The organism is Amycolatopsis jejuensis (genome assembly GCF_000717335.1).
GTDB lineage: Bacteria > Actinomycetota > Actinomycetes > Mycobacteriales > Pseudonocardiaceae > Amycolatopsis > Amycolatopsis jejuensis.
On the sequence record NZ_JNYZ01000018.1, the window covers coordinates 1 to 115,343 of the forward strand.

Below are 115,343 nucleotides of genomic sequence, written 5' to 3' on the forward strand. Positions count from 1 at the left end.
CCATTCCTTCCGAGCCACCGTGCGGCAACCAACGATCAGCCACACCCCATCGCCCTGGGCATCCAGGGCACTCGCCCCGAACAACATCAACCTTAGGGACCAGGGATGACCGACGTGGTACCTCAGCTCGGCGCGCGTGCTGATCTCGGTGAGGAGGTTCGGCTGGACCTTTATCGCCGGGTGGTGCTGGCGCGGGCGTTCGACGAGCAGGTGCGTCGCGGGTTGTGGGCGGGCAGGTTGCGGTTCAACTACTGGCCGTCGGAGGGGCACGAGGCCATCGCGGCCGGAGCCTGGTCGACGCTCCGGCCGGGGGACCGCGCTGTGGTGACCTACCGCGGTGGTGCGGACGCGATTGCGCTCGGGGTGCCGGTGACTGCGGTCGTCGCCGAGTATCTCGGGCGCGTCGGGGGTACCTCCGGTGGCCGCGGCGGCGCCATGGGGCTGTGCGACCCGGAGCGGAACCTTGCGCTGAGCACCGGCATTGTCGGGGCGGGCGCGCCGATCGCGAACGGTATCGCGCTCGCGGCGACGTTGCGCGGCAGCGACTCCGTGACCGTGGTCAGCTTCGGCGACGGCGCCACGAGCATCGGATTCGTCCACGAGGCAATGAATCTTGCGGCGCTCTGGAAACTGCCGGTGGTGTTCCTCTGCCAGAACAACCAATTCGGCGAGCACACCCCGATCGGCGAGTACACGCTGACCAAACGGCTGTCGGACCGGGCGCCCGGCTACGGCATGCCGGGGGTGACCGTGGACGGATTCGATCCGGAAGCTGTTCATCGAGCGGCTGGAGAGGCGGTGGCGCGCGCTCGTGCGGGCGAGGGGCCCACCTTTCTCGAAGCCACCTGCTACCGGCTTCAGGGCCATTCCTTCGGCGCTCCGATGCCGTATGCCGACCCGGATGAGCTGGCCGCCGCGAAAGCGGCGGAACCCGTCGGCGCGTACCGGACCCGGCTGATCGAGGCCGGAGTTTCGGCGGACGCGCTCGGTGTCATCGAGGCCGAGGTCACGGACCTGGTCGCCACCTCGATCGAGGCGGCCTTGCAGAGTCCGCAGCCGGATCTTGCCGAGCTGGGCAACCATGTGCTGGCCGGGACCACTGCCGCCACGCCGGAAAGCCCGGCCGGTCTCGCGGATCCCGGGTTGCCCGACAGTCCGCGGACCAAGACCGGTATGTCGGGCGCGGTGAACGACGCACTGGCGATCGCCCTCGAAACCGACGCCCGGGTTTTTCTGCTCGGTGAGGACATCGCCGACCCCGCGGGTGGCACGTTCAAGATCACGAAGGGCTTGTCGGACCGCTTCGGGACCCACCGCGTCCGGGCCACCCCGATCAGCGAGACGGCCATCGTCGGGGCCGCGATCGGCGCGGCCATGCAGGGCTTGCGGCCGGTCGCCGAGCTGATGTTCGCCGACTTCCTGCCGACCGCCCTCGACCAGATTGCCAACCACGCGGCCAAACTCCGGTCGATGACCGGGGGACAGGCCACCGTCCCGCTCACGATCCGGACCCTCGTCGGCAGTGGTACCGGCGCTCAGCACTCGCAGTCCCTCGAAACGCTGGTCGCCCACATTCCGGGTCTGAAGGTCGTCTATCCGTCGACCGCAGCGGACGCGAAGGGGCTGCTCGCCGCGTGTATCGCCGACGACGATCCTTGCGTGTTCTTCGAGTCGGCAGCGTTGCTGTACAAACCAGGCGAGGGTGAGGTTCCGCAGGGACCGTACGAGGTTCCGATCGGAACGGCAGCCATTCGCCGCCCGGGCAAGGACGCGACCGTCGTGGCGTATGGCACTGCGGTACCGACGGCTCTGCTGGCGGCCGAGGAACTGGCCGGGGAGATCGACGTCGAGGTCATCGACCTGCGTTCGCTGGTCCCGTGGGATTCGCCGCGGGTTTTCGCGTCGGCTCGCCGGACCGGGCGAGCGGTCGTGACGTACCCGGCCGTGCAGTTCGCCGGTTTCGGCGCTGAGGTGGCCGCCCGGATTTCCGAGGAATGCCACGATGCCCTACGCGCTCCCGTGCGCCGGGCCGGTGGCGCGTACACCGCCATCAGCCACGCGCCGAATCTCTCCGCCGCCTTTTATCCGTCGGTGTCGAAACTGGTCGAAATACTGCGCTCGGCAATGGCTTTCTGAGCACTTTTCCCGAGAGGAGCTGCCCGGGTGAACGCCGCTTTGCTGCGCCCCACCGGAACCGACCGCCTACTGGCCGAGATCGCCGACGCGGTGGCGCACCAGGCCGGCTATGCCCAGCCCGAAGGTTTCGACCAGGTCAAGGGATGGCGCCGCGCGGCGGAGGCCGGGCTCTGCGGAATGCGGCTGCCCGAACGCTTCGGTGGTGGCGGTTGTTCCGCCGTGGACCTGGTGACGGTGGCGACGAGCCTCGGCACGCACCTGGCCGTGCTGCCGCTCCTCGGGCACGTGCTTGCCGGTGAGCTGGCGACGCTCGCCGGCGCGACGGCGGAAACCCTTACCGGACTGGCCGATGGCACCCTGCGGCTCACCGTCGGCTTGTCCGCCGACCTGACCGGGACCGGGGAGGCCGTTGCCTGGGACGCCGCCGGTGCCGACGCCGCTTTGGTTCCGGCCGACGGCAAACTGGTCGCGCGAGCCGTCGCCGAGCCGTCCGGACGACCCGCCGATCTCACCCGGACGGTGACCCCGCTCGGCCCGGCTGTCGACGTCGGTGACCTCGGGGGTGAACTCGGCGATCTCCGCCGGTGGACCGCGCTCGCGCTCACCCTGGTGGCCGCGGACACGGTCGGCGCGATGGCCGGAGCACTCGGTGCCGCGGTCGAATACAGCCGCACCCGGGTCCAGTTCGGGGCTCCGATCGGCAGTTTCCAAGCGCTGCAACATCTTTGCGCGGACGCGTACGTCTCGCTGACCGCAGCCCAGGCACTGACGTCGCACGCAGCCGAGCAGCTCGATACGGCAGACCCGGCCGCCGCGCTGCTGGCAGCCAGGTCGGCGAATGCGCTCGCCGCGGAGTACGGCCGCCCGGTTGCCGAGGCGGCGATGCAGGTGTTCGGCGGGATGGGGATCACGTGGGAATTACCCCAGCACGCCTACCTTCGCCGGATCGCGCTCAACCGGAGGGTGCTGGGCGATGAGCGGTACCAGTACACGAAGATCGCCGAGTCGCGACTGGAGGCCTGATCGTGTCCACCGCCGAGGAAGTCGAAGCATTCCGGGACGATCTTCGTACCTGGCTGTCCGCGAATCGCCCGCCACCGGCGCCGCCGAGCCACGACGGCGCGGCGCGGATCGCGCACAGCAAAGCGTGGCATCGTCAGCTGTCCGCGGGTGGCTGGCTCGGGCTGTCCTGGCCCGCCGAGTACGGCGGACAAGAGCGGCCCCCGGTATTCGAAGCGATTCTGAACGACGAGCTGGGCGCGGCCGGCGCGCCGCTGCTGACCAGTTTCTCGTACCTGGGGCGGGTCCTTCTCACGAGCGGGACCGAGGAGCAGCAGCGGCGCTACCTCCCGCCGATGCTCGCCGGGACGGAATTCTGGTGCCAGGGATTCAGCGAGCCGGAAGCGGGATCGGATCTCGCGTCGCTGTCGACGGCCGCCCGGCGCGACGGCGGTGAATGGGTCGTCAACGGCCGCAAGATCTGGACCAGCCGGGCCCATCACGCGGAGTTCTGCCTGCTGCTCTGCCGGACCGAGCCGGGGTCGGACAGAAACCGCGGACTGTCCTTCCTGGTCGTTCCGACGTCCGCGCCCGGCGTCACCATCCGCCAGTTCGCGCTCAGCACCGGCGCGGAGGAGTTCGCGGAAGTGTTCTTCGACGACGCCAGGGTGCCGGTCGGCAATCTGGTCGGCACCGAAGGCGAGGCCTGGCCGGTCGCCATGGCTGCACTGGAGTACGAGCGGGGACCCGGCGACGTCGGGTTCGTGGGCATCCTCGGGCACGACCTCGCCTTGATGGAACAAGCCGGGGCGGACGTGACCGACTCGTTCGTCCGGGCCCGCATCGGCCGGGCCTACGTCCTCACCGAGGCGGTGCGCCGGGTGTGCGCCACGAGCATGGCGGCGCGGCTCGCCGGACAGCCACCCGGACCCGAGATCTCGGTCGACAAGCTGTTCTTCACCAGGGCGCGGCAGGAGATTTCGCGGGACTTCACCGATCTGGTGCCCGGTGCCCAGGCTGGGTCCGAGGGAAAGGCCCTGCGGGATTACCTGTACTCCCGGGCGGTATCGGTTTTCGGTGGTACGGAACAGATTCAGCGGAACATCGTGGCGCAGCGGGTGCTCGGGATGCCGAGGTGAGCTACCGGGACGCCTGGCGCGATTCGTACCGGGCCATCAGCCGGCGGGCCGTGATCTGCAGGGGCGGCACGATGCGGCTGACGCTCATTCTCGACATGTGCGGCAGCACCGACAGCGCGCCGGCGAGTTCGCGCGCCGCGGTGAGGAGGGGGACGGCGACCGCGCCATAACCGTCGGTGTACTCCTCCCGCATCACCGCATAACCGGCGCGCCGCACCTCGGTGACCGTGTCGCGCAAGGTGGCGAAGCTGTCGATCGTCTGCGCGGTGAACCGCCGCAAATCCGACTGCCGAAGGCTTTCCAGCGGCGACGGGCGCGCGTAGGCGAGGAAAATCTTGCCGCTCGCCGTCGCGTGCAGCGGTGCACGGTGCCGGATCGGGTGGGCGGAATGGGCGTCGCGGGTGCCGATCAGCTTTTCGACGTAGAGCACCTCGTGGTGGCCGAGAACGCCGAGGAACACCGGCGCCCGGACCGCCTTGAAGAGGGTCGCCATGTACGGCAGTGCGGTCTGCCGCAGCTCCTCGTGCGCGGGAACCCGCTGTCCGAGCGCGAACAGCCGGGTGCCGAGCTGATAGGCGGTGCCTGCCCGGTCCAGGTACCCGTGTTCGACGAGTTCCGCGACCAGCCGGTACACCGTCGACTTCGCGAGGCTGGACCGCCGCGCGATGTCCGACAGGGTGAGCTGCTGCTGCTCACCCTCGAAGGTGTCGAAGATCAGGCGGACCTTGGTCAGCAGGGTTTCCGCGTTGTTCGGGAGCGGGACGACGGCCGTCACTGCCAGCCTCCTGGCTTGCGCCCGGTCCGGACCGGACGACATGGTCGGATGGGACCCGGTCGGATGGGGTCATTCCCGCGGCAGGCCCAGCACGCGCTCCGCGAGCACGTTCTTCTGGATCTCGTCGGTGCCGCCACCGATCGAAACCAGGTGTGCCGACAAGGCCATGAGCTCGACCTCACCGCCGAGCGCCGCGTCCGGTCCGGACAGCAGCCCGGCCGGACCGAGGACGTCGAGATCGACGTCGCGCGCCCGCCGGGCGAGCGCCGCCGCGGCCAGCTTCGCGACACTCGCCCCGCCGTCGAACGGCGAAGCGCGGAGCCGGGCCATCAACGCCCGGCTGGCTTCGCTGAGAATGTGCAGCTGCACCACGTTGTCGCGAACAACGTCGTCGGACCATACGTCGTACTGCAACGCGAGCCGCCGCGCGGCCCGCCCACTGCGCGAATACATGCGGGTGGCGGTGGATGCCGCAGTGCGCAGGGCTTCGGCAGCTTCGCCGACCGTGCGGTCCAGCCAACCGCCACGCTGTCCGGCCGGCGGAGCGGGCACGGCCGACGGTACGCGGGAACGCTCGGCGGCCAGCGTCGCCTGCGCCACTCGCCAACCGTCGTTCAGCTGCCCGACAAGCCGATCCCCGGGTACGCGCGCTTCGGTGAGGAATACCTCGTTGAACTCGGTGAGCCCGTTCATCTGCCGCAGCGGCCGGACCTCGACCCCGGGCTGCGCCAAGGGCACCAGCAGATAGCTGATCCCGCGATGTTTGGGGGCTTCCGGGTCGGTGCGCGCCAGCAGCATTCCCCAATCCGCTTCGTGGGCAAGGGAACTCCAGACCTTCTGGCCGTTCACCACCCAGTCTCCGCCGTCGGGCCGGGCCGACGTCCGGAGACCGGCGAGATCGGAACCCGCACCCGGTTCGCTGAACAACTGGCAGGCCGCGATTTCGCCACGCGCGATCTGCGGCAGCAGCTCGCGTTGCTGCGCGGGCGAGGCATGCTGCAGCAGTGTCGGGGCCAGCATCGTGACGGCGATCCCGTCGGGCGGCCCGATCAGCTTGCGGTTCGCCAGTTCGGTGCGGGCCACCCGGGCCATCCGCGGGGATTCCCCACGGCCACCCGCTTCTTCCGGCCACTGCGGGAAAGACCATCCGGAATCCGCGAGCCGCCGCCACCATTCCCGCACGGTGAGGCCGGCGGACCAGTTCGCATCGAGCCACGCGCGGAACTCTGCTGTCACATCGGCGTCCATCCACGCTCCTCCGCCGGGAATCCGGAAACGCTTGCCCCTCGATACTTACCAGGTACCATCGGGCATACCAAGCCCGGCGGCAATTTCGCTCCGCCCGGCTTCTCTCAACCCGCCGAACCCCTTCGAGGACAATCGTGTCTCTTGACTGTACGCCCGAGCAAGCCGATCTCCGTTCCGCCGTCCGCGATCTGCTCACCGCAGAATCGGCGGAGCCGCAGGTCCGTGCTGCGATGGAAAGCGCGGCGGGCTTCGATCCGGCGGTGTGGCGGACGATGGCGGAAATGGGCCTTCCCGGCCTCCTGATCGACGAGGCATACGGCGGCGGAGGCGGGAACTTCGGTGACGTCTGTGTCGTTGCCGAGGAAATGGGCCGGGCTTTGCTTTGTGCGCCTTATCTGTCGTCCGCGGTGGTGGCCACTACGGCTCTCCGGCTGTGCGCGGACGAAGATGTACAAGCGCGCTGGCTGCCGGAACTCGCTGCTGGCCGCCTTCGCGCCACTCTCGCGACCTCGGCCGTCGCCGCGGCGCCGGATGGTGGCCGGTGGCGGGTCACCGGAGCTGCCGAATATGTCCTCGACGGCCATACCGCGCAGCTGCTCCTGGTCCCCGGCACCACCGATGCGGGGCTCACCCTGTTCGCTGTGGACAGTAGCGCGGAGGGGGTACGTGCGGCCGCCCGCACCACCCTGGACGCGACGCGCCGCCTGGCGCATCTCGAGTTCGAGTCGGCGGCCGCGGTGGCGGTCGGCCGGGCCGGATCGGCGAGTGAATTCCTGCCTGCGGTACTGGATTTGTCGCTGGTGGCGTTGTCGGCCGAGGCTTTGGGCGGGGCACAGCGAGTGCTCGAAATGGCCGTGGAATACGCGAAGGTGCGGGAGCAGTTCGGCAAGCCGATCGGGTCGTTCCAGGCGATCAAGCACAAGTGCGCGGACATGCTCACCCAAATCGAGCTCAGCCGTTCGCTGACGGTACTGGCCAGGGACGCGGCCGTGGCCGGGCGTGCCGACCTGCCGATGGCGGCGAGGATGGCCAAGGCCTTCGGCGGCGACACGTTCTTCGCCTGCGCTGCCGAGAACATCCAGGTACACGGGGGAATCGGCTTCACCTGGGAACATCCGGCGCACCTGTACTTCCGGCGGGCGAAGTCCACGCAGGTCCTGTTCGGCAGCTCGCGGGAGCTGCGTGCGCAGCTGGCTCGCCTGCTGGACGAGGAGTCCGCGGCCGGAAGAAGATCGGGTTAAGCCCGGCGTGACAAGGGTTTTGGCGAGATCCGGCACTCGGTAAGACTGCGGGTCGACAACAGACTGCCAGTTGGTTTATCCTTCGGGAACGAGAGCGCGCCATGGCCGGGTCCGGTCACGGCTGCGCCGGTCGACCTGCTCTGCTGCCCTTCCGGATGTCACTAAGGACGCTCATGGAAGATCTCGATCGATCGCCGGTTCCGGACTATCCCTCGCTCCTGCGGCTCGACGGCCGCACCTTCGTCGTCGTCGGCGCGGGACAGGGCATGGGACGCCAGACCGCCCACGCACTCGCTTCGGCAGGCGCGCACGTCGCTTGCGCCGACCTCGACAAGGACCGGGCCGGCCACGTGGCGGTTGAGATCGCCGGAACGGCCTACCAGGTCGACGCGGCCGATCCGGAGCAGATCGAAGCCATGCTGACCGCGGTCCGCGCGCAGGCCGGCCGGATCCACGGGATCTGCGACGTCATCGGGATGGCGCGGTGGTCCAAGGTCACCGAGATGCCCGACGAGGACTGGGACTGGTCGTTCGACCTCGTGCTCCGCCATGCGTACCTGCTGATCAAGATCGGCGGCCGGATGATGGCGGAAGACGGGGGAGGGGCGATCACCTGTGTGTCGTCGATCAGTGGAATCAGCAGCGCGCCTTACCACGGCGCGTACGGGGCGTACAAAGCCGCGATGATTTCCTTTGTCAGAACGGCATCGGTGGAGCTGGCCCCGGCGAACGTGCGGGTGAACACCATTGCCCCGGGAGCCGTCGCGACGCCCCGTCTGGCGCGCGATCGCGGTCTCGATGTCGCGTCGATGGCGGACGGCTCGTTGACGAAAATGGCGCAGACCGCGGACATCGGGTCGGCGATGCTGTACCTGTCGAGCGATCTCGGCAAGCACGTGAACGGGCACACCCTGGTCGTCGACGGCGGCACCATCAACAAGTTCCCGATCCCCCTGGACGGTGCCGATGCGCGCACGCCGGGGAGTGTCATCGGCTCCCGGGGATGAACCAAGTGCGGTAACGAAAGGACGGTCGACGACGTGGACGGAATTCCTGAAAGACTGGCCGGCAAGGTCGCCTTCGTCACCGGAGCGGCGCGCGGGCAGGGCCGGGGGCAGGCGGTGCGGCTCGCCGCCGAGGGCGCCGACATCATCGCGATAGACCTGTGCACCAAACCGGAGACGACCTCGTATCCCGGGAGCACGCAAGAAGATCTCGCCGAGACCGGGCGATTGGTGAAGGAGCTCGGACGGCGCATCGTCACCCGGGTCGCGGACATCCGGGCGCTCGCCGAGCTGGAAGCGGCGGTCGCGGAAGGGGTGGCCGAGCTCGGCAGGCTCGACGTCGTCGTCGCCAACGCCGGAATCTGCACCACGGCGATGTCGTGGGAAATCACGCCGGAGCAATGGAAAGAGACCATCGACGTGAACCTGACCGGCGCGTTCCACACCGCGAAGGCAACGGTTCCGCGGCTGATCGAACAGGGCTCCGGCGGTTCGGTGATCTTCATCAGCTCGGTCGCCGGCCTGCGCGCCAACCCGTTCCTGGCGCACTACGTGGCGAGCAAGCACGGCGTCACCGGCCTGGCCAAGACGATGGCGCTCGAGCTCGGGCGGTACGACATCAGGGTCAACTCGGTACATCCGGGCGCGGTCGAGTCGGGGATGTACCCCGCCGAGCTGGTTCCGTTGCTGCAGGAGTACGCCACCACCCTCGCGCCGATCTTCATGCCGACGCTGCCGGACCAGATCTCGCAGCCCGAGGACATCGCTTCGGCCGTCGCATGGCTCGCCTCCGCCGAGGCCCGGCACGTCACCGGGATCCAGCTGCCGGTGGACCTCGGCAACCTGCTGCACTGATCTCCGGCCAGGACAGTTCCCGCTGCGCTGCCTTCCTTCCTTTCCGGACAAGGGACGACTATGACCTCATCTGAATCTCGACGCATTGTTTTCTACGGCAAGGCCGATGCGCCGGTGCTCGAGGAGACGGGCATGATGGCGCCCGCCACCCTCGACCCGGCGGTGTCCGCCGAATTCGACCTCTCCCTGCTCGCTGCCGGTGCCCGTACCACGGTGCTGTTCTCCGAGGAGGAACCGAGCGGATTCAGCTTGGTACACGCGAAATTCGGCCCCGGCTATCGCCTGCCGCGGCACAGTCACTCGTCCGACTGCCTGTACTACGTGGTCCGGGGCGAGGCGATCATGGGCCGTCGCACCATCAAGGCGGGCGACGGGTTCTTCGTCTCGGCCGGTCAGCCGTACGCGTACGCGGCCGGGCCCGACGGGGTCGAGGTCCTCGAATTCCGGACGGAGACCCACTTCGACATGAAGATCTTCGACCAGACGGTAGCCCGGTGGCAGCCGATCGTCGCTGCCGCCAAGGCCAACCACGACCGATGGATTGCGGAGGTGTGAGGATGACACTCGCGGAGTCGCAACTGAACGACGTCGCTGCCGATCTCGACCGCCACGGCTACGCCGTGGTGCCGAACGTGCTGTCGCAGGCGGAAGTCGGCGAGGCCGTCGAGCGGCTCTGGGCGGCGAACGAGGAGAACCAGCGCCGCGGCAACCCGGCGCACCTCCCGAACGTCGACCCGAACGAGTGCAACGTCCGGGTCTTCAATCTGGTGGACCTGGACCCGCTGTTCGGCGACCTGCTCCAGCACCCCGCCGCGGACGCGATCGTGGCGCGGTGCCTCGGCCCGGACTACGTGGTCAGCAACTTCACGGCGAACATCGCGCGTCCCGGCAGCGGGTCCATGGTCATCCATTCCGACCAGGCGACCGTGGTGCCGGAACCGTGGTCGAACCCGTGGGCGATCAACATCATCTGGTGCCTGTGCGACCTCCGCGCCGAGAACGGCGCCACCCGCTACATCCCCGGCAGCCACCGCTGGTCGACGAAAGCCGATCTCCCGGACGACCTCGAGCCGCTGCTGGTCCCGTTCGAAGCCCCGGCCGGGTCGATCCTCGCAATGGAGGGCCGGGTCTGGCACACCTCGGGAGCGAACGTGACGAAGGACGAGGACCGGCCGCTGTTGTTCGGTTATTACACGAGTCCGTTTTTGCGTTCGCAGTGGAATTTCAGTGCTGCTCTTCGGCCTGGGGTGCAGGAGCGTTTTTCGCCGGTGATGCGGCATCGGTTGGGTCTTGATTCGTGGTTGAATTTGCGTAAGCCGCGCGGCTGATCTGCGGTGCTTGTCAGGTCTTGAGTGCAACGGTGGCGCGCCCGGGGGCCAGCGTGGTCCCGTCGGAGCTTGCTGTCCACACTTCCAGGTCCAGGTAGGTGGTTCCGTCCAGGGAGCGCCGGTCGACCACCCGGCCGCCTGCGGTGACCGTGGCCCCGCGGGTGTTCGGCACGCGGAACTTGCACGACAGCGAGACAATGCGCCCGTCGTCGCCGAGCCAGTCGCGCAGCAGGCAATGCAGATACGACCACTGCAAATTTCCCATGCCGAACGCGCCGGGGTAACCCGCGGCGCGGGCGGCCTCGTCGTCCATGTGAATGGGGACGAATTCGTCGTTGACCGCGGCAAAACGGTTCCAGTTGCCGAGGTCGGTGGTACGGACGAAGGCAGGCAGGTCGTCGCCGATGGCAGCGTTCGCCGGATTGTCGTTGACAGTCAAAGGAATCCTCGCTCGGCTGCAGTCAGTATCGGATCAGGGTCGTCCGGTGGCGCCGGACCCGTTCGGCGCGCTGGTTCGTCCAGGTGTCCTCAAGAGTGGTGAACAGCATCCGGCCCAGGCGGCCGGACCGTTCGTCGTACCTGGTGAGCCGTTTGACGGCGGTCAGCACGTCGCCCGGCCGGATCGGTTCGCCGTACTCGACCTCCATGCCGCCGTTGAGCGCGAAGTTCACCCGCGGCGGGGGAATGCCGAGCGATTTCTCGAGGTGTACCACGTCGCCGGTGCCGGTTGTTTCCTGCTTGGCGACACACCACGCGAAGGCATTGAATTCCTCCGGCGCAACGATATCGGCCGCGGGATCGAGGAACCGTGCCGGCGGCGCGTCCGGGTAATAGACCGCGATGGCCCAGCGGCGGATGTCGGATTCCGCCACGGGGTAGGACACGCGGCGGTCGAGTACGGCGCCGAGCGCACCGCGCATTGCCTCGGAGATGTGGGTCATCGCGGGCGCCCGAGGAACTGCTTGGCTCCGGGATAGCTCGGGCGGGGCAACTTCAACACATGCTGGGCGATGATGTTGCGGAAGACTTCGACGGTACCGCCGTAGATCGTGGTGCCTTGCGCGAACCGGTGGGCGAAATCGAGCGCACCGTCGCCGAGGAGGCCGGGCGCACCGGGCTGGAGCACGGCTTGCGGGCCGACCAGGTCGATCAGTTCCGCGGATTTCGCAATGAGCGTCTCGGCGCCTTTCACCCGGCCCATCGGCCCGGGCGTGCCGAGGGCGGCCTCGTAGCCGGTGGCGATCTGCCCGAGGCGGGCCAGCACGGCGGGGTCGTCGGCAGGCCGGGTGCCGTCCGCGGCCGGGGTCGCCGCCCAGGTCAGCGCGGCGGCGAAAGCAGGTTCGAGGGTACGGAGAAAGCCTTGTCCCATAGACAGATCCGCCAGCCGGTCGCGGGCGGCCATGCCGTGCTCCTCGTCGAGCGGGCCTCGCAGCACCGTCCAGCCCTCGTTGACCTCGCCGAGGCGATACCGGTCCGCCACCCGGACGCCGTCGTAGTAGACCATGTTGGTCCGCTCGCCGCCGAACGTCCGGATCGCCTGGATCTCGACGCCCGGGGAATCGAGCGGGACCAGGAACATGGTGAGCCCGCGGTGCTTGGGCCGTTCCGGGTCGGTGCGCGTGACCAGGAAGGTGTACTGGCAGTTCTGCGCGCCGGTGGTGAACGTTTTCGCGCCGTTGAGCACCCACTCGTCCCCGTCGCGGACCGCCTTCAGCCGCGCGCCCGCGACGTCGGAACCGCCGTCGGGATCGGTGTAGCCGAGGCACATCCGGACGGTGCCGTTCGCGACCCCGGCCTTCACCTCGGCCCGCAGGCGCGGATCGGCGAGGTACCGCTCGGCGGCCTGCCAGACCAGCCGGGTCGTCGCCGCTGTCACGCGGGGGACCTGGTGGTACACCAGTTCCAGGTGCAGAATGCGGCAGCACACCGGATCCAGCCCCGCGCCACCCTCCCCGACCGGCCATTCGGGCGTCAGCCAGCCCCGGGCCGCGAGCGCCAGGTGCACGTCGAGGTTGAAGCCCGCGCCCGTCTCGCGTTCTTCCTCCAGCACCTCGTCCGTCACGATCTCGTCGAAGAACGCCCGTGCTTCCCGCTGAAACGCTTGCTGCGCCGGGGTGAGCTCGACCAGCCCGAAGTCCATCAGAACCTCCTAGCCAAGGCCGGCGACCAGCTGCGCGCCGACCCTCGTCATGTCCGTCGCCGATTCGGTGATCGCGCTCCAGCCCTTGGCGCGCAAGAAGTACAGGCTCGAATCGGCTTCGACGGTGAAGCCGAGCCCGCCCTGCGCGTGCACGACGGTGGCGGTGCCGAAGGTCGCTGCCGACCGCGCCGCGCCGAACGCCATGAGCGGCAGTTCCGGGCGCACCCCAGGTTCGTGCTGCATCATCCACGCGGCCCGGTAGACCAGGTTGCGGGCCGCGGCGATCTCGATGGCGGTGTCGACCAGCGGGTACGCGACGCCCTGCAGGCTGCCGACCGGGACACCCATCGTCTCGCGCGTCTTGACGAACTCCACCCCCAGCGCCAGCGCGCCGTCGGTGAGCCCGGTCAACGCGGCCGCGGTCAGCAGTTTCCATTCGGCGCAAGCGATCTCGTGGAGTGCAGCGGCCCGCGGCCCGGACGCGAGCGTGGTGCGATTCGCGCCGGGCTGCCACCAGGCGAGCGGGGTGCTGCCCTGGTTCGGCACGTGCGCGGCCGGCTCTTCTCCTTGGTACAGCACGAGTTCGTCGCCGGTGAGCGCGATGACGTCCGCGGCGATGGCGGCGTCGGGCACCAGCTGCGCGACCCCCGGAACGGCCGGAGCGTGGGCGATCGTGCAGATCCGGGTACCTTGCGGGGTGCTCGCCGCGGCCAGCAGCCGGGTGGCGCACACGTGGCTGGCCAGCGGCACCGGCGCGAGCCGCCGTCCGGCCTCGCCGGCGACCAGAACCAGGTCGATCATCGTGCCGCCATCACCGCCGGCGGCGGCAGGCAGGCTCATCGTGGCGACCCCCATTTCGAGCAACCGCGCCCACAGCGCGCTGTCGAAACCGAGCGGTTCGGCGGCCCGTACCACCGACGACGGGCACTCTTTGGTGAAGAACTCCGCGAATGCTTCGCGCACCGCCATTTCGTCCTCGTCGAGCGCCGGATCGTTGCGCCGCAGTTCGTAATCGACCACTGCCTCACCCGTCCGAATCGGTTGACACCCGTCATCGGACCGTAGCACAATACCGGCCATCAGTCTCAAAGCGACTATCAGTCGGTCGCGCCACACAGTCCGGGCCGTGAGGGAGATCTTTGTGAGCAAGCGTGATGGGACGACTCGCCCGCCGGCCGAAGACCTCGAGCGACTTCGGGAACGCTACCGCCACGAGCGAAGCCTGCGGATGACGCCGGAGAATCTGCAGAAGACCGATCTCGACATGGTCGGCGAGTACGCCCGCTTCGACGACGATCCGAATGCGGTACCGGCCGATCGCCCGCCGCGCCGGGAGACGGTCACGGTCGCGGCCGTCGGCGGCGGCTTCACCGGGCTGCTCCTCGGCGCCGAGCTCCGCAAGCTGGGGATCGAGGATTTCCGGATCATCGACCGGGCCGGTGATTTCGGCGGTACCTGGTACTGGAACCGGTATCCGGGCGTGCGCTGTGACACCGAATCCTACGTCTACCTGCCCCTGCTCGAAGAAACCGGCTATATGCCGACGGAAAAGTACGCGACCGGGCCCGAGATCTTCGAGCACTGCAAGCGGATCGCGGACCGCTTCCGGCTCTACGACAATGCGCTGCTGTCCACCGAAGTCACCCAGCTGACGTGGCAGCCGGCCACCTCGCGCTGGCTCATCGAAACGCATCGCGGTGACCGGATCGAGGCACGTTTCGTCGTGCTGGGTACCGGCATCTGGGGCAGGCCGCAGCTGCCGGGCATTCCCGGCCTCGAAACGTTCGAGGGGAATTCGTTCCACACGAGCCGGTGGGACTACGCCTATACCGGGGGCGCCGGAAACGGGAAGCTGGACAAGCTCGCCGACAAGCGGGTCGGGGTGATCGGCACCGGGTCCACCGCCGTGCAGATCGTGCCGCGCGTCGCCGAATGGGCGAACGAGCTCTTCGTTTTCCAGCGGACTCCGGCGTGTGTCGACGTCCGGGCGAACCGCGATACGGACCCGGAATGGTTCGCCGCGCTCCCGCGGGGCTGGCAGCGGGACCGGATCCGGAACTTCACCACGGTGCTGGCCGGTGGCAAAGCCGATACCGACCTGGTGATGGACTGCTGGACCGACGTCAAGAAGATCGCCGCCGGGTGGCTGGAACGCAATCCCGGGATGTCCGTGGCGGAGGCGGCCGAGCTCGCCGACTTCGAGAAAATGGACACGATCCGCGACCGGGTCGAGCGGACCGTCGGCGATCCGGCCGTGGCCGAGGCGCTGAAACCGTGGTACCGCCGGTATTGCAAGCGGCCGACCTTCAACGACGAGTACTTGCCCGCGTACAACCGCCCGAACGTGCACCTCGTCGACTCTCCGGACGGGGTCGAGCGGATCACGCCGGCCGGGGTCGTCGTCGACGGCGAGGAATACCCGCTCGACTGCCTCGTCTTCGCGTCCGGGTTCGAGCTGCCGAACTTCACCCACGCCAGCCGGACCGGGTTCGAGACCGCGGGCGTCGGCGGAATCCTCCTGTCGAAGCGGTGGGCGCAGGGAATGCAGTCGATGTTCGGGATGCACGTGAACGGATTCCCGAACCTGTTCCACGTCGGCGTCTCGCCGCAGGGAATCGCGACGGCGTCGGTCACGCACATGCTGTACGAGTACATCGAGCACATCACGCACCTGGTGCAGCACGCCACCGCGCACGGGATCGCGGAGATCGAGCCGACCCGCGAGGCCGAGGCCGCCTGGATCCGGAACTGCCGGGCCCTCGGAACGCCCTTGCACAGTGGCGAGGTGGATCCCGGCGGTGCGTACGTCACCGATTGCCTGCCCGAGTTCGTCCGCGCCGCGATCCCTGCCGCCGACCCGCCGGACACCGATTCGGCCGTGGCGAAGGCCGTCGCGGAACACGGCCGGGGGCCGCTGGGCTTCTTTGCGTTCCTGGCCGAATGGCGGGCCGCGGGCGATTACGAAGGTCTCGACTTGCGTCCGGAGTCCGCGCTGGGGCGGCCGTGAAAGGAACGAGCCGTCCCGGAGAGCCGCCGGACCGCTCCTGGGCCGAGGCGACCTTTCCGCCGTACGCACCGACGGTGCCGAACCTCCTCGCGGACGGGACCGGCTCGTACGGGAGCAGGGAATGCCTGGTCACCTCGGCCACCCGGCTCACCTACGCGGAGCTGGACCGCAAGTCGCTCGACCTTGCCGCAACCCTCGTCGAACTCGGCGCAGGCAAGGGTTCGCGCGTCGGGATCTTGTTCCCGAACGGGGCGGACTGGGTCATCGCCTGGGCGGCGGCGGCCCGGATCGGCGCCGTTGTGCTGCCGGTCAACACTTTCTACCGGCCCGAGGAGCTCCGGGCATTTCTCCGGTACGCCGATGTCCAGTACCTGCTGTGCGTCGAATCGTTTCTCAAGCACAATTACCTGGACAGCCTGGAGAAGGCGGTACCGGAACTGGCTTCGGCGCACGGATCCCCGCTGTTCCTCGGCAGCCTGCCCCAGCTCCGATACGTGCTGAACTGGCATGGCGAGGGGCGGCCATGGAACCTGCCGTGGCACCGATCCGATGCGCCCCGGCTGCGCGAGCTGGTCGCCGAGATGGAACGGGACGTGACCCCGGCCGATGACCTGGCCGTGGTGTTCACGTCCGGGACGACCGGCGAACCCAAAGGGGTCGTGCACACGCACGGTGGGTTGCTCCGGCACGCCCGCAACCTCGCCGGTCTGGCGGGCAGTGACGAGAACTTGCGGATCTGGAGCCCGATGCCGCTGCACTGGGTGGGCGGTTTGGTGCTGAGCCTGCTCCGCCCGTTGTCCGTCGGTGGCTGCTTCGTCACCCAGGAAGTCTTCGAAGCCGGGGAAGCGTTGCGGCTTCTCGAGCAGGAGCGGGTCACCGATGTCACCGGCTGGCCGCATACGATCGCGAGCCTGGTGCAGCATCCGGACTTCGCCGGGACCGACTTGACGTCCATCAGCTTCGGCCTGCCGGAGGCGATCCCCGCCGATCGGCGCCCGGCCGACGCGTCGCTTGCGGTCTCGACGCTCGGGATGTCGGAAACGGGTGGCCCGCACACCTATTCCACGGCCGCCGAACGGATCACCGGCTCCCCGGCGGAGTACCGGGGCAGCTCGGGACACCAGGTTCCCGGGCTGCGGCACCGGATCGTCGACCCGGATACCGGCGAGGAGCTGCCGGACGGGCAGGAGGGCGAGATCCTCGTCCGCGGCTATTCGCTGATGCGGGGTGTCCACAAACGCGAGAATGCGGACGTCTTCGACGCGGACGGCTGGTATCACACCGGCGACCGCGGCGTGATCCGGGACGGCTGGTTCTTCTTCACCGGCCGGGAAAGCGACCTGATCAAGACCCGGGGGGCGAATGTGGCGTCCGGCGAGGTCGAACAGAAACTCCGGGAGCTTCCCGGCGTCGATCTCGCTTTCGTCCTCGGGGTACCGGATCCGGTGGACGGGCAGCAGGTGGTCGCGCTTCTCGTCGGCGGCGACGGGTTCGCATTCGCCGAGCACGAAGTGCGGAATGCACTGCGCGAGCAGCTTTCCTCGTACAAGGTACCCCGCCGGATCTTCCCGATCCTGCGGTCGGAGGTGCCGTGGTTACCCAGTCAGAAGGTCGATCGGACGCGCTTGCTCGCGCGGGCCGGTGACCTGCTGGTCGAAGCGAAGGAGAACAGGATGTCCCAACCGGTTCCGGGCAATGACCATCTCGCGACAGTGGAGCGTGCGGTCGAAGCCTACAATTCCTGCGATTTCGAGACGTACGCCGGGTTGCTCACCGAAGATGTGCTGTTCGTCCACCACAACCGCACGCCGGAATACCGCGGCCGCGACGAAGTGATCACCATGCTGAAAGAAGCGGCGTCGAGCATGTTCGCCAGCAGGGAATTCCTCCCGGCCACGCGAGTCGACCAAACCGGCGATTTCGTTTACCGCCGTCAGGGGTGGACGGGGACCGTGGCGGCCGACGTTCCCGGCGCGTCGATGTCCAAGGGCGACCAGGTTTCGATGGATCTCTGCAGTGTTTATGTCTTCCGCGGTTCGCTGATCGCCGAATTCCATGACTACGGGTGAGCCGGGATCCGCAGCGAACAGAGGGAGCAACCGCCTTGCCTGATCCGGAATACGGTCTCATCACCGACGAGAAGATCCGCCGCCTCCGCCTGCGGGTGGGCGCCGATCTCGACCCGGCCAACTTCGCCCCGGCCGAGATTTCCCGTGCCGCCTGGCGTCCGGTCACGAATGGCTACAACCAGGTCGTCACCCCTGACGCGGTGCGGCATTTCGTCAACGGGTACGGCGACGACAACCCGCTGTACTGCGATCCGGCCTATGCCGAGGCGAGTTCCTGGCGCGGCCTGATCGCACCGCCGACCTTCGTCTGGACCATGTGCGACCCGCAGACCGACCAGGAGGTCGTCCTCGGCGGCGGCGACGAGCCGCCGCGCAGGTTGACCGCGGCCGGGCGGGAGCTGTTCGCCGGGGACCCGTTGCGCGGGACCGGTTCCGTCCAGTCCCGGGTCGAGTACGAGTTCTACCGGCCGCTCGAAGCCGGCGACCGGCTCTACGGCAAGCGGACGATCCTCGCCGTCGAGGACCGGCCCAGCCGCAAGAGCGGGCGGGCGGTGCACGTGACCTGGGGACTCGTCACGTGGAACCAGGACCGGCTGCCGGTGCACCTGCAGCGCGGCACCTGGGTACGGACCGAGCGGCGGCAGGCGAACGGCGAAGGCGTGCCGCGCAAGCGGGTGCAACCCAGCGCCGAGCCGTACACCGACGAACAGCTGGCCGAGATCGATGCCGCCTACGCGGCGGAGAGCCGCCGGGGAAGCAGCCTCCTGCACTGGGACGACGTGCAGGTGGGCGACCGGTTGCCGGTGCTGGTCAAGGGTCCGCTCCGGCAGACCGACATCATCCTGTGGCACGCCGGGTGGGGACAGGGTTTTCCGACCTACGCCTTCCGGCTCGCCTACGAGCGGCGGGTCGAAACGCCCGGCCTCTACACCCGCAACGAGTACAACGTTCCCGACATCGTGCAGCGCATGCACTGGGACAAGGACTGGGCCCAGCGGGTCGGCGCAGCCGAGCGCTACGACTACGGGGCGCTGCGCGAGACCTGGCTGTGCCAGCTGCTCACCCATTGGGCGGGCGACCGGTCCTGGATCAGCTCGATCGACGTGGAGCACCGCAAGTACAACTACATCGGCGACACGACCTGGCTCAAGGGCGAGGTCACCGGCAAGCGCGTCACCGGCGGGCAGCACCGGGTCGCGGTCAAGCTGTGGTGCGAGAACCAGCGCGGGGAAGTGACGTCCCCGGCCACGGCCGAGGTGGTGCTTCCGGGCAAGGACGCCGGCCTCGGCTGGGCTCCGCCGGTCCCCGGCGACCCGGTCGACCTGCTGCGGGCCGAGATCGCCCGGTTCGCGGGAACAGCATGAGCGATCCCCGGCGCAGCAGCGAGATCGTCTTCCGGTACCTGCTCGAGGCACACGCGCGCGACCACGGTGACCGGCAGTTCGCTGTGTTCCCCGAGGAGAATGCCGCCTGGACGTGGGCCGATGCCGATCGCGCGGCGAACCGGTGCGCGGCGGTCCTCCGCGCACACGGGGTCGGACGGGGCGACCGCGTGGCGGTGCTCGGCGACAACACCCAGGGAGTGGTCCAGACCTTACTGGGCACGACCAAACTGGGCGGGGTCTACTCCCCGCTGCACCCGGCGTGGCAAGCCGACCACCTCCGGCACGGGCTCTCGGTGACCAAGCCGAAGTTCCTGGTGTGCCAAGCGGATTACCTGCCCCGGCTCGAAGCGGCCGAGAGCCCGGACCTGCCGCCGACCGTCGGAGTGCTCGGCGAATTCACGCCGCGCGGAAGCCGGTTCGTCGCCATGAACGAGCTGATCGAGGCCGCCCCCGCAGACCCTCCCGATGATCCCGGCCTGCACATCTGGGACCCGTACGCGGCGATCTTCACGTCCGGCACGACCGGCCCGCCCAAGGCAGTGCTTTCGCCGTACGGCCAGCTCGCCGCGCAGATCGAGCACAGCATGCTGCCCTTTCTCGACGCCGACGAGGTGCTCCTCGGCGATATGCCGCTCTACCACGTCGGCGCCCTGCTGAGCTTCCTGGCCGTGCTGCAGCTGGGTGCTCGGTGGGTGGTCGTGCCCAAGGTACGGATCGACAGCTTCTGGGACACGGTCCGCCGTTACGGCGTCACTCATGCGACTTTCACCCCCGCGGCCGCGACCTTCCTCGAGAAGAAGCAGCCGAGGCCGGACGACGCCGACAACCCGCTGCGGATCGTGCTGACCGGAACGTTCTCGAAGGGGCTCGACCGGTGGTGCGCGCGGTTCGGGGTGCCGCACCGGTACCGGTACTACAACGGCACCGAGCAGTGCTCCCCGCTGATGACCGGGCTCGATCCCGCGGAGGACGCGCCCACCGGATACGTGCGGCCGGGCGTCACGGCGCGGCTGGTCGACGGCGACGATCTCCCGGTCCCGCCGGGTGCGGTCGGCGAGCTCGTCGTCCGGCCGGACCGGCCGTGGGAAACCATGCTGGGTTACCTCGGCGATCCCGCGGCCACCGCCCGGGCGTGGCGCAACGGCTGGTACCACACCGGCGATCTCTTCGTGCAGACCGGCGAGGGCACGTTCCAGCACGTCGACCGGGCCGCCGACGTCATCCGGCGGCACGGCGAGAACATCTCGTCGGTCGAGGTCGAGCGGGTCGTTCTGGAGCATCCGGCGGTCCTGCGCGGTGCCGCGGTCGGGCTGCCGTCCGAGGAGGTGCCGGGCGACCAGGACATCAAGCTCTGCCTCGTGCTGCGCCCGGACGCCGACCTCGCGATGGACGAGCTGATCGGCTTTCTCCGCGACCGGCTCCCGTCGTACGCCGTGCCGCGCTACGTGGAGATCTGCCCGGAGCTGCCCGTCACGGCCACCAACAAAATCCGCAAGCCGGTGCTGCGCGCGGCGGGCGTCACCGCCGCGACGTGGGACCGGCACCGACCGCAAGGGAGCCGGACCGGATGATCCCCTCCGCCCACCGCGACAGCGGGCTCGGATACCGCAAGGTCGACGGCATCGCGTGGCTTACCCTCGACCGCCCGGATCGCGGCAACGCGCTGTCGCCCGCTCTGCGCCACGCGCTCACCTGGGCCTGGGACGACGTGCGTGACGATCCGGCCGTCCGCGTCGCCGTCGTCACCGGAGCCGGTGACAAGCACTTCTGCACCGGCGCCGACCTGAGCCATCGGGTCGCGCAGGACCGGCGCGGTGAGCCGGTCTCGCCGGACGACCGTCCGTTCGAAGAGGTGAACTCCTTCACCGCCCGCCACCGCGGGGTCTGGAAACCGGTGATCTGTGCGGTGAACGGGCTGGCCGCGAGCGCCGGGTTGCACTTCGTCGTCGATGCCGACCTGGTGATCGCCGCCGAAACCGCCGCCTTCTGCGACACCCACGTGGACGTCGGGCAGGTCGGCGCGATCGAGAACATCGGCCTTGCCAAACGCCTGCCGCTCGGCACGGCGCTGCGGATGACGTTGATGGGGCGGGCGTACCGCCTCTCCGCCGAGCGGGCGTACCAGCTCGGCCTGGTCGACGAGCTCACCACCCCCGGCGCCTTGCTCGCCACGGCGGAGGAGATGGCCCGGCAGCTCATGGCCGTCTCGCCCCGGGCCCAGTCGCTGTCCCAGCAGGCCATCTGGCGGTCGCTGGACATGGGGTACGCCCAGGCGACCGAGCTGGGCTGGGCCTACGTGCGCATGCAGTGGGCGCACCCGGATGCCACCGAAGGGCCGCGGGCGTTCGCCGAACGCAGGCCGCCGAGGTGGTACGACGGCGGGCAGCCGTGAGCGCGCGTCCCCGTCGGTTCCCGACCGGCGGTCTTGTAGGGTGGCCGTATGCCTGCTGCCCGCACCGAAAGCCTCAGTGCCCGCCACGTCGCCGAAACCCGGGCGGCTCTGATCCGGGTGGGGCGCGAGATGTTCTCCACGATCGGGTACCAAGCCGCCAGCACCGACGAGGTGGTGGCCGGCGCGGGCGTGTCCAAAGGCGCGATGTACCACCACTTCAAGTCGAAGCGGGAACTGTTCGAGGCAGTGCTGATCGAGGTGCTTTCCGAGTACGGGGAGCGCCTGGCGAAGCCGAAGATCACCGGAACCGACGAGTGGGACCGGTTCGTCAAGCTCGCGCTGCGGTACGTCGAGGCCGCCTCCACCGACGAGGCCTTCCGCCAGATCATCCTGATCGACGGCCCGGCGGTGCTGGGCTGGGCCAGGTGGCGGGAGATCCAGCGGGACATCTCGCTGGTCGGCGTCACGGAGGCGATCGGGCGGTACATGGACGCCGAGCTGATCAAGCGGATGTCCCCGGCGGCGGTGGAGCACGGGATCATCGCGGCGCTGAGCGAGTCGGTCATGTACGTCGCCCATGCGAAGGACCGGAAGGCCGCCCGCAAGGAGATGACGGCCGTGGTCACCACGATGATCAACGCGTTCCGCGCCGACCGGCCCTGACCCGCTGGCCGCCCTCCCGGGAGCGGCTGCGATGACGGGGGCGGACGGCTATGCGGAAAGCCTGGCTGCGGTGTTCCGCGCTCGCCGCGACGAACCTGCGGTGGGGCTGTCCAGAGTCTGGTCGACCTGGCGGCAGATCGCCGAGTTGCGCGCGCCTCTCGCCGACCTGCCGGACGGCCCGGTGGCGCTCGTCCTGCGCAACCGGCCGGCGACCGTCGGGGCACTGGTGGGCCTGCTCGGTACCGGCCGGACAACGCAGCTCGTTTCCCCCATTCAACCTCCCGGTGCCATTGCCGCGGCCGTCCGCGGGTGCGCCGCGGTGGTCGCCGATGCCACCGACTGGTCGCCGGAGCTGGCGGACCACGGCGGGATCGAACTCGGCTGCCGGGCAGACGGAACCCTGACCGCAGCTCGGCGGCCGGGAAGTACCACGGCGCCGCGCCCGGTCGAGTTCCCCGGCGCCGCGATCGTCGTCTCGACGAGCGGGACGACCGGTCCGCCCAAACGCATTCCGATGGCCTGGGCCGACCTTCCGGCGCCCCGCGTGGGCGCGCCCGGCGAGGTCGTGATCAACGCGATGCCGAGTACCACCATTTCCGGTCTGCGCATCGTGCTCGGAGCGCTGGCCGCCGGTCGTCCGCTGGCTTTGCTGGAACGGTTCGAGGCCGGGGCGTGGGTGGCGCTGGTCCGCGAGCTCCGGCCGCGGTACCTCGGACTGCCGCCCGCGGCGATGCAGATGCTGCTGGACGCCGACGTCGACCCGGCCGACCTGGCGAGCATCGAGGCCTGGCCGACCGGCTCCGCGCCGGTCACCCCGCAGCTGCAGGAACAGTTCGAGGCCCGGTTCGGCATACCGGTCCTGGTCAAATACGGCGCGACCGAGTTCGGCGGTCCGGTCGCCGGGTGGACGCTCGACGACCACCGGCAGTGGGCGAAGCGCAAACGGGGCAGCGTCGGCCGCGCGAAACGCGGGGTGCGCCTTCGGATCGTCGACCCCGGAGGCGGCGAATGCCCGGTGGGTGCGCCCGGATTGCTCGAGGTGCGCGCGTCCCGGGCCACGGAATGGATTCGTACCAACGATCTGGCGCGCATCGACGAGGACGGGTTCCTGTATCTCGACGGCAGAGCGGACGACGTCATCGTCCGCGGCGGGTTCAAAGTCCCGCTCGGCGAACTCGAGCGGATCGTCGGTGCGCACCCCGGCGTTCGTGCCGCCGGTGCCGTCGGCCTGCCCGACCGCCGTCTCGGCCAGGTGCCCGCGGTGGCCGTGACGGTCATTGCCGGGGCCGGCGCGCCGACTGCGGCCGAGCTGACCGAATGGCTGCGCGCTCGCGTTGCGCCGTACCAGGTTCCGGCGGTGGTGCGAGTGGTCGGCGCCCTTCCGGAGACCGATTCGCACAAGGTCAGCCGACCTGGCCTGCGGCGGCTTTTCGAGGATGGGTCGCGCGCCGACTAATGGTCGGTTATTGACTGATTGATGGCAACCGACGTAGTGTCGATCACGTCGGCCGGATTCGGAGGATGCCAGGATGCAGTCCGCTCGTCAGGACCCCGATCAGCGGGCCGGGATCATCCGGATGCTGACCGCTCCCGATGGCCCGTACGCGGTGGAAACCCTCGACGTCCGGGGGATTCCGTACCGGGTCTACGCGAATGCGCCGAACGACGTGCGGACGTTTCTGGCCGCCGCGGCAGGACACGGCGACGGCATCGCGCTCGCGTACGAGGACGAGACGTGCTCGTGGCCGGAGTTCCTCGACCGGATCACCCGGGTCGCGAAGGTGCTTCACGAGGATTTGGGAGTACGGCCCGGTGACCGGGTCGCGCTCGCCATGCGCAACCTGCCGGAGTGGCCCATTGTCTTCGGTGCGATCGTCAGCCTCGGAGCCATTGCGGTACCGCTCAATGCGTGGCTGGTGGCCGGGGAGCTGGCGGCTGCGCTGAACGACTGTGCCGCCCGCGTCGTCGTATGCGACGCCGAACGGGCGAGCCGGATCCAGCAGGTGCGTGACGATCTGCCCGGCCTGCGGATGGTCGTCGAGGTGCGGGCCCCCGGCGAGGTGACCGGAGACGAAACCCTGGAAGCCATGCTGGACACCCAGCCGGTCGGCGTGGACCTGTCCGGTGCGGCCATCGACCCCGACAGTGACTGCACGATCATCTACACCTCAGGTACCACCGGAAGGCCCAAGGGCGCGGTTGCGACGCACCGGGCACACGTCGCGGGCATCATGAACACCCTCTTCACCCGGGAGGTCGAGCGGCGCCTGATCTCGCTCACCGGTCCGGCCCCGGCCGGCTGCACGCTCGTCACCAGCCCGCTGTTCCACATCGCCGGGTTGCCGATGTCCTTCCTCAATCCGTACCTGGGCATCACGACGGTCCTCCTGCGCAAGTGGGATGCCGTCCGGGCGGTCGAACTGATCGAGAAGTACCGCGTGACCTCGACCAGTGGAGTCCCGACCGTGGTGGAGCAGCTCCTGGATGCGCTGGAGCACAGCCCGCGGGACACGTCGTCGCTGCGGCTGGTGGGTACCGGTGGCGCACAGGTCTCCTCGTCACTGGTCCGGCGGATCACCACCGCGTCCGGCGGCAGGCTGGCGACGGGAACGGCGTACGGGCTCACCGAGACGACCGGCCCGATGGTCCGGATCGGATCGGCCGACCTCGCCGGAAACCCGCAGGCCGTGGGACTGCCTTATCCCACTTCGGAAATCCGGATCGTCGGCGAGAACGGCGACGAGGTGGCGCCGGGGGAAGCGGGGGAGGCGTGGTTCAGGGGCCCGAACGTCGCGCGGGGCTACTGGAACCGCGAATCCGGCGCGTTCACCGGCGACGGCTGGTTCCGCTCCGGCGATCTGGTGGTCCGCGACGAAGCGGGTTTCCTGTCCATTGTGGACCGGATCAAGGACGTCATCATCCGGGCGGGGGAGAACGTGTATTGCAGCGAGGTCGAGGACGTCCTGCTCGCTGCACCCGGCGTCGTCGAAGTGTCCGTCTACGGGATGCCGCACGAAACCTGGGGCGAGGAGGTGACGGCGACGGTCCGCGGTGAGTCTGCGCCGGCGGAGCTGCGATCGTATGCGGCTGCCCGTCTCGCCGCGTTCAAGGTACCGACGCGGTGGGCGTTCACGGCCGATCCGTTGCCCCGCAATGCCGCGGGCAAGGTGCTCAAACGCGAGCTGCAAGCCGGCCACCGGAAGAGCGGGGGATGACCGCCGATGAGCACGGAGTACCACGAGATTCTCTATGGGGTCGCGGACCGGGTCGCGACCATCACGCTGAATGTGCCGGAGAAGCGCAACTGCCTCAGCTACCGGATGCGCCGGGAGATCCGGGAAGCGTTGCACACCGCGGAGAACGACGACGTGGTGAGCGTGGTCCTGATCCGGGCCGCCGGGCCGTCCTTCTGCTCGGGATACGACATTTCACCACCGCCTGCGGCCGGCAAGAACCGGGACTACTACCGCGACGAAGACCAGCGTCCGCAGGGCTGGGTGTCGTCGCCGGAGTTCGCCGGCTGGACGGATCAGTGGGCCCGCAGCTGCCTGCGCGACCTGATGCACATCTGGACCTTGCTCAAACCGGTCGTCGCGCTGGTGCACGGCGACTGTCTCGCCGGTGGGACCGAGCTGATGTCGTTGTGCGACATCGCCTTCGTGGCCGACGACGCCGTGCTCGGGTACCCGCCGATGCGCGGGATGTCGACCCCGGACGTGCCGTTCTTCCCGTGGAAGATGACGATGGCGCAGGCGAAGTACCTGCAGCTGACCGGAAACTCGGTGAGCGGTGCCGAAGCGGCCCGGATGGGCTGGGTCGCCAAGAGTTTCCCACCTGAGGAGCTCGAGGAGGCGGTCCAGCGGGAACTCCGTGCCCTGTCGGGCATTCCGGTGTCGCTGCTGTCGGCGAACAAGCAGTCGGTGAACCAGGCGTACGACATCATGGGCATGCAGACCCATTTCGGCCAGGCGTGGTCGTGGCACCTGCTGAGCGGGTCGATCCGGCCGGACGCCCGGGAATTCGGCCGGATCCTCATGGAGTCCGGTCTCAAAGCCGCCCTGGAATGGCGGGACGGCGCCTTCCGCCGGGAAGGTTTCCGCTGATCGCCGTGCCGGGAGGAGCAAAGCCGTGACTATCGAGGCCGTCGTCCGGGATGCACTGGACACCCTTTTCCGTGACCATTGGCCTGCCGGCCGGCGGGAATTCCTGAGTGCCCAGTTCGACGCGGGCCTGGCGTGGGTGCATCTGCCGGAAGGCAGCGGCGGGCTCGGCCTCCCGCGGGCGCAGCAGTCCGGGATCTTCGCCCGGATCGACGCGGAAGGCGCGCCGAACGGGCGGGCCCGCAACCCGCTGGCCTATGCCATGGGCGCCCCGACGATTGCCGCCTGGGGCACCGCCGCCCAGATCGAGCGGTACCTCCGGCCGATCTTCCTCGGCGACGAGCACTGGTGCCAGCTGTTCTCCGAACCGGGAGCGGGCTCCGACCTCGCCGCGGTGGCCACGCGTGCCGTGCGCGACGGCGACGAGTGGATCGTCAACGGCCAGAAGGTGTGGAGCTCGATGGCGCACGTCTCGGAGATCGGGATGCTGGTGGCCCGCACCGATCCAGACGTCCCGAAACATCGAGGCCTGACCTACTTCGCACTCGACCTGAGCCTGCCCGGGGTGGAGGTCCGGCCGCTGCGGCAGATGACCGGCGACGCCGAGTTCACCGAGGTCTACCTCACGGACGTGCGGATTCCGGACAGCTGCCGGATCGGCGACGTCGGCGCCGGGTGGAAGGTGTGCGTCTCGACGCTGATGAACGAGCGGGTGATGTTCGGGTCGGGCGGTTCCGGTCCGGTCGATCTGGCACTGGAGCTCGCGCGGGACTCGGCCGAGCTGCGCCGGGACCCCGAGCTGCGCGCCCGGCTGATCCGGTTGTGGATCCGGGCCCGGGTACTGCGGCTGACGAACGCGCGGGCCACCACGGACACCGCCGGGCCGCAGGGGTCGATCGGCAAGATCGGCTACGCGGAGATCAACAAGGCCGGGTACGAGCTGTGCATGGACCTGCTCGGCGGCGAAAGCCTGCTGTACGACGACTACACGACCCGGGTGCCGGAAGGCTGGGGACAGGGGATCGACGGCGGGGACGTCCGCCGCCGCTTCCTCCGGTCCCGCGCGAACTCCATCGAAGGCGGCACGACCGAGATCATGCGCACCATCCTGGCCGAGCGGATCCTCGGCCTGCCGCCCGAACCCCGGGCCGACAAGGACCGGCCGTGGTCCGAAGTTCCGCGAGGCTGAGGGCGGTTTCCGATGAGCGACGAGATCGACGAACTGCGCCGCACGGTGCGCAGGTTCCTGGACGAGCGCAGCGACGAACGCGAGGTGCGCCGGCTGATGGCCGACCCCGTCGGCTACGACCCGGCGGTCTGGCGGCAAATGACCGAGCAGCTGGGTCTGGCCGGTCTCGCGATCGCCGAGGAGCACGGCGGGAGCGGAGCCGGGTTCGACGTGCTGGCGGTCGTGTTCGAGGAACACGGCCGGCTGCTCACCCCGTCCCCGCTCTTCGCCTCGGTCGCCCTTGCCGCAACGGCATTGCAGCAGTCCGGGGACAAGGCGGCGATGGCGGAGTACCTCCCGGGCATCGCCGGCGGAGAGTCAATTGCCACGCTGGCGTTCAGCGAGTCCGATGCCGGGCGGGACACGAGGGCCAGGTCGGGGAAGCTCACCGGACGTAAACGCTATGTCGCCGACGCACACGTCGCCGACCTGATCCTGGTCACCGCGCAGGACGACGAAGGGCTCTCGCTGTTCGCGGTCGAACGGGAGGCGCCTGGCCTCACCGTCACTGCGGAACTCACCATGGACCAGACGCGCAAGCTCGCGACGGTGGACCTGGCCGACACGCCTGCCCGGCTGATCGGAACGCCCGGTGCGGCTCCCTTGCACCGCACCCTTTTGACTGCCGGGGTCGCACTCGCCGCCGAGCAGACGGGTGGCGCGCAGCGGGTCCTGGACATGGCGGTGGACTACGCCAAGACCCGCGTCCAGTTCGGCCGCCCGATCGGGAGTTTCCAGGCCGTCAAACACAAACTGGCCGACATGCTGGTCGACGTCGAAACCTGCCGCGCCGCCGCGGAGGCCGCCGCCGTGGCCATCGCCACCGACGCGGCCGACCTCGAACTGGCGGCGAGTGTCGCGAAAGCCTACTGCTCCGACGCCTACTACCGGACTGCCGCGGAAGCGCTCCAGATCTTCGGCGGCATCGGGTTCACGTGGGAGCATTCCGTGCAGTTGTATTTCAAGCGGGCGAAGTCGAGCCAGCTGCTGCTCGGTTCCCCGGGATACCACCGGGATCTCGTCGGGCAGGCGCTCGGAATCTGACGCCGCTCACCTGCTCATGCGCAGAATCAGAGCGACGGCGTCCTCCGTGCAGGCTCCCGGGCTCAGGACCTCCTGCAGCATCAGGCCACGAATCGCGGCAATGGCGACGGTGGCTACGGTCTGCGCTTCCCCGGCGTCGCGCCCTGCACGTTCCGCGAGCGAAGCCAGCAGCCGGGTCAGGTCGTCGAGCGAGTCGATGAACTCACGAAAGTCCTCCGGCCGGTACGCGGCCAATCCGGCGACGTGAAAGAAGCCGCGGACCCGCGACAGCTGCTCCGGACGCGTGTAGACCCGCCAGATCGCCACGACCAGGTCATCGAAGGTGCCGTGCCGGGCGGTCTCGAAAAGCGTCTCGTTGTCGCGGGATCGCTGTGCTTCGAGCATGGCCGCCAGCACGCCCGGGAGCGACCCGAAGTGGTAGCGCAGGAGGGCGTGGCTGGTCCCGGCCCGGGCGGCGATCTCCCGGAGCGACACCTCCGGCGAGGGAAGGTCCTCGCCGAAGGCGTCGAGAAGCCGGGACAGGAGACGCTCGCGGGCGTCGCCCGTGCGTTCGGTGCTTGACAGGACCACTCCCACAGTTTATCCATTGGAAAAGAACGATGCCGTGCTGCCTCCCATGGTTGCAGCTGACGGAGGGAGCGCCATGTGGCAAGGCTGTCTGGCCGACACGGACTATTTCGAGATGCGTTCCACCGGCGGGCGCGACTACGGCATCTGGGTCACCACGCCACCGGGCCACGACCCCGCCACGACGCCGTTGCCTGCCGTGTACGTGCTCGACGGCAACTGGGCCGTGGGCCAGACGGCACCGCTCATCGTCACCCAGGCCGACCCGATGCAGCAGATCCAGCCGTACCTGCAGGTCAGCGTCGGTTACGCAGGCGAGGAAGCGCAGCACTGGGCCCGGCTGCGCAACCGTGACCTCGTCCCACCCGGCGAGCCGATCGCGCAAGAACTCGTCGATGCCGTCGAAACGGGCCTTCAATCAGGCGCGATGACTCGGGAGACCGCCGACGCCTACCTGGCCGAACTACGCGACACCCACGCCGATACCTTCCTCAGCTTCCTCACCGGGGAACTGCACCCGCGCATCGAACGCGATTACCGCACCTCCCCGAGCGGCCACGGCCTCTTCGGCTACTCCTACGGCGGGCTTTTCACCCTCTACACCTGGCTCACCGGCAACACGCTTTTCGAGAGCATCGGTGCGGGCAGCCCCGGGGTCGCCAGTGAAGACAGCCAGATCTTCAGCCAGCTCGGCACCATCGGGGACCGCCCGCCGCACGCCAAGCTGCACGTGACCTTCAACGAGCGGGAGCTTCTCGGCGACCTGGCGGTGTACCAAACCATCACGAGGAACACGGCCACCGTCCTGCATCGCTTGACGTCCCGCAGTGTCACCAGCGCAGTCCTGCACGAAACGCACGTGACCGGCCTGCAGGCGTCGTTCCTCAGCTACCTCCGGACTTGCCGGGCCCGGTGAGCCAGGCCGTCGTATCCGGGGGCAGGGTCGCCTCGTCCGGCAGCGGTTGGCTGGAGAGCAGCACAGTCCCGTTCGGTCGCTTGATGGGTGCGGTTCCGAAGTTGGTCACCGACACCATCCCGTCCCGCCGGAACGCCAGGGCGTCCGGTCCGGCGTCGATCCACGCGAAGTCCTCGGTGGCAGCGAAGGATTTGCGGATGCGGAGGGCGGCGCGGTACAGGTTCAGCGTCGAGCCGGGATCGTCGTGCTCGGCTTCGATGGAGTACTCGCCGAACCAGGCCGGTTGGGGCAGGTGCGAAGCGCTGCTGCTGAACCCGAAGTACGGCGCCTGCGACGTCCACGGCAGCGGCACCCGGCACCCGTCGCGCGAGGGGATGGCGGCGTCGGACCGGAGGGCGACGGGATCCTGCCATACCTCACGAGGAAGGTCCGTCACCTGCGGCAACCCGAGTTCTTCTCCCTGATACAGATAAGCGCTCCCGGGCAAGGCGAGGGTCAGCAACGTCGCGGCCCGCGCGCGCATCAGCCCGACGGCGCGCGCCGAATCCGGGGCGTATCGCGACGCATGCCGTTCCACGTCGTGATTGGACAGCACCCACGTACTCGACGCGGTCAGGTCGAGTTCCTGCGAGATGACCTTGCCGAAGGACTCCGCGTCCCACGGGGCGGCGAGCAGGTCGAAACTTTCCCTGCTGGCGTTGCGCAATCGCCGATGCGGCTCCGCCACCGCTTCGGCGACGGCGAAGAGCGGCGGGTCGTAAGAATCGAAGAGCTCGCGCCATTCCGCGTACCCGGTCTGGACGTCATCCCGATCGAACAGTGGATGGTGTCCCTCGGCGAAACTGCTCGCGGAGGACGCGGCGCGGCCGGTGATCGCCGCAAGGCCGGTGACGATCTCGCTCCACGGCGGGAGCGGTTCGCGGAGGTCTTTGGTGACCGTCATCGCCACGTCGACGCGGAATCCGTCCACGCCGCGGTCACCCCAGAATCGCAGCGTCCGCAGGAAATCGGCGCGGACCTCGGGGTTGGCCCAGTTCCAGTCCGGTTGCTGCGGCGTGAACAGGTGCAGGTACCACTGGCCGTCCGGCACCCGTTCCCAGGCGGAGCCGCCGAGGAAAGACTGCCAGTCGGACGGCGGTTCCTCCCCGTTCTCCCCGCGGCCGTCGCGGAAGTGGTAGCGCTCGCGTTCGGCGGACCCCGGCCCCGCGGCCAGTGCGGCGCGGAACCGTTCGTGCCGGTCGGAGCTGTGGTTGGGGACGATGTCGACGATCACCTTGATCCCGCGCGCGTGCAGTTCCCGGACCACGTCGTCGAACTCGCCAAGGGTGCCGATGACCGGGTCGATGTCGCGGTAGTCGTCCACGTCGTACCCGCCGTCCGCGAGCGCGGAGGGATAGAACGGGCGGCGTCGACCCCGAGCTGCTCGAAATGGCCGACGTGCGCGAGGACCCCGCGCAGGTCACCGACGCCATCGCCCGACCCCGTCGGCGAAACTTCGCGGATAGACCTGGTAAACGGTGGCGGTGCGCCACCAGCCTGCGGTGAGCCGGTCGTCTCGGGTCATGGTTCTCGTTCGGATCACTTGGCTCCGCGGACGAAAGCGAGCACGACCGTACCGAGCACGGTCGCGACGATGGCGATCGGGAAAAGCGAGCCGTAGCCGCCGAAGATCCCGACCGCGACTCCGCCGATCGCGGCACCGAACGTCTGCGGGAGCGTGGTGGTGATGTTGATGATCCCGAGGTCCTTGCCGGTTTCCTCGGCCGAGGGCAGCACGAGCGTGACGAGCACGAGGTCCACGGACATGTACGCGCCGACGCCGAGGCAGGTGAGCACGTTGAAGACGAGCAACCCGGTCAGGGTAGGCCAGAGGAGGGGAATGACGAGCGAGACGGCGATGATCGCGGAGGAGGCGTAGACCAGTGGTTTGGTCCGGCCGAGCCGCTGCGCCAGCGGGCCGCTGAGCGCAGTGCCGAGCACCAGGCCGATGAGCCCGGCGAGGTTGGTCGCCGGGATGGCGTCGACCGCGCCCGCGCCGAGCCCGATGTAGTCCTGCATGAGGTAGAGCGAGAAGGTCTGGATCGGGTAGAAACCGGTGAAGAGCAGGAACCGGCCGAGGAAGACCCAGGCGAAGTCGGGGTTGGCGATCGGGTTGACCCAGAACGCCCCGAAGAGCGTCCGGAGGGTGAACGGCGTACGCGGTTCGTGCCGGTTCGACTGGGCGTTGAGCAGGGAGAAGAGGATCGTCAACGCCGCGAGAATCCCGGCGACGAGCAGGTACCCGACCGGAAGCAGCGACGCGAAACCGGCGCCGAGCACCGCCCCGATGATCCCGCCGACGAGCTGGGCCACCCCGTACACCGAGGAGAACACGCCGCGCTTGGCCACCGGCACGCGATCGGGAAGGTAGGCGCTGGCCGGGGTGAGGATGAAGTTCGTGGTGAACTGCATGGCGACCATCAGCACGACCAGCAGCGGGATCGACGTGACGAACCCGGTCACCGCCGCCAGCCCGAGCGTAGACACCGCCCCGGCAATCATCCACGGCTCCCGCCCGCCGATGCGCGTCCGCGTACGATCGGACAGCGCACCCGCAATCGGGGCACCCACCATCGACGCGACGGCACCGATCCCGATCACCAGCGCGAGCGAACTGGCCTGCGTCGCCGGGTCGATCGCCTGCACCTGAATCGGGATGAACACCGAGGCTGCCGCACCCCAGAACACCGAGAAGCTCGCGATGACGAGGGGTAAAGTCGCAAGCAGCTTCCGCAACCCGAGCGATTTGAGGCTCTGCTTCGAGACATCGGCCGGAGCCTGGCCCGGGTCCGCGGTTCTGCTGGAGTCGGCCGGTTCCTCCGGGATCACGGACATGGACACTCCTTTGTGTCTGGTGTCTTGGTGTCTTCGCTTTGGGAGACCAGCGGTGTTTCGCAGCTCCGTCGTCGCGCCGTCGAGTCCGTGCCTGGGTCGTGGGGCTGTGGAGGTGCTGGTGTCTCGTAGCTGGGTCGTTGCGCTGTCGAGTCTGTGTCGGTGTCGCGGGGCTGTGGAGGTGCTGGTGTCTCGTAGCGGGATCGTTGCGCTGTCAGGTCCGTGTCGGTGTCACGATGCCGGTGTCTCGTGGCTGGGTCGTTGCGCTGTCGAGTCTGTGCCTGGGTCGTGGGGCTGTGGAGGTGCTGGTGTCTTGTAGCGGGGGGTCGTTGCGCTGTCGAGTCTGTGTCGGTGTCACGGGGCCGTGGAGGTGCCGGTGTCTCGCAGCGGGATCGTTGCGCTGTCAGGTCCGTGTCGGTGTCACGATGCCGGTGTTCGTAGCTGCCGTTGCGGTGTCGAGTCGGTGTCGTGGTCACGGCGCCGTGGAGATGCCGGTGTCTCGCAGCGAAACCGTTGCGCCGTCGAGTCCGTGTCGGTGTCACGCGCCGTGGCGATCCCCGTTGGCTGCGGTCAGGGCGCCGTGGAGATCCCGAAGATCGGATGTTCCGGGGAGCTCGACGGAAGTTCGTGGAACCCGAGGCGGACGTAGAACGCCACCGCCCCCTTGTTGGCGGCGTCGACACCGAGATACAACGCAGGTACACCGCGTTTGGCGAGCGCCGCGCGGAAGGTGTCGACGAGCTTCCTTCCGAAGCCGAGACCTTGCAGCTCGGGCAACAGGTTGATGTGCAGCTGCGCCGGATAGTCGGCAGCCTCGGGAATCCGGGTCGCCTCGGGATTGAGACCCACCCAGATCAGGAGTTCCTCGGGAATCGGCGGCGTGCGGCCGGTCGGTGGACCCGGTTCCGGATGCCGCGCCGCGAATCCGGGCTTCCACTCCCGTTCCCACCAGGCGAGGAACTCGTCGGTGTCGGCGACTCCGACCAGGTAGCCGAGAACGCGCTTCCCATCATCGACGACGAAGGCGAGATCGGGTGCGAACTCCACGTACGGCAACGCGGCCGCATCGGCGACGAGGGTGTCGTCGGAATACATCCCGGTCGCGTCGGCTCCGGCCGCCCCGGTGCGGAGGCAGATGTCCGCGATGTCGTCGCGATCCTCCGGACGGTACGGACGGATCGTCAGTTCCCCGGTACCGTCGGGCTGTGCCTGCGCGTTTTTGACCATTGCGACCTTCCGGCGGGACGAACAGCGAGAAAGCCTCCCCGGATGTCGCCACCAGAGAGCCGTCCCCTCCAGCGTCGGGTATCCGCAACTGCGGGGCAACGCCGTGCCTGACCCGGAACCGATACGATTTTTGCCCTGCCCGCCCTTCACCCGGGAAAGGATGCCCAGCCGGTGAAAGAACAGTTCGCGAACGCCCTGACAGACGACCAGCGCGCGGTCTACGACGCGATCACCGCCGGCCCCCGAGCACGCGGCCCGCAACATTTCGTACTCCAAAACCCGGACGGGACACTCAACGGCCCGTTCGGGCTCATGGTCGGCTACCCCGAGGTCGGCGGACCACTCCAGGCGCTAGGCGCCGCCCTCCGATACCGAACGGCCCTCTCCGACCGCGAACGAGAACTCGCCATCCTGACGGTGGCCTACGCAACGGGAAGCCAATTCGAGCAAACCGCACACGAAGCAGTCGCCCGAACCTGCGGCCTGGACGACGACGTATTAGACGCCCTCCGCAACGGCACGCCCCCGCCGGACGAACGCGAGCAGGCAATCGTCGAGCTCGCCCGGCATCTCACGCACACCGCCGAGCCCACCGCACAAGCGACCACCACAGCAGCAACCCAGCTGGACCAGCGCACGATCTACGAAGTCACGGTCCTGACGGGCTATTACCGGCTCTTGGCCCACACCATGGCCCTCCTGCCCCCGACCCCGTAGCAAGGCAACGCCGCCCCACCCCACCCGCGACGCCGACCGCGCGGCGCCGTTGGCGAGCGTACGGCTCAGGTCGCCGACTGCCCGGCTCAAGACGGCACCGAACGGTTCGGGATGGCACCGCGCCGCTCGGGATGGCACTGGACGGTTCGGGATGGCACCGCACCGTTCGTGACGGCGCCGCACCGCTCAGGATGGCGTCGGACGGCTCGGGATGGCTCGGGATGGCGCCGCACGGCTCGGGACGGCGCCGCACGGCTCGGGACGGCGCCGCACGGCTCGGGATGGCATCGGACGGCTCGGGACGGCACCGCACCGTTCATAGGTCAAGGGCACGGCCTAGACCGCCAACCACACCCGGTCAAGACAGCGACGGCCCGGCTCACGGCCGCATCGCACGGCTCGAAACGGCGAGCTGTGGTCCCGGTCCGCCTGGCCGGACCGGATACCGGCAGCGCACTGCCTCCGGTGCACCGGAGGCAGCCGGTCTGCTGGCGTCCCTCTCCCTCTCGCTCCCGCTCTCCCTCCCGCGAGCCTGTCGCTGGCGCGGCTGCGGGCCACCTGCCCGCGCGGATTCACCCGATGGAAACCTCCTCCCCAACGGCCAACGGCCTCTCGTACCAGGAACGGATCCCGAAACACGATCGTTCCACCGCCGGCTCCACCCTCAGTCTCCGCCGCCGAGGCTCCACTGCCCAGCGTCCGTCGCTCAGTCTCTGCTGCTCAGCATCCACTCACCGTCACTCGAAGAAATTCGGCACGTCCATCACCCCTCCCGATGCGTCGAACTCGTCATGCACGGCCTTGCGAAGATCCGCATCGGCGAGATAGTCCGCGGCTGTCAGCGCCAGGCCCAGTGCGCCGTCGACAACCGCCTTGTCTCCCGTCGGCGACCCGGCCGCCGCGGCGAATTCCTTGGTGTGCAACGCAACTGTCGGGCCGGACACCGCAATCATCGGATGCAGCGCAGGCATTCGGAAGGACAAGTTTCCCAAATCGGTGCTCCCGGTGAGGAATTCCGGCACGATGCCCGGCGGCAGCGGCTTCCGCCCGGTGCCGATCTGGTTGACCGACCACCGCCCGGCCAAGGTGGTATTGAAGCGGATCGGAAGGTACGCCGGCTGTTCGTCCCACCGCAGTTCCACTCCGCAGCCGGTCATTTCCGCCGCACCGCGCGCGATCGCCGTCATCCGGTTGGCCAGGTCCCGCAGCGTTTCCGGATTGGCCGAACGCACGTAGAACAGCAGCGCGGCACGCGCGGGAATGACGTTCGGCCGCGCGCCACCGTCGGTAAAGACACCGTGCACCCGGTCGCTCGACGGCAATTGCTGGCGCAGCGCCGACACTCCCTGGTAAGCGGCGACCGCGGCGTCCAGCGCATTGCGGCCCATGAACGGCTGCGCGGACGCGTGTGCACCAACCCCGTGGAACACCATCTCCAGCTGCCGCCTGCCGAGGAACGGATGCAGCGCGATGTCGTGACTGAACGGATGAAGCATGATCACCGCGTCGATGTCGTCGAAAACACCTGCCCGGGCAAGCGTTTCCTTACCGCCGCCGCCTTCCTCGGCAGGAGTGCCGACCAGCGATACGCGTCCGCCGAGCCGTTCGGCGACCGCCGCTGCCCCGAGGAATCCGCCCGCTCCGGCGGTGCAGATGACGTTGTGCCCGCAGCCATGGCCGAGCCCGGGCAGCGCGTCGTACTCGGACAGGACTGCTATGTGCGGGCCGTTGTTTTCCGGTGTACCCGTGCGCAACGCGGTATCCAGCCCGCCGATGCCCACGGTGACCTCGTGTCCACGCGCCCGCAGCAGTTCGGCGAGCGCGCCGACGGACCGGTGTTCGGCGAACCCTTCCTCCGGATGCGCGTGCAGATCTTGGCTGAGCGCAACGAGGTCGGCGGCACGGGCGCGTACTTCTTCTTCCACCGCAGCGCGGGTTTCCGCGTCGGCTCCGGCGTGTTCGGAGCCGAGCGGTTCGGCGGCGGCCACGGCATCGGCGGTGGCTTCGAGGAGGGAACGGAGGTGGCTGTCGTCGGGTGGGACAGGCGCGGCGTTGGTCATGGGGCGAATGCTAGCGCCGCACCCCGACAGAAATGGATCACCGCACGTCAGGCAGCCGTCCGGACACCATCTGGGCGACCCCGAAGTACTGCTCGCCGACGTCGGTGAACCCCCGGGCACGCAGGCTTGCCGCGATCTCGCCGCGGTCGAACATGCGTTGTCCGCTGATGATTCCCGCTGCTGTGTCGGCGATCCGGGCCGGCGGCCAGTCCCGGCGGGCGCTCGTGAGCAGGACGATCCGGCCGCCCGGGCGCAGGATCCGGGTGAACGAATCGAGCGCGCGTTCCGGCTCGGCGAACATGTGCAGTGCGGCGAAGCAGCAGATTGCGTCCACTGTGGACGATTTGAGCGGAGGCTCGACGGCGTCCGCGCGAAGGTAGGCCACCGCGGGCGAATCGGTTTCTTCGACCGCGCGCACCAGCATGCTGCGCGCGCCGTCCAGCCCGATCGCGAGCCCGTCCGGACCAACGGCGTCCCCGAACGCGCGGGTGAATCTGCCGGTGCCACACGCGACGTCGAGCACGACGTGGCCCGGGCGCAGCGCGAGGAGTCCGGTGGCCGATTCCACTTCACCGGTCATGGTGGGGCCGCCCGGGCCTTTGAGGACGCGGCCGAGTACCGGCCGCCAGTAGCGTTCGTAGACCTGCGGCAGCAGGGTGGTGCGCATGAGCCGCTGGGCGAGCCCGGTGGCCGGACCGGCCTGTGGCGCGTCGCCGAGGGTGTCGAGGAATCCGCCGGCTGCGGTGGCCGGTTCGAGGAGCAGATCGGCGAGGTGCTGCCGGGTGCGGTGGTCGGGCACGGGGGTCCTCTCGTGGGGATACCGGGAGTATGCGGGATGAACGGATAACTCGTTCGAGTGAAGATCCGGCCGATCAGGCGTTCGAGGGCCCGCTTTGTCAGTGCCCATTCCTAACGTCGTCCGCACGATCCCCAACCCGCGGGGACCAACGAGGAGGACCGTCCCATGACTGCACCGATCCTGAGCGCGATCGACCTTCCCACCGGCGAGATCGCCGTACACGGAGCCTTCGACCTGGCAGCCGCGTCGCAGTGGCTCGCCAGGTCCGGCCCGGCGGCGCACTTCGCCGCCGAGCCCGGAGTGCTGCACCTGGCATTCCCGGTGGAGGGGAGCTGGACCTGCGCCGGCGTCGCCGTCCGGCAGAGATCGCCCGGCACGGTCGAGGTCGGCGTTGCTGCGCCGATCGAGGTGGCCGCGCGCGTGATCGCGCAGGTGAGCCGAATGTTGTCGCTGGACGTCGACGTGTCGGGCTTCACCGGAATCGCCTCTCGTGACTCGGTGGTCCGGCGGTTGCAAGCCCGATACGCCGGAGCACGTCCGGTGTTGTTCTCGTCGCCGTACGAAGCGGCCTGCTGGGCGGTGCTCACCCAGGGGATGCGAGCGCCGCAGGCGATGCGGTTCCGGGAACAACTTGCCGCCCGGCACGGCCAAGCGGTCGGCGAAGGCGGGCTGATCTCGTTCCCGGCGCCTCCGGCGCTGGTGGAGCTGGTTTCGGAGCCGTCGCTGGGACAATTCCGGCTTGCCCGTCTGCGTGCCGTCGCCCGGGCCGCGATCGACGGCCGGCTCGATGCCGGGGAACTGCGGGCATTGCCGATTTCCCAGGCCGTGTCCCGGCTATGTGCAATCACGGGGATCGGCCCGTTCTCCGCCGAGCAGATCCTGCAACACGGTGCTGGGCATCACGATCTCTTCCCGCGACTCGACACCCATTTTCACGAGGTGCTGCGCGCGGAATACGGGCTACCCCCGGACACGCCTCCGGACGAGCTCGAACCGCTGGCCGACGACTGGCGTCCGCACCGTTCGCTCGTCGCACACCTCTTCCGGGTCCACCGGGTAGCGGCCTTGGGCCCGGGTTCGGGTCCTGATTCGGGTCCTGACTCGGAGGAGGCATGACCGGTGCTTGAGCTGGATGACTTGCCGAAGGGAGACGCTATGGAATGAAGCCGCCCTATATCGAACCGCGGTCGACGAGGCTTGCCAGGGCACTCACAGTGGCCAGATGTGGCTTGTGGTGAGGTGTCGGCGTGCTTACGCCTGTGCTCGCCGTCTCGACCGTTCTCAGTGCCCGACCGGGTGCCGGAGGCGCCTCCGGCACAGCCATGGCAACGGGTACGGGGACGGTCAGCGCGGCGTTGGAGCAGGCGAACACGCCGAGCGTCATCACCCTGGTCACCGGTGGACTCGCGCTGCTGGTGGTCCTCGCCGGCGGGACGCCGTGGCGGTTCGCCCGCAACGTGATCACCATCGTGCACGAGGCAGGGCACGCGCTGGCAGCGGTCCTCGTCGGACGCCGGCTGCGGTCGATCCGGCTGCATTCGGACACCTCCGGGGTCACGGTGTCGCGCGGCAAGCCCGAGGGACCGGGCATGGCCTTCACCGCGATGGCCGGTTACGTCGCACCGTCGGTGCTGGGCCTGCTGTTCGCGAGCCTGATCGGTGCCGACCTCGTCACGGCGGTGCTCGTGCTGGTCGCGTTGCTGTTGCTGGGCGTGCTGATCATGGTCCGCAACGCCTACGGTGTGTTCACGGTGGTGGCGAGCGCGGTCGTGCTGGGCCTGGTCGCCCTGGTTGCGCCGAAGGTGGTGCAGGCACCGTTCGTGTACCTGCTGACGTGGTTCCTGCTGTTCGGCGGGGTCCGCCCAGTGGTGGAGCTGCAACTCAAGCGACGCCGAGGACAGGCCCGCGACTCCGACGCCGACCAGCTCGGCCGCCTCACCGCCGTGCCGCCGGTGCTGTGGGTGCTGGTGTTCGTGGTGCTCACGGTGAGCTGCGTCGTAGCGGGCGGGCTGTGGCTGCTGCAGCCACTGGCGCCGTAATGGGCCGGTTCCGCCCGGGTCTCTCGGGCTCCGGCTCCGCCTGGGGTCGGCACGCGGGCTGATGTCGGGCGCGGTGCTGCCCAGGAGGACCCGTGGTGGCGCGAGCAGTCACGAGCTGCGCGCGCACGGCAGTGACGTGCTGCGCGAACGCGGGTCGGCGACGTGCTGCGCGGGCGCGACCCCGGTTGCTACACCGGCATCTAGCCTGTGGCGAGCTGCGTGGCGCGACCGACCGTGGCTGCTGACGGTGACCGTGCTGGCGGGCGGTGACCGTGGTGGCTGGCGGATCAACCGCGGCGGCCGCAGACCATTGCGAGCTGTTGGGTGGCTTGATCCTGCGAGGGTGCGGGATGCTGCGAAAGCACGTAGTGCCGCGAGTACGACGTGGTGCAGCGAGGGCGCAGCGAGGGCACTGCTGCGCTGCCGACGTGGGTCCATCCCGACCGTAGCCAGGCGGCGGTCACGCGCCGCCCGAGACGACCGGTGCCACCGCGTAGGCCGTGACCTGGTCTCCAGGGTGCGCTGGGCGTCCCGAGGACTGAGCCCGTCGTCTTCCCACGTGGGCGCGTACGGCAGACTGGACGTCTGCTGTGCGCGGAGGGAGACAGACGATGGACGAGGTCGCGAAGGCCGTCGAGGAGTGTGCGCGGGCGGCCAAGGCTGCTGCGCCGTCGCTGGCTGCTGCCGGGGACGACGCGGTCGACGCGGCGCTCCTCGGGATGGCGGAGCGGCTCGTTGCGCATCGGGACGAGGTGCTCGAGGCCAACCGGGCCGACGTCGCCAAGGCGACCGCCGACGGGATGAGTGCCGGTCTGCTCGACCGGCTCACCATCACTCCGGAGCGGCTCGACGGCATGGCTGCGCAGCTGCGGCTGCTGGCCGGTGCGCCGCACCAGGAGCGGGCGGTCGACGTGTCCACGTTGGACGGTGGGCTGCGGCTGATCGAACGGCGGCGTCCGGTGGGCGTCATCGGCGCGAACTACGAGGCGCGGCCGAACGTGACCGTCGATGTGGCGTCGCAGCTGGTGAAGTCGCGCAATGCGGGCGTGTTGCGTACCGGGTCGGCGGCGCTCGGCTCGGCGCAGCGGCTGCGCGAAACCGTGATCGCACCTGCGCTGGACGCGGCCGGGATCGATGCGGACGTCGTGCAGCTGGTGCCGCGGGTCGAGCGCGAAGCCGCGTCGGCGCTGGTCCGGTTGCCCGGGCTCGTGCCGCTCGTCATCCTGCGCGGCAGTGGCGACAGCACCCGCGCGCTGGCCACCGAGGCTGCGGTGCACGGGGTTCGCACGCTGGCCCACGCGGACGGCGGTGGCGTCCTGTACGTCGACGTCGCGGCGGACGCCGCCAAGGTGCGGGACCTCGTGTTCGCGAGCCTCGACCGGCTCGGCGTGTGCAACCGGCTGAACCTGCTGCTGATCCACGAGGACGTGCACGATGCCGTCTGGCCGCAGATCGAGTCGGCGCTCGCCGACCGCGGGGTTACGCCGTCGCTCGCGCCGCACGAGCACGCGATCGGGTACGAGTGGGCGCTCGACTCCGAGCGGGAAGCGACCGTCACGGTCGAGAAGGTCGGCGGGCTTTCCGACGCGGTCGAGATCGCGAACGAGCGCACGTCCGGCCTGGCCGCGGGGATCGCGACCGAGAACCCGGCCGCCGCGGAGCAGTTCTTCGACGGCTACACCGGTACGGGCGTGTTCTGGAACGCGCCCACCCGGCTGCTCGACGGCTTCAAGCTGCTCGCCGTACCGGAGACCGGCATCAACCTTGACCGGGTGCCGGGTCCGCGCGGGCCGGTGACCTACACCGACCTGTACGTGCGTCAGTACGCCGTCGTGCCGGCCTGACCACCGGCGAAAGGGACACGATGACCGGGCGGCCGCACGTTCTGCTGTCCGCGGCGCAGTCGCTCGACGGCTACCTCGACGACGCGGGCAGCACCCGGCTGCTGTTGTCCAACGAGGAGGACTTCGCGGAGGTCGACCGGCTGCGCGCGGAGGCCGACGCGATTCTCGTCGGCGCGGGCACGGTGCGGGCCGACAACCCGCGGCTGCTCGTGCGTTCCGCGGAGTTGCGTCGCGAGCGGGTGGCGGCCGGGCGGCCCGAGCAGCCGATCAAGGTGACGGTCACAAGCAGCGGCAAGCTGGACCCGGCGTCGCGGTTTTTCACCACCGGCGACGCGCCGAAGCTCGTCTACGCACCCGCGGGCAGCGCCGACGGTCTCGGTGCCGTCGCGACTGTCGTGGACGTCGGCGCCCCGCCGCAGATCGAGCGGGTCCTCGACGACCTTGCGGAGCGCGGCGTCCGGCAGCTGCTGGTCGAAGGCGGCGGGACGGTGCACACGCAGTTCCTCGACGCCGGACTCGTCGACGAACTTCGTCTCGCGATCGCCCCGATCATGGTCGGCGACCCACGGGCACCGCGATTTCTCGGCCCGGGCGCGTTTCCGCGGCCGCTGCAGCTCACGGAAGCGCGACGGCTCGGGGAAATCGCGGTGCTGCGGTACCGCGCTGCGGCCGAACCGTCGTCGCTCGACCTGGCGCGATTGCGGCAGGCGATCAAACTCGCCGACGAGTGCCCGCCCAGCTCGACGTTCCGCGTCGGTGCGGTCGTCGGCCTGCCGGACGGGACGGTCCTCGCCACCGGCCATTCCGGCGAAGGCGATGCGCACAACCACGCCGAAGAAGCCGCGCTGGCGAAGCTCGACCCGCGCGATCCACGGCTGGCCGACGCGACGATGTACAGCTCGCTCGAGCCGTGCAGCGATCGGGCGTCGCACCCGAAGAGTTGTACGCAGTTGATTCTCGAAACGGCCATCCCACGCGTCGTGATCGCGTGGCGTGAGCCGTCGCTTTTCGTTGAGGCGGAAGGGGTTGAGCGGCTCGTCGCGGCCGGGCGCCGGGTGATCGAGGTGCCCGCGCTGGCATCCGAAGTGCGGCGCGCGAACACGCATCTGCCCGGGGTGCGGCCCTAGGGCCGTGTCTCCGAAATTCGCCGGGATGATCGGCAAGTGATTCGTTCTGGTGCGATCTCGGACAGGTGGTGGGAGGTCGCACGGCTGAGGCGCTCCCGGAAGGGCTTGCGTGGCAGGCCGCTGGCCGATCCGCCTGATCTGGCGGTTCCGAGCGGGGACGCCGTGGCGGGACGGGCCCGAAATGTTCGGGCCATGGCGATATAGTCGGGAAACGTCACCAACGGTTCTGCATCGGCGGCGCCTGTCAGGGGATGTTCGACGTCGTGCAGTCCAGCTGCGGCTCGGATCGCGCCGTGGTGGCCGACGATCGGTTGCCACGAAGAAGATCACGCGTCTCCGCACACTGAACCTTGTCGCATCGGGAACCCCGTTGCGTGTTCAGCTCTGCGGGGCTCACCAAGACCGGCGGGATCTTCGCACTTCACCGATCGACATGTTCCGCCGCCGTCGGAACAGCCCGCGCAGTGTTCCCACATTGCGGTAGCCGACCCTGGCGGCGACCGCCTCACCCGTGAGATCGGTGGTTCGCAGCAGGTGAGTGGCTCTTTCCAGCCGGATCTCGTTGACGAAGTCTCTCGGCGACATGCCGAGCTCCGCAGCGACCGTACGTTGCAGACCGCGTTCGGTGGCCCCGAGCTCTCGTGCGGCAACAGAAATCCTGATGCTTTCGCCGAGATGGCAACGCACCCAGCGCTCGAATGCCGCGACGAGCGGGTGGTCGCGGGCGAGCACCTCAGGGACGATGAAGTCGAGCCGCGCCTGCCGGTTGCCTACCATCATGAACCGGCTGACGAGTTCCGACAGCGCCGGACTTCTGTCGTGTACCAGGGAAAGCGCGAGATCGAGGTGTCCCAGCGCGGCGCCTGCGGTCATCACGCGGCCCGCGCGGCACAGCGTCCTGCTTTCGTCCAGCTTGACCTTCGCGTAGCGGCGGCGGAACGCCGGACCGAGCCACCAGCTGGTGGTTGCGGGCGCACCGTCCAGCACGCCGGCTTCGGCAAGGAAGAAGGTGCCGGTGCAAGCGGCTGCCACGCCGGCCCCTGCCGCACGTGCGTCGGTGATCAGCTCCAGAATCCTCCGGCTGGAGGGGGCGGACACCAGCTCGATCAGCGCGTCCGCCTCCGGCACGTTCACGGCAGGCACGATCAGCTGTCCGACTTCGCCGGTCAAACTGGTAAGCGGTGCAGTCCGGATTTCGTAGCCATTGCCCGTCTGCACTGTGGTACTCGTGGACACCACCCGGATGCGCCACGGCGGAGGCGGGGACTCCAGCTGATCGCGCAGGGAGTTCGCAGTACGCAGGGCTTCCAGCACCGCGGAAAATCCGAAGTCGGCGACACCGTCGACAACGAGGACCGCGACATCCATGTCGCATACAGTACTGAACGTGTCGTATCCGACACTGTCCAGGTGTTGATCTTGGTCGTTACGCTCGGTGGAGACAGTTCCGCCCCTACTTCTTCCCGGAGCACCCCTTGACCCTGATCACGACGACTGGTTTGCACCACCTCCGGCTCACGGTGACCGAGCTGGACAGGTCCTGCGAGTTCTATACGAACGTGCTCGGTTTCGAGATCGCCGCCAGATCGACCGGAAGCGCGGACGACCCGGAAGTACGGGCCGATCCGTGGCGGTTCTACGGTGGCGTTGTCCTCCAGGCCAACGGAATGCTGCTCGGCCTGCGCCCGGTCGCGGAAAAGTCGGAAAGGTTCGTGTCGGAGCGGGTCGGACTGGACCATCTGAGCTTCACGGTGGATTCGGTGAACGAGCTCGAGCTGGCCGTTCACCGGCTGGACGAGGCGGGCGTCGAGCACGGCGACATCATCGAGTGGGCCGACTTGGGGATTGCGATCCTGTCGTTCGACGATCCGGACGGCATCCACCTCGAGCTCACCGCCCCGCTGTAACCGGACGCCCGGGCCGGATTCGGTCGCAGTTCGTTCCGCTCTGAGCGGCGACTGCATCCTCTGGCCGTCGAGCCGGGGGTCTTACGCGGACGTGCGTCGGACTCGGTTTTCGTTGCTGCCGCCCCTGGTCGGAAAACGGGCGTTGCAGCGCGGTTTCGCGCTGCAACGCCCGTCCCGAAAAGTGCGGTCGAGGCTATTCGATCAGCAGGCGCCGTTGTCCGCCCACACGCCCCATTCACCCGTTGTTCCGGGTTCCTCGCCTTGGGTCCACCATTTGGCGGTCCATTTGTGTCCGTTGTGCGAAACTGCGTTGCCGCCGGTGTAGACCTGTGATTTCTGCCATTCCGGTGTGGAGCAGTTTCCCGGAGGATTGGTGGTGGGGGTGGTCGGTGCGGTGCTCTGTGGTGGGGTGGCTCCGGCGAAACGGGTGGTGAATTTCGTGAACTCCCAGTCGTTTTGCTGGACGTTCGAGCACACGGCGTTGTCGGTCGTAGTCGTGCACTGGCGGTCGCGGTTGACTGCCCAGAAGGTGAACCGGCCGAGATGGTGGCTGGTTGCGTAGTCGTAGACGGTCTGGAAATCGGAAATGTTGAAGTACTCCGAGACGTCGGACTTTCCGTTCATTCCCGAGAAACCTTCGTGGGAATACGCGGTGGCACTGTCCCAGCCGAGGTGACTTTGGAGCAGGCCGTGGAACGCTTCCAGTGCCGACACCTGCGAGGAACCGCCGTTGAAGCCGCCGTCGAACGGCATGATGGAGAAGTTGTTGGGCGTGAAGCCGATCGACTTCGCCTGGTCCAGCAATTGGGTGCCGAACCAGCCGGTTCCGGCCGCGGTACCCGGCATGGTCACCGAAATGAAGAGACCCGGGTTGTCGGCCTGCAGTTTCTTCGCGGCGCCGAGTTCGTTCGCGATGGCGGCGGAGTTTTCGTACTCGGGTTCTTCGAGGTCGAAGTCGATTGCCTTGAGATTGTACTTGGAAATGACCTGCTGATACGCGGCGGCGGTGGCATCGACATTTCCGCAGGTCTGACCCAGTTTCGTCCCGCCGTATCCGCCGACGGAAACCGAAACGTCACCACCGTTTCCGCGAATGCGATTGATGGCATTGCCGACGGTGGTGTCCGAGGAAACCGGTGACGTACCGTCCCAGGTGGGGCTGCATCCGCCGCCGTTGGGGGCGAGAATGAAGGCGAGCTGGAAAGCTTTCTGCCCGGTCGCATTCATCACGGTCACCGGATCGGGCGGGTTGTTGCTTTGCGGCATGAGGTACGGAGCGGCGGCGTACCAATTGTTTTCGAGGGCCGCGGTGGCCGACGTCTCGGGCTGTGCGTGCGCGGTCGCGGCCACAACGCCGGCCGTCCCGAGCACGGTGGCCGCGGCGACGAGAGTGGCGGCCAGTCTGCTTCGCTGCATCTGTCCTCCGGCTGTCGAGCGGGGAGCGAGTGCGGTAAGCATTGGACTAGACCATTACGAAGTCAAGGTGCGACAACACCTTGTCGCCCAGCGGCGGGTGGTTCGGGAGGTTTGCCGGAATCTTGTCCACCGCGTTCCCCCTTGCGGCGCAACGACTCCGCGCAAGGGGACGCAGACCACTGCGGCGAGTGGTCCACTTTCGGCGTGGTGGAGGGCAGGGGGGAGAGCTCGGTGGGGTGGGCAGCCGGATCGGAAAGAGGACGGGAATGGGGAAAGGGGTGGGGATAGGCGGAAGACGAGGTGGGAGGGGAGTGGGGGCGGGAAGGCGCGGGAGGGAAGAGCCGGGCAAGGCGGGCAGGGACAGAGGCAAGCGAGGTGCGGCAGAGCGGGAAGGGGCAAGGCAGGGCAGCGCCGCGCGGGCAAGGAGGGCGAAGGCAAGGCAGGCACGGCAGAGCGGGAAGGGGCAAAGCGGGCCAGCGCCGCGTGGCCACCGAGGGCAGGGCAAGGCAGGCACAGCAAAAGCGGGAAGGTGCAGAGCGGGAAGGGGCGGGAGGGCAGAGCCGGGATAGCAGGCAGCGCCGGGCGGGCAGGGGCAGGGGAGGCACGGCAAAGCGGGCAGGGACAGGGCGGGAAGGGCAGGGACAGGGCGGGAAGGGGCAGAAGCCGAGAAAGTCCCGGATCAGGAGCGGTCAGTCGTTCTCCAGATCGCCTTCCAGGCTCAGGTACACCTCTCGCAGCTGGGCCAGCAGTGATGGATCCGGGTCGCCCCACAGGTTTCTCTCGGCGGCTTCCGTCAGGCGTTCGATGATTCCCCGCAGGGCCCACGGGTTGGCATTCCGGAGGAACTCCTGGTTTTCCGCATCCAAGACATACGATTCCGACAACTTCTCGTACATCCAGTCTCCCACCACCCCTGCGGTGGCGTCGAAGCCGAACAGGTAATCCACCGTTGCGGCCAGTTCGAAGGCGCCCTTGTACCCGTGCCGCCGCATCGCCGACAGCCAGCGTGGGTTCACTACCCGCGCGCGGAAGACCCGGGCCGTTTCCTCACCCAAAGTGCGGGTGCGGACGGCGTCGGGCGTGGTCGAGTCGCCGACGTACGATGCCGGGGCCGCGCCCGTCAAAGCGCGGACGGTGGCGATCATTCCGCCGTGATATTGGAAATAGTCGTCCGAATCCGCGATGTCGTGTTCTCGGGTGTCCGTGTTCTTCGCGGCCACCACGATGCGCTTGTACGACGTTTCCATGTCCTCGCGGGCTGGGCGGCCGTCGAGGTCCCGGCCGTAGGCGAAGCCGCCCCAGACGGCGTATACCTCGGCCAGGTCCTTGTCGTCGCGCCAGTTTCCGGAGTCCATCAGGGGGAGCAGGCCCGCGCCGTATGCGCCGGGTTTCGAGCCGAAGATGCGGGTCGTGGCGCGGCGGGCGTCGCCGTGGGAGGACAGGTCCGACAGGTAGTGCGCGCGGACGAAGTTCGACGACTCCGGTTCGTCCAGGCCGGCGACCAGGCGGACGGCGTCGTCGAGCAAGGTGATGACGTGCGGGAAAGCGTCGCGGAAGAAGCCGCTGATCCGTACTGTCACGTCGATTCGCGGGCGGCCCAGTTCGGACAAGGCGATCGGCTCGATACCGGTCACGCGCCGGGAAGCTTCGTCCCAGATTGGCTGGACGCCCAGCAAAGCCAGGACTTCCGCGGCGTCGTCGCCGGACGTACGCATCGCCGACGTGCCCCACACCGACAGGCCGACCGACTGCGGCCAGTCGCCGGTGTCCTCGCGGTAGCGCTGCAGCAGGGAATCCGCCAGTGCCTGGCCGGTTTCCCAGGCCAGACGGCTGGGGATGGCCTTGGGGTCGACAGTGTAGAAGTTGCGGCCGGTCGGCAGGACGTTCACCAAACCGCGCAACGGGGAACCGCTCGGACCGGCCGGGATGTAACCGCCGTCCAGGGCATGCAGTACAGCGTCCAGTTCGCTGGACGTACCGGCGAGGCGGGGGATGATTTCGGTGGCGGCGAAGGTGAGGACCTGGGCGACCGCAGAATCCGGACCATCCAGAACCGAGGCGACGACCGAGGGAACCGCGGTGGGGTCCCAGGCGTGGGATTCCATGGCGGAGACCAACGAGTGCGCAGTCGTCTCGATGGCGTCCACTTCGGACAATGATGCAGCAGAGTTTTCCTTCAACCCCAAGGCGGAACGCAAACCGGGGACGGCGCCTTGCTTACCGCCCCACATCTGCTGCGCGCGGAGCATTGCGAGGACGAGATTGACCCGCGCGGCGCCGACCGGCGCGGCACCCAGGATGTGCAGCCCGTCGCGGATCTGCGCGTCCTTCACCTCGCAGAGCCAGCCGTCGATGTGCAGCAGGAAGTCGTCGAACTCGGCGTCGTGCGGGCGTTCGCCGACGCCGAGGTCATGGTCCAGTTTCGCGGCCTGGATGAGCGTCCAGATCTGGGCGCGGATGGCGGGCAGCTTGGCCGGGTCCATGGCGGCGATGTTGGCGTGCTCGTCGAGCAGCTGCTCGAGCCGGGCGAGGTCGCCGTACGATTCGGCGCGCGCCATCGGCGGGACGAGATGGTCGACGATCGTCGCGTGGGCGCGGCGTTTCGCTTGCGCGCCTTCGCCGGGGTCGTTGATCAGGAACGGGTACACCAGCGGCAGATTGCCCAGCACGGCGTCGGGAGCGCACGCCGCGGAGAGGCCGGCGGTCTTGCCCGGCAGCCATTCCAGCGAACCGTGTTTGCCCAGGTGGACGACGGCGTGGGCGCCGAATTCCTCTTCCAGCCAGCGGTACGCGGCGAGGTAGTGGTGGCTCGGCGGGAGGTCCGGATTGTGGTAGATCGCGACCGGGTTTTCGCCGAATCCGCGTGGTGGCTGGATCATCATCACGACGTTGCCCGACTGCAGCGACGCCAGCACGATGTCGCCCTCGGGGTTTGCCGACGTGTCGACATACAGCGAACCCGGCGCCGGGCCCCAGTGTTCTTCCATCGCTTCCCGCAGCGAATCAGGAAGCGCGGCAAACCACTGGCGGTAGCGCGCGGCGGGTACGCGGATCGGGTTACCGGCCAGCTGGTCCTCGGTGAGCCACTCCGGATCCTGGCCGCCCGCGGCGATCAGGGCGTGGATGAGCGCGTCGCCGTCGGGCTGGTCGGTTCCGGTCGGATCGACGCCGGGGAAGGCGTCCGGACCCAGGTCGTACCCGCGGGACCGCATCAGCCGCAGCAACTCCACCGCGGACGCCGGCGTGTCCAGGCCGACCGCGTTGCCGACGCGCGAATGTTTGGTCGGGTAGGCCGAAAGCATCAACGCGATCCGCCGGGAACCCACCGGAGTGTGCCGCAGCCGCGCGTGTGCGAGCGCGATCCGGGCGACCCGCGAAGCCCGCTCGGCGTCCGCGACATAGCGGGGGAGACCGTCCTCGTCGAACTCCTTGAAGGAGAACGGAACCGTGATGATCCGGCCGTCGAACTCCGGTACCGCCATCTGGTTACCTGCGTCGAGCGGGGACAGCCCCTCGTCGCTCGATGACCACGTCGACCGGTCGCTGGTGAGGCACAACGCCTGCAGCACCGGGACGTCCAGCGCGGCCATCTCCGCGACGTCCCACGATTCGTCGTCACCACCCGCTCCGGCGTCCGACGGTCGCGTGCCACCCGCAGCCAGCACGGTGACCAGCAGCGCGTCGACCTTCGCCAGCTCGGCCATCATCGACGGCTCACGCGTACGCAACGACGCCGTGTGGATCGGCAGCGCGCGCCCGCCCGCGGACTCGACCGCGTCGGCCAGCGCGTGCACGAACGCGGTGTTCCCGGACAGGTGATGCGCGCGGTAGTACAGGATTCCGACGACCGGGCCATCCACGGAAGAACCGGAAGGAGCAGGCCGCGAAAGGACCCCCCACGCCGGAAGCGACACGGGCGGTTCGAAGCCCTCGCCGGTGAGCAGCAGCGTGTCGGACAGGAATCGGTGCAGCTGGGTGAGGTTGTCCGGACCGCCTTGCGCGAGGTACGCGTGCGCCTGCGCGGCGATCCCGGCCGGAGTGGTGGACAGCTTCATCAGCTCCGCGTCCGGCGTCTGCTCGCCGCCGAGCACGACCACGTGTGCCCCGGATGCCCGCAGCGTGTCCAGGCCGTCCTGCCAGGTGCGCGGCGTGCCCAGGATCCGGACGACCACGATCGACACGCCGTCCAGCAGCCCCGGCAGGTCGCCGGCCTGGAGCCGGGCGGGGTTGCCGAGCCGGTAGTCCGCGGTGGCCGCTCGCGCGCTGAGCAGGTCGGTGTCCGAAGTGGACAGCAGCAGGATCACGGCGTTCCTCACTCGGGGTGTCCGCGCCCCGGGTCGACGGGCGCGCCGGCGGGAGTTCCTGGCTCCCGGCAGCCGGGTGGCTGCCGGTCACAGTGGCGGGACCGTCCCGGATTCGCACCGGGTTCCTCCGCTTGCCGACGCGGGTGCGCTCCCACTCTCGCCGGACGCGCGGACGCCGTCAAGGTGAACCACCCCTCATGCGGGTCTGCTCTCGCCCCCGATCCGCGGGAACGGCGCGGTGGAGAACAGCACCTCCACCGCGACCTCGAAGAACTCCGCGATCCGGAGCGCGAGGTACAGGCTCGGGCTGTACTCGCCGCGCTCCAGGTAGCCGATCGTCTGGTAGTGCACGCCGAGCTCATCGGCCAGCTGCCGGCGCGAGATCCCGCGCTCGGCGCGCAGCACCGCAATGCGGTTGTAGACGTTCTCGCTCACCGCGGATCACACACGCTGCAGTGCCCTTTCCCGACGCGCCGCCACCGACGACCCCGATTCGCGTCGCGCCATCCGCCGCAGCAGGATCGGGGCCAGCACCAATCCGATCACGGCCCACGCCGCGAGCACCCCCAGGGTCGCCCACGGCCGCCACGACTGCCCGATTTCCACCACCACCGCCTGGTCCGGCAGCAGTGCCGAGCGCATGCCGAGGCCGAGCCAGTACATCGGGAACACCTGGGCGACGTCCTGCAGCCAGCCCGGCAGCGCGGTGATCGGGTAGAAGATCCCGGAAATCGCGCCGAGCCCGAGCACCGGCAGCATGACCAGGCCCATCATCCGGGAGTCCTGGATCAGCGACCCGATGGCCGCGCCGATCGGCATCGTCGCGACGAGCCCGGCGGCGAGCACCCACAGCAGGTGCAGGAACGACCAGAACCCGCCCGGGGCCAGCCCGGAGAACAGGAACAGCGCCGGCACCAGCATGACGACGACCCCCGCCGTCTGCACCATCGAGAACGACGTGATCTTGCCGACGAGGTAGCCGAGCATCCCGTTGGGCGTGGCCTTGGCGCGCAGCAGCGTGCCGTCCTCGCGGTCGACGATCAGCGCGCCGGCCAGGCCGGACAGGCCGTTGAACACGATGCCCGCCCCGATCACGCTCGGCACCGTGGCGGTCCCCAGCGAGAACGTCGTGCCCGGCAGATGCGCGTCGCGCATGAAGAACAACGTCCCGAAGATCATGGCCAGCCAGACGATCTGGCCCATCAGGTCGTCGCGGTTCGTCCATTGCTGACGGAACTCGATGAGCCCGCGGCGGAGCCCGACCCGCATCGCGGTCCCTTGCGCGGTCGCGTTCATCGGAGCACCGCCCCGGATTCGGCGCGCTGCACGAGCGTGAGGTACGTCTCCTCCAGCGAAGCCCGCCGGACCTCCAGATCGGCGACCGCTTCGCCGTGCTGCTTGAACAGTTCGTACACGTACTTCGTCGCTTCCGTGGTGGAGTGCACGAATCGCTGCCCGTCGACGGTCCAGCGCACCTCGGCCTCGCCCGCGATCTGCCTGCTCAGCTGGTCCGGCGAACCATTGGCGACGATCGAGCCGCCGCTCAGGATCATGATCCGGTCGGCGAGCTTCTCGGCCTCGTCGAGGTCGTGCGTGGTGAGCAGGATCGTGGTTTCGTCGTCGGCCAGCCGGTGCACGAGGTCGTGGAATTCGCGCCGCGCCTGCGGATCGAACCCGGCCGTGGGCTCGTCCAGGAACAGCAGCTCGGGGCGGCCGACGATGCCGATGGCCACGTCGAGCCTGCGCCGTTGCCCGCCGGACAGCTGCCGGATCTTCTTGTTCGCGTGCTCGGTGAGCCCGACCGCCTCGACCAGTTCGGCGGTGTCCCACGGCCGCCGGATCCGGTCGGTGGAGTAGGGCGAGTAGAACGCACCGAGCAGGTCCAGCAGTTCGTACACGCGCCATTTGCCGTGGTCACGCCAGGACTGCAGGACGACGCCGAGCCGCGCGCGCCAGTCTTCGCCGCCGCGCGCCGGGTCGGTGTCCAGCACGGACACCTCGCCTGCGGACCGCATCCGGAACCCTTCGAGGATTTCGATCGTCGTGGTCTTGCCTGCGCCGTTGGGTCCCAGGAGGCACAGCACCTCGCCGCGGTGCGCGGTGAACGAGATGCCGTGCAGGACATCGTTCGACCCGTAGCGCATCCAGAGGTCATCGACGCGCAGCACGACGTCTTCTTGATCTCTCATCGAACCAACCCCCCCATCTTGCCTGTACGATTGAATGTAGCATACCTACTACATTTGAGAGCAATCCTGCTGACTCGCGCCCGGGTTACAGTGAGCGGCATGTCCAGCCCTGCCCGCGTGCGCGCCGACGCCTGTCCCGGGGTTTTCGCCACGCACGACGCAGCGGACGGCCCGCTCGCGCGCGTCCGGTTACCCGGCGGCGTCGTGTCGGCGGACCGGTTACGGGCGCTGGCCGCGTGCGCGGAGGAGCTCGGCGACGGCAATGTGCATCTGACCTCGCGGGCGAATGTCCAGCTGCGTGGCGTGCGGCGGCCGGGGCTCGCGGGACGGCTGGCGGAAGCCGGGTTACTGCCGTCGCCGAGCCATGAACGGGTCCGGAACGTGCTGGCCTCGCCGTTGAGCGGGGTGTCCGGCGGGCTCGCCGACGTCCGCGGGCTGGCTGCGGAACTCGATCTTGCCTTGTGCGCGCGTCCGGAACTCGCCGAGCTGCCCGGACGGTTCCTGTTCGGTTTCGACGACGGGCGCGGCGACGTCGTGGGCACCGACGTTTGCTGGCGGGCGCTCTCTCGAACGATCGGCACGGTCATGCTTGCCGGGCGCGATTCGGGTTGGCGGATCAAGCGAGAAGACGCGGTCACAGCGTTGCTCACAGTGGCGGAAACGTTTGCGCGGACGCGAGGTTCGGGATGGCGAGTCGGCGAGCTGGCCGATCCCGCGGGACTGCTGCCGGACGGTCCGCGCGACATACCACAGGAGCTTCCGACGCGGGTCGACCCGACGGTCGGGCGGATTCAGCGTGACGACGGCGGCGTGGCGATCGGCGTCGCACCACGGTTCGGACAGGTGACGGCCGCGCAGTTGCGGACGCTCGCCGACTGCGGCGACGCGCTGGTCACCCCTTGGCGTTCGGTGCTGCTACCCGGCGGCGCGGACGTCGAATACCTGCAGGCAGCGGGTCTTTCGACCGATCCGGCGACAGCGGACCTTACCGCCTGCATCGGCGCGCCGGGGTGTGCGAAGTCTCTCGCCGACGTCCGGGCGGATGCGGCGAAGCTGGTCGGCGTACGCGCGCATGTCGCAGGCTGCGCGCGGCGGTGCGGACGGCCGTCGGGGACCCACCATGACGTCGTTGCCGAACCCGGCGGCTACCGTGTCGACGGACGCTGGACCCCGGCGTCCGGTTTGGCGGAGGCGTTGGCGAGAAAGGGACCTTCGTGATCGACTACCTGCGGGACGGGGCCGAGATCTACCGGCACTCGTTCGCCACGATCCGCGAGGAGGCGGACCTGGCGATCCTGCCTGACGACGTCGCGGGTGTCGCGGTGCGGATGATCCATTCCTGCGGGATGGTCGACCTCGTCGACGACCTGCGGTACTCGCTGGACGTCGTCGAAGCGGGCCGCGCGGCGCTGGAGGCAGGCGCGCCGATCCTGTGCGACGCGAAGATGATCGCCAGCGGGATCACGCGCAAACGGCTGCCCGCGCGCAACGATGTCGTGTGCACTCTTGACGATCCGAGCGTGCCCGGGCTCGCCGAGCGGATGGGGACGACGCGGTCGGCCGCGGCGCTGGAGCTGTGGCGCGACCGGCTGCCCGGGTCGGTGGTGGCGATCGGCAATGCACCCACGGCGTTGTTCCGGCTGCTGGAACTGCTCGACGAGGGCGTTGGCGCCCCGGCCGCGATCATCGGGGTACCAGTGGGGTTCGTCGGTGCGGAGGAGTCCAAAGTGGAGCTTGCGAAGCGGGCGCCGGCACCGTACCTGGTGGTACACGGCCGTCGCGGCGGCAGCGCGATGGCGGTCGGCGCGGTGAACGCGATCGCGAGTGCGGCCGAATGACCGGGCGGCTGTACGGCGTCGGGCTGGGTCCCGGCGATCCGGAACTGATGACGGTGAAGGCGGCGCGGCTGATCGGCGAGGCGGAGGTCATCGCATACCACTGCGCGCGGCACGGCCGCAGCATTGCGCGGTCGGTCGCCGAGCCGTACCTGCGTGAGGGTCAGGTGGAGGAACGGCTGGTCTACCCGGTCACCACCGAGACCACCGATCACCCCGGCGGGTACGAGGGCGCGATCGCCGATTTCTACGAGCTGAGCGCGAAAAAGCTCGCCGAGCACCTGGACGCCGGACGTGACGTGGTGCTGCTGTGCGAGGGCGACCCGTTCTTCTACGGCTCCTACATGTACATGCACGAGCGGCTTTCCGGCCGGTTCCACGCGGAAGTCGTGCCGGGGGTGACGTCGGTGAGCGCAGCGGCGTCGGTGCTCGGCCGTCCGCTGGTGCAGCGCGACGAGGTGCTCACAGTGCTGCCCGGAACGTTGCCAGCGCCCGAATTGGCGCGGCGGCTCGCCGACACGGACGCCGCTGCGGTGCTGAAATTGGGGCGTACCTTCGGTTCTGTCCGTGAAGCGCTCGCGGAAGCGGGCAAGCTCGACGACGCGTGGTACGTCGAGCGGGCGACCTGGGGACAGCAACGGGTCGAGCCGTTCGCGGACGTCGATCCGGCTTCGGTGCCGTATTTCTCGTTGGCACTATTGCCCAGTCCGGCTTATCGGTCGCGAGTGGAGGGTGCTCCGGTTGAAGCTCCGTCTCATGTGGACGGTGGCGAGGTCGTGGTGGTCGGGCTCGGTCCGGCTGGTCCGGAGTGGCTGACGCCGGAAGCGTCGGCGGAATTGGCTGCGGCGGATCACATTGTCGGCTACGGACCGTATGTCGCGCGGGTGCCGCAGCGGGCGGGTCAGCAGCGACACGCGTCGGGCAACCGGGTCGAGGCGGACCGCGCGGTGGAAGCGTTGCAGCTGGCGGCTTCCGGCGCGAAGGTGGCCGTGGTGTCGTCGGGCGACCCCGGGGTGTTCGCGATGGCTTCCGCGGTGCTGGAACAGGTTTCGGCCGGACATGGTAGCGGTGTGCGAGTGCGGATCGTACCCGGCGTGACGGCGGCACAGGCGGCGGCTTCCCGGGTGGGCGCACCGCTGGGGCACGACTATTGCGTACTGTCCCTTTCGGACCGGCTCAAGCCGTGGGAGATCATCGAACGCCGCCTCGACGCGGCGGGCGCGGCGGATTTGGTGCTGGCGCTGTACAACCCGGCGTCGCGCACGAGGGTGACCCAGCTGGCGTCGGCGCGGGAAGTCCTGTTGCGACACCGGGCGCCGGAGACGCCGGTGGTGGTCGCGCGGGATGTCGGTGGTCCGGAGGAGGAGATCCGGGTGACGACTCTGGGTGAGCTGGATCCGTCCACTGTGGACATGCGGTGCCTGCTGATCGTGGGTTCGTCGAAAACGGTCGCCGAACCAGGCCCCGATGGGACGTCGATCGTGTGGACTCCGCGCACCTACTAACGCGTCGGATCCTTGCCGTTCGGCTGTGACGGCCCGGGCCCCGGTGACCACCAACCCCACACCGTGCGCTCGCCGTGCACGATCGTCGGGGCGACTCCGGTCGTGTACGGCTCCACCTGCAGTAGCTGGCCCCAGGACTGGGCCGGCTGGCCGATCAGGTAGCTCGGCACCTCGGGTTCGTCCGCGATCTCCTCGAGCCAGCCGATCGGGCCGCCGTTGGTGCTCGACGCCCACTTTGCCTCGTCGGCCAGCTGACCTGCGGTGATGCGGTAATCCGGCATCGCCGAGATGCCGTCGTGCGACGTGACCGGGTTCGCGCACGGGTACACGAACGACGCGGGCCAGTCGAGGTACACCGATTTGCCCGCGAGTTTGTCGGTGAGGGTGGTGAACGTCGGCACGCGTGGGGCGGACGCGGCGACCCAGCCGTCTTCGGTGAGGTCGTCGTCCACGATGGAGATGCGCACCGACGTGGTTTCCGGTGGCAGGTCACGGAGATTGATCCGCGTGTCGTTCCAGCTGCCGGTCCCCGCGCCGGGCGCGAGCACGAACTGGCTGCGCAGCACGCGCACCCCGGCCGGAGTATTCGTGCCGTACTCCAGGCTCACCGTCGTCGGACGGCGCGCCTGGCTCGCGGTGGCCACCACGACCTGACCACCGGCAGGCTTGTCCGACAGCGCATACCAGTCACTGCGCAGCCGTCCGGCGCGGGTCTGCGTGTCGAGGTAGCTGCTCCACATCGGCACCTTCTCCGGCGTGAACCCGTGCGGCGGCTCGGCGAGCGGGTCCTTGTCGTCGACTGCGCTGGTGTGGAAGCCGAGCTGGACGCGGCCGTTGTCCTGATCCGGGGTCGGCAGCGGCGACGGCTTCTCCGGCTTCGCGGGCACCGTGCGCTGTTCCGGTTGCGGATGCAGGACACTCGTCGCGGCGTCGCGTTCCACCATCACGTGGTCGGACAGGTTACAGCTCTTGCCGAACAGATGCCCGACGTTCGCCGCGCCCAGGCTGTAACTGCTGCGCTGCGTGTAGATCGCCGCTGCCATCGTGTAAAACTCGCCTGCCGCAACCAAACCGCACACCACGACCAGCGACAGCGACCCGAGCCGGAGCGACCGGCTCCCGCCTTCCGGCGCGGCCGCCGCACCCGGCCGATGCGCGCGAATGTTCTCCACGAACGCGTAAATCCCCGCGACCGCAGCAGCACCGAGCAGAATCGTCGACAGCGGAATCCCGCCGATCGACGGCGCGACGTTCGTCCACGGCACGCCAAGCCGCGACACGAACCAGTACGTGTTCGGCCCGGTCGCCGCCAACGCGCCGACCGCCAGCAACACGGCCAGAAACGCCGCGCGATTCCGGTTGGACCGCAACACCGTCGAACTTGTCGCCAGCGCGGTCAACGCCGCCATTGACGCGCCGACCGCGGCGAAGGCACCGAAGTGATGCGTCCACTTCGTCGGTGTCAAGGCGAGCAGGAGGAAGAACAACGCGGTGGTGGCGATCAGCCGCCGGCTCGGCCCGAGCGCCGCGCCCGGGATTCGCCCGCGGCGCAGCAGCACCACGAGACACGTCATCGTGCACAGCAACACGAGCAGCACCGGGAACCGCCGCGGCGCCGAGCCGTCCGGCAGATTCTCGAACAACAGCTGGTAGCGCGTGAGTTCCTGGAACCACGACAGGTTCGGGCCGACCGCGGTGCGGATGCGGGTGGCTTCCTGCACGGTCGCGAACGTCTGGTCGGCGAACACCACCACCAGCACCAGCAATCCGGACGCCACGATCGGCCCGAGAACCGGCAGCCAGCCGCTCGACGCCCGCTGCCGGACGAGCTTGAACAGCGGTTTCCCGGCGACCAGGAACGGTGCGACCGCGATCAGCCCGGTCGGCGTCGCCGCGAGCGTGAACGCGGCTGCGGTCAACCCCAGGCACACCGGCAGCAACCGGCGGGTGACGAGCGCGCGTTCCACCGCGCAGATCGCCAGCAGAGACCCCAGCGCGGCCACCGGTTCGGGCCGGACGCCGTTGTTGAACGGCATCCACCAGACCAGGAACACCGCCGCGGCCGCCCAGCCCGCCGCGCGGCTGCCGCGGACCTGCGTACCCAGCCGCGGCATGACCTCGCGGCTGATCAGCAGCCAGCTGATCACACCGAGCAGGTACGAGGGCAGCCGGATCCACGGCGGCACCGTGCTGACGTGCGTCATCAGCTCGTACAGGTGGTAGAACCAGCCGAACGGCGCCTCCGCGACGCCGAACCAGCGGTGGTAGTTCGTGAGGTACCCGGTCGCCTCGGTGACCCGGGCCATCGTGAGGATGTACCCGTCGTCCGAGGTCACCGGCCCGATGAAGACCCACGCGCCGAGCACGCCGAACACCGTCGCGTCGCGCCCGGTCAGCCGCCACCAGCCCACCGGCGCCCACCGCGGTGCGCGCCGCGCGAACCCGGCGTCCATCCGCCACACCACGATCAGGCAGCCGAGCAACGCCAGCACGGCGAGGATGCCGACGCCGACCTTCAGCGGTGTCGGCGAAGTCTGGTACCGGGTGTCGGGGACCACCGAGACGTGCAGCCCGGCGATCGGGTCGCGCGCGGACGTGATCGAGGAGTAGATGCCGAGCACGCGCGGCCGGACGTCGCCGGAGCTGTGGAAGATCGGGGTTTCGCCGACCGTGAGCGTCATCTGGGTCGCGTCGGCCGCGAGGCGCACCGAGCAGCCCGACTCAGGCAGCGGCTGCTGCGCGATCTGCTGTCCCTGGCTGGATGCGAGCAGCACGCCGTTGTCCACGCGCAGCTGCAGGCCGACGCCGTTGGCCGCGCGTTTCCCGGTGCGCCCGTCCGGCACGGTCGAGAAAAGCAGCGCCGGGCCGTTCGTCCGCGCGTCGAGCGAGCGGATCGTGGCGCACGGCAGGTCCGCTTTCAGGTCCTGTGCCCAATATCCGGTCAAGGGCGCGTTGACGGACCGGGTGTCGGAGGCTTGCGGCCACGCGATCACCGCGGTGTCCTGCACGACCGGCAGGAAGGGATAGGCCAGGGCGCACAGCGCCGAAAGCAACCCCAGCACTACGGCAATCGGACGCATCAGCGCAACGCTAACGGGTGTGACCGGGGGTCTTACGCAGACCCCTGATCACGCGGCGTGAACCGCTCGTGGTGTAGGACGCCGGACAGTGGCGAGCGGTGCCGCCAGCCGTGCCGTTCCAGGTCGGGGACCTCGGCGAGCGCCGTCACCGGGCCGACGCACAGCCACGCGACCGGGCGGATGCCGTCCGGGATGCCGAGCAGCGCGGCCAGCACGGGTTCGCGGTAGAAGCTCACCCAGCCCACGCCGAGGTTTTCGGCGGTCGCGGCCAGCCAGAGGTTCTGGATCGCCAGGCACACCGAGTACAGCCCGGCGTCCGCGATCGCGTGCCTGCCGAGCACGGCCGGGGCGCCGCGCTGCTCGTCGTAGGTCACGACGATGCCGAGGCTCGACTCGCGGATGCCCTCGACCTTGATCCGCGAGAACGTCTCCGCTCGTTCGCCGTCGAGCGACGACGCGAACACCTCGCGTTCGTCGTGGACGTGTTGCGCGAATTCCGCGCGCGTGCCCGGGTCGCGCACGAGGACGAAGTCCCACGGCTGGCTCATCCCGACGCTCGGCGCGGCATGCGCGGCCTCCAGGACCCGGGTGAGCACTGCGTCGTCGACGGGTTCGCCGGTGAACTCGGCGCGGACGTCGCGGCGACGGCGGAGGATGTCGTAGAACTGCTCGTTCATCGGTTCAGCACCCAATCGACGGCTTCGGAGACGGCTGCGGCTTCCGCGGCCGGCGGTCTCGGCGGACGGCGGACGACGACCACCGGCAGCCCGAGTTCCCGTGCCGCGGCGAGTTTCGCGGCCGTCATCGCGCCGCCGCTGTCCTTGGTGACCAGCACGTCGATGTCGTGCTGGGTCATCAGCGCGCGTTCGCCGTCGAGGTCGTACGGGCCGCGGTCGAGGACGAGCTCGTGCTGTCGCGGCAAGGGCTGCCCGGGCGGGTCGACGCAGCGGATCAGGAACCACAGCGGGTCCAGGTCGGCGAAGGCGGACAGCCCTTGGCGTCCGCTGGTGAGGAACACGCGGGAGCCGAGGCCGGGCAGGATCGCGGCGGCTTCTTCGAGGTCGGCGGCCCAGTGCCAGCGGTCGCCGTCAGCGGGGACCCAGCCCGGGCGGGCCAGGCGCAGCAGCGGCACTCCTGCTGCGGTGGTGGCGTGGAAAGCGTTGGTACCAATGCGTTGTGCGAAGGGATGGGTTGCGTCGACGACTGCGGTTACCGCGTGCTCGCGCAGCCATGCGGTGAGTCCCTCGACGCCGCCGAATCCGCCGACTCTGATCGCACCGACCGGCAGTCGCGGCTTGCTTACGCGCCCGGCCAGCGACGAGACCACCGCGACCCCGCCTTGGTGCAGCTGCGCGGCCAGGTCTCGGGCCTCCGCAGTGCCGCCAAGGATGAGGACGGTCATCGCCCGTACCCCACGGCGGCGCGCCAGCGGTCGAGCGCGCGCATGTTGGCGATGGTTTCGGCCCAGGTCAGCTCGGGTCCTTGCCGCTCGGCGAGGTGCGCGGCGACGTAGTCCGCTTCACGGGCGAAAATCCCTTGCGTGGCTTCGATTTCGATGACTTCCGGCTCGCCGTCCGACGGTGTCAGCACGATGGTGGACACGCCCGGCGCGCGCAGTTCGTGAATCCACGCGGGTTTCGGTACGTACAGCTGGCCGGTGGTGCCGTAGATGCGGATGTGGTCGTCCTGCGCGAGCCGGTACCCGCAGGACAGCTGTGCGATGATGCTGCCGGGCAGGCGGAGCAGGCCCATGGCGAACTCGTCGACACCGTCGTCGGTGAGCCGGGCCATGCCTGTGACGCTGGTCGGTTCCACCACCGCGGTGCCGGTGGCGGCCTGCGCGACGAGCCTGGCCAGCGACGTGCAGTAGCAGCCGACGTCCAGGATTCCGCCGCCGCCGAGCGCGGGATCGGCGAGGCGGGGGTCGTCGAAATCGAAGCTGAACGTGACGTCCACGGCGCGGACCTCGCCGATCGCGCCGCATTCGATCAGCTCGACCAGCCGCCGGGTCTGCGGATGCAGCCGGTACATGAACGCTTCCATGAGGAAAACGTCGTTGCGGCGGGCGGCATCCACGACCTTCTCCGCTTCGGCCGCGGTGAGCGTGAGCGGTTTCTCGCACAGCACGTGCTTTCCGGCTTCCGCGGCCCGGATCGCCCATTCCGCGTGCAGGGCATGGGGAGTCGCCACGTAAACGGCGTCGACGTCCGGGTCGGCGAGGAGGTTTTCGTAGCCCGCATAGGCTTTCGGGATGTCGAAGCGGTTCGCGAAGTCCCGGGCCCGTTCGGCCGACCGCCCGGCGACCGCGGTGAGCACGCCGTGGCGGCTTTGCTCGACGCCCGCGGCGAACTCGGCGGCGATCGTCCCGGTGGCCAGCAGGCCCCAGCGCAGTTCGGTCACAGCGACTCCGGTTGGCTCGCGCGGTCACGGGTGCTCGAATACAGGAAACTGTCCGGAAATCCGCCCGCCGCCAAGACCCGGCCGACGAAAATCGTGGCCGCACGGGTCATTCCGGCCGCCCGGGCCTGCGCGGCGATGTCCGCGAGTGTGCCGCGGACCACGGTTTCCCCTGGCTGGCTCGCCAAAGCGACGACGGCGGCCGGACAATCTGCGCCGTAGTGCGCGGAGAGTTCTTCGGTGACCCGCTCGATGTGGTTGATCGCCAGGTGCAGCGCGAGCGTGGCGCCGGTACGCGCGAAGTTATCGAGCGTTTCGCCGTCCGGCATTGCGGTGGACCGTGCTTGCGCCCGCGTGATCACCAGGCTTTGGCCGATTCCCGGGACGGTCAGCTCACGTCCGAGCACGGCTGCGGACGCCGCGAATGCGGGTACACCGGGCACCATCTCGTACGGCACCCCTTCCGGTTCGAGCCGGCGGACCTGTTCGGCGACCGCGCTGTAGAGCGACGGATCTCCCGAGGTCAGCCGCGCGACGTCACGGCCGGATCGGTGTACCTCGACCAGTTTCGCGGTGATCTCGTCGAGGCTCAGGTTCGCGGTGTCGACGCGTTCGGCGTCCGGCGGACAGTATTCGAGCAGGGCGGTCGGCGTCATGCTGCCCGGGTACAGGCAGACCGGGCAGCGGGCGAGCAGGTCGCGGCCACGCACGGTGATGAGGTCGGCCGCACCCGGTCCGGCGCCGATGAAGTAAACGGTCATTTCCAGCTCCACTGCGTGACGGCGCGGGACGGCGTCCAGCCGGTGAACCCGCCGAGAGGTTTCGCGTGCTCCACGGAGATCCGTTGCAGTTCGCCGCCGTGTCGCGCGTACGCGGCGGCCAGGATCTGTTCTGCTTCAAGGGTTACCCCGTGCGCGACGATGCGGGCGCCGGTTTCGAGGCAGGCGTCGAGGACCCCGGGTACCGTCAGGCCGCCGCCGACGAACACTGCGTCCGGTTGGGGGAGTGTCTTGAGCGCATCGGGGGCCGGACCGGTGACGACCTGGAGTTCCGGTACGCCAAGGGTATCCGCATTGCGCCGGATCCGTTCCGCGCGCGCCGCATCGCGTTCGATCGCAATCGCGCGGTTCAGCGGATGCACGCGCGACCATTCGATGCCGACACTTCCCGCGCCTGCGCCGACGTCCCACAGCAGTTCCCCGGGCGCTGGCGCGAGCCGGGCAAGCGCGGACGCGCGGACGTCACGTTTCGTGAGCTGGCCGTCGTGCTCGAACGCGTCATCGGGCAGACCGGTGAGCGGGAGCCTCGGTCCTTGACAGCCGATGGCGAACACCGTGAGCGAGCCGGGATCGTGCGTCCAGCCGTCGGCGATCTGCTCGTCGGCGCCAAGGTTTTCCAGCGTGGTCAGGGTGGATTTCCCGTACCCGCGGGCGGTGAGCAGATCGCGCAGTTCGGCCGCCGTACCGCCGAGTACGAGCACTTTCCGGCCCGGCGCAAGGGCACGCGCGACGCGGTGCACGGCGCGGCCGACGACCGTCACGATTTCGGTTTCTTCGAACGACCACCCCAGCCGCGCGCGGGCCAGCGTGGCCGACGAAAGTGCAGGCAGGACTTCGATGGCGTGACCTCGGTCACGCAAGGTGGTGCCGATGCCGGACAGCAACGGGTCGCCGCTGGCCAGGACGCAGATCCGGCGTCCGGCGTATTCGGCGAGAACCTCGTCGAGCGCGGGCAGCAACGGGCTCGGCCAGGCCCGGGTCTCGATGTCCCCGGGCAGGGACGCGAGCTGGCGCGGCGCACCCAGCACGACGTCGGCTTTCCGCACGGCATCGCGGGCTTGCGGGGACAGCCCGGCCCAGCCGCCGGCCCCGATCCCTACCACAGTCAGGGGTGATTCATCGCGCACGATTTCCCACCCTAAGCGAGGCCGCCGCTGTGCGATGATCGGCCGGACGCCGCGACCACGAGGGAGTGTTCTTGAAGCCCTATCCGTTCACCGCTGTCGTCGGGATGCCGGACCTGCGTCTGGCGCTCGTCCTGTCCTCGATCTCACCCGCGGTCGGCGGGGTGCTGGTGCGGGGCGAGAAAGGCACGGCGAAATCGACCATGGTGCGCGCGCTGGCCGGGCTGCTGCCGGGCGTCGACGTGGTGGACGGGTGCCGGTTTTCCTGCGCTCCCACCGCTGCCGACCCGCAGTGCCCGGACGGTCCGCACGCGGCCGATGCCCCCGCGCACCGGCGGCCGGCCCGGCTGGTGGAGCTGCCGGTGGGCGCGGCCGAGGACCGGGTCGTCGGGTCGCTGAACCTGGAGAAAGCGCTGGCCGAGGGGGTCACCGACTACCAGCCGGGGCTGCTGGCGGCCGCGCATCGCGGGTTGCTGTACGTGGACGAAGTCAACCTTTTGCACGACCACCTCGTGGACACTTTGCTCGACGCCGCGGCGATGGGTCGCGCGACGGTGGAGCGCGAGGGCGTTTCGGTTTCGCACGCGGCGAGGTTCGTCCTGATCGGCACCATGAACCCGGAGGAAGGCGAGCTGCGGCCGCAGCTGCTCGACCGGTTCGGGCTCACCGTCGAGGTCGCGTCGAGCCGGGATCCGGAGCAGCGCGTCGAGGTGGTCCGGCGCCGGCTGGCGTACGAGGCCGATCCGGACGGGTTCGCGCTCGGTTACGCTGGCTCGGACGCGGCGCTGGCGGCGGAAATCGAGGCGGCACAACGGCTTCTGCCGTCGGTGAAGCTGCCGGACGACGCGCTGCGGCAGATTGCCGAGGTGTGCGCGTCGTTCGAGGTCGACGGGATGCGCGCGGACATCGTCACCGCGCGGACGGCGGTCGCGCACGCGGCGTGGGCCGGGCGGGACGAGGTGACCACCGAGGACATCCGGGTCGCGGCGCGGCTCGCGTTGCCGCACCGGCGGCGGCGGAACCCGTTCGACGCGCCGGGGATTTCGGAGGACCAGCTGGAGCAGGCGTTGCAGGACGCGCAACCTCCGGAGGGGCCGGACGGTCCGGATGGGCCGGACGACGGCGGTCCCGATGGTGGACCGGACGGTGGGCCGGGCGGGCAGCCGGATGGTGCGTCGGCCGGTGCTGCTCCGGACGACGCGGGTGCTGAGGCCGGTGCGCCCCCGCCGCAGCCCGGGAACGGGGATTCGCCGCAGAAGACCGTCGGCGCGGGGGACACGTTCCGGGCCAGGGTGTTCCGCGTCAAGGGAACCGGCGAAGGCGAGCGCGGACGTCGTTCACGCGCCATCACCGACACCGGCCGCACGATCGGCGTGCAACCGCCCAGCGTGCGGGAGGGTCGTCCGCATCTCGTCGCCACGATCCGCGCCGCCGCGCCGCATCAGCAGGCCCGCGGGAGGTCCGGACCGGGGCTGGAGGTGCGGTCGCCGGACGTGCGGTTCGCGCTGCGCGAGGGGCGCGAAGGCAATCTGGTGCTGTTCTGCGTGGACGCGTCGGGCTCGATGGGCGCTCGCGCGCGGATGCGGGAAGTGAAGACCGCGGTGCTTTCCCTGCTGTTGGACGCTTACCAACGGCGGGACAAGGTCGGTCTCGTCACGTTCCGTGGTGCGGCGGCCGAGTTGGCGCTGCCGCCGACGATCAGCGTGGAGGCCGCCGCGGCGAGGCTCGAAGGGCTGCCGACCGGTGGCCGTACGCCGCTCGCGGAGGGGCTGGTGGAAGCCGCGCGGGTGTTGCGCGTGGAGGCGATCCGGGATCCGCGACGGCGTCCGCTGCTGGTGCTGGTCACCGACGGCCGCGCCACGAGCGGGTCCGACGCGGTCGCTCGCGCGGAGGCTGCCGCGGGGTTGCTCACCGGCGTGACCACGATCGTGATGGACTGCGAAACCGGCCGGATGCGGCTCGGCCTCGCTGCGGAACTGGCCGGGCACCTGGGTGCCGAGCACGTGCCACTGTCCGAAGTGGCCGGTGAGTCGCTGGCTTCGGCCGTACGCGAACGAACGGGAAGGGCTGCCTGATGCCGCAAGGGAAACCGGCCGTGGTGCCGCAAGACGGGCTGACCACGCGGCAGCGCCGGAACCGTCCGCTGCTCGCGGTGCACACCGGGGAAATGAAAGGCAAGTCCACCGCGGCCTTCGGAATGGCGTTGCGCGCGTGGAATCAGGGTTGGTCGATCGGCGTTTTCCAGTTCGTGAAGTCGGCGAAATGGCGGGTCGGCGAGGAAGCCGCGTTCAAGGCACTCGGGAAACTGCACGACGAAACCGGGCAGGGCGGTCCGGTCGAATGGCACAAAATGGGGGAAGGCTGGAGCTGGTCGCGTAAACCGGGCAGCGAGGAGGACCACGCGGCCAATGCGCAGGAAGGGTGGGCGGAAATCAAACGCCGCCTTTCCGCGGAGGCGCACGGTTTCTACGTACTCGACGAATTCAGCTACCTGCTCAAGTGGGGCTGGCTTTCGGTGGACGACGTAGTGTCCACTTTGGTCTCCCGGCCCGGGCACCAGCACGTGGTGATCACCGGCCGGTACGCGCCGCCGGAACTGATCGAGGCCGCCGACCTGGTCACCGAAATGACCAAGGTCAAGCACCCGATGGACGCCGGGCAGAAGGGGCAGCGGGGGATCGAGTGGTAGCGCGCGTGGTGATTGCCGCGCCCGGTTCCGGGCACGGCAAGACCACCATCGCAGCCGGGTTGATGGCTGCGTTGCGCGCGGCCGGGCACCGCGTGTCCGGGCACAAGGTCGGCCCGGATTTCATCGATCCCGGCTACCACGCGCTTGCGACCGGCCGCCCGCCACGCAATCTCGACCCATTTCTGCAAGGCGAAGACACGCTGGTTCCTTTGCTACGGCACGGTTCTGCGGGCGCCGACATTACCGTCATCGAGGGCGTGATGGGCCTTTTCGACGGCGCGCTGGGTACCGAGGGATATGCGTCGACCGCCCATGTCGCCAGGCTTCTCGACGCGCCGGTGATCCTTGTTGTCGACGCTTCGGCAGCTTCTCGCAGCGTCGCGGCGACGGTGCTGGGATTCGCGCAGTACGACACCCGCGTGCGCATTGCCGGGGTAATCCTGAACAAGCTGGGCTCGCAACGGCACGAAGACGAGATCGTCAGTGCGTTGGCGGCGACCGGTGTCCCGTTGCTGGGTGCTTTGCGCCGCAATGAAAACGTGCACGCGCCAAGCCGTCACCTCGGTTTGGTTCCGGCGGCCGAGCGGGCGGCGGATTCGCAACGGTTGCTGCCGGAGCTGGCGGAGTGGGTGGCGCACGGGGTCGACCTCGAGGCGGTCGTCCGGGTCGCCCGGCAGGCTCCGCCACTGGGTGGTCCTTTGTGGACTCCCGGCCCGGTTCAGGACGGTCCACGTGCGACTCTTGCCGCTGCCTCCGGCCCGGCGTTCACGTTCCGCTACACCGAGAACGTCGAGCTGCTGGCCGCGCGCGGGATTGATGTGGTTGACGTGGATCCCTTGCGAGACAAAGCTTTACCTGCTGGTTGCGCCGGGCTGTACTTCGGCGGCGGATTCCCCGAAGTGCACGCTGCCGAGTTATCGTCCAATGTGGAGCTTCGTACTTCGGTTGCCGCCGCAATTGCCGACGGAATGCCGGTGAGCGCGGAATGTGCGGGCCTGCTTTATTTGTGCCGTTCGCTTGACGACCTTCCGATGGTCGGCGCCGTCGATGCGGAAGCAACCATGACTCGCCGTGGAAAACTCGGCTACCGCAAAGCCGTTGCGGTAGCCGACAATGTGCTCGCCGTCGCCGGGCAACGCGTCACCGGACACGAATTCCACCGCACCGAAATCGCTCCGGCCCATGGTTCCTCCGCGGCCTGGGGCTGGGATCGCACCCTGGACGGATTCGCTTCCTCCTCACTGCATGCCTCCTATCTGCACGTCCATTGGGCCGGATACCCGGAACTGGCTGACCGTTTCGCCGAACGCGTACACGCGCATTCCCTGGCGGTGGCCCATGGCTGAGTACGACCTGCATCACCACGGTGACCGGGAGGTCGGCGAGGGACTGGTAGACCTCGCAGTGAACGTCCGGCTGTCGGCGCCACCTTCCTGGCTGCGCGCGGAACTTGCTGCCGCACTCGACAATCTGGCCGCATACCCGGACACCTCTCGCGCCGTGGCCGCCGTCGCCGCACGCCATGGTCGCGCCGCCTCCGACGTCCTGATCACCGCCGGTGCCGCGGAGGCCTTCACCCTGCTGGCGTCGGCCTTGACGCCGAAGCACGCCGTGGTGGTCCACCCGCAATTCACCGAACCGGAAGCCGCCCTGCGCGCCGCCGGACACGCCGTCGACCGGGTCATCCTGTCCGAAGCAGACGGTTACCGGCTCACTCCCGTTCCCGCGGGCGCGGACCTCGTTTTCGTCGGCAACCCGACGAACCCGACCTCGGTCCTGCATCCCGCGGACACCCTGCGCACGCTGACCCGCCCCGGCCGCATCGTGGTCGTCGACGAAGCTTTCCTCGACGCCGTCTCCGGCGAGGTCGAAAGCCTTGCCGGAGAACGCATCACGGGCGTGGTGGTGCTGCGGAGCCTCACCAAGACGTGGGGGCTGGCGGGCCTTCGCGCGGGCTATGTCCTCGGTGAGCCCGCGGTGATCGACCGGTTGCGTGCCGTGCAGCCACCGTGGTCGGTGTCCACTTTGGCCGCCGTCGCGACGATCGCCTGCTGCCGCCCGTCGGCGCTGGAGGAAGCGGAAAAACTGGCCGCCACCGCCGAATCCGACCGGGACTACCTGGAATCCGGCCTGGCTTCCCTGGGTGTTCCCGTGGTGGGGACCCCGCGCGGCCCGTTCGTGTTGATCCGGATCCCCGGCGCCGCAGCTCTCCGTCTCCGCCTGCGCGAGGCAGGCTACGCCGTCCGCCGCGGCGACACTTTCCCCGGTCTGGGACCGGATCACCTGCGCATTGCCGTCCGGGACCGCGTCACCACCGACGCTTTCCTGGACGTCCTACGGGCGTTGCTCACGCAGCCGTAAGCAACGCCGCGGCCACCGCCACCTCGACGCACCCGCCAAGCACGTCGCCCGTGATGCCCCCGATGCGCCGCACACACCGGACCAGCAACACCCCCGCCACGACGTACCCCAACGCGACCGCCAGCGCCCCCCGCCACCACGGCAACCCCGGCGCGAACGCCGCACCCCCCACCGCCACCGCGAAAACCGCCGCCGCCACCACGACCGGCACCGACCCGGCAACCGTCGCCCCCAACCCTTCCGGTCGCGCCGACGGTACCCCTTTCGCACAACACAACGACAACACACACCGTCCACAAAGGACGGCCACGACAACCGCGGACACCCCGTGCCCGTGGCCGATCGCGCCGGCGAGCGCGCCGATCTGGACCAGCAACACGAACACCAGGGTGGCAACGCCAGTAGGCCCGGAATCGCCGCGCCGCATGACATCGAGGGCCTTGGCGCGGTCGTAGGAAGCGCCGAGCCCGTCGGCAGTGTCGGCAAGCCCGTCGAGATGCAGCCCGCGACTACCCAGCGCCACCGCCCCCAGCGCCACCGCCGCGACCGCCACCGCCGGAAGCCCCACGGCAACCCCACCGGCGACGACCAGCCCCGCCGCCGCAGCCAGCGGAACCGCCGCAACCGGCCCGAGCACCATCGCCACCCCGGCAACCGAGCGATCAATCCGCCGAGGCGCGGGCACCGGAACGGTGGTCAAGGTCCCGAACGCCAACCGGACCCCATCCCCGACCCGGGTCACCGCCCGGCCACCGTTGCGGTGACGGCTGCCCTGTTCAAGCCTTTACCTCCGCTTTCAATGCCGTGCCGCTGGACTCGCGCCCCTGCTGTGCGGCGCAACCTTGCCGTCCTGCGCTACCACGCCGCCGTGCGCAACTATGCCCCGCCGTTGTAGCCCGCTGTGTTGGGCACTCCGGTGCGAGGTGTTGCCGCGCTGTGTTGTGCATCCTGGGGCGAGGTGTTGCCGCGTTGCGTTGCGCATCCTGGTGCCGGGCGTTGCCGAGCTGCGCTGCGCATCCCGGCGCGAACCGCTGCTCTGCGCACCCGGAAGCGATGAGCCGCCCCGCTGCCGCGTGCGCCCCTCGATGATCGCCGCTTGGCTCTCCTGCGCGACCCGGCCGCGACCCGCTGCCCGCGCGAACCCGCAGCCCCTCCTCCAGCGCGGCCCACGGCCCGCCGTGGCTCGCGCTCCCGCGCGCCACCGCCACCCACCCCGCCACCCGATGCGACGTTCGGTGCATGTGACGCACCCAATGCGGCATTGGGTGCGTGTGGCGCAGCGAATGTGGCGTTGGGTGCGTGTGGCGCAGGGAATGTGGCGTTGGGTGCGTGGGATGCAGCGAATGTGGCGTTGGGTGCGTGTGGCGCAGGGAATGTGGCGTTGGGGTGCGTGTGGCGCAGGGAATGTGGCGTTGGGGTGCGTGTGGCGCAGGGAATGTGGCGTTGGGTGCGTGGGATGCAGCGAATGTGGCGTTGGGTGCGTGGGATGCAGCGAATGTGGCGTTGGGTGCGTGGGATGCAGCGAATGTGGCGTTGGGTGCGTGTGGCGCAGCGAATGTGGCGTTGGGTGCGTGTGGCGCAGCGAATGTGGCGTTGGGTGCGCGTGGCGCAGCGAATGTGGCGTTGGGGTGCCCGGGATGTAGCGAGTGCGCCGTTTAGCGCACGGGATGCAGCGAATGTGGCATTCGGTGCATCCCACGCACCCAACACCACCCCGGCACCCCCCGGCAAACCCTCGGGTCACGCCAGGTCCGCCAGCAAACCCATCTCCGCGATAACCGCGCGTGCCGCCCTCAGCGTCGGCACTGCCTGCACCGCGCCACTGCCCTCGCCCAGCCGCAACCCCAGGTCCAGAATCGGCGTCAGCCCAAGGGCTTTCAGCGCAAACGCCTGCGCCGGTTCCGTCGACCGGTGCCCCGCCAGCCACCACCGTTCCGCGCCTGGCGCGATGTCCCGGGCGACCAGCGCTGCCGTTGCCGAGAAGATGCCGTCCAGCAGGACCGGGGTGCGCCGGGTTGCCGCCTCCACCAAGAACCCCGCCGTGGCGGCCAGGCAGGCGCTGCCCAGAGCCGTCAACCGGTCGAACGGGTCCGTACCGGCAAAACGGGTCAGCGCTGCAGCAACAACGGCCGTCTTCCGATCCAGTGCGTCGCCCGAAACGCCGGTGCCCGTGCCGACTACCTCGGCTGCCGGGAGGCCCAGCGTCGATGCCACGACCGCGGCGCACACCGTCGTGTTGCCGATGCCCATGTCGCCCGGGATGAGGACGTCCGCTCCTGCCTCCTCGGCGGCAATCGCGCGGCCCGCTTCGAAGGCGGCGAATGCTTCGCCGGGCGCGAGGGCGTCCTCGACGTCGATGGCGCCTGACCCGCGGCGGATCTTGTGTGCGGTGACCTCGGGCGGTATGTCCGAAGCGTCCCAGTCGACCGCGATGTCGGCCACCCGCACGCGCGCCCCGACCTGTGCGGCCAGCACCGTCACGCCGCTGCGTCCGGCCAGGAACACGCGCACCATTGCCGCCGTGACCTCGCGTGGGTACGCCGACTGCGCCGACACCCCGTGGTCACCGGCGAAGACGACCACGCGCACGTCGTCGAGCGGGTGCGGCGGGACCGTGCCGTGTGCCGCGCTCAGCCAGGCGGCCAGTTCCTCCAGCCGGCCCAGTGAGCCGAGCGGCTTGACCAGGCCGTCGAGCCGTTCGAGCGCGGCGGCGTGGGCGGCGGCGTCCGGGGTGGGGATGGCGAAACGCGGCACGGCGAACTCCTCACGGAAGGTCGAGCGCCCGTCCGGCCACGATGAGTGACACCCGATCGCTTTCGGCGGACACCCGGTTGTTGAGTGCGCCCAGCACATCACGGAACAGCCGTCCGGACACCGTTGCGGGTACCACACCGCTGCCGACCTCGTTGCTCACGGCCACCACCGGCACCCGCGCCTGGCTCCAGGCGGCGAGAAAATCCTCGAGACGGTCGTCGAGCCGCTGTTCCCAGCCCGGCTTGGCGGTCCACGCGCCGACCTCGTCGAGGACCCGCGACAGCCACGTGCCCAGGCAGTCGATGAGCATCGGGCTCGTCGCCGAGCGCAGCACGGTGGCCAGGTCGGTGGTCTCGACCGTGGTCCAGTGGTGCGGGCGGCGCGCCCGGTGCGCCTCGACGCGGGCGGCCCACTCCGGGTCGTCCGCGGACGGCGGCAGCCCGGGGGCGACGTACACGAGGTGGGGATGATGCGCGACGAGCCGCTCCGCGTGCCTCGACTTCCCCGAGCGGACCCCGCCGAGGACCAGCACCTTGCCGTCGTCGCGTCCGTACCGGCGGAGAGTGCGTGCCAGGGTTTCGAGAGACCCGGCGAGCCGGTGCGTCAGCTTGGTCATACCCGGCATTCTCTCCCGCGCGCTACGGTTCGCCACGTGCCACTCCGAGAAGCCGCCACCGCAGCCGGGCTGATTGCCGGATACGCGGCCGACGCGTGCTTCGGCGACCCCCGCCGCGGACATCCCGTCGCGCTCTTCGGCACCGCCGCCGGCCTGCTCGAACGCCGCTGGTGGGCCGATTCCAAACCCCGGGGTGCGCGGTATGCGACGGTCTGCGCGGGTACCGTCGCGGGGCTCGGCCTGGCCGCGGAGGCAGCGACGCGGCACCGCCCGGCTGTCCGTTTTGTCCTGACCGCTCTCGCGACGTGGACGGTCCTCGGCGGCCGCGGGCTCGCGGCGGAGGGCCGGAAGATGGCGCAGTTACTCGAATCGGGTGACCTTCCGGCCGCCCGGCAGCGGCTCGGCCACCTCTGCGCCCGCGACGCGACCGGCCTCGGCGCCGCCGACCTCACCCGCGCCGCCACCGAGTCGATTGCCGAGAACACCTCCGACGCCGTGGTCGCGCCGCTGCTCTGGGGCGCCGTCGCTGGGATGCCCGGGCTGCTCGGGTACCGCGCGGTGAACACTTTGGACGCCATGGTCGGCTACCGCTCGCCACGCCACCGCAATTTCGGCTGGTTCGCCGCTCGCACCGACGATTGGGTGAACCTTGTCCCGGCGCGAGCCGGCGCGGTGCTCACCGTGCTGACCGCGCCGCTGGCCGGTGGGCACGCCCGCAAAGCATGGCGTACCTGGCGGCGCGACGGGCGGGCGCATCCGAGCCCGAACGCCGGTCAGGTGGAGGCCGCGTTCGCCGGGGCCCTCGACCTCCGGCTCGGCGGCACGAACACGTATCACGGCGAGGTCGAACGCCGCGGCACGCTGGGCGACGGCCGGGCGCCGGGTCCGGGGGAGCTGCGCCGCGCAGTGCGGCTGTCGCGGCTGGTGGGCGCGGCCGCGCTGGTGGTGGCGGCGGGGATCGCGGTGGCGCGATGAGTGGTCTGCTGGTCGCCGGTACCACCTCCGACGCCGGGAAAAGCCTCGTCACCGCCGGGATCTGCCGGTGGCTCGCCCGGCGCGGGGTGCGGGTGGCGCCGTTCAAGGCGCAGAACATGTCGAACAACTCGATGGTCTGTGTGGACGGCGCGGAGATCGGCCGTGCGCAGTGGGTACAGGCGCGGGCGGCCCGCGTGGAGCCCGAGGCCGCGATGAACCCCGTGCTGCTCAAGCCGGGGAGTGATCGGCGGAGTCACGTCGTCGCGCTCGGCAAGCCGTTCGGCACGCTCGAAGCGGGGGAGTACGCCACCGGACGCGCCGGGCTCGCCGAGATCGCCTTCGCCGCGTTCGCGGACTTGCAGCAGCGGTTCGACGTCGTGGTGTGCGAGGGCGCAGGCAGTCCCGCCGAGATCAACCTGCGTGCCGGGGACTACGTGAACATGGGCCTGGCGCGACGGTTTTCCCTGCCCGTGCTGGTGGTCGGCGACATCGACCGCGGTGGCGTGCTCGCCGCGATGTTCGGCACCCTCGCGCTGCTTTCGGCGGAGGACCAGACACTCGTCGCGGGATGGCTGGTGAACAAATTCCGCGGGGACGTCGGCCTGCTGCGGTCCGGATTGGACAGTCTCGAGAAGGTCACCGGCCGCCCCGTGCTGGGTGTACTGCCGTGGCTGGATCGGGTGTGGATCGACTCCGAAGACGCGCTCGCCGCGGCCGGGTGGCGCCGCGAAGCCGGGCAAGGCGGTCTGCACGTCGCGGTCGTGCGGTTCCCGCGGGCTTCCAACGCGACCGACGTCGACGCGCTCGCCGCCGAACCCGGCGTCACCGTCAGCCTGACCGCTGATCCGGACACCGTTGCGGCCGCGGACCTCGTCGTGCTGCCCGGTTCACGGGCCACTGTGGACGATCTACGGTGGCTTCGCGCGCGCGGCCTCGCGGATGCGGTCGTCGCGCGTGCCGCCGAAAAACGGCCGGTGCTGGGGATTTGCGGTGGGTATCAAATGCTGGCGGAGTCCATTGAGGACGACGTGGAGTCCGGCGCCGGGGTCGTCGAGGGGCTGGGCTTGCTGCCGACCCGCGTGACGTTCGCCGGGGACAAAGTGCTCGGCCGCCCGGTCGGCAGCTGGCGCGGACACCGGGTGGACGCTTACGAAATCCACCACGGCTCCGCCGCTCCGGCCGACGCGGAGCCGTTCCTGGACGGTTACCAGGTAGGCGCGATCTGGGGTACGACCTGGCACGGCGCGCTGGAAAACGACGGCTTCCGCCGCGCCTGGCTGAGCGAAATCGCCGCCCAGGCCGGGATCACTTGGCAGCCGGCCGCAAACGCGCCCGGTTTCGCCGACCTGCGCGAGGACATGCTGGACCGGCTCGCCGACGCCATCGAGTCCGAAGTGGACACCACGACCCTGCGGGCGCTCGTGGAAGCAGGCGCCCCGGGCGGGCTGCCGTTCGTCCCACCCGGCGCGCCCTAGCCCTCGGATACCTTGCGCACGAAGGCATCCTCGGCAGTGACCGGTTGTCCGGCCGCGTTCGTCACGTGCAGTTCCACCGGTTGCCTGCTGGTGATCTCCAGCAGGTCCGAATGGCGCTCGTCCTCGGCGAAGAGGTGGTGTTCGCCCCATTTGCGGAGCGCCACGATCACCGTGAACAGCTCGCGGCCCCGGCCGGTGAGCGCGTACTCCTGGTAGGCGGAGCCGTCGGCGGCGGGGACGAGCTCCAGGATGCCCTGGTTCACCAGCTCCCGCAGCCGGGTCGCCAGGATGTTCTTCGCCAGCCCCAGGTTGCGCTGCAGCTCGCTGAACCGGTGGATCCCGTCGAGGACGTCCCGCACGATCAGCAGTGACCACCGGTCACCGATCACGTCGACGGTCCTCGCCACCGGACATTCCGCGTCCCGGTGGCTCACGCCCCGCGTCCCCATCAGGTCCCCCTGTCCGTTCGCCCGGAAACCGCTTCCGAAGGTGGTTGCAATTTTAGACCACATCGCTCTAAGGTTGCCACCCATGGTTTCAAAGTGAAACCAGAATTCCCGGCACCGAGGAGCGGTCATGACGGAAGAAACGCAGCACACCCGGGTCAGCCCGGTCCGGGTCGCGGTCGCCCAGTTCGAGCCCCGGGTGGGCGTGGAGAACCTCAAGGCCAACGCCGTCGCAGTGGAGCAGCGGCTGGCGGCGGCCGCGGACGGCGGCGCCCAGCTCGTCGTCCTGCCCGAGCTGTCCACCACGGGGTACGTCTTCGAGACCCGCGAGGAAGCCTTCGCGCACGCCGAAGCAGTCCCGGACGGGCCGACCGTCGAGGCGTTCGCCCGGTTCGCCGCGGAGCGTGACGTGTACGTCGTCGGCTGCATCGTCGAGCAGGACGGGCAGCAGCTGTTCGACACGGCAGTCCTCGTCGGCCCGGACGGGTACCTCGGCCGCTACCGCAAGACCCACCTGTGGAACACCGAAAAGCTGTGGTTCACCCCCGGCGACGAGGGCTTCCGGGTCTTCGACACCCGGATCGGCCGGATCGGGCTGCTGGTGTGCTGGGACATCTGGTTCCCCGAAACGGCCAGGATCGTCGCGCAGATGGGCGCGGACATCATCTGCATCCCCACCGGCTGGGTCTGGACGCCGCCTCCGCTCTACGACGCGAGCGGCGTGTGCATGGCCGCGTACCTGACCATGACGGCGGCCCACGCGAACAACGTCTTCATCGCCACCGCGGACCGCATCGGCCAGGAACGCGGCGCGGGCTTCATGGGCAACTCCCTCATCGCGGGTACGAACGGCTGGCCCATCGACCGCATCGCCGGTCCGGACGAGGACACCATCATTTACGCCGACGTCGACCTCACCGCTGCCCGCACGGCCCCGATCTGGAACCAGCTCAACGACCTGCACCGCGACCGCCGCACCGATCTGTACGACCAGATGCTCGGCTACCGCGGCGCCGCGCCGCTGCCCCGCTGACGCCATGGCGACCTCGAACGCCAACGGGGGCGTTCCCGTCTCGCGCATCGTCACGTGGGCCACCGTCGCAGTCGTGATCGTCGCCGTCGCCGCGGGCCAGGCATGGGACGGCAACTACCGCGGCTTGGCGTCGTGGCTGGTCTCCGCACTGACCGAACCGCAGTTCTACGCCGTCGCGTCCGCCGGTGCGGGTCTGTTCCTCGGCGGCTTGTTCGCCCATGCGGCACAACGGAATTCGCGCCGGTGGGCAGGCTTCGTACAGGCTTGCGGCACCGGAATCTGGCCTGCGGTGGCCGGTACCGCGCTGGCGAGCCTGGTCCTCGGCATCCTGGCCTGGGGCTGGACGCTGCACACCGGCCAATGGCAACCCCTCTTCGTGCCACTGGTCGCCACGGCGCCCGCCATGGTCGTCCTTTATGGACCCACGCTCCGGGTCTGTGCCACCGCCGCCGTTTCCGGCGCATTGGTGACCCCACCGGCGTCGATCCTCGTGGTGGAGTACGTCTGCGGACCGGCGCAGCTGCCACCGGTCGTCGGCGCCACGGCAGGCATGTGGATCGGCGCGGCGGTGGCGTTCGCGGGCTGCCGGTTCCTGCCGTGGATGCCGCCGCCCGGCGCATGGCGGACCACCGAAGCCCCTGCGCGCCCGACGTCGCGCTGGTGGGTGCTCCGCCGGGCACTCGCCGACTTCAGCGAAGCACAGTTCTTCGGCAACGAATGGGCGAGCGGCGCCATGCTCGTGGGCGCGATCGCCGCGTACCTGGTCAGCCCATCGTCACTCGTCTACGGCACCGGCCTGTTCCCGGCCGTGCTGGCGAGCCAGGTCATCACCGCGCTCGCCGGGGTGCTGATCTGGCGGCGCAAGTGGCGGGCGCTGGGTTTCTACCCGACTTTCGTGCCCGTGGTGTCCGTCGCCCCGGCAGCCGTGCTGGCCTTCGACGGCAGCCTCCTGTCCATTGTGGTCGGTGCACTCGCGGGGGCACTCGCCGGTCCGCCTCTCGCTGCTGCGGTTTCTCGTCGGTTGCCTGCGGGCTTCCACCCGTTCGTCGGGAATGTGTTCTCGATGAGCGTTGCCACGGCGGTGATCGTGCCGTCACTCCACCTCGTCCCAGGGATGTCCACATGACCCGGCCAAGTATCACCGAGCTCGGAAAAGCTTTGCGCCGTCAGGAGATCTCCGCGGCTGAACTGACCGCGGACGCCATTCGGGCAGTACGGGAGCGCAACCCCGTCCTCAACGCGTTCGCCCTCGTCGACGAGAACGGTGCAACCGAAGCGGCGCGGCAGGCGGACGCCGAACTGGCGTCCGGAATCGACCGCGGCCCGCTGCACGGCATTCCGGTTGCGGTCAAAGACCTGATCGACGTGGCGGGCGTGCCGACCACCTGCGGGTCGGCGACGTCGTCCGGCGCTCGGGCCCTGCGCGACGCCGAGGTCGTCGCCCGGCTGCGGGAACGCGGCGCGATCATCGTCGGGAAGACCACCTTGCACGAGTTCGCCTACGGCGCAACGGGTGACCGTTCGGTGCACGGCCCGTCGCGGAATCCGCACGACCCCGGCCGGATGTCCGGCGGCAGCAGCGGGGGGAGCGCGGTGGCTGTGGCGTCGGGAATGGTTCCGTTGTCGCTGGGTACGGATACCGCGGGTTCCGTGCGCGTACCGGCGGCGCTGTGCGGAACGGTCGGGTTCAAGCCCGCGTTCGACGCCATTCCCAGCTCGGGCGTGTACCCGCTGGCCCCCACACTCGACCACGTCGGCCTCTTCGCCGGTTCCGTCGGCGACACCCTGCTGGGTTACGAGGCGGTGACCGACCAGCCCGTGCAGCCACTGCCCGACGTCCGCGGGATCCGGGTCGGCTGGGCCAGTGACCTCGCGCCCTGCGACCCGCGCATTGAAGAGTCGACGTACGACCTCGTGGTACGGGCGGGGTTGTCGCCCGAGAAAGTAGCGGAATTCCCGGGGAACCTCTTCGAGGTGTTCACCACGTTGCAGGGCAAGGAAGCGTTCGACGTGCACGCGCACCACCTGGACCAGGACCGCGACCTGATCGACGACGAGGTCTTCGCACGGCTCGACAACGGCCGCAAGGTGACCATCGCGAGCTACGCGCAAGCGGACGTGGTACGCCGGGAATTGCGCACTTTTGTCGAGGATCTGTTGCAGGTAAACGACATTCTCGCTCTCCCCACTGTTCCGTTCGTGGCCCCGAAGCTCGGGGAACGCCGGGTGCCGGGCACCGGCCTCGAGGTCCGCTCGGCCCTGCTTTCCCTGACGTTCCCGTGGAACCTGACCGGAGTCCCGGCGATCAGCGTTCCGGCCGCCCGCCAGGACGGGCTGCCGACCGGGGTACAGCTCATCTCCGCCCCGGGCAAGGAACATCTCCTCTTCGCTGCCGCGCAGGCAGTGGAAACAGCCTGACCAGAAAGGGAAATCCCGGTGCCATCCATCCAGATCGATCTGCCACTGCGCCTCCCGCCTGCCGAGAAACAGCAGCTCGCCCAGCGAGTGGGCGAAATCTACGGGGAGATCATGCAGGTCGGCAAGGACCTCCTCACCGTGTCCGTGCACGACCTCGGCGAGGGCGGGGTGTGGCGGTGTCACGACGGCGCGCCCCCGACCCCGTCGGCGCTCATCATGTGCGACATCCGCAGCGGACGGCCGGTACCGACCCGCGCCCGCCTCGCGCAAGCGCTGATCGACGCGTGCGTCGAACTGTTCGCCCTGGACGCGCTGTGGGTGAAGGTCGAATTCACCCAGCACGCGGGCGACGAGATGTACCACCCGCACCTGGCCGGGTTCAACACCGACTGGACCGGGGACGAACGGCGCTGAACCCTCGTGCGGGGTTCCGGCACGAACCCCGCACGAGAGCCGGGTCAGGCCAGCCCGCGCAGGAAAGCCAGTGACGGGGCGAAGAAGTACTCGCCGCCCTTGAGCGTCACGGCTTGCGGCACCGGGTCGGCGGTGATCGGCGTGCCGGTCGGGTCACCCCAGGTCGTGACGTTTCCGGCCGGTTCGCGCGAACCCTGGGCGATCACCGGGTCAAGGCCGGGCTTGGTGCCCGGCACGATCGGGAAGCCCGGGTTGTTCGCCCACAGCGTCTGGGTGAACTCGAACTGGTTGCCCAGCACCGAGTTGAACGCCATGAACAGCAGCCCCACCCCGCCGGACGGACGGGCGGACGGCGGCAGATCGGCGGTCGGGTCGTCGGCGCGTTCGCCGTACGTGACGCCGCGGCGGGCCATCAGGTGCTTGCGCTCGTCGGCGGGGTCCTCGGCACCGCCGCTGCCGCGCGGGTTCGTCTTGCGGATGTGCGCTTGGAACGGGCATTTCGCGCCGTCCGCGTCGCTGCCGTAGGTGAAGTTGTTCGGTACCGGGCTTTCCGCGCCCTCCTCGCGCTGGAGGGTGAGCGGGGTGCCGTCCTCGAACCGGCCGATGATCATGGCTCCGGCCCGTTCACGGTCGTCGCCGGTGAGGCCGAGCGCGTCGGCGAGGTCGGACTCGGCCTGCTTGAAGCGGCGGACGTTCTGCTCCAGCTTCCGGAACACCAGGTAGCTGCCGAAGTGGATCGACGGGTCCGGCGCGGCCGGGTCCGGCACCAGCACCTGCCCGAGCGGCGCCGCGGGATCCCAGACGTCGGTGCCGTCGGTGCCGTTGCGTTCGGCGTCGAGGTCCTCGGCGAGGAACAGCGGCTGGCTCCGCCCGTCGACATACCCGAAGTGCTCGATCCCTTCTCCGCGGCCGTTGGTGCGGCCGGATCCGGTTTCCTCGGCCAGCACGGTTACGGAATCCGGAAGCAGCGCGAGGACGTCGTTGCGGCAGGCGGTCGCTGCGCCGTCGGACGCGTCACCGATCATCACCACCGCGTGGATCGCCTGGTGGTACCCGGGATCGAAGGTGGACCGCGGCGGGTCGGCGAGCTTCGCGCGCGTCTGCGGGGACCCCATGCCGCGCACGAAGGCTTCGTCCGGCGGCGTTTGCGCGACGCCCAGCACGGCGTACCCGGCAGCGGTGAGCCCGACCCCGACGTACGGCGTCCCCCGGGTCCCGGACGTCTTGAACGCGCTGATTTCCTCGAGGTGCGTTCGCGCGGACTTCAGGTGCTGATTCGCCAGCGCGGCAAGGAAAGCCTTCGCCTCGCCGGCATCGCCGAAGGACAGGAACAGCGCCGAGAAATGGTCGCGGACGTGCGCTTTGACGATGTTGGGCTGGAGCTGGTCGAGCATCGCGGCGGCGTCGCCGTTCGCGGTGGTCCAGGACAGCGTGGTCGTGAGGTCGACAGCCATGACCGGTGTTTCCTCCCCGAAGCCGCCACGCGCGGCTTCTGTCGGAGAGGAGGTCGCGCTGAGTAGACCGAAGGATTCACCGGCGGCGGGAAGTTCACCCTGATGGCGCAAGGTCGACGGTGATCTTGTTGCCGTGGGTGATCTTGGGCAAGAAAAGGGGCGGGTGCGACGACGCTGTCGCACCCGCCCGGCAAGCGGAGCAGACACGGCAACGCTGCCGTGCCCGCTCCGAGGCTGGAGCAGCCCGGGCCAGCCAGCGCTGGCTCGGATGGTCGGGCGAGCACGGCGACGTTGACGTGCCCGCTCCGAGGCTGAGCAGCCCGGGCCGGGTGGCGCCGACGGTGGCGCAGCGGCTCAGGTAGATCGGGGCAGGCGCGGCACCGTTGACGCGCCTGCCCCGGGTCTCAGGCGATCGGCCGGTCCGTCGGCGCGATCGGGGCCGGGAGGACGGCCCGGCCGGTCAGAAATGCGTCCACCCCGGCCGCGCAGGACCGGCCCTCCGCGATCGCCCACACGATCAGCGACTGCCCGCGGCCCATGTCCCCAGCGACGAACACGTTGTCCACCGTCGTCCGGAAGTTCTTGTCCCGCGACACATTCCCGCGCTGGTCGAGCTCCACGCCGAGGTCGGTGAGCAGGCCCTCGCGCTGCGGGCCGAGGAAGCCCATCGCCAGCAGCACCAGCTGCGCGGGCAGCTCCTGCTCGCTGCCCTCGACCGGGACGAACTTGCCGCCCTCGTTGCGTACCTCCACCAGCTTCAGCGCGCGCACCCGGCCGTCCGCATCGGACAGGAACTCCTGCGTGTTCACCGAGTACAGCCTTTCGCCGCCCTCCTCGTGTGCCGAGGACACCCGGTAGATCATCGGGTACGTCGGCCACGGGTGTACGTCCGAACGCGACTCCGGCGGACGCGGCATGATTTCCAGCTGCGTCACCGATTTCGCGCCCTGCCGGTGCGAGGTACCGACGCAGTCCGCGCCGGTGTCGCCGCCGCCGATCACCACGACGTCGAGCCCGGCCGCGGAGTACGGCGACTCCGCCAGCTCGCCCGCCGCGACCCGGTTGGCCGGTGGCAGGAACTCCATGGCCTGGTGGATGCCGTCCAGCGAACGGCCGTCGATCGGCAGGTCGCGCCACGCCGTCGCGCCGCCCGCGAGCACCACCGTGTCGTGCTCCGCGCGCAGCTGCTCGACGGTGACGTCGATGCCCACGTTCACCGACGTCCGGAACTCCGTGCCCTCGGCGCGCATCTGGTCGAGCCGGCGGTCGAGCCGGGACTTCTCCATCTTGAACTCGGGAATGCCGTACCGTAGCAGCCCGCCGATCTTGTCCGCGCGCTCGTACACGACGACGCTGTGCCCCGCCCGCGTGAGCTGCTGCGCGGCGGCCAGCCCGGCCGGACCGGACCCGACCACCGCGACCTTCTTGCCGGTCTTCGCGACCGCCACCTGCGGCGTGACCCAGCCCTCTTCGAACGCCCGGTCCACAATGGAGATCTCGACCCGCTTGATGGTGACCGGATCGTCGTTGATGCCCAGCACGCACGCGGTTTCGCACGGCGCCGGGCACAGCGTGCCGGTGAACTCCGGGAAGTTGTTGGTGGCGTGCAGCCGTTCCGCCGCCTGCTGCCAATCCTCCCGCCACACCAGCGTGTTCCACTCCGGAATGAGGTTCCCGAGCGGACAACCCTGGTGACAGAACGGAATCCCGCAGTCCATACAGCGGCCGGCCTGCTTTTCCAGCCGCGTGGTGGCGAAGTCCTCGTAGACCTCGCGCCAGTCCAGCAGGCGCAGATCCACCGGACGCCGCTTCGGTTCCTCGCGTGTGGTGGTCAGAAAGCCCTTGGGGTCAGCCATGAGCGGCCTCCATGATCGCCTCGTTCACGTCCCGCCCGTCCCGCTCCGCCGCCACGCGAGCGGCGAGGACCCGCTTGTAGTCCTTCGGCATGACCTTGCCGAACCGGTCGACCGCGGTGTCCCAGTCCGCGAGCAGCTCGCGCGCGACGGCGGATTCGGTTTCGTTGTAGTGCTTTTCGATGGTTTCGCGGAGGAAGTCGACGTCGGAGCTGTCGAGCGGGTCGATGTCGACCATCTCCGGGTTGACCCGGTGCGCAGGCAGGTCGAGCACGTACGCGACCCCGCCGGACATCCCGGCCGCGAAGTTGCGTCCGATCCCGCCCAGCACCACGATGCGCCCGCCGGTCATGTACTCACCGCCGTGGTCACCGACGCCCTCCACCACGGCCAGCGCGCCGGAGTTGCGCACGCAGAAGCGTTCCCCGACCTGGCCGCGGATGAAGATCTCGCCGCTCGTGGCGCCGTACGCGATCACGTTGCCCGCGATGATGTGGTCCTCGGCAACGATCGGCGATTCCTTCGGCGGCCGCACGATGATCCGCCCGCCGGACAGGCCCTTGCCGACATAGTCGTTGCCATCGCCGAGGAGCCGCAGCGTGATGCCCTTCGGTACGAACGCGCCGAACGACTGACCTGCGGTACCGGTGAAGGTGACGTCGATGGTGTCGTCGGGAAGCCCTTCGCCGCCCCATTTCCTGGTGAGCTCCGAGCCCAGCATGGTGCCGACGGTCCGGTTCACATTGCGCACCGGCAGCTCCAGCCGCACCTTGTCCCCGGCCGACAGCGCGCCCTCGGCCAGCTGGATCAGCGTGTTGTCCAAGGCCTTGTCGAGCCCGTGATCCTGCGCGACGACCTGGTGCCGGGCCGCGCGCGGCGGCAGGTCCGGCACGTGGAAGATCGGCGACAGGTCGAGCCCGGCGGCCTTCCAGTGCTCCACCGCCTTGCGCTTGTCGAGTAGCTCCGCGTGCCCGACCGCCTCGGCGACCGACCGGAAACCCAGCTCGGCCAGGTACTCCCGCACTTCCTGGGCGATGAACTCGAAGAAGTTCACCACGTACTCCGCCTTGCCGCTGAACTTCTCGCGGAGCTTCGGGTTCTGCGTCGCGACGCCCACGGGACACGTGTCCAGGTGACACACGCGCATCATGATGCAGCCCGACACCACCAGCGGCGCGGTCGCGAACCCGAACTCCTCGGCGCCGAGCAGCGCGGCGATCACGACGTCACGGCCGGTCTTGAGCTGGCCGTCGGTCTGCACCACGATCCGGTCGCGCAGCCGGTTGGCCAGGAGCGTCTGCTGCGTTTCGGCCAGCCCCAGCTCCCACGGCCCACCGGCGTGCTTGATCGACGACAGCGGCGAAGCGCCGGTGCCGCCGTCGTGGCCGGAGATGAGCACGACGTCCGCGTGCGCCTTGGAAACCCCCGCGGCCACCGTGCCGACGCCTACTTCGGACACCAGCTTCACGTGGATGCGTGCGTCCGGGTTGGCGTTCTTGAGGTCGTGGATCAGCTGCGCCAGGTCCTCGATGGAGTAGATGTCGTGGTGCGGCGGCGGCGAAATGAGGCCGACCCCCGGCGTGGAATGCCGGGTTTTCGCAATCCACGGGTACACCTTGCCGCCGGGCAATTGCCCGCCCTCGCCAGGCTTTGCGCCCTGCGCCATTTTGATCTGGATGTCGTCGGCGTTGACGAGGTATTCGCTCGTGACCCCGAACCGGCCACTTGCGACCTGTTTCACCGCGGACCGGCGCTCCGGATCGTAAAGCCGCTCCGGGTCCTCGCCGCCCTCGCCGGTGTTCGACTTGCCGCCGAGCCGGTTCATCGCGATGGCGAGCGTCTGGTGCATTTCCATCGAAATCGAACCGTAGGAAATGGCGCCGGTGGCAAACCGCTTCACGATCTCCGAAACCGGCTCGACCTCTTCGATCGGCACTGACGGCCGGTCGCCGTACTTGAAGTCGAAAAGGCCGCGCAGGGTCAGGAGTTTCCCGGCCTGGTCGTCGACCGACTTCGTGTACTCCTTGAAGACCTCGTATTTCCCGGCCCGCGTGGAATGCTGCAGCTTGAACACCGTCTGCGGGTTGAACAGGTGCGGCTCGCCTTCGCGCCGCCACTGGTAGTCCGCGCCGGTTTCGAGTTCGCGGTGACTCGCCCGTACCCCGTCGATGGGGAAGGCACGCAGATGCCGGTACGAGACTTCCTCGGCAATGGTGCCGAAGCCGACGCCACCGAGCCGGGAAGTGGTTCCGGTGAAACAGGTGTCGATCACCTCAGTGCCGAGACCGACTGCCTCGAAGATCTGCGCACCGGTGTACGAGGCCACTGTGGACACGCCCATTTTGGACATCGTCTTGCGGACACCCTTGCCGAGCGCCTTGATCAGGTTCGCCGTCGCCTGCTTCGGCGTGACACCGGGGATGAGGCCCTGGTGCGCCATCTCCTCGACGGTCGCCATCGCGAGGTACGGGTTCACCGCCGCGACGCCGTACCCGACCAGCAGCGCGATGTGGTGCACCTCGCGCGCGTCGCCCGCCTCGACGATCAGGCCGACCTGCGTACGCGTCTTCTCCCGCACCAAGTGGTGGTGCACCGCGCCGGTGAGCAGCAGCGACGGGATCGGCGCATGGTCCTTGTCGACCCCGCGGTCGGACAGCACGATCAGCCGCGCGCCGTCCTCGATCGCCTCGGACACCTCGGCGCGGATCTCGTCCAGCCGCTGCAGCAGCGCGTCCCCGCCGCCGTGCACGTTATACCGGCCCATCACGGTGATCGCCTGGAACTCCGGCAGATCGCCGTCGTCGTTGACGTGCACCAGTTTCGCGAGCTGGTCGTTGTCCAGCACCGGGAACGGCAGCACGATCCGGCGGCACGACGACGCACCGGCGGCCAGCAGGTTCGGCTCCGCGCCGATCTGCGTGCCGAGCGCGGTGACGAGCTCCTCGCGGATCGCGTCCAGCGGCGGGTTGGTGACCTGGGCGAAAAGCTGGATGAAGTAGTCGAACAACGGCCGCGAATGCGACGAAAGGGACGCCAGCGGCGAATCGTTGCCCATCGAGCCGATCGGTTCCGCGCCGTTGCGGGCCATCGGCTCGAGGATGGTCTCGAGTTCTTCTTCGGTGTAGCCGAAAGCCTGCTGCCGGCGGACGAGTGCGGCATGCAGCGGGACCTCGCGGTCACGTTCGGGCAGGTCCTCCAGGCGCAGCAGCCCGGCGTCGACCCATTCGTCGTACGGATGCTCGGAAGCCAGCTCGCCCTTGATCTCCTCGTCCTCGACGATCCGCCCGGCGGCGGTGTCCACGAGGAACATCCGGCCCGGCTCCAGCCGTCCTTTCCGGACGATCTTCGCCTGGTCCAGCTCCAGCACGCCGACCTCGCTGGCGAGCACGACGAGCCCGTCGTCGGTGACCCAGTAGCGGCCGGGGCGCAGGCCGTTGCGGTCGAGCACCGCGCCGATCTGCGTGCCGTCGGTGAAGGCCACGAGCGCCGGGCCGTCCCACGGCTCCATGAGCGTGGAGTGGAACTCGTAGAACGCCCGCCGCGCCGGGTCCATCTCCTGATGGTTTTCCCACGCCTCCGGGATCATCATCAGCACCGCATGCGGCAGCGGCCTGCCGCCGAGGTGGAGCAGCTCCAGCACCTCGTCGAACGACGCCGAGTCGCTCGCGCCGCGCGTGATGACCGGGTAGATCCGCTTGAGGTCGCCGGGGATCAGGTCGGTCTCCAGCAGTGCCTCGCGGGCGTCCATCCAGTTGCGGTTGCCCTTGAGGGTGTTGATCTCGCCGTTGTGTGCCACGTACCGGTACGGGTGCGCCAGTGGCCACGACGGGAAAGTGTTGGTGGAGAAGCGGGAGTGCACCAGGCCGATCGCGCTCGTCACGCGCTCGTCGGTGAGGTCGAGGAAGAACTTCTCGACCTGCGGCTCGGTGAGCATTCCCTTGTAGACGATCGTGCGCGAGGACAGCGACGGGAAGTACACGTCATCCTCGGCCAGCTCGTGCTCGGAACGCTTGCGCACGCAGAAAGCGGCGCGTTCGAGGGCGAGGCCCTCGCGGTTGTTCCGGCGCCCGGCAAGGAACAACTGGGTGAAATGCGGCATGCTCTGCGCCGCGGTGGGACCGCAGTGCGCGGTGTCGACCGGCAGCTCGCGCCAGCCAACCACCCGCAGGTCCTCCTCGGCGGCAATCCGCTCGATGGTGGTCATGGCGCGGCCGCGGCGCTGCTCGTCGCGCGGCAGGAACGCGGTGCCGACGGCGTAGCTGCCCTCGGGCGGCAGCTCGAAACCGGCGACCTCGCGGTAGAACGTGTCCGGGACCTGGATCAGCAGACCGGCGCCGTCGCCCGTGTCCGGCTCGGCCCCGCGCGCTCCGCGATGTTCCAGATTCTTCAGCGCGACCAGGGCTTTCGCCACGATCTGATGATCCCGGCGGCCGGTCAGGTCCGCGACGAACGCCACCCCGCACGCGTCGTGCTCGTACGCGGGGTCGTAGAGGCCATCGGTGGCCGGTGTGCTGAAACCGGAAGTGGAACGGTGGGTCACGGCTGGCCGCCTCCCAAGGCGTTGGCGCGGTCGTGCTCACTCCATCGAAGGTTCGTCTGTGAACCGGTTAACGAAGTGGTCCGGAACCGCGATGGTCAGTCGAGAAGGGAAAACCATCCGGTGCCGCACCTTCGGGGACGCCGCGATGCGTCCCGGTGCGTGGGGTACCGCGGCCCGGTCGGACGACCAGGCCGGGAGCCGGATGGTTCCAAGCCGCACGGCGATGGGCGGCGGAACGGTTTTCTGCACGGCGCTGTACAGGCACGCGCCGTCGTCGGTCGGCCTGAGTGGTGGGGGCCGGCCGGGCGCGTGGTGCTGTCCCCGGGTTCGCCGGGTCTTATGACGATAGTGTGAATTCGCTGTAATCGACATACGTCGTGGCGCGGGCGTGGGAAACGCCACGCATACGTTGACGGCCACCGGGGTACTCCCATATGCCGGGCCGTCTCTCCCGCCAAGCGGTCAGCGGTGCCGCTGACCTGCGTAAACGCCTGCGCCCGCCCGTCTTATGTGCACCCGCGGCACCTGGTTGACTGGACGGCATGAGACGGCGCGCCGATGGCTGATCGTTATCTGTCCGTGGCGGCATCCGGGCTGCACGAGATCGAAATCCGCCGCTCGCGGTTCCTCTGTGCCCTCGCCCCGGCCGCCGACGAGCCGGGCGCCCGCGAGGTGATTGCGGCCCGCCGGCGCGCGGAACCCTCGGCGCGGCACCACTGTCACGCGTTCGTCCTCGGCTCCGACGGCCGCACCCAGCGTTCCAGCGACGACGGCGAACCCGCCGGGACGGCCGGCGTGCCCATGCTGGAAGTGCTGCGCCGCCGCGAGGTCACGGACACGGTCGCGGTGGTGTCTCGTCATTTCGGCGGGGTGCTGCTGGGCGCCGGGGGACTGATCCGCGCGTACGGGCAGGCGGTGTCGGAGGCGCTCGATCACGTGGGGCTCGTGGAGTACCGGCGGCTGCGGCTCTTCGACATCGAGGTGGACTACACGCGAGCCGGCCGGCTGGAGAACGACGTGCGGACGTCTCCGTACGTGCTGCACGAGACCCGTTTCCAGGCGGCGGCGCACTTCGAGGTGGGCCTGCTGCCGGGCGAGGAGCCCCGGTTCACCGCGTGGCTGGCCGACCTGACCGGCGGCGAGGCCGTCGCGGTGGAGCTGGGGGAGGAGTGGGTACGCGGATGATCAAGCGGCGACCGGGTTTCCGGCCAATGCGCGCTTGCCCGCGGCAGTCAGCCGCGCCGGGACTCTTCCCCCGCACGGCCCTTCGGCGGCCGCTTCGATCAGGCCGTTGCGGACGAGATCGCGGACCGTCGCCTGGTCGCAGCAGCTCAGCCCGTCCACGAAAAGGTCCGGTTCGCAGCTGCAGCTGATCTCCGCGTGCCCTTCGGCCACGGCTCTCAGCGTGGCCCGCTCCCGGTGGTTCAGCTCGGTCATCACTCCGCCAGTGTCCGTCGCGGGGTGCCCGATGTCGCGTATTTCGCGCCGTTTCCGGGGGTATGTCGCGACACTTTCGGGGCGTCCGCTGTGGACTGTCACCGGATGCGCTGGAGCAGGGTCCGGACCGCAGGGGTGACGAGCCGTTCGACGTCTTCGGGGGTGGCGGTGGCGAGCGGGTCCTTGCCGACGATCGAGCGGACAAGGCCGATCCCGAGCAGCCAGGCCATCGCGAGATCGGCACGCAGCTCGGCGTCCGGTTCGTCGGTGAGCCCGGCCAGCGCCCGGGTGTACTCGCCGCCGACCTGCGCGCGCAATGCCTCGTCGGCGTGCTCGGTGCCGGAGGATCGCAGGTACGTCTCGACGGAGTTGTTGCCGCCGTCGAGAAGGGCCTGCAACGCTTGCCCGAAAAGCTCCTCCGGCGGGGTCGTCTCGATCTGGGCAAGACCGCCGCGGGCGATCACGATCTCGAACAACGCGTCCTTGTTGCCGAAGTACCGGAACAGCAAGGCCTGGTTGACCCCGGCGCGGTTCGCGATGTCGCGCACCGTGGTGCGGTCGAAGCCGCGTTCGGCGAACAGTTCGGCCGCAGCATCGAGCAGCGCGGCCTTCGTCGCCGCCGCGTCGCGTCGGTGCGGATCGACGCCCATCCGGCCTCCCGTGGTCGCTGGCTCGCGTTCCCGACGAGACTAGCCCTGGCCGGCGGCTATGCGGGGGAGCCCCAGCTGACCGGCAGCTCGCGGACGCCGTAGACGAGCGTGTTGTGCTTGTACTGCAACGAGTCTTGCGGTACGGCCAGCCGCAGATCAGGGATCCGGCGGAACAGGCCCGTCAACGCTTCCTGCAGTTCGACCCTGGCCAGCTGCTGGCCGATGCACTGGTGCGCGCCGTATCCGAAGGCGACATGCGTACGGGGTGCTTCCCGGGTGAAATCGAGGCGGTCGGCGCCGGGAAACCAGTTCTCGTCGCGGTTCGCCGAGCTGAGGGCGGCCACCAGCCACTCACCCGCATTGACCGTCCGCTCGCCGATCCGGACGTCCTCGGTGGCGTACCTCGCCACTCCGAACTGCACGATCGACAGGTAGCGCAGCAGCTCCTCGGCTGCCCGCTGCGGGTCCGCGAGCGCGGGGTCACGCAGCTCGGGGTGATCGAGCAGGGCAAGCGTGCTGAGGGTGATCATGTTCGCGGTCGTCTCGTGCCCGGCCACCAGCAGGTTGAGCCCGAGCAGGACGAGCTCGGGAAGGGTGAGCGGGTCGCCGGTGGTCTCGCCGCGGACGATCAGCTTGCTGAACAGGTCGTCCTGCGGATCCTGCTGTTTGCCGGCGAACAGCTCCGCGAGGAATGCGGCAATGGCGTCATATGCCCGATTTGTGTCCTCGGGTGTGCCCTCGGTACTGAGCAGCGCCCCGCTGTGGTGCTGGAACTGCTCGCGCTCGGCATACGGGACGCCGAGCAGCTCGCAGATGATCAGCGAGGGGATCGGCAGCGCGAAGTCCTGCATCAGATCGGCGGGGCCGCCCTTGGCGAGCATCGTGTCGAGGTGCTCGTCGACCAGCTGCTTCACCGAGGCACGGAGGGTCTCCACCCGGCGCACGGTGAACTCGGCGAGCACCATCTTGCGCAGCCGCGCGTGGTCGGGCCCGTCGAGCTGGATGAGCGAGCCCGGCTTGACCTCCTCGTCGGGGTCGAGCTCCGGTTTGACGTGCACTGAGGACGCGCCGCGCGAGCTCAGCGTGCGGTCGGCGAGCACGGCGCGGACGTCGTCGTACCGCGTGACGACCCAGGCGTCGATCCCGGCCGGGCAGCGCATCCGCGTGACAGGCTCGGCGTCCCGCATCGCGGCGTAACCGGCGGGCGGGTCGAACGGGCCGCCGGCCGGCCGGTCCACCGGGAGGTCGGGGAGTGCGGATGCGGGGGCCATGGCGGTACCTCTCGTCCGGCGGCGGGTCTTCCTCCACCATGGAGGCACCCGGACCGGGCCGGGCCGATCGGTGCCGGAAGGGCGGCAGATCTGCCCGGAATGCCCTGGCCGCGCCGAGGGGTCAGGCAGACTGCGGCCGCAGCGCGGCGAGCGCGTGCCGGGCGGCCTCGCTGAGCCGGGCCGGGACGCGGTCGCCGAGCACGCCGGGCCGGACCGGGCAGATCCAGCCGCCGTCGACCAAGCGGGTCACCGCGGAGTGGTCGCACCATCCGCCGTCCACGGCGAGGTCCGGGGCCGGGCCGATGAGGATTTCCGCCCGGCCGGCCGCGACGGCCCGCAGGATGGCGTGTTCCCGGTGGTTGAGGGTGTCCGGCTCCATGGCGATCACTTCTTCGGTTCGGCCTCCCGGCGCTGGGAGGATCGGGACCCCATGGTCGGCCGTGCCGGTTCCGGAACGGAAGGGCTTGCCGGGCAGCCGGGTACTTACAGTCATCGGTGCTACCCCGGCGGACACTCCGGTCAGACCGGTTCCCCGGCCGGTTCGTCGGCGAACCGGCGCGCGACGCGGTCGGCCCCGGCCTTCGCCCACGCCGTTGTACCGGCGATCGCGAGCACGATGATCAGCGTCGTCCCGCCCGCGACGGCCCACCACGCGGCTGCGTAACCGACGAGCGGCACGGCCGCGGCGGCGAGGATGGTGCCCGCGATCGCGACGCCGAGGGTCTGCCCGACCTGCCGCGACGTCGAGGCGACCGCGGCGGCGACCCCCGCCTGCGAGAGCGGCATCCCGCTCACCGCGGCGTTGGTGATCGGCGGGTTCAGCAGCCCGAAGCCCAGCCCGAACACGCCGTACGCGACCGCGAGGACCCACAGTGGCGTGGTGACCGACGCGGTGGTGAGCACGATCGCGACGGCGGTCATCGAGAATCCGGCGGCCAGCAACGGGATCCGCGCTCCGCGGGCGGCGACGATCCGGCCGGACAGCGGGGCACAGATCGTGGCGGCGACGGCGGTCGGCAGCAGCATCAGCCCGGACTGCAGCGCCGAGAGCCCGCGGACCTCCTGCAGGTAGAGCGGCGAAAGGAAGAGGAACGTCCCGAAGGCGGCGAGCCCGCACACCGCGCTGACCGTGGCCGAGGAGAACGGCGCGCTCCGGAAGAACCGCAGTTCGATGAGCGGTTCCCGGCGGCGGATTTCCCAGCGGATCAACCCGATCAGCGCGACGACGCCGATGCCGAAGAGGCCGAGGATGAACGGCGATCCCCAGCCGAGGCGCTGTCCTTCGATGACCGCGGTCACCACCGAACCGAGCAGCACCACGACGAGGGCCTGCCCGACCGGGTCCGGACGGCGGGACCGCGCGGCCCGCGACTCCGGCACGTACCGCGCGGTGAGCACGAGCGCGGCGAGCACCACCGGGACGTTGACCCAGAAAATGGCCCGCCAGCCGATGCCCTCGGTGAGCACCCCGCCGAGCACCGGGCCGACGCCGAGGGAAATCCCGACGATCGAGCCCCACACCCCGATGGCGCGCGCCCGCTCGCCGGGGTCGGTGAAGACGTTGGTGATGATCGACATCGCGACCGGGTTCAGCATCGCGCCGCCGAGCGCCTGCACGATCCGTGCCGCGACCAGCCAGCCGATCGACGGCGCGAGGCTGCACAGCAGCGACCCGAGCCCGAAGAGGACCAGCCCGGTCAGGAGGATCCGCTTGCGCCCCAACCGATCCCCGGTGGCCCCGGCGAGCATGAGGAAACACGCGAGCACGAGCGTGTACGCGTCGACTGTCCACTGCAGACCGCTGATCGACGCGCCGAGGTCGCTGCGGATGGCCGGGAGCGCGACGTTGACGATGGTGTTGTCCATCGCGACGACCAGGATGCTCGAGCACAGGATCGCGAGGACGCCGAATCTTCTCCGCGCGGTGTCGACTCCCATCAGCGTGCCTCCCAGCCGGCGATCTCGGCGGCAATGGCTTCGTCGCTCAGATTCTCGGCGCTCCAGGCCGCCGCCGCGTAACCGTCGGGGCGCACCAGGACGGCCGCCGCGCCTTCCCAGCCCCGCAGCGAACGGACGACCTCCCCGTGCGGCCGGGTTTCCGGCACCGGGCCGAGCGCGACGAGCGTGAGCCGGTCCGGCTGCAGTGCGCGGTGCAGGGTTCCGCCGTGGGCGAGCGGGAGGTTGGGTACCCGGCGGCCGCCGAGCCCGCCGTCCGGCGCGGCATAGGACACGTCGAGCCCGGACAGCCAGCCGCGCAGCTCGTCGGCGGTGTCGCCGTCGCGGCAGATGAGCCCGGACATCATGTCTCGCAAGGCTTTTCCGGCGGGCGTGAAGGTGACCATCAGCCCGGCTTGGGCAAGCGTGTTCGCCGCGAGCCGGGCGGCGATCGGACGGCGCTCGGCGTCGTAGGACTGCGGTCCGTCGACGATCCGGCGCGGCGCCCGGCCGCTTGCCTCGGCGGCGAGCTTCCACGCGAGGTTGGCCGCGTCCTGCACGCCGACGTTGAGTCCCTGGCCGCCTGCGGGCAGATGTACGTGCGCGGCGTCGCCGGCGAGGAACACCCGGCCTGCGCGGTAACTGTCGGCATGCCGGGTGGTGTCGCCGGCGCGGGAAGTCCAGAGCACCTCGGTGAGACAGAGGTCGTCGCCCGCCAGCCGGCCGAGGATGTCGCGCAGCTCCGCCGCACTCGGGATTTCCGCTTGGCGCCGCGCGGCGTCTTCCGGCGTCAGGCCGGTGTCGCACAGTTCGTTCCCGAAGACGCGGTACACGCCGCCGGGCAGCGGGAGGACGCTGTACGAGCCGCGTTCGAGGTCCCAGTTGTGCGGTTTCGCCGGGGGCCGGGCGAGCCGGACGTCGGCGAGGAAGCCCATGCACGATGCGGGACTGCCGGGAAAACCGAGTCCGAGCGCGTGCCGGACCGCGCTGTGCGCCCCGTCCGCGCCGACGACGTACCGCGCCCGCCGGGTGCCGGCACCGGACGTGATGGTGACGCCTTCGTCGTCTTGGTCCAAGGTGGTGAATTTCCACCCGAATTCGACGGGAATGCCCTGTTCGGCCAGGTGCCTGGCGAGCAGCCGCTCGGTTTCGGGCTGCGGCAGCTGGAGGACGAAGGGGAACGAGGTGTCGAGCTTCTCGTAGCTCAGCCGATCGGGTAGAGCGGCGAAGTGCGCGGCCGGGACCGCGTTGCCTGCTTCGACCATCCGCTCGGTCACCGCGCCATCCGCCAGGCAGTCGAGAACCTCCAGCGTGCGGGGGTGAATCGTGGTCGCCTTCGACTGCTGCACGCGCTCCGGCTTCGCCTCGAAAACCTGCACCGCAACCCCCGCGCGATGCAGCAACGCGGCCGTCGCCATTCCTACCGGCCCGGCCCCGATCACTGCGACCTCGATCTCCATGGCGTCCCCTCCGTACCCCGGCGAACTATCTTGACATCAAGGTATTATCTGACCGTCTTGATGTCGAGAGAAGAGGACGTGTGGCTGTGACCACATCGTCACAGGACGCAGTCGACGACCTGGTGGAGTCGGTCCGGCGGGCGGGCGGCGAAGAGGACGTACTGGCGGCGAAGGCGATGGCCTACCGGCTGCGGCGGGTGGCGCATCAGCTGGAGCTGGCGATGCGCCGGGAGCTTTCCGGGCACGGGATCGAGCTGTGGGAGCTGGAGGTGCTGGCCGCGCTCAAGCGCGCGCCGGAGCACCGGCTCAGCGCCGGGCAGCTGATGTCGGCGGTCGAGCTCACGTCGGGGTCGGTCACGCACCGGATCACCCGGCTGGAGGACCGCGGCTGGGTCCGCCGGGACAAGGACCCCGGCGACCGGCGCTCGGTACTCGTGTCCCTCACCGCCGAGGGCGAACGCCGGGCGGTGGCTTCGTTCGGGCTCAAGACCGAGGTCGAGCGGGAGATCGCGAAGGTGCTCGACGAAGAAACGATCGACGTGGTGAACGACGCGCTGCGGCGGGTTTCGCACCACTTCAAGGGAAAGGACGCATCATGAAGCGCGAGACCCTGGGAGCCGCCGCGATCGTGGCCGGCGCCGTCGCTGCCGCCCCGTCGGTGTGGCAGACCGTCACGCACATCACCGATCCGAGCTACCGCGCACCGGAGGTCCGGCACGGCGAGGGACACGTGCAGTACCACATGGCGCGCGAGGCGCTGATCACCGCCGGAGCGTTCGGCGCGGTCGGCAGCGCACTCACCGCGGGTCCCGGACGGTCACCGGCGCTGTGGCGGGCGATGGCCTGTGCGGCAGGCGGTTTCGTCGCGGCGATGTGGTCGGGCGGTCCGACGACGGGCGTGTGGGCGCCGAACCGCAAGGCGCTGGCGATCCACGTGGCGTCCACGAGCGCGCTGGCATTGGGGGTGGCCTTGCTGCGGCCGCGTCCCTGACGAGTGGGGCGACTGGACAGCGTGCGGTCTGCCCGGTATCAACGAAAGGGAGATGTAAGCAGCGGCTTACAAACTGACCCTGAGGAGAGGCCGGTATGACCATCACGCACCCCGAGCCGTTCGCATATCCGTTCAACGAGGAGGCCGGGCTCGCTCTCGACGAGGCATATGCGGAGGCGCGGGAGGCCGTGGGGATGGTCCGCGTCCGGATGCCGCACGGCGAGTCCGCCTGGCTGGCCACGCGGTATGCCGACGCCCGGTTGGTACTGGGCGACCAGCGGTTTTCCCGGGCGATGGCGCGGGAGCGCGACGAGCCGCGGATGGTCGAGTTCCGGGGTTCGGGCGGCATCCTGGCGATGGATCCGCCCGATCACACCCGGTTGCGCACCCTCGTCGCGAAGGCGTTCACGATGCGCCGGGTCGAGCAGCTGCGGCCGCGGGTGGCCGAGCTGGCGGAGGGGTTGATCGAGGAGATGCGGCAGCACGGTCAGCCGGCTGACCTGGTGGATCTCTACGCTTTGCCGATCCCGGTCGCCGTGATTTGCGAGCTGCTGGGCGTCCCGCTGGCGGACCGGCCGCAGTTCCGCGAGTGGAGTGACGCCGCGTTGTCCACCACGCGGCTCACCCCGGAGGAAGCCGAACGCAGCCGGGACGAACTGCAGGCGTACATGGCCGGTCTGGTCGCCGAGCACCGGGCGAAGCCACAGGACGACCTGATGACGGCGCTCATCGAAGCCCGGGACGAGCGGGACCGGCTCACCGAGCTCGAGCTGGTCGAGCTGTGCATCGCCGTCCTCATTGCCGGGCACGAGACCACGGCGAGCCAGATCCCGAATTTCGTGTACGCGTTGCTGGAGGAACACGAACACTGGGAGCGGCTGTGCGCCGACCCGTCGGTGATCCCGGCCGCGGTGGAGGAGCTGATGCGGTACGTGCCGCTGGGTGCGGCATCCGGGTTCGCCCGCTATGCGACGGAAGACGTGCAGGTGGGTGACGTGATGGTCCGGGAAGGGGAACCGGTGCTGGTGGCGATGAGCTCGGCCAACCGGGACAAGCTGCAGTTCGACTGCCCGGAGGCGCTGGCGCTGGACCGCGCGGACAATCGTCATCTCGGCTTCGGCCACGGTGTGCATCATTGTCTCGGTGCCCCGCTGGCTCGGCTGGAACTGCAGGAAGCGTTGCGGGCGTTGACGAGGGAGATGCCGGGCCTGCACGTGGCCGGTGACATCGGCTGGAAGACCCAGATGCTGGTGCGTGGCCCGTATCTGATGCCGGTGGGATGGTGACGATGACCTGGCAAGTGGAAGTGGATCGGGACACGTGCATCGGGAGCGGGATTTGCGCGGCGCTGATGCCGGAGGAGTTCTCGCTGGACGGCCCGGTGGCGCGCCTGCTCGCCGGTTCGGTGGAACCCGATGAGACGCTGCTGGACGCGGCGGATTCCTGCCCGGCCATGGCGATCACGGTACGGAACGGCTCGGACGTGGTGGGCCCGCGGCTTTAGGCGTACGCACCCCGTTTTCGGTGACCACGGCAGTGATGAGCTCGGCCGGGGTGACGTCGAAAGCCGGGTTGGACACTCGCGCCCCTTGTGGGTACTCGGTTTCCCGGCGCTCTAGCCGCGACCGCGCCGTTAAGGGCCACGGTCGGTGCATGTGCGGGCAAGTGAGTGGACAGCAGGTCAGAGGGCACGGTATTAACGAAACGTAGACGTAAGCCGATGCTTACAAACGGAGCGAGGAGCCGCCCCCATGACCACCGCACACGGTGAGCCGGTCGCGTACCCCTTCAACGAGGACGCCGGGCTCGAGATCAGTGAGGCCTATTCGGCGGCGCGCGAGACTGCGGGAATGGTCCGTATCCAGATGCCGTACGGCGAGCCCGCCTGGCTGGCGACCCGTTACGCCGACGCCCGGCTGGTGCTGAGGGACCAGCGGTTCTCCCGCGCGATGGCGTACGAACGGGACTCGCCGCGGCTGATCGAACACATCAGCCCCGGCGACATCCTGTCGATGGACCCGCCCGATCACACCCGGCTCCGGACGCTGGTCGCGAAGGCGTTCACGATGCGGCGGGTCGAGCTGCTGCGGCCGCGGGTGGCCCGGCTGGCCGATGAGCTGATCGACGGGCTCCGGCAGCACGGCCAGCCTGCTGACCTGGTGGATCTTTACGCGTTGCCCATCCCGGTTGCGGTGATCTGTGAACTGCTCGGGGTGCCGGTGGCGGACCGGCCGCAGTTCCGCAAGTGGAGCGACGTCGCGCTGTCCACGTCGAAGATGACCGTCGAGGAAGCGGAAGGCAACATCGGGGAGCTGCGGGAGTACTTCGCCGGCTTGATTGCCGAGCGTCGCGCCGAGCCGCAGGATGACCTGATCACCGCGCTCATCGAGGCGCGCGACGTCCAGGACCGGCTCACTGAGCGGGAGATGCTCGATCTGTGCATGATCCTTCTCGTCGGCGGGCACGAGACGACGGCCTCCCAAATCCCCAACTTCGTGTATACCTTGCTGGGCCAGCGTGAACAGTGGGACCGGTTGTGCGCTGACCCGTCGCTGATCCCCGCCGCGGTGGAGGAGCTGCTGCGGTTCGTGCCGCTGGGTTTCGGCGCTCTCTTCCCCCGATACGCGGTGGCAGATGTCGAGGTGGGCGACGTGGTCGTGCGGAAGGGGGAAGCGGTGGTGGTGGCGCCCGCGGCCGCCAACCGGGATGCCCTGGAGTTCAGTGCCCCTGATGACCTGCGGTTCGACCGCGAGGACGACCATCATCTGGCTTTCGGGCACGGCGTGCACCATTGCATCGGCGCCCCGCTGGCTCGGCTGGAACTGCAGGAAGCGTTGCGGGCGTTGACGAGGGAGATGCCGGGTTTGCACGTGGCGGGCGATATCGGCTGGAAGACGGAAACATTGGTACGCGGGCCGTATGTGATGCCGGTGGGATGGTGACGATGACCTGGCAAGTGGAAGTGGATCGGGACACGTGCATCGGGAGCGGGATGTGCGCGGCCCTGATGCCGGAGGAGTTCTCGCTGGACGGCCCGGTGGCGCGCGCAATCGCCGGCTCGGTGGAGCCGGGTGAGACGGTGCTGGACGCGGCGGATTCCTGTCCGGCGATGGCGATCACGGTGCGGAACGGGGCGGAGGTAGTAGGGCCGCGGCCTTAGCTTTTGGGTGTGCGCACCCCGTCCTCCGTGACGACGGCGGTGATGAGCTGTGCCGGGGTGACGTCGAATGCCGGGTTGAACGCATGCGCTCCGTCGGGAGCGATCTGAGTTGCGGCGAACTCGGTGAGTTCGCTGTTGCTGCGTTCTTCGATGGCGATGTCCGCGCCGGTGGCGAGTGATTCGTCCACAGTGGACGTAGGCGCGACGACCACGAACGGCACCCCGTGATACGCGGCGGCGATGGCGAGACTGTAGGTCCCGATCTTGTTGGCGACGTCCCCGTTGGCGGCAATCCGATCAGCCCCGACGAGGACACAGTCGACGAGCCCCCTGGCCATCGCCGAAGCCGCCGCCCCGTCCGCCTGCACCCGGTAAGGAACCCCGGCGCGCTCTAGCTCCCACGCAGTGAGCCGGGACCCTTGCAGCAGCGGCCGGGTCTCGTCGACCAGCACGGATTCCACGAGCCCCCGCTCGTGAAGATGCCAGACGACCCCGAGCGCCGTCCCCCACGCGACAGTGGCGAGGTGGCCGGTGTTGCAGTGCGTGAGCAATCGCAGGGGTCGCCTTCCGCAATGGCTGAGGACCACTTCCGCCGCTGCTTCGGACGCGGCTCGGTTGCGCCGCTCGTCCTCGTCGAGCATGGCTTTGGCCTCGGCCAGCACCGCTGCGGGTCCTTGGTGGAGATGGTCGAGCGCGCGCTGGACACCCCAGGCGAGGTTGACCGCGGTCGGCCGAGCGCGTGCGATTCGCCGGGCTTCTTTCCGGATGTCGGTGGTGTGCCCGGCATCGTTCCGAGCGTCGGCTGCTTGCCGGTTCCGGACGTCCGCGGTCCGCTCTCCCCGGACGTCGCCGGCGTACGCAGCGAGCGCCACCCCAAGCGCCCCAGCCGCCCCCAACGCAGGCGCACCACGAACGGCAAGCCGCTGAATCGCCTCGACCAGTTCGGTGACCGTACGCAAGGTGAGCGTGCGGTACTCGCCCGGAAGAGCCACCTGGTCGATGATCACAATGGCCCCATCGACCCAGTCGACCGTCCTACGCATGCGCCCTCCTACCTTCCGCCCCTCGATGACACCCTGACTCCCGACCCCGCCAGGGTTACCCCCGGCCCGCCAAACCTGACGCAACTCGCCCGACGCATCCACCGCGGCGCGGTCAGCCCTGGGTCAGCCGGCCCCGGCCGAGCGAACTTGGCCGAGCTGGCCTGGCCCGCCCGGCCTGGTCCGTCCGACCTCGGGACCGCCTGGCCTGACCTGGCCCGCCTGACCTCGGGACCGCCTGGCCTAGCCTGGCCTAGCCAACTCGCCGCGTCCGGCCCGGCACGGTCAACTGGCCCGGGGACCTGGCCGAGCCCGATGAGTCCGTCTCGACCCGGCCCCATCCAACCGGGCTTTGCCTGCCCAAGCCGACCCGTATGGACCCGACCAATGCGATGCGTCCGACTCGGCGCGGTCAGTCCGGTCCGGCCGACCCGACCCGGCCCTGCCCAATCCAGTCCCGACCCACCCGGCCCGGCCGACCCAGCCCGGCCTGACCTGACCTGACCCGGTTAGGCCGACCCGACGTGCCCGGCCCAACCCGACCTCGTCCAGCCCGGTCCAGCCTGACCCGGCCTGACTGGCCCGGCCGACCCGAGATGTCCGGCCCAACCCGACCTCGTCGGCCCAACCTGACCTCGTCCAGCCCGGCCCGGCCGGTCCAGCCAGCTCGGCCGCCCAGCTCAACCTGTCCCGCTCAGCCACCCCACTCGAACCCGATCACAGGCCCTTCATCAGATCCGTTTCCGTCACCCCCGGTCCTTCGCCGTCGCGGATGAACCACTCTGTGCCGAATGCTTCGCCGAACTTGTCGTCCGGCAGGGTCAGGAAAAACGACTCCTCGCTGATCTGGCTGCGGTGTGCGCGCATGGCCGCGCGTTTGAACGGCAGGTATGCCGTGACGTCGACTGCCGCGGTCAGTTCTGCTTCCGGTTTTCCGATCGACATCTCACCGTCCGGTGCACCCGCGGCGTCGGCGGACGAGGAGGCTTCGGCCGCACCGCGGATCCGATCCCGGTTGGCCGACCCCTGGTAAACCCGCGGTGTGCCGGCGAGTTCGCCCGCCCGCATCCCCACTCGGTACACCTGGATGTGGTCGGGGTGGCCGTACACGCCGAAGTCGTCATACACCGTGAGCACGTCGGCAGACTCCTCGCGCAGGATCGCCGCCAGCTGTTGCGCTGCTTCCTCGACGGGCGCGGTCCAGAACGTGCCCGGCTCGTCGTTGGACGGGTCGCCCATCATCCCGGAATCCCGGTAGTCCAGGAATTCCACGCGCGCGACACCCAGCACCTCTGCCGCTGCCTGCGTTTCCTGCACGCGCCGATCCGCGAGTTGTTCGCCGTCCGCCAGAAGCCCCTCGGGGATCTCGCCATTCTCCCCGCGCGTGGCCACCACGAGCACCACCCGGTGCCCCTCGCCGGCCGCCTTGCGCATCACGCCGCCGGTCATGATGCACTCGTCGTCCGGATGAGCGTGGAACGTCACCAAAGTCGCCATACCGAGAACCTACCGCCCGCCACCGACAAAAACCGGTGCCCGCCGGAAACCGGATCCGGGAAATCCGTGCCGTGAATCCACTGTGGACACTCGGCTGCCGTCGACCCGTCGCCCACACGGGTGGACCTCGCGCTCCAGCGGTACGAGGGGACCCCTCGCTCCGTCTCGCGCTTGGCTTCTCCGGCCACGGCGGCTTAAGTTGGGGTCCGCTGACCGAGGAGGCGTCATGACAGAACGGACGAAGTACATCCTGGACGAGGCCGATCTCCCGGCGCAGTGGTACAACGTGGTGCCGGACCTGCCCGAGCCCCCGCCCCCGCCGCTGCACCCGGGTACCCGCGAGCCGATCGGGCCTGCGGACCTGGCGCCGCTGTTCCCGCAGGCGCTCATCGAGCAGGAGGTCACCAGCGAGCGCTACATCGACATTCCCGAGGAGGTCCTGGACGTCTACCGGCTCTGGCGTCCGTCCCCGCTCTATCGCGCCCGCCGGCTGGAGAAGGCCCTCGGCACGCCGGCCCGGATCTACTACAAGTACGAGGGCGTCAGCCCGGTCGGCTCGCACAAGCCGAACACCGCTGTGCCGCAGGCGTTCTACAACGCAGCCGAGGGCGTCACGCGGCTCACCACCGAGACCGGTGCCGGTCAGTGGGGTAGTGCGCTCGCGTTCGCGTGCGCGACGTTCGGGCTGTCGTGCGAGGTCTGGCAGGTGCGCGCGTCGTACGACCAGAAGCCGTACCGCAAGCTGATGATGGAGACGTTCGGGGCGACGGTGTACCCGAGCCCGTCGGACCGTACGGCGTCCGGCCGGGCGATCCTGGCGGCGGACCCGCAGTCCACGGGAAGCCTCGGCATCGCGATCAGCGAGGCGGTCGAACAGGCGGCGGCGGACCCGGGAGCCCGGTACGCGCTGGGCAGCGTGCTCAACCACGTGCTGCTGCACCAGACGATCATCGGCGAGGAAGCACTCCGGCAGTTCGAGATGGCCGGTGACACCCCGGACGTCCTCGTCGGCTGCACCGGCGGCGGCTCCAACTTCGGCGGGCTCGCGTTCCCGTTCCTGCGCGAGAAACTGGCGGGCCGGATGAACCCGGTGATCCGGGCCGTCGAACCGGCGGCGTGCCCCACTCTCACCCGCGGCCGCTACGCGTACGACTTCGGCGACACCGCCGGTCTCACGCCCCTGCTGAAGATGCACACGCTGGGCCACGGCTTCATCCCGGACCCGATCCACGCCGGTGGTCTGCGCTATCACGGGATGTCGCCGCTGATCTCGCACATCTACGAGCTCGGCCTGATGGAAGCGCTCGCGGTCGGCCAGCAGGAATGCTTTGCGGCAGGCGTGCAATTCGCCCGCACGGAAGGCATCATCCCCGCGCCCGAACCCACGCACGCTCTTGCCGCGTGCATTCAAGAAGCCTTGCGCTGCAAGGAGACCGGCGAAGAGAAGGTGATTTTGACGGCACTCTGCGGACACGCCCACCTGGACCTGCCCGCGTACGGCGCCTACCTGGCAGGAGAGATGGTCGACAACGAGCTCCCGGAAACGGCACTGGAGGAATCCCTGGCGGCGCTTCCGTAACGCGGTGGCGGACCGGCCGCTGCGGGCCTGCGGTGGTGGATGGGCGGCTGCGCGGAGGGTGGGCGGCCGTGCGTTGGGTGGGCGGCCGTGCGGTTGCGCTGACGGTGGGCGCCCGTGCGGAGGGCGCGCGGCTGTGCGTTGGACGAGCGGCTGTGCGGACGAACGGCTGTGTAGCGGACGGGCGGCTGCGCGGAGGGCGAATGGCCGTGCCGAGGGCGAGTGGCCGTGCCGAGGATGGGCGGCTGTGCGGAGGGCGAGTGGCCGTGCCGAGGATGGGCGGCTGTGTAGCGGACGGGCGGCTGCGCGGAGGGCGAATGGCCGTGCCGAGGATGGGCGGCCGTGTGGCGGACGGGCGACCGTGCTGACGGTGGACGGACGGGCCGAAGGCGTGCGGCTGCGCGGAGGGTGGTGGTCGTGCGGAGGGCGGTGGTCGTGGCGAGGGCTGTCTGCCCCGGCGGGTGAGTGCTGGCGCTGGGTGGCTGTGCTGGGAGCGGGTGGTTGCGGGGAGACGTGGCGCTCCGCTGAGGGCGGGTGCGTGGCTGAGGGTGCGTAGCTGTGTCGAGGCCGTGCCGCGGAGGGCGAGTGGCTGCGTTCGGAATGGGGCGGCTGCGCCAAGGGGCGCCTACCGCTGGCGGTGAGCGGTTCTGCTGAGCGTGGGTGGCTGCGCTGATGGTGGGCAGCTGGGGACAGTGAGGCCGCTGGGTTGACGGTGGAGCGGCTGCGCTGACCGCGAGGCGGCTGCATAGACCGCGAGGCGGCTGGGTTGACCGCGAGGCGGCTCGGCTGGCGGTGCGGCGGCCGGACTGGCAGTGAGGCGGCTGCGCTGACGGTGGAGCGGCTGCGCTGACGGTGAGGCGGCTGCGCCGAAACGGAGGACAGCTGGGTCGGCGGGCCGACGTTCGGGCGGCTCGAAGCGCAGCCGAAATCAAGCCCGACCCCGTAGCCAGGAGACGCCACCCACGGTGGCCGGAGGAACCCTTACCGCTCCTTCGAAACGGTAGCGAGCAGCTCCGGCCCACGGGTCGCCAGGCGGCGTTCCGCTAGGCCTCCCCACCACCACGCCAGTGCGGCCCCCGTTGCCACTCCGGCTGGGATGCCCAGCCATTCGACTACGGGGAGGTTCGCCAGGGTTCCCCAAAGGCAGAGCGCTACCACTGGCAGTGCACCGGCTACCAACAGCAGCGTGGTTGCCAGCATGAGGAACGCCCGGGCGCAGCCGGGGCGGCCGCCGGAGGACCAGGGGCTTGCGGTTCGGCGTTGGTCCGGCAGGGGGAACGCCAGGAAGACCGACTGCAGGATCAGCAATCCGGCACCTGCGCCCAGCGTCGCCGGGACCAGGCCCAGCACCCAGGGGTAAGCGCCGGGTTTGCCCAGTGCGCCGGGCAGCACCGCGGCCAGTACCAGGGCTGCCGGGCCGACGATCAGGGTCCACGCCAGTTGCCTGCCTCGTACGTCGGCGCGTTCGGCGCCCGGGACTACCAGCGTATGCCACAGGGCGCTGCCGTCCATGCCGTACAGGTTGCCTGCCTGCATGCACGCGAAAATCACCACTGCGACCCCGAAATACGGCAGCATCACCGAACGGCCACCGCCCGAGACCGACGGCACTACGGTGATCACTACGCCGATCAGGAGGGTCGACAGCAGGGCTACCCGGCGTCGGGCGTCGCGCCACCAGGTGTGGAGTTCCTTGCGGGCCACGGCACCTATCGGGGTTGCGGGGAGGAGGCGTCGAGTAAAGGTGCGGGTGGTGCGGGTGCGAGTGGAGGCGGCGCCGCGGAACGAAGGTGTCGTGGCGGCGCGGGCCAGCAGGGTGCCCCAGACAACGACCAGCACGGCGAGCACAGCAATGAGAGCCACCAGCAAACCGCCTGCGGTTGCCCAGTCGCCGGTGCCTGCGGCGTGGACGGCTAGCGTGCCCCAGCCGGACGGCAGTGCGTGCACGACGGTGACGAACCCCGGCACCCGGCCGTTGACGATTGCCGGGCCAAGGCTGTTGATCGCATAGTTCACCGCGACACCGGACAAACCGGTGAGCGCCACCAGGATGATCCCCAGTTCCTTGCCCTTGCGCGACGTGAGCAACGCGCCCAGCGCCGCCATCACCACCCGGTACAGCAGCACCACGAAAGCCAGCTGCAGCACGGCGAAAACCAGCCCCACGAAAGCGGGGCCCACCCCCAGCCGCGCGCCGTACACGGCCAGGCCCAGGAACGCCAGCAGGCTCACCACCACGGTGACGCCGACGAAACTCGCTGCCAGCAAGCCGACTGCGAGACGGCGGCGGCCGATCGGCAGCAGTGAGAAGTGTTCCGGACGCAACGTGTCGTCGCCGCCACCGGTCGCGACCGGCGCGAGCACCCAGCCTGCTGCCCACACCGCGTACACCGACGTGAGCAGGTCGACCGTGATCCGCGGGACCGGGAACATCGCGATGCCGAGCGTGAACAACGCGGCCAGCAGCCCGAAGATCCCGCCGACGATCATCGCGGCGATTTGCCGTCCCCGCAACGAATTCCGCAGGACCCGCAGCTTCAGTCGGACGAGGACGCCAACCACGCCAGCCCCTCCGCTCCACCGGTGCGCCCGCCGACGATGTGCACGAACGCCTCTTCCAACGTGCCGTCGCCCCGTACGTCGGCCACCGCTCCCGCGGCGACGACGCGTCCGCGCGTGATCACCGCTACGTGGCTGCACAGCTGTTCCACCAGCGCCATCACGTGACTCGACAGCACCACCGCACCACCCGACGCGACGAACCGCTGCAGGATCGTGCGGATCGTCGACGCCGACACCGGGTCGACCGCCTCGAACGGCTCGTCCAGCACGAGCAACCGGGGCGCGTGCAGCAACGCCATCGCGAGGCCGATCTTCTTGCGCATGCCCGCCGAATAGTCGATCACCAGCGTGCGTTCGGCGTCGGCGAGTTCCAGCACCCCGAGCAGTTCCTGTGCCCGCTCGGCGACCACGTGCGGCTCCAGCCCGCGCAGCAGCCCCATGTACGTGAGCAGCTCGCGCCCGGTGAGCCGTTCCGGAATGGACAGTCCGTCGGGAAGGACCCCGATCAGGCTTTTCGCCCGTTCCGGTGAACGCCACACGTCGACGCCGAACACGTGCGCCTCGCCCGCGTCGGGCCGCAGCAGGCCGACCGCCATCGAAAGCGACGTGGTCTTGCCTGCTCCATTCGGCCCCACGAGGCCGAAGAACGACCCGCGCGGTACCTCGAGCCGTACGTCGTCCACCGCCAGCGTGGTGCCGAACCGTTTGGTGAGCCCGTAAAGCCCCATGGCGGCGGCTGAATCCCCGGACATGCGTCCCCCCTTCCGTGTGCGCCCGACTCTACGCGGGCCCACCGACAGAAATCAGGGTTCGCAGGTGATCTTCGGCTGCGGGTTGTAGTGCACGGTGCGCGTATTGCGCGAAACTTCCCGGCCGGACGAGACATCCCGCAGGATCCGCGTGTCGCTCGTGGTGAAGCCGGGCGCGCCGTTGGACCCGTGGCAGTTGTCCGGCGGACCCGGTTTCGTGGGCGGCGGCGTGGGGTTGGACCGTCCGCCGGGGACTGATTCGACCGTGTACCGCTTGGTACCCCACAGTTTCACCGTGATCGACGACGGTGTCCAGATCGTCTGGATTGCGACCCCGGTGTCCGAATCGTTGGTGAACTTCAGGTCGATCACGCTGGAGCCATTGGGGTTCTGGAACACCGTCGCCTCGCGCGCGGCCGGGTAACGGCTGATGTAGTAACTGTGTTCCTTGTGCCCGGCGTCCTTCATCGCGGCGAAGTACGACGCGTTGTACAGCGTGGTGGCGAACTGCGAAATCCCGCCGCCGACCTCGCGGGCCGGCGCGCCGTTCTCGATCACGCCCGCCTCGACGTACCCCTGCGCCCGCCCGCGCGGACCGGTGAAACCGTTGAGGCTGAACGTTTCTCCCGGCTTCACGATGGCGCCGTCCACCTTCTGCGCCACCGTCCGGATGTTCACCCCGGAATCGGCGGCGAACCCGCCGGTGCTGAACTCGCCGATGACTTCCTTGACACCCAGCTTGTCCGCCTGCTCGGTGGTCACCTTCGCGGGCGTCTTCTTGTACACGGCCTTGAGCTCGCGCCCGTCGGCCTGCTTGAGCGTGTTCGGCAGCGGCTTGAGGCTCTGCTCCCAGTCGACCGTGCTGCCGTCGGCCGACGGCTCGACGACCGGTTTCCCGCCGGAGAACTCGATGCTCGCGTCCTTGCCCTCCTGCTCGGTGGGTTTCAGCTGCGGTGCGAGTGCGTCGGTGACCTTCTTCGGGTCGATCTGCGGGGCCAGCCCGCCGCCGTCGGCAGGGACGAACGTGAGCGCGGCGGCGATCTGCTCGGGTTTGAGCGTCGCGTCCGCGCCCTCGCCCTTGACCACGACCGGCGCGGACACCGCGGGCCGCGCGTACTCCGTCAGCGCCCGCTGGACCCCGTCCGCGGTTGTGCGCACCGGCGTGGTCACCACCGGCAGCGCGAGTTCGGAACCTGAGGCCCAGCCGCTCAAGACCTTCTGCCGGGCTGCTGAGACGTCCAGCTTCTGCCCCGGCCGCGGCGGGACCGCGACCGGCGTCGTGCCGTCGAACCGGACCGTGCCCTCCACCGGGTCCCGGTCGACGCGGCCGCGCAGCTCTTCCAGCGCCGGGTCGAGCTTGCCGCCCTCGGCGTGCGAGACGACGCCGATCTCCCGGCTGCCGAAGAACGACGCGAGCCGGGTGAACGGGTTCACCGGCTGGTCGCCCGCCTGGTCGAGGGTGCTGCTCCAGTCGAGGGTCAGCCCGGCCTGCGTCGGCGACAGCTTCGTGTGCGCGTCGCCCGCGGTGACCGTGAGCGGCTGGGTGAGCCGCGGCTCGATCTTCCCGCGCAGCTCGCGCTCGGCGACCGGCCGCTCCAGCCCGCCGACGTCGACCCCGGCCACGACCACCCCGCGCGGCACCCGGCCCTGGCTGGTCAGCAGGTCGATCAGGTACGCCACCACCAGCACGCCGAGCACCCCGCCGGTGATCCAGCCCGCCTTGCGCAGGCTGCGGCGGCGCGCCGGACGCTCCGGTTCCTCCGGTGACACGGCCGGCAGGACCTCGGTCTGGTCACTGTCGGACTCCGGCCAGCGCGGTTCGTACGGCACCTGTCGACCCCTTCAACTCATATGTCCCGGACGCATAGCCTACGGGCCGAGCCGGACATGCCGGACTACTGCCCCCAGCGGAACAAACCGGTCGCCCTTCGTGGCGTCTCGACGGGGAATTCCCTGGTTGAATGAGCGGACCGGCGGTGATCGGAAGGAGCGACCGCGTGCACCTGCTGCTCCTCGCGGACACCCACCTCCCGAAACGGGCCAAGGATCTCCCGGCGCAGGTCTGGGACGAGGTCGCCACCGCCGACGTCGTCGTGCACGCGGGCGACTGGGTCGATGTCGGGACGCTCGATACGTTATCCGCGAAGAGTGTGCGGCTGATCGGCGTTTACGGCAACAATGACGGCCCTGAACTGCGGAAACGGCTGCCTGAGGTCGCCCGCGCAACGCTCGACGGCGTCCGGCTGGCGGTCGTGCACGAGACCGGCGACGCGAAAGGGCGCGCGGCTCGGTGCGACGCGCAGTACCCCGGCGTCGACGTGCTGGTGTTCGGGCACAGCCACATCCCGTGGGACACGGTGACGCCCGGCGGGCTGCGGCTGCTCAACCCCGGTTCGCCCACCGACCGGCGACGGCAGCCGTTCTGCACGTACCAGACCGCGGAAATCCGCGACGGCCAGCTCACCGCGGTCGAGCTGCACGAGTTGCCGCGTCGTGGTTGAGCGGGTGGGCAGGAGGCTGTGCGGGCTGTCGCGTCGTGGTTGAGCGGCTGGGCAGGAAGCAGCACGAGCTGCCGCGCCGCGGTTGAGCGGGTAAACAGGAGCCATGGACCCGGCACGCGCACTGCGCGACATCGCCTTCCAGCTCGAGCGCACAGGTGAGCCGACCTACCGCGTACGCGCCTTCAGGCAGGCAGCTGCGGTAGTCGACAAGCTGTCTGCGGAAGAGCTCGAGTCGCGGATCCGCGCGGGGACGCTGCAGGCGTTGAAGGGCATCGGCAAAGCCACCGCAGGCGTGATCGAAGATGCGTGGGGAGGCCGTACGCCCGCGTACACGGCGAAGCTGACAGAAGCCGAGCTCCCGGACGGTGGTGCGTTGCGTACGGCGCTTCGCGGCGACTGTCACACGCATTCAGACTGGTCTGACGGCGGTAGCCCGATCGCCGAGATGGCCGAGGCGGCGCGCGCGTTGGGGCACGAGTGGATCGTGCTCACCGATCATTCGCCGCGGCTGACTGTCGCGCGCGGGCTGTCCGCCGAGCGGCTGCGCGCGCAGATGGACGAGGTCGCGCGGGTGAACGCGGCGCTCGCGCCGTTTCGGATCCTGCACGGCATCGAGGTCGACATCCTCGACGACGGCGCGCTCGACCAGACCGAAGAACTGTTGGGGCAGCTGGACTTCGTGGTGGCAAGCGTGCACTCGAAGCTACGGATGCCGGCCCGCGAGATGACCCCGCGGATGCTGGCCGCCGTCGAGAATCCGCATGTGCGCGTGCTGGGCCACTGCACCGGGCGGCTGGTGCGCGGACGGGGCAGGCCGGAGTCGGAGTTCGACGCGGAGAAGGTGTTCACCGCCTGCCGCGAGAACGGCGTGGCGGTGGAGATCAACTCGCGGCCGGAACGCCTCGACCCGCCGATGCGGCTCCTGCGTCAGGCCGTGGAACTGGGCTGCGACTTCGCCATCGACAGCGACGCGCACGCACCCGGTCAGCTCGATTGGCAGGGCTACGGCTGCGAGCGGGCGGAGAAGGCAGGGCTGGGCCCGGAACGGATCATCAACACCCGGCAGGCGGACGAGCTCGCCGGGCGCCGATGACCGGTGGGGCCGGGGACGACCGGCCCCACCGGGGGGTCAGCGGATCTCGTACGGGTCGCCGTAGACCTTCCACTTCAGCGGCGTATGCAGATCCAGGTTGCCCTCGTTGAGGAACACCATCTGCTCGGTGTCCACCCGGGACGTGTCCGCGTGCGCCTCCTCTTTCTTCATGACGACCTTGCGGGCTTCCAGAAATGCCTTGAGATACGTGGTTTCGTTGCCGCCCTTGGCCGGGGGCTTGGCTTTCTTGAGCGCGGCCGAACGGATGCCGCCGAAGCTGTCCGTGCTGGTGCCGGGGCCGTGCATCACGATGGCGTCGTAGTAGATGAACTGGCCGAGCGCGCCGAGGCCGTCGGATTTCGCCTGGTTCACCGCCGGGTCGAAATACACCCGGTCGCGCTCGTTGTTCTGTGCCGTCTGGAATTCACGGGTCTGCGCGGCTTTCTTCCAGGCGCTTTCGAAAGCCGAGCCGAGACCTTCGTGGGAATCGGTGCCGTTGACTTTTTCCAGTGCCGGCAGGAACTTCGCCAGCGGGTTGCCGGGAACGGACTTGGTGTACGCCTGCACCAGCTCCAGCATGTCGCCGGTACCCGAGCAGAAGCCGATGATGCCCGCGGTGTACCCACGGCCGTCGCCGATGTCCTCGATGTAGGAGTACTGCGCTTTCCAGTCGAGCGACGAGTTTTCCGCGCTCGACACGAGCTGCATGGCGATTTCCTTCTTCTCCGGCGACGCGAGGTCGCCGCCGGAACCGCGGGCCCGCGCCGCCGCGGCGAGCGGGGCGGGCACGGCGGCGGCCGAGAGGGCGGGGGTGCTGAGCACGAGGGCGAGAGCCGAGGCCGCCGTGAGACCGGTGACCAGCGCGGGCCGCATCGTCTTGCGCATGACGGGAATCCCTTTCCGCGGAACGTGGGCAAGGCGCCGGGACCGGCAATTCCCCGTGCGGGGGCCGGTTCCGGGTACTGCTGCGGCGTAGCGCCACGATAACCGAGCGTGAACCGGCAGGGCAAGACCTGCAGCGAGGATTCAAGGATGTGAACGGTCCACAGTGGAAGTGAGTGTTCATGACAGTGAGAACCGGCATGGACAATTCACGAGACTTGGATATCCCCGCACTGTCTACTTTGGACACACGTGACCCCATGCTAAACTCACGCCAAGATGCCTTCAGCCGCCGACGCGACCGCGCCGCGGCACCGGTCCATCCTCGGCCTGCTGCTGGCCGTTCTGCTGCTGCTCGGCGTGGCCGTTCCCGGCCCCGCGCCGGTCATCCCTCATCCGCACGACCCCGAACCCGCGCTCGTCCAGGGGCACGGCCCGCACCTCGTCGCCGCGCATCCGCTGCCGCTCGCCGACGCTCCGGGCGAGATCCGGCTCGCCCGGCCCACCTCGTGCACCGTCCCGTTCACCGGTACCGCACCGGCCGAACTCGACCGCGCCCCAGTCCCCGCCGCCGCGCGGGCGCCTCCCGTCTGCTGAGTACGCGCACCCACTCGTACCCGGCTCTCGGAGGACCCATGAGCAACGGTCATGCTTTGCTGGCCGTCGGCGGCGCATTTCTCGCCGCCGGCGCCCTTGCCCGCGTCGGCGCCCGCATCGGGCTGCCCACGATCCCCCTCTTCATGCTGGCCGGTTTCGTGTTCGGCCCGCACACCCCCGGACTGTCCCTTGTGGACGATCCGGCCGAGTTCGGCGTGCTGGCCGGGCTCGGTCTCGTGTTCCTGCTCTTCTATCTCGGACTCGAGTTCTCCCTCGACGACCTCGCCCGCGGCGGCGCCCGGCTCGCCGTTGCCGGGCTGGGGTACCTGCTGCTGAACGTCGGCGGCGGCCTCGCGTTCGGCTTCGCGCTCGGCTGGGGTACCCGCGAGGCGCTGGTGATCGCCGGCGCGATCGGTATCTCGTCGTCGGCCATCGTCACCAAGCTGCTGCTGGAAACCCGGCGGCTCGACCATCCGGAATCCCGCCTGATCATGGGCATCGTCGTGCTGGAGGACCTCTTCCTCGCGCTGTACCTGGCCCTGCTGCAGCCGGTGCTCAGCGGCGCGGACGGATTCGGCGCGGCGCTCGCCGACTTCGGCAAGGCGTTCGCGTTCCTGCTCGTGCTCGCCGCACTGGCCCGCTGGGGCGGCCGGCTGGTGTCCCGGCTGTTCGGTTCGGCCGACGACGAGCTGCTCACCGTGTGCTTCGTCGGCGTCGCGGTGCTGGGGGCCGCGGTGGCCGAGGAAGTGGGCGTGTCCGACGCGATCGGCGCGTTCATGGTCGGCATGATGCTCGGCGGGTCGAAGGTCGCTCCGCGCGTGCACAAACTGGTGCTGCCGCTGCGGGACGCGTTCGGCGCGCTGTTCTTCTTCATCTTCGGCCTGTCGATCGACCCGGGTGCAGTGGGCACCGTGGTGCTCCCGGTGCTGGCCGCCGTGGCGCTGACGGTGGTACTGAACCTCGCTGCGGGCGCGTTCGCCGCCCGGCTGCACGGCTTCGACCGCCAGCAAGGCGTGAACATCGGCCTGACCGTGCTCACCCGCGGCGAGTTCTCCCTGGTGCTCGCGACCATGGCGACCGCGGCCGGGCTCGACTCGCGGGTGGCCCCGTTCGTCGCCGGATACGTGCTGCTCCTGGCCGTGATCGGACCGCTTGCCGTGCTCCGCTCGGACCGGCTGACCTGGCTGCTCCCGGCCTGGCTCGTCCGCGCGCGGGCGGCTCCGGCGACCTGACCTGGCCACCTGACGCGGGTGCTGTGCGGCGTGGCTCGTCCGCTCGCGGGCGGTTGCGGTGACTTGAGTCGGGGTGCTGTGCGGCGTGGCTCGTCCGCTCCGGGGGTGGTTCCGGTGGCTTGAGTCGGGTGCTGCGCGGCCTGGCTCGTCCGCCCGCGGACGGTTCCGGTGACCTGGTCCGGCGACCTCGCGCGGGTGCCGAGCGGCATATTCGGAAGCCACCGGAAGCGCGCCCGACTATCCTTGTCCCAAGTATGTCCACTCCATCCCCTCTTGCCGCGCTGCGCGCCCAGCTGCCCGAACTGATGCTGCGCGACGAGCATCGGTTGCGTCGCCGTCTCGACGGCGCGCGCCGGGCTCGTGACCAGCAGGCCATGGCCGAGCGCATCGCGGCCGACGTCGAGACGGCGCGGCTGCGCGTGCAGCTGCGCCGTGAGAGCGTGCCGAAGATCGAGTACCCGCCCGAGCTGCCGGTGAGCAGGCTCAAGGACGAGATCGGCGACGCGATCCGCGACCATCAGGTGGTGATCGTCGCGGGGGAGACCGGGTCGGGCAAGACGACTCAGCTGCCGAAGATCTGCCTCGAGCTGGGCCGCGGCGTCCGCGGGCAGATCGGGCACACCCAGCCGCGCCGGCTGGCCGCGCGCACGGTTGCCGACCGGATCGCGAGCGAGCTGAAGACCGAGCTCGGCGACACCGTGGGGTACAAGGTCCGGTTCACCGACCAGTCCGGGCAGGACACCCTGGTGAAGCTCATGACCGACGGCATCCTGCTCGCCGAGATCCAGACCGACCGGATGCTGCGCCAGTACGACACGCTGATCATCGACGAGGCCCACGAGCGCAGCCTCAACATCGACTTCATCCTCGGTTACGTCAAGCAGCTGCTGCCGCGCCGCCCCGACCTCAAGGTCATCATCACCTCCGCGACCATCGATCCCGAGCGGTTCTCCAAGCACTTCGACAACGCGCCGATCGTGGAAGTGTCCGGCCGCACGTATCCGGTGGAGGTGCGCTACCGCCCGCTTGCCGACCCGGACGATCCGAGCAGCGATCCCGACCGTGACCAGACGCAGGCCATCGCCGACGCGGTGCAGGAGCTGTCCGCCGAAGGACCCGGCGACATCCTCGTGTTCCTCTCCGGCGAACGCGAGATCCGCGACACCGCCGACGTGCTGAACCGGCTGGAGCTGCGCAACACCGAGGTGCTGCCGCTCTACGCGCGCCTTTCCGCGGCCGACCAGCACCGCGTGTTCCAGCGGCACACCGGGCGGCGGATCGTGCTGGCCACCAACGTCGCCGAAACGTCGCTCACCGTGCCGGGCATCAAATACGTGATCGACCCGGGCACCGCGCGGATCTCGCGCTACAGCCACCGCACCAAGGTGCAGCGGCTGCCGATCGAGGCGGTTTCCCAGGCGTCCGCGAACCAGCGCAAGGGCCGCTGCGGGCGCACGTCGGACGGCATCTGCATCCGGCTGTATTCCGAGGACGACTTCGAGTCGCGGCCGGAGTTCACCGATCCGGAGATCCTGCGCACCAACCTGGCGTCGGTGATCCTGCAGATGACCTCGCTGGGCCTCGGCGACATGGCCGCGTTCCCGTTCGTGGAGCCGCCGGACCGCCGCCAGGTCACCGACGGCGTGCAGCTGCTGCAGGAGCTCGGCGCGTTCGAGACCACGGACACCACCAAGCTCACCGAGGTCGGCCGCAAGCTCGCGCAGCTGCCGGTGGACCCGCGGATGGGCCGGATGGTGCTGGAGGCCGCGCGCAACGGCTGCGTGCGTGAGGTGATGATCATCGCCGCCGCACTGTCCATTCAGGACCCGCGGGAGCGCCCGGCGGAGAAGCAGCAGGCTGCCGACGCGCAGCACGCCCGGTTCGCCGATCCCACGTCGGACTTCCTCGCGTACCTCAAGCTGTGGGAGTACGTGAGCGAACAGCAGAAAACGTTGACCGGCAACCGGTTCCGCCGGATGTGCCGCGCCGAGTACCTGAACTACCTGCGGATCCGCGAATGGCAGGACATCTTCGGCCAGCTGCGCCAGCTCGCCAAACCGCTCGGCATCATGCTCAGCACCACCCCGGCCGAACCACAGCGGATCCACACTGCGCTGATCGCCGGGCTGCTCTCGCACATCGGGCTCAAGGACCCGGCGAAGGGCGATTACCTCGGTGCCCGCGGCGCGCGGTTCGCCGTGTTCCCGGGCTCGGCGCTGTTCAAGAAGCAGCCGCGCTGGGTGATGTCGGCCGAGCTGGTGGAGACGTCGCGGCTGTGGGGTCGCGTCAATGCCCGGATCGAGCCCGAGTGGGTGGAGCCGCTGGCCGCCCACATCGTGAAGCGCACGTACTCGGAGCCGCACTGGGAACGTAAACAGGGCGCGGTGATGGCCATCGAGAAGGTGACGCTGTACGGCGTTCCGCTCGTCGCCGACCGGCGCGTGAACTACGGCCGGATCGACCCGGAGCTGTCGCGCGAGCTGTTCATCCGGCACGCACTGGTGGACGGCGACTGGCATACGAACCACAAGTTCTTCGCGGAAAACCGGGCGCTGCTCGACGAGGTCGAGGACCTGGAAAACCGCGCCCGCCGACGCGACATCCTGGTGGACGACCAGACACTCTTCGAGTTCTACGACGAGCGCGTGCCCGCCGACGTGGTGTCCGTACGCCATTTCGACAGCTGGTGGAAGCAAGCCCGGCGGAACGAGCCGGACCTGCTGTCGTTCGAGAAGTCCATGCTCATCAACGAAATCGCCGGTGGGGTCCGGGAATCGGACTATCCGGATTCGTGGACGCAGGGCACGCACGTCTTCAAGCTCACCTACCAGTTCGAACCGGGCGCGGACGCCGACGGCGTCACCGTGCACCTTCCGCTGCCGGTGCTGAACCAGGTCACGCCGGACGGCTTCGACTGGCAGGTGCCCGGTCTGCGCGCCGAACTGGCGACCCAGCTCATCAAGTCGCTGCCGAAAGCGTTGCGGCGCAACTTCGTTCCCGCGCCGGACACTGCCGCTGACGCGCTCTCGCGAGTGTCCCCTTCGGACGGTCCGCTGCTCGAGGTGCTCGGCGACGAGCTGCACGCCCTGCGCGGCGTGGACGTGCCCGACTCGGCATGGGACCTTGCCGCGGTGCCGGACCACCTGCGGATGACGTTCCGAGTGGTGGACGAGCGCGGCAAGCGGATGGCCGAAGGCAAGGATCTGGACGAGCTGAAGCGCCGCCTTGCGCCCCGCGTGCGCGAGACGATTTCCAAGGCGGCCAACAGCATCGAGAAAGCGGGCCTGGTGCAGCCGTCGTTCGGCGAGCTGCCGAAGGTGTTCGCATCGACGCGCCGCGGGCACGACGTGAAGGCGTACCCGGCGCTGGTGGACGAGGGCAAGTCGGTGGCCGTCCGGCTGCTGGACACCCCCGCCGAGCAGCAGCACGCGATGTGGTCGGGCACGCGGCGGATGCTGCGGCTGAACCTGAACTCGCCGATGAAGTTCATCACGCGGTCGCTGTCGAACTCCTCGAAGCTGGTGCTGAACCGCAATCCGCACGGCAGCGTCGCCGGATTGCTGGACGACTGCGTGGACTGCGCCGTGGACACCCTGGTGACCGAGGCGGGCGGCCCGGCGTGGGACGAGGCCGGGTTCGCGGCGCTGCTGGAGAAGGTGCGGGCCGGGCTGAACCCGAAGGTGCTGCAGGTGCTCACCGAGGTGGAGCGGATCCTGCTCGCGGCCAACGACGTGGAGACCCGGCTGCCCGACACCCGCGGCCCGGCCGAATCGCTGGCCGACATCCGCGCGCAGCTCGACGGCCTCGTGCACGCCGGTTTCGTGACGGAAACGGGCGCGGCGCGGCTGCCGAACGTGGTCCGCTACCTCCGGGGAATCGAGCGCCGGCTGGAAAAACTGCCCACCGAGCCGACCAGGGACCTCCAGCGCACGGCCGACCTCGCGTGGATCACCCAGGAATACCGCGACGCACTGGCGACCCTGCCCCCGGGCACGTCGTCCCCGGCGCTCGCGGAGGTGCGGTGGATGATCGAGGAACTGCGGGTGAGCTTCTTCGCGCAAACGCTGGGCACGGCGCATCCGGTTTCGCTGAAACGCATCACGAAGGCTTTGGATGACGCGCTCGGCTAGCGGGGTTACCTCGTCAGCAGCGTGACGGTGGCGACGCCGGCCGAAACGGTTCCGGCAGCGGCGGAAAGCGACGTGGCGATGCCGCTCATGTTGCTG

At 69.5% G+C, this 115,343-nt stretch carries 95 protein-coding genes, 2 pseudogenes and 1 riboswitch (1 of these 98 running past the window's edge); of the genes and pseudogenes, 52 read left to right on the plus strand and 45 right to left on the minus strand.

The genetic code is table 11. The features are described 5' to 3' along the window. The first annotated feature begins 105 nt into the window (after positions 1–105). The 3 genes from OO71_RS24260 to OO71_RS24270 are packed head-to-tail and all read left to right on the plus strand — an operon-like array spanning position 106 to position 4,274. Entirely contained in the window at positions 106–2,136 is a 2,031-nt protein-coding gene (locus OO71_RS24260) for an alpha-ketoacid dehydrogenase subunit alpha/beta (RefSeq protein ID WP_033292190.1), read from the plus strand. Between the two features lie 27 nt (positions 2,137–2,163). Continuing rightward, positions 2,164–3,159, plus strand: coding sequence for an acyl-CoA dehydrogenase family protein (locus OO71_RS24265; RefSeq protein WP_051792039.1), 996 nt, complete (start codon positions 2,164–2,166; stop codon positions 3,157–3,159). A 2-nt stretch (positions 3,160–3,161) separates the two neighbouring features. After that, a complete protein-coding gene (locus OO71_RS24270) occupies positions 3,162–4,274 on the plus strand; it encodes an acyl-CoA dehydrogenase family protein (RefSeq protein WP_051792041.1) in 1,113 nt (370 codons plus the stop codon). Position 4,275: 1 nt separating this feature from the next. On the opposite strand, the gene OO71_RS24275 is transcribed toward OO71_RS24270, so the two are convergent. Together OO71_RS24275 and OO71_RS24280 are read right to left on the minus strand one after the other, a co-directional pair. Then, positions 4,276–5,049 (minus strand): IclR family transcriptional regulator, encoded by a 774-nt coding sequence (locus OO71_RS24275; protein WP_051792043.1) that lies wholly within the window; start codon positions 5,047–5,049, stop codon positions 4,276–4,278. A gap of 69 nt (positions 5,050–5,118) precedes the next feature. After that, positions 5,119–6,297 (minus strand): acyl-CoA dehydrogenase family protein, encoded by a 1,179-nt coding sequence (locus OO71_RS24280; RefSeq protein ID WP_051792044.1) that lies wholly within the window; start codon positions 6,295–6,297, stop codon positions 5,119–5,121. 134 nt (positions 6,298–6,431) lie between these two features. On the opposite strand from OO71_RS24280, the gene OO71_RS24285 reads away from it, so the two are divergent. From OO71_RS24285 to OO71_RS24305, 5 genes are all read left to right on the plus strand, one after another. Further along, on the plus strand, positions 6,432–7,538 hold the full coding sequence (locus tag OO71_RS24285) for an acyl-CoA dehydrogenase family protein (RefSeq protein WP_063740108.1): 1,107 nt from the start codon (positions 6,432–6,434) through the stop codon (positions 7,536–7,538). 173 nt (positions 7,539–7,711) lie between these two features. After that, entirely contained in the window at positions 7,712–8,545 is an 834-nt protein-coding gene (locus OO71_RS24290) for an SDR family NAD(P)-dependent oxidoreductase (RefSeq protein WP_051792048.1), read from the plus strand. 33 nt (positions 8,546–8,578) lie between these two features. Next, the gene (locus OO71_RS24295; RefSeq protein WP_342669948.1) at positions 8,579–9,397 is read left to right on the plus strand and encodes a mycofactocin-coupled SDR family oxidoreductase; all 819 of its coding nucleotides are present in this window, start codon (positions 8,579–8,581) and stop codon (positions 9,395–9,397) included. A gap of 60 nt (positions 9,398–9,457) precedes the next feature. Continuing rightward, the gene (locus OO71_RS24300; protein ID WP_033292192.1) at positions 9,458–9,952 is read left to right on the plus strand and encodes a cupin domain-containing protein; all 495 of its coding nucleotides are present in this window, start codon (positions 9,458–9,460) and stop codon (positions 9,950–9,952) included. A gap of 2 nt (positions 9,953–9,954) precedes the next feature. Beyond that, positions 9,955–10,725: a phytanoyl-CoA dioxygenase family protein gene (locus tag OO71_RS24305; protein ID WP_033292193.1), complete on the plus strand. Its 771-nt coding sequence runs from the start codon at positions 9,955–9,957 to the stop codon at positions 10,723–10,725. A gap of 13 nt (positions 10,726–10,738) precedes the next feature. Here OO71_RS24305 and OO71_RS24310 read toward each other — a convergent pair whose 3' ends face one another. From OO71_RS24310 to OO71_RS24325, 4 genes are read right to left on the minus strand one after another with little or no spacing between them, the layout of a single operon-like run. Further along, a complete protein-coding gene (locus OO71_RS24310) occupies positions 10,739–11,164 on the minus strand; it encodes a MaoC/PaaZ C-terminal domain-containing protein (protein ID WP_033292194.1) in 426 nt (141 codons plus the stop codon). 22 nt (positions 11,165–11,186) lie between these two features. Then, entirely contained in the window at positions 11,187–11,666 is a 480-nt protein-coding gene (locus tag OO71_RS24315; RefSeq protein ID WP_033292195.1) for an FAS1-like dehydratase domain-containing protein, read from the minus strand. Continuing rightward, positions 11,663–12,865: an acyl-CoA dehydrogenase family protein gene (locus tag OO71_RS24320; protein ID WP_033292196.1), complete on the minus strand. Its 1,203-nt coding sequence runs from the start codon at positions 12,863–12,865 to the stop codon at positions 11,663–11,665. Before OO71_RS24320 ends, OO71_RS24315 begins: the two co-directional genes overlap by 4 nt. A 9-nt stretch (positions 12,866–12,874) precedes the next feature. Next, positions 12,875–13,885 carry an acyl-CoA dehydrogenase family protein gene (locus tag OO71_RS24325; RefSeq protein WP_033292197.1) on the minus strand — a complete coding sequence of 337 codons (1,011 nt, stop codon included), beginning with the start codon at positions 13,883–13,885 and terminating at the stop codon, positions 12,875–12,877. 121 nt (positions 13,886–14,006) lie between these two features. Between OO71_RS24325 and OO71_RS24330 the strand changes: the two genes are divergently transcribed. From OO71_RS24330 to OO71_RS24380, 11 genes are all read left to right on the plus strand, one after another. After that, the gene (locus OO71_RS24330; RefSeq protein WP_211260594.1) at positions 14,007–15,872 is read left to right on the plus strand and encodes a flavin-containing monooxygenase; all 1,866 of its coding nucleotides are present in this window, start codon (positions 14,007–14,009) and stop codon (positions 15,870–15,872) included. 74 nt (positions 15,873–15,946) lie between these two features. After that, positions 15,947–17,941, plus strand: coding sequence for an AMP-binding protein (locus OO71_RS24335; protein WP_162186105.1), 1,995 nt, complete (start codon positions 15,947–15,949; stop codon positions 17,939–17,941). A gap of 35 nt (positions 17,942–17,976) precedes the next feature. After that, a complete protein-coding gene (locus OO71_RS24340) occupies positions 17,977–19,305 on the plus strand; it encodes an FAS1-like dehydratase domain-containing protein (protein WP_033292198.1) in 1,329 nt (442 codons plus the stop codon). Further along, a complete protein-coding gene (locus OO71_RS24345) occupies positions 19,302–20,897 on the plus strand; it encodes an AMP-binding protein (protein WP_033292199.1) in 1,596 nt (531 codons plus the stop codon). The genes OO71_RS24340 and OO71_RS24345 overlap by 4 nt, the downstream gene beginning before the upstream one ends. Then, complete coding sequence (locus tag OO71_RS24350) at positions 20,894–21,718, plus strand: enoyl-CoA hydratase/isomerase family protein (RefSeq protein WP_033292200.1); 825 nt, start codon at positions 20,894–20,896, stop codon at positions 21,716–21,718. Before OO71_RS24345 ends, OO71_RS24350 begins: the two co-directional genes overlap by 4 nt. Positions 21,719–21,766: 48 nt before the next feature. Then, the gene (locus OO71_RS24355; protein WP_051792055.1) at positions 21,767–22,381 is read left to right on the plus strand and encodes a TetR/AcrR family transcriptional regulator; all 615 of its coding nucleotides are present in this window, start codon (positions 21,767–21,769) and stop codon (positions 22,379–22,381) included. Between the two features lie 31 nt (positions 22,382–22,412). Beyond that, positions 22,413–23,837, plus strand: coding sequence for a class I adenylate-forming enzyme family protein (locus tag OO71_RS24360; RefSeq protein ID WP_051792057.1), 1,425 nt, complete (start codon positions 22,413–22,415; stop codon positions 23,835–23,837). A gap of 73 nt (positions 23,838–23,910) precedes the next feature. Further along, positions 23,911–25,596: a class I adenylate-forming enzyme family protein gene (locus tag OO71_RS24365; protein ID WP_033292201.1), complete on the plus strand. Its 1,686-nt coding sequence runs from the start codon at positions 23,911–23,913 to the stop codon at positions 25,594–25,596. A gap of 6 nt (positions 25,597–25,602) precedes the next feature. Beyond that, complete coding sequence (locus OO71_RS24370; RefSeq protein ID WP_033292202.1) at positions 25,603–26,484, plus strand: enoyl-CoA hydratase-related protein; 882 nt, start codon at positions 25,603–25,605, stop codon at positions 26,482–26,484. 25 nt (positions 26,485–26,509) lie between these two features. Next, positions 26,510–27,670 (plus strand): acyl-CoA dehydrogenase family protein, encoded by a 1,161-nt coding sequence (locus tag OO71_RS24375; protein ID WP_033292203.1) that lies wholly within the window; start codon positions 26,510–26,512, stop codon positions 27,668–27,670. Positions 27,671–27,682: 12 nt separating this feature from the next. After that, complete coding sequence (locus OO71_RS24380; RefSeq protein ID WP_033292204.1) at positions 27,683–28,753, plus strand: acyl-CoA dehydrogenase family protein; 1,071 nt, start codon at positions 27,683–27,685, stop codon at positions 28,751–28,753. Between the two features lie 6 nt (positions 28,754–28,759). Here OO71_RS24380 and OO71_RS24385 read toward each other — a convergent pair whose 3' ends face one another. Further along, positions 28,760–29,323 (minus strand): TetR/AcrR family transcriptional regulator, encoded by a 564-nt coding sequence (locus OO71_RS24385; protein ID WP_033292308.1) that lies wholly within the window; start codon positions 29,321–29,323, stop codon positions 28,760–28,762. A 73-nt stretch (positions 29,324–29,396) separates the two neighbouring features. Here OO71_RS24385 and OO71_RS24390 point away from each other — a divergent pair, with 73 nt between their 5' ends. Continuing rightward, entirely contained in the window at positions 29,397–30,236 is an 840-nt protein-coding gene (locus OO71_RS24390) for an alpha/beta hydrolase (protein WP_033292205.1), read from the plus strand. Here OO71_RS24390 and OO71_RS46590 read toward each other — a convergent pair. The 3 genes and pseudogenes from OO71_RS46590 to OO71_RS24405 all read right to left on the minus strand — a co-directional run. Next, positions 30,205–31,626, minus strand: a pseudogene (locus tag OO71_RS46590) (alpha-amylase family glycosyl hydrolase); the annotation flags it as partial. The gene OO71_RS24390 and the pseudogene OO71_RS46590 sit on opposite strands and share 32 nt — an antisense overlap. 188 nt (positions 31,627–31,814) lie before the next feature. Further along, positions 31,815–33,110 carry an MFS transporter gene (locus OO71_RS24400; protein WP_033292206.1) on the minus strand — a complete coding sequence of 432 codons (1,296 nt, stop codon included), beginning with the start codon at positions 33,108–33,110 and terminating at the stop codon, positions 31,815–31,817. Between the two features lie 567 nt (positions 33,111–33,677). Then, entirely contained in the window at positions 33,678–34,334 is a 657-nt protein-coding gene (locus OO71_RS24405) for a GNAT family N-acetyltransferase (protein ID WP_051792062.1), read from the minus strand. Positions 34,335–34,505: 171 nt separating this feature from the next. On the opposite strand from OO71_RS24405, the gene OO71_RS24410 reads away from it, so the two are divergent. Continuing rightward, positions 34,506–35,051 (plus strand): carboxymuconolactone decarboxylase family protein, encoded by a 546-nt coding sequence (locus OO71_RS24410; RefSeq protein ID WP_033292207.1) that lies wholly within the window; start codon positions 34,506–34,508, stop codon positions 35,049–35,051. Positions 35,052–35,788: 737 nt separating this feature from the next. On the opposite strand, the gene OO71_RS24415 is transcribed toward OO71_RS24410, so the two are convergent. Beyond that, positions 35,789–37,111, minus strand: a complete 1,323-nt coding sequence (locus OO71_RS24415) for a M20 family metallopeptidase (protein WP_033292208.1) — start codon at positions 37,109–37,111, stop codon at positions 35,789–35,791. 37 nt (positions 37,112–37,148) lie between these two features. Continuing rightward, on the minus strand, positions 37,149–37,910 hold the full coding sequence (locus OO71_RS24420) for a class I SAM-dependent methyltransferase (protein WP_033292209.1): 762 nt from the start codon (positions 37,908–37,910) through the stop codon (positions 37,149–37,151). Positions 37,911–38,075: 165 nt separating this feature from the next. Here OO71_RS24420 and OO71_RS24425 point away from each other — a divergent pair, with 165 nt between their 5' ends. From OO71_RS24425 to OO71_RS24440, 4 genes are all read left to right on the plus strand, one after another. After that, positions 38,076–39,026 carry a DNA-3-methyladenine glycosylase family protein gene (locus tag OO71_RS24425; RefSeq protein WP_051792064.1) on the plus strand — a complete coding sequence of 317 codons (951 nt, stop codon included), beginning with the start codon at positions 38,076–38,078 and terminating at the stop codon, positions 39,024–39,026. Positions 39,027–39,232: 206 nt separating this feature from the next. Continuing rightward, on the plus strand, positions 39,233–39,949 hold the full coding sequence (locus OO71_RS24430; protein WP_033292210.1) for a M50 family metallopeptidase: 717 nt from the start codon (positions 39,233–39,235) through the stop codon (positions 39,947–39,949). A gap of 611 nt (positions 39,950–40,560) precedes the next feature. Then, on the plus strand, positions 40,561–41,793 hold the full coding sequence (locus OO71_RS24435) for an aldehyde dehydrogenase family protein (RefSeq protein ID WP_033292211.1): 1,233 nt from the start codon (positions 40,561–40,563) through the stop codon (positions 41,791–41,793). Positions 41,794–41,813: 20 nt separating this feature from the next. Then, positions 41,814–42,920 (plus strand): dihydrofolate reductase family protein, encoded by a 1,107-nt coding sequence (locus OO71_RS24440; protein ID WP_033292212.1) that lies wholly within the window; start codon positions 41,814–41,816, stop codon positions 42,918–42,920. Between the two features lie 393 nt (positions 42,921–43,313). Here OO71_RS24440 and OO71_RS24445 read toward each other — a convergent pair whose 3' ends face one another. Further along, the gene (locus tag OO71_RS24445) at positions 43,314–44,288 is read right to left on the minus strand and encodes a GlxA family transcriptional regulator (protein ID WP_033292213.1); all 975 of its coding nucleotides are present in this window, start codon (positions 44,286–44,288) and stop codon (positions 43,314–43,316) included. A gap of 107 nt (positions 44,289–44,395) precedes the next feature. On the opposite strand from OO71_RS24445, the gene OO71_RS24450 reads away from it, so the two are divergent. Then, positions 44,396–44,827 (plus strand): VOC family protein, encoded by a 432-nt coding sequence (locus OO71_RS24450; protein WP_051792066.1) that lies wholly within the window; start codon positions 44,396–44,398, stop codon positions 44,825–44,827. Between the two features lie 201 nt (positions 44,828–45,028). Here the strand turns inward: OO71_RS24450 and OO71_RS24455 are convergent, their stop codons facing one another. The 5 genes from OO71_RS24455 to OO71_RS24475 all read right to left on the minus strand — a co-directional run bounded on the left by OO71_RS24455 (position 45,029) and on the right by OO71_RS24475 (position 52,736). Then, positions 45,029–46,243 carry a chitinase gene (locus tag OO71_RS24455; protein ID WP_033292214.1) on the minus strand — a complete coding sequence of 405 codons (1,215 nt, stop codon included), beginning with the start codon at positions 46,241–46,243 and terminating at the stop codon, positions 45,029–45,031. A gap of 689 nt (positions 46,244–46,932) precedes the next feature. Next, entirely contained in the window at positions 46,933–50,547 is a 3,615-nt protein-coding gene (gene cobN, locus OO71_RS24460; RefSeq protein ID WP_033292215.1) for a cobaltochelatase subunit CobN, read from the minus strand. Between the two features lie 52 nt (positions 50,548–50,599). After that, positions 50,600–50,675, minus strand: a riboswitch (cobalamin riboswitch). Positions 50,676–50,742: 67 nt separating this feature from the next. After that, complete coding sequence (locus OO71_RS24465) at positions 50,743–50,982, minus strand: helix-turn-helix transcriptional regulator (RefSeq protein WP_033292216.1); 240 nt, start codon at positions 50,980–50,982, stop codon at positions 50,743–50,745. A gap of 6 nt (positions 50,983–50,988) precedes the next feature. Next, positions 50,989–51,843: an ABC transporter permease gene (locus OO71_RS24470; RefSeq protein WP_033292217.1), complete on the minus strand. Its 855-nt coding sequence runs from the start codon at positions 51,841–51,843 to the stop codon at positions 50,989–50,991. After that, positions 51,840–52,736: an ABC transporter ATP-binding protein gene (locus OO71_RS24475; protein ID WP_051792068.1), complete on the minus strand. Its 897-nt coding sequence runs from the start codon at positions 52,734–52,736 to the stop codon at positions 51,840–51,842. Before OO71_RS24475 ends, OO71_RS24470 begins: the two co-directional genes overlap by 4 nt. A gap of 99 nt (positions 52,737–52,835) precedes the next feature. Here OO71_RS24475 and OO71_RS24480 point away from each other — a divergent pair, with 99 nt between their 5' ends. The 3 genes from OO71_RS24480 to OO71_RS24490 are packed head-to-tail and all read left to right on the plus strand — an operon-like array spanning position 52,836 to position 56,076. Beyond that, positions 52,836–53,954 carry a nitrite/sulfite reductase gene (locus OO71_RS24480; RefSeq protein ID WP_033292218.1) on the plus strand — a complete coding sequence of 373 codons (1,119 nt, stop codon included), beginning with the start codon at positions 52,836–52,838 and terminating at the stop codon, positions 53,952–53,954. Next, the gene (locus OO71_RS24485; protein ID WP_033292219.1) at positions 53,951–54,574 is read left to right on the plus strand and encodes a precorrin-8X methylmutase; all 624 of its coding nucleotides are present in this window, start codon (positions 53,951–53,953) and stop codon (positions 54,572–54,574) included. The genes OO71_RS24480 and OO71_RS24485 overlap by 4 nt, the downstream gene beginning before the upstream one ends. After that, positions 54,571–56,076: a precorrin-2 C(20)-methyltransferase gene (locus OO71_RS24490; protein WP_033292220.1), complete on the plus strand. Its 1,506-nt coding sequence runs from the start codon at positions 54,571–54,573 to the stop codon at positions 56,074–56,076. The genes OO71_RS24485 and OO71_RS24490 overlap by 4 nt, the downstream gene beginning before the upstream one ends. On the opposite strand, the gene OO71_RS24495 is transcribed toward OO71_RS24490, so the two are convergent. The 6 genes from OO71_RS24495 to OO71_RS24520 are packed head-to-tail and all read right to left on the minus strand — an operon-like array spanning position 56,073 to position 63,459. Continuing rightward, positions 56,073–59,156, minus strand: a complete 3,084-nt coding sequence (locus tag OO71_RS24495; RefSeq protein WP_084145254.1) for an arabinosyltransferase domain-containing protein — start codon at positions 59,154–59,156, stop codon at positions 56,073–56,075. The genes OO71_RS24490 and OO71_RS24495 overlap by 4 nt on opposite strands. 32 nt (positions 59,157–59,188) lie before the next feature. Then, positions 59,189–59,833 (minus strand): 5,6-dimethylbenzimidazole synthase, encoded by a 645-nt coding sequence (gene bluB / locus OO71_RS24500; protein ID WP_033292221.1) that lies wholly within the window; start codon positions 59,831–59,833, stop codon positions 59,189–59,191. Beyond that, complete coding sequence (locus tag OO71_RS24505; RefSeq protein WP_033292222.1) at positions 59,830–60,558, minus strand: cobalt-precorrin-6A reductase; 729 nt, start codon at positions 60,556–60,558, stop codon at positions 59,830–59,832. Before OO71_RS24505 ends, bluB begins: the two co-directional genes overlap by 4 nt. Beyond that, positions 60,555–61,556: a Gfo/Idh/MocA family protein gene (locus OO71_RS24510; protein ID WP_033292223.1), complete on the minus strand. Its 1,002-nt coding sequence runs from the start codon at positions 61,554–61,556 to the stop codon at positions 60,555–60,557. The genes OO71_RS24505 and OO71_RS24510 overlap by 4 nt, the downstream gene beginning before the upstream one ends. After that, positions 61,553–62,314: a precorrin-4 C(11)-methyltransferase gene (gene cobM / locus OO71_RS24515; protein WP_033292224.1), complete on the minus strand. Its 762-nt coding sequence runs from the start codon at positions 62,312–62,314 to the stop codon at positions 61,553–61,555. Before cobM ends, OO71_RS24510 begins: the two co-directional genes overlap by 4 nt. Then, positions 62,311–63,459, minus strand: coding sequence for a bifunctional cobalt-precorrin-7 (C(5))-methyltransferase/cobalt-precorrin-6B (C(15))-methyltransferase (locus OO71_RS24520; protein ID WP_033292225.1), 1,149 nt, complete (start codon positions 63,457–63,459; stop codon positions 62,311–62,313). Before OO71_RS24520 ends, cobM begins: the two co-directional genes overlap by 4 nt. Before the next feature lie 71 nt (positions 63,460–63,530). Between OO71_RS24520 and OO71_RS24525 the strand changes: the two genes are divergently transcribed. From OO71_RS24525 to cobC, 4 genes are read left to right on the plus strand one after another with little or no spacing between them, the layout of a single operon-like run. Continuing rightward, complete coding sequence (locus OO71_RS24525) at positions 63,531–65,531, plus strand: putative cobaltochelatase (RefSeq protein ID WP_033292314.1); 2,001 nt, start codon at positions 63,531–63,533, stop codon at positions 65,529–65,531. Next, positions 65,531–66,145: a cob(I)yrinic acid a,c-diamide adenosyltransferase gene (cobO, locus tag OO71_RS24530; protein ID WP_033292226.1), complete on the plus strand. Its 615-nt coding sequence runs from the start codon at positions 65,531–65,533 to the stop codon at positions 66,143–66,145. Before OO71_RS24525 ends, cobO begins: the two co-directional genes overlap by 1 nt. Beyond that, on the plus strand, positions 66,139–67,491 hold the full coding sequence (locus OO71_RS24535) for a cobyrinic acid a,c-diamide synthase CobB (protein WP_033292227.1): 1,353 nt from the start codon (positions 66,139–66,141) through the stop codon (positions 67,489–67,491). Before cobO ends, OO71_RS24535 begins: the two co-directional genes overlap by 7 nt. Continuing rightward, on the plus strand, positions 67,484–68,506 hold the full coding sequence (gene cobC, locus OO71_RS24540) for an Rv2231c family histidinol phosphate aminotransferase CobC (protein ID WP_033292228.1): 1,023 nt from the start codon (positions 67,484–67,486) through the stop codon (positions 68,504–68,506). Before OO71_RS24535 ends, cobC begins: the two co-directional genes overlap by 8 nt. Here cobC and OO71_RS24545 read toward each other — a convergent pair. The 3 genes from OO71_RS24545 to OO71_RS24555 form a co-directional block, all read right to left on the minus strand. Then, entirely contained in the window at positions 68,493–69,248 is a 756-nt protein-coding gene (locus tag OO71_RS24545) for an adenosylcobinamide-GDP ribazoletransferase (RefSeq protein WP_245633766.1), read from the minus strand. The two genes, cobC and OO71_RS24545, sit on opposite strands and share 14 nt — an antisense overlap. A 998-nt stretch (positions 69,249–70,246) precedes the next feature. After that, the gene (gene cobT / locus OO71_RS24550; RefSeq protein WP_033292229.1) at positions 70,247–71,260 is read right to left on the minus strand and encodes a nicotinate-nucleotide--dimethylbenzimidazole phosphoribosyltransferase; all 1,014 of its coding nucleotides are present in this window, start codon (positions 71,258–71,260) and stop codon (positions 70,247–70,249) included. A 10-nt stretch (positions 71,261–71,270) separates the two neighbouring features. Continuing rightward, positions 71,271–71,876, minus strand: coding sequence for a bifunctional adenosylcobinamide kinase/adenosylcobinamide-phosphate guanylyltransferase (locus OO71_RS24555; RefSeq protein WP_033292230.1), 606 nt, complete (start codon positions 71,874–71,876; stop codon positions 71,271–71,273). Positions 71,877–71,912: 36 nt separating this feature from the next. Here OO71_RS24555 and OO71_RS24560 point away from each other — a divergent pair, with 36 nt between their 5' ends. Continuing rightward, positions 71,913–72,851 (plus strand): cobalamin biosynthesis protein, encoded by a 939-nt coding sequence (locus tag OO71_RS24560; protein WP_033292231.1) that lies wholly within the window; start codon positions 71,913–71,915, stop codon positions 72,849–72,851. Beyond that, positions 72,848–74,326: a cobyric acid synthase gene (locus OO71_RS24565; protein ID WP_033292232.1), complete on the plus strand. Its 1,479-nt coding sequence runs from the start codon at positions 72,848–72,850 to the stop codon at positions 74,324–74,326. The genes OO71_RS24560 and OO71_RS24565 overlap by 4 nt, the downstream gene beginning before the upstream one ends. Here the strand turns inward: OO71_RS24565 and OO71_RS24570 are convergent. After that, a complete protein-coding gene (locus OO71_RS24570; RefSeq protein WP_425388701.1) occupies positions 74,323–74,733 on the minus strand; it encodes a winged helix-turn-helix transcriptional regulator in 411 nt (136 codons plus the stop codon). The two genes, OO71_RS24565 and OO71_RS24570, sit on opposite strands and share 4 nt — an antisense overlap. Positions 74,734–74,902: 169 nt before the next feature. Here OO71_RS24570 and OO71_RS24575 point away from each other — a divergent pair, with 169 nt between their 5' ends. From OO71_RS24575 to OO71_RS24590, 4 genes are read left to right on the plus strand one after another with little or no spacing between them, the layout of a single operon-like run. Next, a complete protein-coding gene (locus OO71_RS24575) occupies positions 74,903–75,805 on the plus strand; it encodes a nitrilase family protein (RefSeq protein ID WP_033292234.1) in 903 nt (300 codons plus the stop codon). Between the two features lie 4 nt (positions 75,806–75,809). After that, on the plus strand, positions 75,810–76,931 hold the full coding sequence (locus tag OO71_RS24580) for a hypothetical protein (RefSeq protein WP_051792071.1): 1,122 nt from the start codon (positions 75,810–75,812) through the stop codon (positions 76,929–76,931). Then, the gene (locus OO71_RS24585) at positions 76,928–78,223 is read left to right on the plus strand and encodes an amidase (RefSeq protein WP_033292235.1); all 1,296 of its coding nucleotides are present in this window, start codon (positions 76,928–76,930) and stop codon (positions 78,221–78,223) included. The genes OO71_RS24580 and OO71_RS24585 overlap by 4 nt, the downstream gene beginning before the upstream one ends. An 18-nt stretch (positions 78,224–78,241) precedes the next feature. Further along, a complete protein-coding gene (locus tag OO71_RS24590) occupies positions 78,242–78,637 on the plus strand; it encodes a tautomerase family protein (RefSeq protein ID WP_033292236.1) in 396 nt (131 codons plus the stop codon). 44 nt (positions 78,638–78,681) lie between these two features. Here the strand turns inward: OO71_RS24590 and OO71_RS24595 are convergent, their stop codons facing one another. From OO71_RS24595 to gltB, 3 genes are all read right to left on the minus strand, one after another. Further along, positions 78,682–80,091, minus strand: a complete 1,410-nt coding sequence (locus tag OO71_RS24595) for a Dyp-type peroxidase (RefSeq protein ID WP_033292237.1) — start codon at positions 80,089–80,091, stop codon at positions 78,682–78,684. A gap of 404 nt (positions 80,092–80,495) precedes the next feature. Continuing rightward, positions 80,496–81,947: a glutamate synthase subunit beta gene (locus OO71_RS24600; protein WP_033292238.1), complete on the minus strand. Its 1,452-nt coding sequence runs from the start codon at positions 81,945–81,947 to the stop codon at positions 80,496–80,498. Next, positions 81,940–86,484 (minus strand): glutamate synthase large subunit, encoded by a 4,545-nt coding sequence (gltB, locus tag OO71_RS24605; RefSeq protein WP_033292239.1) that lies wholly within the window; start codon positions 86,482–86,484, stop codon positions 81,940–81,942. The genes OO71_RS24600 and gltB overlap by 8 nt, the downstream gene beginning before the upstream one ends. Positions 86,485–87,042: 558 nt before the next feature. Here gltB and OO71_RS24615 point away from each other — a divergent pair. Continuing rightward, positions 87,043–87,669, plus strand: coding sequence for a YigZ family protein (locus OO71_RS24615; protein ID WP_033292241.1), 627 nt, complete (start codon positions 87,043–87,045; stop codon positions 87,667–87,669). On the opposite strand, the gene OO71_RS24620 is transcribed toward OO71_RS24615, so the two are convergent. From OO71_RS24620 to OO71_RS24645, 6 genes are all read right to left on the minus strand, one after another. Beyond that, entirely contained in the window at positions 87,670–87,921 is a 252-nt protein-coding gene (locus OO71_RS24620) for a hypothetical protein (protein ID WP_033292242.1), read from the minus strand. It lies immediately after the preceding gene. Between the two features lie 98 nt (positions 87,922–88,019). Further along, on the minus strand, positions 88,020–88,571 hold the full coding sequence (locus OO71_RS24625) for a TetR/AcrR family transcriptional regulator (RefSeq protein WP_033292243.1): 552 nt from the start codon (positions 88,569–88,571) through the stop codon (positions 88,020–88,022). A 56-nt stretch (positions 88,572–88,627) separates the two neighbouring features. After that, positions 88,628–89,842, minus strand: coding sequence for a cytochrome P450 (locus tag OO71_RS24630; RefSeq protein WP_033292244.1), 1,215 nt, complete (start codon positions 89,840–89,842; stop codon positions 88,628–88,630). Between the two features lie 121 nt (positions 89,843–89,963). Then, on the minus strand, positions 89,964–90,221 hold the full coding sequence (locus OO71_RS24635; RefSeq protein WP_051792093.1) for a hypothetical protein: 258 nt from the start codon (positions 90,219–90,221) through the stop codon (positions 89,964–89,966). Between the two features lie 140 nt (positions 90,222–90,361). Further along, positions 90,362–91,780 (minus strand): MFS transporter, encoded by a 1,419-nt coding sequence (locus OO71_RS24640; RefSeq protein WP_033292245.1) that lies wholly within the window; start codon positions 91,778–91,780, stop codon positions 90,362–90,364. Beyond that, a complete protein-coding gene (locus OO71_RS24645) occupies positions 91,780–93,237 on the minus strand; it encodes an FAD-dependent monooxygenase (RefSeq protein WP_033292246.1) in 1,458 nt (485 codons plus the stop codon). Before OO71_RS24645 ends, OO71_RS24640 begins: the two co-directional genes overlap by 1 nt. An 86-nt stretch (positions 93,238–93,323) precedes the next feature. Here OO71_RS24645 and OO71_RS24650 point away from each other — a divergent pair, with 86 nt between their 5' ends. The 4 genes from OO71_RS24650 to OO71_RS24665 all read left to right on the plus strand — a co-directional run bounded on the left by OO71_RS24650 (position 93,324) and on the right by OO71_RS24665 (position 95,732). Next, the gene (locus tag OO71_RS24650; RefSeq protein WP_211260595.1) at positions 93,324–93,836 is read left to right on the plus strand and encodes a MarR family winged helix-turn-helix transcriptional regulator; all 513 of its coding nucleotides are present in this window, start codon (positions 93,324–93,326) and stop codon (positions 93,834–93,836) included. Continuing rightward, positions 93,833–94,228, plus strand: coding sequence for a hypothetical protein (locus OO71_RS24655; RefSeq protein ID WP_033292248.1), 396 nt, complete (start codon positions 93,833–93,835; stop codon positions 94,226–94,228). The genes OO71_RS24650 and OO71_RS24655 overlap by 4 nt, the downstream gene beginning before the upstream one ends. Positions 94,229–94,323: 95 nt before the next feature. After that, positions 94,324–95,514 (plus strand): cytochrome P450, encoded by a 1,191-nt coding sequence (locus OO71_RS24660; RefSeq protein ID WP_033292249.1) that lies wholly within the window; start codon positions 94,324–94,326, stop codon positions 95,512–95,514. Positions 95,515–95,516: 2 nt separating this feature from the next. Beyond that, positions 95,517–95,732 carry a ferredoxin gene (locus OO71_RS24665; RefSeq protein ID WP_211260596.1) on the plus strand — a complete coding sequence of 72 codons (216 nt, stop codon included), beginning with the start codon at positions 95,517–95,519 and terminating at the stop codon, positions 95,730–95,732. Here the strand turns inward: OO71_RS24665 and OO71_RS52965 are convergent. Then, positions 95,689–95,823: pseudogene (locus OO71_RS52965) on the minus strand (S-methyl-5-thioribose-1-phosphate isomerase); the annotation flags it as partial. The gene OO71_RS24665 and the pseudogene OO71_RS52965 overlap by 44 nt on opposite strands. A gap of 156 nt (positions 95,824–95,979) precedes the next feature. Here OO71_RS52965 and OO71_RS24670 point away from each other — a divergent pair. Together OO71_RS24670 and OO71_RS24675 are read left to right on the plus strand one after the other, a co-directional pair. Beyond that, on the plus strand, positions 95,980–97,170 hold the full coding sequence (locus OO71_RS24670; protein WP_033292251.1) for a cytochrome P450: 1,191 nt from the start codon (positions 95,980–95,982) through the stop codon (positions 97,168–97,170). Positions 97,171–97,172: 2 nt separating this feature from the next. Next, the gene (locus OO71_RS24675) at positions 97,173–97,388 is read left to right on the plus strand and encodes a ferredoxin (RefSeq protein WP_211260597.1); all 216 of its coding nucleotides are present in this window, start codon (positions 97,173–97,175) and stop codon (positions 97,386–97,388) included. Here the strand turns inward: OO71_RS24675 and mtnA are convergent. Both mtnA and OO71_RS24685 read right to left on the minus strand, forming a co-directional pair. After that, positions 97,385–98,431, minus strand: a complete 1,047-nt coding sequence (gene mtnA, locus OO71_RS24680; RefSeq protein WP_033292253.1) for an S-methyl-5-thioribose-1-phosphate isomerase — start codon at positions 98,429–98,431, stop codon at positions 97,385–97,387. The genes OO71_RS24675 and mtnA overlap by 4 nt on opposite strands. A gap of 714 nt (positions 98,432–99,145) precedes the next feature. Next, on the minus strand, positions 99,146–99,925 hold the full coding sequence (locus tag OO71_RS24685) for a PIG-L family deacetylase (RefSeq protein WP_033292254.1): 780 nt from the start codon (positions 99,923–99,925) through the stop codon (positions 99,146–99,148). Between the two features lie 226 nt (positions 99,926–100,151). On the opposite strand from OO71_RS24685, the gene OO71_RS24690 reads away from it, so the two are divergent. Further along, on the plus strand, positions 100,152–101,504 hold the full coding sequence (locus OO71_RS24690) for a TrpB-like pyridoxal phosphate-dependent enzyme (RefSeq protein ID WP_033292255.1): 1,353 nt from the start codon (positions 100,152–100,154) through the stop codon (positions 101,502–101,504). 978 nt (positions 101,505–102,482) lie between these two features. On the opposite strand, the gene OO71_RS24695 is transcribed toward OO71_RS24690, so the two are convergent. The 3 genes from OO71_RS24695 to OO71_RS24705 are packed head-to-tail and all read right to left on the minus strand — an operon-like array spanning position 102,483 to position 106,642. After that, complete coding sequence (locus tag OO71_RS24695; protein ID WP_033292256.1) at positions 102,483–104,063, minus strand: hypothetical protein; 1,581 nt, start codon at positions 104,061–104,063, stop codon at positions 102,483–102,485. Further along, the gene (locus OO71_RS24700; protein WP_033292257.1) at positions 104,039–104,815 is read right to left on the minus strand and encodes an ABC transporter ATP-binding protein; all 777 of its coding nucleotides are present in this window, start codon (positions 104,813–104,815) and stop codon (positions 104,039–104,041) included. Before OO71_RS24700 ends, OO71_RS24695 begins: the two co-directional genes overlap by 25 nt. 51 nt (positions 104,816–104,866) lie before the next feature. Next, complete coding sequence (locus tag OO71_RS24705; RefSeq protein ID WP_033292258.1) at positions 104,867–106,642, minus strand: VanW family protein; 1,776 nt, start codon at positions 106,640–106,642, stop codon at positions 104,867–104,869. Between the two features lie 167 nt (positions 106,643–106,809). On the opposite strand from OO71_RS24705, the gene OO71_RS24710 reads away from it, so the two are divergent. Then, positions 106,810–107,313 carry a metallophosphoesterase family protein gene (locus OO71_RS24710; protein ID WP_033292318.1) on the plus strand — a complete coding sequence of 168 codons (504 nt, stop codon included), beginning with the start codon at positions 106,810–106,812 and terminating at the stop codon, positions 107,311–107,313. A 103-nt stretch (positions 107,314–107,416) separates the two neighbouring features. Further along, positions 107,417–108,406 carry a PHP domain-containing protein gene (locus tag OO71_RS24715; RefSeq protein ID WP_033292259.1) on the plus strand — a complete coding sequence of 330 codons (990 nt, stop codon included), beginning with the start codon at positions 107,417–107,419 and terminating at the stop codon, positions 108,404–108,406. 36 nt (positions 108,407–108,442) lie between these two features. On the opposite strand, the gene OO71_RS24720 is transcribed toward OO71_RS24715, so the two are convergent. After that, on the minus strand, positions 108,443–109,291 hold the full coding sequence (locus OO71_RS24720; protein ID WP_033292260.1) for a chitosanase: 849 nt from the start codon (positions 109,289–109,291) through the stop codon (positions 108,443–108,445). A 276-nt stretch (positions 109,292–109,567) separates the two neighbouring features. On the opposite strand from OO71_RS24720, the gene OO71_RS24725 reads away from it, so the two are divergent. From OO71_RS24725 to hrpA, 3 genes are all read left to right on the plus strand, one after another. Beyond that, the gene (locus OO71_RS24725; protein WP_033292261.1) at positions 109,568–109,885 is read left to right on the plus strand and encodes a hypothetical protein; all 318 of its coding nucleotides are present in this window, start codon (positions 109,568–109,570) and stop codon (positions 109,883–109,885) included. A 38-nt stretch (positions 109,886–109,923) separates the two neighbouring features. Beyond that, the gene (locus tag OO71_RS24730) at positions 109,924–111,117 is read left to right on the plus strand and encodes a cation:proton antiporter (RefSeq protein WP_033292262.1); all 1,194 of its coding nucleotides are present in this window, start codon (positions 109,924–109,926) and stop codon (positions 111,115–111,117) included. A gap of 254 nt (positions 111,118–111,371) precedes the next feature. After that, entirely contained in the window at positions 111,372–115,247 is a 3,876-nt protein-coding gene (gene hrpA, locus OO71_RS24735) for an ATP-dependent RNA helicase HrpA (RefSeq protein WP_033292263.1), read from the plus strand. Between the two features lie 5 nt (positions 115,248–115,252). Here the strand turns inward: hrpA and OO71_RS24740 are convergent, their stop codons facing one another. Continuing rightward, positions 115,253–115,343, minus strand: partial view of a hypothetical protein gene (locus OO71_RS24740; RefSeq protein ID WP_033292264.1) — the end only. The gene runs 308 nt beyond the window's last position; only the last 91 of its 399 coding nucleotides appear in the window; its start codon lies beyond the right edge, outside the window — the gene reads right to left on this strand; its stop codon occupies positions 115,253–115,255.

Bases quoted from the DNA above. Each gene is read 5' to 3' on its own strand.
- OO71_RS24700 (WP_033292257.1), bottom strand. From the start codon at position 104,815: ATGTCCGGGGATTCAGCCGCCGCCATGGGGCTTTACGGGCTCACCAAA.
- OO71_RS24720 (WP_033292260.1), bottom strand. From the start codon at position 109,291: ATGCGCAAGACGATGCGGCCCGCGCTGGTCACCGGTCTCACGGCGGCC.
- OO71_RS24565 (WP_033292232.1), top strand. From the start codon at position 72,848: ATGAGTGGTCTGCTGGTCGCCGGTACCACCTCCGACGCCGGGAAAAGC.
- OO71_RS24470 (WP_033292217.1), bottom strand. From the start codon at position 51,843: ATGAACGCGACCGCGCAAGGGACCGCGATGCGGGTCGGGCTCCGCCGC.
- OO71_RS24715 (WP_033292259.1), top strand. From the start codon at position 107,417: ATGGACCCGGCACGCGCACTGCGCGACATCGCCTTCCAGCTCGAGCGC.
- OO71_RS24600 (WP_033292238.1), bottom strand. From the start codon at position 81,947: ATGGCTGACCCCAAGGGCTTTCTGACCACCACACGCGAGGAACCGAAG.
- OO71_RS24670 (WP_033292251.1), top strand. From the start codon at position 95,980: ATGACCACCGCACACGGTGAGCCGGTCGCGTACCCCTTCAACGAGGAC.
- OO71_RS24730 (WP_033292262.1), top strand. From the start codon at position 109,924: ATGAGCAACGGTCATGCTTTGCTGGCCGTCGGCGGCGCATTTCTCGCC.
- OO71_RS24490 (WP_033292220.1), top strand. From the start codon at position 54,571: ATGACCGGGCGGCTGTACGGCGTCGGGCTGGGTCCCGGCGATCCGGAA.
- OO71_RS24400 (WP_033292206.1), bottom strand. From the start codon at position 33,110: ATGTCCGTGATCCCGGAGGAACCGGCCGACTCCAGCAGAACCGCGGAC.
- mtnA (WP_033292253.1), bottom strand. From the start codon at position 98,431: ATGCGTAGGACGGTCGACTGGGTCGATGGGGCCATTGTGATCATCGAC.
- OO71_RS24380 (WP_033292204.1), top strand. From the start codon at position 27,683: ATGAGCGACGAGATCGACGAACTGCGCCGCACGGTGCGCAGGTTCCTG.
- OO71_RS24360 (WP_051792057.1), top strand. From the start codon at position 22,413: ATGACGGGGGCGGACGGCTATGCGGAAAGCCTGGCTGCGGTGTTCCGC.
- OO71_RS24575 (WP_033292234.1), top strand. From the start codon at position 74,903: ATGACGGAAGAAACGCAGCACACCCGGGTCAGCCCGGTCCGGGTCGCG.
- OO71_RS24315 (WP_033292195.1), bottom strand. From the start codon at position 11,666: ATGACCCACATCTCCGAGGCAATGCGCGGTGCGCTCGGCGCCGTACTC.
- cobO (WP_033292226.1), top strand. From the start codon at position 65,531: ATGCCGCAAGGGAAACCGGCCGTGGTGCCGCAAGACGGGCTGACCACG.
- OO71_RS24445 (WP_033292213.1), bottom strand. From the start codon at position 44,288: ATGGATGTCGCGGTCCTCGTTGTCGACGGTGTCGCCGACTTCGGATTT.
- OO71_RS24390 (WP_033292205.1), top strand. From the start codon at position 29,397: ATGTGGCAAGGCTGTCTGGCCGACACGGACTATTTCGAGATGCGTTCC.
- OO71_RS24660 (WP_033292249.1), top strand. From the start codon at position 94,324: ATGACCATCACGCACCCCGAGCCGTTCGCATATCCGTTCAACGAGGAG.
- OO71_RS24260 (WP_033292190.1), top strand. From the start codon at position 106: ATGACCGACGTGGTACCTCAGCTCGGCGCGCGTGCTGATCTCGGTGAG.
- OO71_RS24555 (WP_033292230.1), bottom strand. From the start codon at position 71,876: ATGACCAAGCTGACGCACCGGCTCGCCGGGTCTCTCGAAACCCTGGCA.
- OO71_RS24480 (WP_033292218.1), top strand. From the start codon at position 52,836: ATGTCCAGCCCTGCCCGCGTGCGCGCCGACGCCTGTCCCGGGGTTTTC.
- OO71_RS24585 (WP_033292235.1), top strand. From the start codon at position 76,928: ATGACCCGGCCAAGTATCACCGAGCTCGGAAAAGCTTTGCGCCGTCAG.
- OO71_RS24425 (WP_051792064.1), top strand. From the start codon at position 38,076: ATGACTGCACCGATCCTGAGCGCGATCGACCTTCCCACCGGCGAGATC.
- OO71_RS24320 (WP_033292196.1), bottom strand. From the start codon at position 12,865: ATGGACTTCGGGCTGGTCGAGCTCACCCCGGCGCAGCAAGCGTTTCAG.
- OO71_RS24690 (WP_033292255.1), top strand. From the start codon at position 100,152: ATGACAGAACGGACGAAGTACATCCTGGACGAGGCCGATCTCCCGGCG.
- OO71_RS24625 (WP_033292243.1), bottom strand. From the start codon at position 88,571: ATGGGCGTCGATCCGCACCGACGCGACGCGGCGGCGACGAAGGCCGCG.
- OO71_RS24685 (WP_033292254.1), bottom strand. From the start codon at position 99,925: ATGGCGACTTTGGTGACGTTCCACGCTCATCCGGACGACGAGTGCATC.
- OO71_RS24305 (WP_033292193.1), top strand. From the start codon at position 9,955: ATGACACTCGCGGAGTCGCAACTGAACGACGTCGCTGCCGATCTCGAC.
- OO71_RS24370 (WP_033292202.1), top strand. From the start codon at position 25,603: ATGAGCACGGAGTACCACGAGATTCTCTATGGGGTCGCGGACCGGGTC.
- OO71_RS24280 (WP_051792044.1), bottom strand. From the start codon at position 6,297: ATGGACGCCGATGTGACAGCAGAGTTCCGCGCGTGGCTCGATGCGAAC.
- OO71_RS24620 (WP_033292242.1), bottom strand. From the start codon at position 87,921: ATGACCGAGCTGAACCACCGGGAGCGGGCCACGCTGAGAGCCGTGGCC.
- OO71_RS24640 (WP_033292245.1), bottom strand. From the start codon at position 91,780: ATGGGAGTCGACACCGCGCGGAGAAGATTCGGCGTCCTCGCGATCCTG.
- OO71_RS24615 (WP_033292241.1), top strand. From the start codon at position 87,043: ATGGCTGATCGTTATCTGTCCGTGGCGGCATCCGGGCTGCACGAGATC.
- OO71_RS24350 (WP_033292200.1), top strand. From the start codon at position 20,894: ATGATCCCCTCCGCCCACCGCGACAGCGGGCTCGGATACCGCAAGGTC.
- OO71_RS24300 (WP_033292192.1), top strand. From the start codon at position 9,458: ATGACCTCATCTGAATCTCGACGCATTGTTTTCTACGGCAAGGCCGAT.
- OO71_RS24430 (WP_033292210.1), top strand. From the start codon at position 39,233: ATGGCAACGGGTACGGGGACGGTCAGCGCGGCGTTGGAGCAGGCGAAC.
- OO71_RS24645 (WP_033292246.1), bottom strand. From the start codon at position 93,237: ATGGAGATCGAGGTCGCAGTGATCGGGGCCGGGCCGGTAGGAATGGCG.
- OO71_RS24415 (WP_033292208.1), bottom strand. From the start codon at position 37,111: ATGACCAACGCCGCGCCTGTCCCACCCGACGACAGCCACCTCCGTTCC.
- OO71_RS24435 (WP_033292211.1), top strand. From the start codon at position 40,561: ATGGACGAGGTCGCGAAGGCCGTCGAGGAGTGTGCGCGGGCGGCCAAG.
- OO71_RS24440 (WP_033292212.1), top strand. From the start codon at position 41,814: ATGACCGGGCGGCCGCACGTTCTGCTGTCCGCGGCGCAGTCGCTCGAC.
- OO71_RS24475 (WP_051792068.1), bottom strand. From the start codon at position 52,736: ATGAGAGATCAAGAAGACGTCGTGCTGCGCGTCGATGACCTCTGGATG.
- OO71_RS24405 (WP_051792062.1), bottom strand. From the start codon at position 34,334: ATGGTCAAAAACGCGCAGGCACAGCCCGACGGTACCGGGGAACTGACG.
- cobM (WP_033292224.1), bottom strand. From the start codon at position 62,314: ATGACCGTTTACTTCATCGGCGCCGGACCGGGTGCGGCCGACCTCATC.
- OO71_RS24630 (WP_033292244.1), bottom strand. From the start codon at position 89,842: ATGGCCCCCGCATCCGCACTCCCCGACCTCCCGGTGGACCGGCCGGCC.
- OO71_RS24635 (WP_051792093.1), bottom strand. From the start codon at position 90,221: ATGGAGCCGGACACCCTCAACCACCGGGAACACGCCATCCTGCGGGCC.
- OO71_RS24345 (WP_033292199.1), top strand. From the start codon at position 19,302: ATGAGCGATCCCCGGCGCAGCAGCGAGATCGTCTTCCGGTACCTGCTC.
- OO71_RS24355 (WP_051792055.1), top strand. From the start codon at position 21,767: ATGCCTGCTGCCCGCACCGAAAGCCTCAGTGCCCGCCACGTCGCCGAA.
- bluB (WP_033292221.1), bottom strand. From the start codon at position 59,833: ATGAACGAGCAGTTCTACGACATCCTCCGCCGTCGCCGCGACGTCCGC.
- OO71_RS24675 (WP_211260597.1), top strand. From the start codon at position 97,173: ATGACCTGGCAAGTGGAAGTGGATCGGGACACGTGCATCGGGAGCGGG.
- OO71_RS24290 (WP_051792048.1), top strand. From the start codon at position 7,712: ATGGAAGATCTCGATCGATCGCCGGTTCCGGACTATCCCTCGCTCCTG.
- OO71_RS24595 (WP_033292237.1), bottom strand. From the start codon at position 80,091: ATGGCTGTCGACCTCACGACCACGCTGTCCTGGACCACCGCGAACGGC.
- OO71_RS24665 (WP_211260596.1), top strand. From the start codon at position 95,517: ATGACCTGGCAAGTGGAAGTGGATCGGGACACGTGCATCGGGAGCGGG.
- OO71_RS24725 (WP_033292261.1), top strand. From the start codon at position 109,568: ATGCCTTCAGCCGCCGACGCGACCGCGCCGCGGCACCGGTCCATCCTC.
- OO71_RS24455 (WP_033292214.1), bottom strand. From the start codon at position 46,243: ATGCAGCGAAGCAGACTGGCCGCCACTCTCGTCGCCGCGGCCACCGTG.
- OO71_RS24655 (WP_033292248.1), top strand. From the start codon at position 93,833: ATGAAGCGCGAGACCCTGGGAGCCGCCGCGATCGTGGCCGGCGCCGTC.
- OO71_RS24365 (WP_033292201.1), top strand. From the start codon at position 23,911: ATGCAGTCCGCTCGTCAGGACCCCGATCAGCGGGCCGGGATCATCCGG.
- OO71_RS24505 (WP_033292222.1), bottom strand. From the start codon at position 60,558: ATGACCGTCCTCATCCTTGGCGGCACTGCGGAGGCCCGAGACCTGGCC.
- cobC (WP_033292228.1), top strand. From the start codon at position 67,484: ATGGCTGAGTACGACCTGCATCACCACGGTGACCGGGAGGTCGGCGAG.
- hrpA (WP_033292263.1), top strand. From the start codon at position 111,372: ATGTCCACTCCATCCCCTCTTGCCGCGCTGCGCGCCCAGCTGCCCGAA.
- OO71_RS24580 (WP_051792071.1), top strand. From the start codon at position 75,810: ATGGCGACCTCGAACGCCAACGGGGGCGTTCCCGTCTCGCGCATCGTC.
- OO71_RS24495 (WP_084145254.1), bottom strand. From the start codon at position 59,156: ATGCGTCCGATTGCCGTAGTGCTGGGGTTGCTTTCGGCGCTGTGCGCC.